The organism is Enterobacter soli ATCC BAA-2102, from assembly GCF_001654845.1.
In the GTDB taxonomy this organism is placed as follows: Bacteria; Pseudomonadota; Gammaproteobacteria; order Enterobacterales; family Enterobacteriaceae; genus Enterobacter; species Enterobacter soli.
This window is the reverse complement of the sequence record NZ_LXES01000051.1, coordinates 1-115,343: the sequence shown is the minus strand read 5'-3', so window position 1 is coordinate 115,343 and position 115,343 is coordinate 1. Positions and strand designations below refer to the sequence as shown.

96 protein-coding genes, 1 tRNA gene and 1 pseudogene (1 of these 98 running past the window's edge) are annotated in these 115,343 nt (G+C 54.2%); 58 read left to right on the top strand and 40 right to left on the bottom strand.

What is annotated here, in order from left to right:
• From nuoL to nuoN, 3 genes are all read left to right on the top strand, one after another.
• Window positions 1-118: the end of an NADH-quinone oxidoreductase subunit L gene (gene nuoL, locus M987_RS21140; protein WP_014071102.1), read on the top strand. The gene continues 1,724 nt to the left of window position 1, outside the view; only the last 118 of its 1,842 coding nucleotides appear in the window; its start codon lies beyond the left edge, outside the window; the stop codon is at window positions 116-118.
• A gap of 76 nt (window positions 119-194) precedes the next feature.
• Entirely contained in the window at window positions 195-1,724 is a 1,530-nt protein-coding gene (gene nuoM / locus M987_RS21135) for an NADH-quinone oxidoreductase subunit M (RefSeq protein WP_014071101.1), read from the top strand.
• Window positions 1,725-1,730: 6 nt separating this feature from the next.
• Window positions 1,731-3,188 carry an NADH-quinone oxidoreductase subunit NuoN gene (gene nuoN / locus M987_RS21130; RefSeq protein ID WP_014071100.1) on the top strand — a complete coding sequence of 486 codons (1,458 nt, stop codon included), beginning with the start codon at window positions 1,731-1,733 and terminating at the stop codon, window positions 3,186-3,188.
• A 96-nt stretch (window positions 3,189-3,284) separates the two neighbouring features.
• Here nuoN and M987_RS21125 read toward each other — a convergent pair whose 3' ends face one another.
• Window positions 3,285-4,289, bottom strand: a complete 1,005-nt coding sequence (locus M987_RS21125) for a chemotaxis protein (RefSeq protein ID WP_014071099.1) — start codon at window positions 4,287-4,289, stop codon at window positions 3,285-3,287.
• 64 nt (window positions 4,290-4,353) lie between these two features.
• The gene (gene rnz / locus M987_RS21120; RefSeq protein WP_014071098.1) at window positions 4,354-5,271 is read right to left on the bottom strand and encodes a ribonuclease Z; all 918 of its coding nucleotides are present in this window, start codon (window positions 5,269-5,271) and stop codon (window positions 4,354-4,356) included.
• A gap of 72 nt (window positions 5,272-5,343) precedes the next feature.
• Between rnz and M987_RS21115 the strand changes: the two genes are divergently transcribed.
• The 10 genes from M987_RS21115 to M987_RS21070 all read left to right on the top strand — a co-directional run bounded on the left by M987_RS21115 (window position 5,344) and on the right by M987_RS21070 (window position 15,235).
• Entirely contained in the window at window positions 5,344-5,805 is a 462-nt protein-coding gene (locus tag M987_RS21115; protein WP_014071097.1) for a GNAT family N-acetyltransferase, read from the top strand.
• 53 nt (window positions 5,806-5,858) lie between these two features.
• Complete coding sequence (gene elaB / locus M987_RS21110) at window positions 5,859-6,164, top strand: stress response protein ElaB (RefSeq protein ID WP_014071096.1); 306 nt, start codon at window positions 5,859-5,861, stop codon at window positions 6,162-6,164.
• 98 nt (window positions 6,165-6,262) lie between these two features.
• Window positions 6,263-7,558: an isochorismate synthase MenF gene (gene menF / locus M987_RS21105; protein WP_014071095.1), complete on the top strand. Its 1,296-nt coding sequence runs from the start codon at window positions 6,263-6,265 to the stop codon at window positions 7,556-7,558.
• Between the two features lie 88 nt (window positions 7,559-7,646).
• Complete coding sequence (menD, locus tag M987_RS21100) at window positions 7,647-9,317, top strand: 2-succinyl-5-enolpyruvyl-6-hydroxy-3-cyclohexene-1-carboxylic-acid synthase (RefSeq protein ID WP_014071094.1); 1,671 nt, start codon at window positions 7,647-7,649, stop codon at window positions 9,315-9,317.
• On the top strand, window positions 9,314-10,090 hold the full coding sequence (gene menH, locus M987_RS21095) for a 2-succinyl-6-hydroxy-2,4-cyclohexadiene-1-carboxylate synthase (RefSeq protein ID WP_014071093.1): 777 nt from the start codon (window positions 9,314-9,316) through the stop codon (window positions 10,088-10,090). The genes menD and menH overlap by 4 nt, the downstream gene beginning before the upstream one ends.
• On the top strand, window positions 10,087-10,944 hold the full coding sequence (gene menB / locus M987_RS21090; protein ID WP_014071092.1) for a 1,4-dihydroxy-2-naphthoyl-CoA synthase: 858 nt from the start codon (window positions 10,087-10,089) through the stop codon (window positions 10,942-10,944). The genes menH and menB overlap by 4 nt, the downstream gene beginning before the upstream one ends.
• Window positions 10,944-11,909: an o-succinylbenzoate synthase gene (gene menC, locus M987_RS21085; RefSeq protein WP_014071091.1), complete on the top strand. Its 966-nt coding sequence runs from the start codon at window positions 10,944-10,946 to the stop codon at window positions 11,907-11,909. Before menB ends, menC begins: the two co-directional genes overlap by 1 nt.
• Entirely contained in the window at window positions 11,906-13,267 is a 1,362-nt protein-coding gene (gene menE, locus M987_RS21080) for an o-succinylbenzoate--CoA ligase (protein ID WP_014071090.1), read from the top strand. Before menC ends, menE begins: the two co-directional genes overlap by 4 nt.
• A 133-nt stretch (window positions 13,268-13,400) precedes the next feature.
• Entirely contained in the window at window positions 13,401-13,943 is a 543-nt protein-coding gene (locus M987_RS21075; RefSeq protein ID WP_014071089.1) for a YfaZ family outer membrane protein, read from the top strand.
• A gap of 92 nt (window positions 13,944-14,035) precedes the next feature.
• Complete coding sequence (locus tag M987_RS21070; protein WP_014071088.1) at window positions 14,036-15,235, top strand: nicotinamide mononucleotide deamidase-related protein YfaY; 1,200 nt, start codon at window positions 14,036-14,038, stop codon at window positions 15,233-15,235.
• A 34-nt stretch (window positions 15,236-15,269) separates the two neighbouring features.
• Here M987_RS21070 and glpC read toward each other — a convergent pair whose 3' ends face one another.
• From glpC to glpA, 3 genes are read right to left on the bottom strand one after another with little or no spacing between them, the layout of a single operon-like run.
• Window positions 15,270-16,460 (bottom strand): anaerobic glycerol-3-phosphate dehydrogenase subunit GlpC, encoded by a 1,191-nt coding sequence (gene glpC / locus M987_RS21065; protein ID WP_014071087.1) that lies wholly within the window; start codon window positions 16,458-16,460, stop codon window positions 15,270-15,272.
• A complete protein-coding gene (glpB, locus tag M987_RS21060) occupies window positions 16,457-17,707 on the bottom strand; it encodes a glycerol-3-phosphate dehydrogenase subunit GlpB (RefSeq protein WP_014071086.1) in 1,251 nt (416 codons plus the stop codon). Before glpB ends, glpC begins: the two co-directional genes overlap by 4 nt.
• Entirely contained in the window at window positions 17,697-19,325 is a 1,629-nt protein-coding gene (gene glpA, locus M987_RS21055; RefSeq protein WP_014071085.1) for an anaerobic glycerol-3-phosphate dehydrogenase subunit A, read from the bottom strand. The genes glpB and glpA overlap by 11 nt, the downstream gene beginning before the upstream one ends.
• Window positions 19,326-19,580: 255 nt before the next feature.
• Here glpA and glpT point away from each other — a divergent pair, with 255 nt between their 5' ends.
• Complete coding sequence (glpT, locus tag M987_RS21050) at window positions 19,581-20,933, top strand: glycerol-3-phosphate transporter (RefSeq protein WP_014071083.1); 1,353 nt, start codon at window positions 19,581-19,583, stop codon at window positions 20,931-20,933.
• A gap of 11 nt (window positions 20,934-20,944) precedes the next feature.
• Window positions 20,945-22,003 (top strand): glycerophosphodiester phosphodiesterase, encoded by a 1,059-nt coding sequence (glpQ, locus tag M987_RS21045; protein ID WP_014071082.1) that lies wholly within the window; start codon window positions 20,945-20,947, stop codon window positions 22,001-22,003.
• 103 nt (window positions 22,004-22,106) lie between these two features.
• Here the strand turns inward: glpQ and yfaE are convergent, their stop codons facing one another.
• The 4 genes from yfaE to ubiG all read right to left on the bottom strand — a co-directional run bounded on the left by yfaE (window position 22,107) and on the right by ubiG (window position 26,905).
• Window positions 22,107-22,361, bottom strand: a complete 255-nt coding sequence (yfaE, locus tag M987_RS21040; protein ID WP_014071081.1) for a class I ribonucleotide reductase maintenance protein YfaE — start codon at window positions 22,359-22,361, stop codon at window positions 22,107-22,109.
• Window positions 22,361-23,491, bottom strand: coding sequence for a class Ia ribonucleoside-diphosphate reductase subunit beta (gene nrdB / locus M987_RS21035; protein WP_014071080.1), 1,131 nt, complete (start codon window positions 23,489-23,491; stop codon window positions 22,361-22,363). The genes yfaE and nrdB overlap by 1 nt, the downstream gene beginning before the upstream one ends.
• Window positions 23,492-23,542: 51 nt before the next feature.
• Window positions 23,543-25,828, bottom strand: coding sequence for a class 1a ribonucleoside-diphosphate reductase subunit alpha (nrdA, locus tag M987_RS21030; protein ID WP_014071079.1), 2,286 nt, complete (start codon window positions 25,826-25,828; stop codon window positions 23,543-23,545).
• Between the two features lie 348 nt (window positions 25,829-26,176).
• Window positions 26,177-26,905 (bottom strand): bifunctional 2-polyprenyl-6-hydroxyphenol methylase/3-demethylubiquinol 3-O-methyltransferase UbiG, encoded by a 729-nt coding sequence (gene ubiG, locus M987_RS21025; protein WP_014071078.1) that lies wholly within the window; start codon window positions 26,903-26,905, stop codon window positions 26,177-26,179.
• Between the two features lie 132 nt (window positions 26,906-27,037).
• On the opposite strand from ubiG, the gene gyrA reads away from it, so the two are divergent.
• A complete protein-coding gene (gyrA, locus tag M987_RS21020) occupies window positions 27,038-29,674 on the top strand; it encodes a DNA topoisomerase (ATP-hydrolyzing) subunit A (protein ID WP_014071077.1) in 2,637 nt (878 codons plus the stop codon).
• Window positions 29,675-29,809: 135 nt separating this feature from the next.
• Window positions 29,810-32,656: a two-component system sensor histidine kinase RcsC gene (gene rcsC, locus M987_RS21015; protein WP_014071076.1), complete on the top strand. Its 2,847-nt coding sequence runs from the start codon at window positions 29,810-29,812 to the stop codon at window positions 32,654-32,656.
• A gap of 75 nt (window positions 32,657-32,731) precedes the next feature.
• Here rcsC and rcsB read toward each other — a convergent pair whose 3' ends face one another.
• A complete protein-coding gene (gene rcsB / locus M987_RS21010) occupies window positions 32,732-33,382 on the bottom strand; it encodes a response regulator transcription factor RcsB (RefSeq protein ID WP_003859405.1) in 651 nt (216 codons plus the stop codon).
• Window positions 33,383-33,398: 16 nt separating this feature from the next.
• Entirely contained in the window at window positions 33,399-36,071 is a 2,673-nt protein-coding gene (gene rcsD / locus M987_RS21005; protein WP_041162257.1) for a phosphotransferase RcsD, read from the bottom strand.
• Window positions 36,072-36,812: 741 nt separating this feature from the next.
• Between rcsD and M987_RS21000 the strand changes: the two genes are divergently transcribed.
• From M987_RS21000 to mgtE, 6 genes are all read left to right on the top strand, one after another.
• A complete protein-coding gene (locus tag M987_RS21000) occupies window positions 36,813-37,919 on the top strand; it encodes a porin OmpC (protein WP_014071074.1) in 1,107 nt (368 codons plus the stop codon).
• A 116-nt stretch (window positions 37,920-38,035) separates the two neighbouring features.
• Window positions 38,036-39,094: an FAD:protein FMN transferase ApbE gene (apbE, locus tag M987_RS20995; RefSeq protein WP_014071073.1), complete on the top strand. Its 1,059-nt coding sequence runs from the start codon at window positions 38,036-38,038 to the stop codon at window positions 39,092-39,094.
• A gap of 72 nt (window positions 39,095-39,166) precedes the next feature.
• Entirely contained in the window at window positions 39,167-40,225 is a 1,059-nt protein-coding gene (gene ada, locus M987_RS20990; protein ID WP_014071072.1) for a bifunctional DNA-binding transcriptional regulator/O6-methylguanine-DNA methyltransferase Ada, read from the top strand.
• Entirely contained in the window at window positions 40,225-40,875 is a 651-nt protein-coding gene (gene alkB, locus M987_RS20985) for a DNA oxidative demethylase AlkB (RefSeq protein WP_014071071.1), read from the top strand. The genes ada and alkB overlap by 1 nt, the downstream gene beginning before the upstream one ends.
• Window positions 40,876-40,951: 76 nt before the next feature.
• Window positions 40,952-42,595 (top strand): multidrug ABC transporter permease/ATP-binding protein, encoded by a 1,644-nt coding sequence (locus M987_RS20980; protein ID WP_014071070.1) that lies wholly within the window; start codon window positions 40,952-40,954, stop codon window positions 42,593-42,595.
• Window positions 42,596-42,787: 192 nt separating this feature from the next.
• Window positions 42,788-44,224, top strand: coding sequence for a magnesium transporter (gene mgtE / locus M987_RS20975; RefSeq protein WP_014071069.1), 1,437 nt, complete (start codon window positions 42,788-42,790; stop codon window positions 44,222-44,224).
• On the opposite strand, the gene M987_RS20970 is transcribed toward mgtE, so the two are convergent.
• Window positions 44,187-45,482 carry a SulP family inorganic anion transporter gene (locus M987_RS20970; RefSeq protein ID WP_014071068.1) on the bottom strand — a complete coding sequence of 432 codons (1,296 nt, stop codon included), beginning with the start codon at window positions 45,480-45,482 and terminating at the stop codon, window positions 44,187-44,189. The two genes, mgtE and M987_RS20970, sit on opposite strands and share 38 nt — an antisense overlap.
• Before the next feature lie 188 nt (window positions 45,483-45,670).
• On the opposite strand from M987_RS20970, the gene mqo reads away from it, so the two are divergent.
• Window positions 45,671-47,320, top strand: coding sequence for a malate dehydrogenase (quinone) (gene mqo / locus M987_RS20965; protein WP_014071067.1), 1,650 nt, complete (start codon window positions 45,671-45,673; stop codon window positions 47,318-47,320).
• A gap of 37 nt (window positions 47,321-47,357) precedes the next feature.
• On the opposite strand, the gene eco is transcribed toward mqo, so the two are convergent.
• Complete coding sequence (eco, locus tag M987_RS20960; RefSeq protein WP_041162094.1) at window positions 47,358-47,867, bottom strand: serine protease inhibitor ecotin; 510 nt, start codon at window positions 47,865-47,867, stop codon at window positions 47,358-47,360.
• 204 nt (window positions 47,868-48,071) lie between these two features.
• Here eco and M987_RS20955 point away from each other — a divergent pair, with 204 nt between their 5' ends.
• A complete protein-coding gene (locus M987_RS20955) occupies window positions 48,072-48,332 on the top strand; it encodes a DUF2534 family protein (RefSeq protein ID WP_014071065.1) in 261 nt (86 codons plus the stop codon).
• Window positions 48,333-48,480: 148 nt separating this feature from the next.
• Here M987_RS20955 and M987_RS20950 read toward each other — a convergent pair.
• The 3 genes from M987_RS20950 to M987_RS20940 all read right to left on the bottom strand — a co-directional run bounded on the left by M987_RS20950 (window position 48,481) and on the right by M987_RS20940 (window position 50,637).
• Window positions 48,481-48,557: transfer RNA gene (locus M987_RS20950), tRNA-Pro, on the bottom strand.
• Window positions 48,558-48,629: 72 nt separating this feature from the next.
• Window positions 48,630-50,390 (bottom strand): LPS biosynthesis-modulating metalloenzyme YejM, encoded by a 1,761-nt coding sequence (gene yejM / locus M987_RS20945; protein ID WP_014071064.1) that lies wholly within the window; start codon window positions 50,388-50,390, stop codon window positions 48,630-48,632.
• Window positions 50,391-50,409: 19 nt separating this feature from the next.
• A complete protein-coding gene (locus M987_RS20940; RefSeq protein ID WP_001135586.1) occupies window positions 50,410-50,637 on the bottom strand; it encodes a YejL family protein in 228 nt (75 codons plus the stop codon).
• A 132-nt stretch (window positions 50,638-50,769) separates the two neighbouring features.
• Between M987_RS20940 and yejK the strand changes: the two genes are divergently transcribed.
• A complete protein-coding gene (yejK, locus tag M987_RS20935; RefSeq protein WP_014071063.1) occupies window positions 50,770-51,777 on the top strand; it encodes a nucleoid-associated protein YejK in 1,008 nt (335 codons plus the stop codon).
• 52 nt (window positions 51,778-51,829) lie between these two features.
• On the opposite strand, the gene rplY is transcribed toward yejK, so the two are convergent.
• Together rplY and radD are read right to left on the bottom strand one after the other, a co-directional pair.
• Entirely contained in the window at window positions 51,830-52,114 is a 285-nt protein-coding gene (gene rplY, locus M987_RS20930) for a 50S ribosomal protein L25 (RefSeq protein ID WP_014071062.1), read from the bottom strand.
• A gap of 125 nt (window positions 52,115-52,239) precedes the next feature.
• Complete coding sequence (radD, locus tag M987_RS20925) at window positions 52,240-54,000, bottom strand: DNA repair helicase RadD (RefSeq protein ID WP_014071061.1); 1,761 nt, start codon at window positions 53,998-54,000, stop codon at window positions 52,240-52,242.
• Between the two features lie 152 nt (window positions 54,001-54,152).
• Between radD and rsuA the strand changes: the two genes are divergently transcribed.
• The 3 genes from rsuA (at window position 54,153) to M987_RS20910 (ending at window position 56,751) form a co-directional block, all read left to right on the top strand.
• Window positions 54,153-54,860 carry a 16S rRNA pseudouridine(516) synthase RsuA gene (gene rsuA, locus M987_RS20920; RefSeq protein WP_014071060.1) on the top strand — a complete coding sequence of 236 codons (708 nt, stop codon included), beginning with the start codon at window positions 54,153-54,155 and terminating at the stop codon, window positions 54,858-54,860.
• A gap of 15 nt (window positions 54,861-54,875) precedes the next feature.
• The gene (locus M987_RS20915; RefSeq protein WP_014071059.1) at window positions 54,876-56,072 is read left to right on the top strand and encodes a Bcr/CflA family multidrug efflux MFS transporter; all 1,197 of its coding nucleotides are present in this window, start codon (window positions 54,876-54,878) and stop codon (window positions 56,070-56,072) included.
• A gap of 334 nt (window positions 56,073-56,406) precedes the next feature.
• Complete coding sequence (locus M987_RS20910; RefSeq protein WP_014071058.1) at window positions 56,407-56,751, top strand: YejG family protein; 345 nt, start codon at window positions 56,407-56,409, stop codon at window positions 56,749-56,751.
• 3 nt (window positions 56,752-56,754) lie between these two features.
• Here the strand turns inward: M987_RS20910 and yejF are convergent, their stop codons facing one another.
• The 9 genes from yejF to M987_RS20865 form a co-directional block, all read right to left on the bottom strand.
• Window positions 56,755-58,344: a microcin C ABC transporter ATP-binding protein YejF gene (gene yejF / locus M987_RS20905; protein ID WP_014071057.1), complete on the bottom strand. Its 1,590-nt coding sequence runs from the start codon at window positions 58,342-58,344 to the stop codon at window positions 56,755-56,757.
• A gap of 1 nt (window position 58,345) precedes the next feature.
• On the bottom strand, window positions 58,346-59,371 hold the full coding sequence (locus M987_RS20900; protein WP_014071056.1) for an ABC transporter permease: 1,026 nt from the start codon (window positions 59,369-59,371) through the stop codon (window positions 58,346-58,348).
• On the bottom strand, window positions 59,371-60,465 hold the full coding sequence (locus M987_RS20895) for a microcin C ABC transporter permease YejB (RefSeq protein WP_014071055.1): 1,095 nt from the start codon (window positions 60,463-60,465) through the stop codon (window positions 59,371-59,373). The genes M987_RS20900 and M987_RS20895 overlap by 1 nt, the downstream gene beginning before the upstream one ends.
• 9 nt (window positions 60,466-60,474) lie before the next feature.
• On the bottom strand, window positions 60,475-62,280 hold the full coding sequence (locus M987_RS20890) for an extracellular solute-binding protein (RefSeq protein WP_014071054.1): 1,806 nt from the start codon (window positions 62,278-62,280) through the stop codon (window positions 60,475-60,477).
• Window positions 62,281-62,370: 90 nt separating this feature from the next.
• On the bottom strand, window positions 62,371-63,927 hold the full coding sequence (locus tag M987_RS20885) for a cyclic di-GMP phosphodiesterase (RefSeq protein WP_014071053.1): 1,557 nt from the start codon (window positions 63,925-63,927) through the stop codon (window positions 62,371-62,373).
• A gap of 181 nt (window positions 63,928-64,108) precedes the next feature.
• Window positions 64,109-64,678, bottom strand: a complete 570-nt coding sequence (mepS, locus tag M987_RS20880) for a bifunctional murein DD-endopeptidase/murein LD-carboxypeptidase (protein WP_014071052.1) — start codon at window positions 64,676-64,678, stop codon at window positions 64,109-64,111.
• A 416-nt stretch (window positions 64,679-65,094) separates the two neighbouring features.
• Window positions 65,095-65,808 (bottom strand): phosphatase PAP2 family protein, encoded by a 714-nt coding sequence (locus M987_RS20875; protein ID WP_014071051.1) that lies wholly within the window; start codon window positions 65,806-65,808, stop codon window positions 65,095-65,097.
• A gap of 34 nt (window positions 65,809-65,842) precedes the next feature.
• Window positions 65,843-66,829 carry a CobW family GTP-binding protein gene (locus M987_RS20870; RefSeq protein WP_014071050.1) on the bottom strand — a complete coding sequence of 329 codons (987 nt, stop codon included), beginning with the start codon at window positions 66,827-66,829 and terminating at the stop codon, window positions 65,843-65,845.
• A 115-nt stretch (window positions 66,830-66,944) separates the two neighbouring features.
• Window positions 66,945-68,411, bottom strand: coding sequence for a mannitol dehydrogenase family protein (locus tag M987_RS20865; protein ID WP_014071049.1), 1,467 nt, complete (start codon window positions 68,409-68,411; stop codon window positions 66,945-66,947).
• A 205-nt stretch (window positions 68,412-68,616) separates the two neighbouring features.
• On the opposite strand from M987_RS20865, the gene uxuA reads away from it, so the two are divergent.
• Complete coding sequence (uxuA, locus tag M987_RS20860; RefSeq protein ID WP_014071048.1) at window positions 68,617-69,807, top strand: mannonate dehydratase; 1,191 nt, start codon at window positions 68,617-68,619, stop codon at window positions 69,805-69,807.
• 123 nt (window positions 69,808-69,930) lie between these two features.
• On the opposite strand, the gene yeiP is transcribed toward uxuA, so the two are convergent.
• Complete coding sequence (yeiP, locus tag M987_RS20855; RefSeq protein ID WP_008500940.1) at window positions 69,931-70,503, bottom strand: elongation factor P-like protein YeiP; 573 nt, start codon at window positions 70,501-70,503, stop codon at window positions 69,931-69,933.
• Between the two features lie 163 nt (window positions 70,504-70,666).
• Here yeiP and M987_RS20850 point away from each other — a divergent pair, with 163 nt between their 5' ends.
• On the top strand, window positions 70,667-70,921 hold the full coding sequence (locus M987_RS20850) for a YkgJ family cysteine cluster protein (RefSeq protein ID WP_014071047.1): 255 nt from the start codon (window positions 70,667-70,669) through the stop codon (window positions 70,919-70,921).
• On the opposite strand, the gene setB is transcribed toward M987_RS20850, so the two are convergent.
• Window positions 70,918-72,099, bottom strand: coding sequence for a sugar efflux transporter SetB (setB, locus tag M987_RS20845; protein ID WP_014071046.1), 1,182 nt, complete (start codon window positions 72,097-72,099; stop codon window positions 70,918-70,920). The two genes, M987_RS20850 and setB, sit on opposite strands and share 4 nt — an antisense overlap.
• A gap of 358 nt (window positions 72,100-72,457) precedes the next feature.
• Here setB and fruB point away from each other — a divergent pair, with 358 nt between their 5' ends.
• From fruB to M987_RS20810, 6 genes are all read left to right on the top strand, one after another.
• On the top strand, window positions 72,458-73,588 hold the full coding sequence (fruB, locus tag M987_RS20835; RefSeq protein ID WP_014071045.1) for a fused PTS fructose transporter subunit IIA/HPr protein: 1,131 nt from the start codon (window positions 72,458-72,460) through the stop codon (window positions 73,586-73,588).
• On the top strand, window positions 73,588-74,526 hold the full coding sequence (gene fruK, locus M987_RS20830) for a 1-phosphofructokinase (RefSeq protein ID WP_014071044.1): 939 nt from the start codon (window positions 73,588-73,590) through the stop codon (window positions 74,524-74,526). Before fruB ends, fruK begins: the two co-directional genes overlap by 1 nt.
• A gap of 16 nt (window positions 74,527-74,542) precedes the next feature.
• Window positions 74,543-76,228, top strand: coding sequence for a PTS fructose transporter subunit IIBC (gene fruA / locus M987_RS20825; protein WP_014071043.1), 1,686 nt, complete (start codon window positions 74,543-74,545; stop codon window positions 76,226-76,228).
• 288 nt (window positions 76,229-76,516) lie between these two features.
• Window positions 76,517-77,458 carry a pseudouridine kinase gene (locus M987_RS20820; RefSeq protein ID WP_014071042.1) on the top strand — a complete coding sequence of 314 codons (942 nt, stop codon included), beginning with the start codon at window positions 76,517-76,519 and terminating at the stop codon, window positions 77,456-77,458.
• Window positions 77,446-78,381: a pseudouridine-5'-phosphate glycosidase gene (locus M987_RS20815; protein WP_014071041.1), complete on the top strand. Its 936-nt coding sequence runs from the start codon at window positions 77,446-77,448 to the stop codon at window positions 78,379-78,381. Before M987_RS20820 ends, M987_RS20815 begins: the two co-directional genes overlap by 13 nt.
• Window positions 78,382-78,476: 95 nt before the next feature.
• The gene (locus M987_RS20810; protein ID WP_014071040.1) at window positions 78,477-79,724 is read left to right on the top strand and encodes a NupC/NupG family nucleoside CNT transporter; all 1,248 of its coding nucleotides are present in this window, start codon (window positions 78,477-78,479) and stop codon (window positions 79,722-79,724) included.
• A gap of 16 nt (window positions 79,725-79,740) precedes the next feature.
• Here M987_RS20810 and M987_RS20805 read toward each other — a convergent pair whose 3' ends face one another.
• The 3 genes from M987_RS20805 to M987_RS20795 form a co-directional block, all read right to left on the bottom strand.
• Window positions 79,741-80,835 (bottom strand): sugar kinase, encoded by a 1,095-nt coding sequence (locus M987_RS20805; protein WP_014071039.1) that lies wholly within the window; start codon window positions 80,833-80,835, stop codon window positions 79,741-79,743.
• Window positions 80,836-80,837: 2 nt separating this feature from the next.
• Complete coding sequence (nfo, locus tag M987_RS20800) at window positions 80,838-81,695, bottom strand: deoxyribonuclease IV (protein WP_014071038.1); 858 nt, start codon at window positions 81,693-81,695, stop codon at window positions 80,838-80,840.
• 64 nt (window positions 81,696-81,759) lie between these two features.
• Window positions 81,760-82,806 (bottom strand): YeiH family protein, encoded by a 1,047-nt coding sequence (locus tag M987_RS20795; protein ID WP_014071037.1) that lies wholly within the window; start codon window positions 82,804-82,806, stop codon window positions 81,760-81,762.
• A gap of 98 nt (window positions 82,807-82,904) precedes the next feature.
• Between M987_RS20795 and yieE the strand changes: the two genes are divergently transcribed.
• The 3 genes from yieE (at window position 82,905) to cirA (ending at window position 87,619) form a co-directional block, all read left to right on the top strand.
• Window positions 82,905-83,771: a DNA-binding transcriptional regulator YeiE gene (yieE, locus tag M987_RS20790; RefSeq protein ID WP_014071036.1), complete on the top strand. Its 867-nt coding sequence runs from the start codon at window positions 82,905-82,907 to the stop codon at window positions 83,769-83,771.
• Window positions 83,772-83,954: 183 nt separating this feature from the next.
• Window positions 83,955-85,424 carry an amino acid permease gene (locus tag M987_RS20785; RefSeq protein ID WP_014071035.1) on the top strand — a complete coding sequence of 490 codons (1,470 nt, stop codon included), beginning with the start codon at window positions 83,955-83,957 and terminating at the stop codon, window positions 85,422-85,424.
• A gap of 224 nt (window positions 85,425-85,648) precedes the next feature.
• Window positions 85,649-87,619, top strand: a complete 1,971-nt coding sequence (cirA, locus tag M987_RS20780; protein ID WP_014071034.1) for a catecholate siderophore receptor CirA — start codon at window positions 85,649-85,651, stop codon at window positions 87,617-87,619.
• A gap of 111 nt (window positions 87,620-87,730) precedes the next feature.
• On the opposite strand, the gene fghA is transcribed toward cirA, so the two are convergent.
• Window positions 87,731-88,567, bottom strand: a complete 837-nt coding sequence (gene fghA, locus M987_RS20775; protein WP_014071033.1) for an S-formylglutathione hydrolase — start codon at window positions 88,565-88,567, stop codon at window positions 87,731-87,733.
• A 137-nt stretch (window positions 88,568-88,704) separates the two neighbouring features.
• Between fghA and M987_RS20770 the strand changes: the two genes are divergently transcribed.
• The 7 genes from M987_RS20770 (at window position 88,705) to mglC (ending at window position 96,899) form a co-directional block, all read left to right on the top strand.
• Window positions 88,705-89,853 (top strand): YbfB/YjiJ family MFS transporter, encoded by a 1,149-nt coding sequence (locus M987_RS20770; RefSeq protein WP_014071032.1) that lies wholly within the window; start codon window positions 88,705-88,707, stop codon window positions 89,851-89,853.
• A 104-nt stretch (window positions 89,854-89,957) separates the two neighbouring features.
• A complete protein-coding gene (gene folE, locus M987_RS20765; RefSeq protein ID WP_014071031.1) occupies window positions 89,958-90,626 on the top strand; it encodes a GTP cyclohydrolase I FolE in 669 nt (222 codons plus the stop codon).
• A gap of 18 nt (window positions 90,627-90,644) precedes the next feature.
• Window positions 90,645-91,802, top strand: coding sequence for a DUF418 domain-containing protein YeiB (yeiB, locus tag M987_RS20760; RefSeq protein ID WP_014071030.1), 1,158 nt, complete (start codon window positions 90,645-90,647; stop codon window positions 91,800-91,802).
• Between the two features lie 155 nt (window positions 91,803-91,957).
• Window positions 91,958-92,980 (top strand): HTH-type transcriptional regulator GalS, encoded by a 1,023-nt coding sequence (gene galS / locus M987_RS20755; RefSeq protein WP_014071029.1) that lies wholly within the window; start codon window positions 91,958-91,960, stop codon window positions 92,978-92,980.
• Window positions 92,981-93,274: 294 nt separating this feature from the next.
• Window positions 93,275-94,273 carry a galactose/glucose ABC transporter substrate-binding protein MglB gene (gene mglB, locus M987_RS20750; RefSeq protein ID WP_014071028.1) on the top strand — a complete coding sequence of 333 codons (999 nt, stop codon included), beginning with the start codon at window positions 93,275-93,277 and terminating at the stop codon, window positions 94,271-94,273.
• A gap of 79 nt (window positions 94,274-94,352) precedes the next feature.
• On the top strand, window positions 94,353-95,873 hold the full coding sequence (gene mglA, locus M987_RS20745; RefSeq protein WP_014071027.1) for a galactose/methyl galactoside ABC transporter ATP-binding protein MglA: 1,521 nt from the start codon (window positions 94,353-94,355) through the stop codon (window positions 95,871-95,873).
• Between the two features lie 15 nt (window positions 95,874-95,888).
• Window positions 95,889-96,899 carry a galactose/methyl galactoside ABC transporter permease MglC gene (mglC, locus tag M987_RS20740; protein WP_014071026.1) on the top strand — a complete coding sequence of 337 codons (1,011 nt, stop codon included), beginning with the start codon at window positions 95,889-95,891 and terminating at the stop codon, window positions 96,897-96,899.
• A gap of 47 nt (window positions 96,900-96,946) precedes the next feature.
• Here mglC and M987_RS20735 read toward each other — a convergent pair whose 3' ends face one another.
• The 5 genes from M987_RS20735 to M987_RS20715 all read right to left on the bottom strand — a co-directional run bounded on the left by M987_RS20735 (window position 96,947) and on the right by M987_RS20715 (window position 101,405).
• Window positions 96,947-98,335 (bottom strand): glutamine synthetase family protein, encoded by a 1,389-nt coding sequence (locus tag M987_RS20735; RefSeq protein ID WP_014071025.1) that lies wholly within the window; start codon window positions 98,333-98,335, stop codon window positions 96,947-96,949.
• 119 nt (window positions 98,336-98,454) lie between these two features.
• A complete protein-coding gene (sanA, locus tag M987_RS20730) occupies window positions 98,455-99,177 on the bottom strand; it encodes an outer membrane permeability protein SanA (protein ID WP_014071024.1) in 723 nt (240 codons plus the stop codon).
• Between the two features lie 127 nt (window positions 99,178-99,304).
• Window positions 99,305-100,189 (bottom strand): cytidine deaminase, encoded by an 885-nt coding sequence (cdd, locus tag M987_RS20725; RefSeq protein WP_014071023.1) that lies wholly within the window; start codon window positions 100,187-100,189, stop codon window positions 99,305-99,307.
• Between the two features lie 128 nt (window positions 100,190-100,317).
• Window positions 100,318-101,013, bottom strand: coding sequence for a CidB/LrgB family autolysis modulator (locus M987_RS20720; protein ID WP_014071022.1), 696 nt, complete (start codon window positions 101,011-101,013; stop codon window positions 100,318-100,320).
• Window positions 101,010-101,405 carry a CidA/LrgA family protein gene (locus tag M987_RS20715; RefSeq protein WP_014071021.1) on the bottom strand — a complete coding sequence of 132 codons (396 nt, stop codon included), beginning with the start codon at window positions 101,403-101,405 and terminating at the stop codon, window positions 101,010-101,012. The genes M987_RS20720 and M987_RS20715 overlap by 4 nt, the downstream gene beginning before the upstream one ends.
• A gap of 185 nt (window positions 101,406-101,590) precedes the next feature.
• Between M987_RS20715 and M987_RS20710 the strand changes: the two genes are divergently transcribed.
• Together M987_RS20710 and map are read left to right on the top strand one after the other, a co-directional pair.
• Window positions 101,591-101,809: a ParD-like family protein gene (locus tag M987_RS20710; RefSeq protein ID WP_014071020.1), complete on the top strand. Its 219-nt coding sequence runs from the start codon at window positions 101,591-101,593 to the stop codon at window positions 101,807-101,809.
• The gene (gene map / locus M987_RS20705) at window positions 101,790-102,569 is read left to right on the top strand and encodes a type I methionyl aminopeptidase (protein WP_014071019.1); all 780 of its coding nucleotides are present in this window, start codon (window positions 101,790-101,792) and stop codon (window positions 102,567-102,569) included. Before M987_RS20710 ends, map begins: the two co-directional genes overlap by 20 nt.
• Here the strand turns inward: map and M987_RS20700 are convergent.
• Window positions 102,566-103,282 (bottom strand): type 1 glutamine amidotransferase, encoded by a 717-nt coding sequence (locus M987_RS20700; protein WP_014071018.1) that lies wholly within the window; start codon window positions 103,280-103,282, stop codon window positions 102,566-102,568. The genes map and M987_RS20700 overlap by 4 nt on opposite strands.
• A gap of 59 nt (window positions 103,283-103,341) precedes the next feature.
• On the opposite strand from M987_RS20700, the gene M987_RS20695 reads away from it, so the two are divergent.
• From M987_RS20695 to mdtQ, 7 genes and pseudogenes are all read left to right on the top strand, one after another.
• Entirely contained in the window at window positions 103,342-104,139 is a 798-nt protein-coding gene (locus M987_RS20695; protein WP_064555897.1) for an AraC family transcriptional regulator, read from the top strand.
• 42 nt (window positions 104,140-104,181) lie between these two features.
• On the top strand, window positions 104,182-105,114 hold the full coding sequence (gene dusC / locus M987_RS20690) for a tRNA dihydrouridine(16) synthase DusC (protein ID WP_014071016.1): 933 nt from the start codon (window positions 104,182-104,184) through the stop codon (window positions 105,112-105,114).
• Between the two features lie 420 nt (window positions 105,115-105,534).
• Entirely contained in the window at window positions 105,535-106,824 is a 1,290-nt protein-coding gene (locus M987_RS20685) for a carbohydrate porin (protein WP_245551576.1), read from the top strand.
• 165 nt (window positions 106,825-106,989) lie between these two features.
• Window positions 106,990-107,823: a transcriptional antiterminator BglG gene (gene bglG, locus M987_RS20680; RefSeq protein WP_014071014.1), complete on the top strand. Its 834-nt coding sequence runs from the start codon at window positions 106,990-106,992 to the stop codon at window positions 107,821-107,823.
• Between the two features lie 25 nt (window positions 107,824-107,848).
• Window positions 107,849-109,820, top strand: a pseudogene (gene bglF, locus M987_RS20675) (PTS beta-glucoside transporter subunit IIABC).
• A gap of 12 nt (window positions 109,821-109,832) precedes the next feature.
• A complete protein-coding gene (locus M987_RS20670) occupies window positions 109,833-111,227 on the top strand; it encodes a glycoside hydrolase family 1 protein (protein WP_014071012.1) in 1,395 nt (464 codons plus the stop codon).
• Between the two features lie 202 nt (window positions 111,228-111,429).
• Window positions 111,430-112,848 carry a multidrug resistance outer membrane protein MdtQ gene (mdtQ, locus tag M987_RS20665; protein ID WP_014071011.1) on the top strand — a complete coding sequence of 473 codons (1,419 nt, stop codon included), beginning with the start codon at window positions 111,430-111,432 and terminating at the stop codon, window positions 112,846-112,848.
• 22 nt (window positions 112,849-112,870) lie between these two features.
• On the opposite strand, the gene M987_RS20660 is transcribed toward mdtQ, so the two are convergent.
• Window positions 112,871-113,437 (bottom strand): DedA family protein, encoded by a 567-nt coding sequence (locus tag M987_RS20660; RefSeq protein ID WP_014071010.1) that lies wholly within the window; start codon window positions 113,435-113,437, stop codon window positions 112,871-112,873.
• A 174-nt stretch (window positions 113,438-113,611) separates the two neighbouring features.
• Here M987_RS20660 and M987_RS20655 point away from each other — a divergent pair, with 174 nt between their 5' ends.
• A complete protein-coding gene (locus M987_RS20655) occupies window positions 113,612-114,199 on the top strand; it encodes a Yip1 family protein (RefSeq protein ID WP_014071009.1) in 588 nt (195 codons plus the stop codon).
• Window positions 114,200-114,366: 167 nt separating this feature from the next.
• The gene (gene pbpG, locus M987_RS20650) at window positions 114,367-115,287 is read left to right on the top strand and encodes a D-alanyl-D-alanine endopeptidase (RefSeq protein ID WP_014071008.1); all 921 of its coding nucleotides are present in this window, start codon (window positions 114,367-114,369) and stop codon (window positions 115,285-115,287) included.
• Window positions 115,288-115,343 lie beyond the last annotated feature (56 nt).

The window sequence follows — 115,343 nt, the reverse complement described above, 5'->3', positions numbered from 1 at the left end:
GTCCCGCTTTGCAGGTAAAGGCCTGCTGTTCAGCGAGAACGGTTACCTGCGCTGGTATGTGGCGTCCATGAGCATCGGTGCGGTTGTCGTACTGGCGCTGCTGATGGTGTTGCGTTGATCGTTAAGTGAATTTTATTCGAATTCGTTGAAAATCAGGCCCCTGCTGGGGGCCTTAAAAAGGAATGTAAATCGCCATGTTACTACCCTGGCTAATATTAATTCCCTTCATCGGCGGCTTCCTGTGCTGGCAGACTGAACGCTTTGGCGTGAAGATGCCGCGCTGGATCGCGCTGATCACCATGGGATTGACGCTCGCACTTGGTCTGCAACTGTGGTTGCAGGGTGGCTATTCTCTGACGCAGTCTGCGGGTATTCCGCAGTGGCAGTCTGAATTTGTTCTGCCGTGGATCCCACGTTTTGGCATTACTATCCACCTGGCCATTGATGGTCTGTCGCTGCTGATGGTAGTGCTGACCGGTTTGCTCGGCGTTCTGGCGGTACTTTGCTCCTGGCGAGAAATCGAAAAATACCAGGGCTTCTTCCACCTGAACCTGATGTGGATCCTGGGCGGCGTCATCGGCGTGTTCCTTGCCATCGACATGTTCCTGTTCTTCTTCTTCTGGGAGATGATGCTGGTGCCGATGTACTTCCTGATCGCGCTGTGGGGCCACAAGGCATCCGACGGTAAAACGCGTATCACGGCGGCAACCAAGTTCTTCATCTATACCCAGGCGAGTGGTCTGGTGATGCTGATTGCTATCCTGGCGCTGGTGTTTGTTCACCACAACGCGACCGGTATCTGGACCTTCAACTATCAGGATCTGCTGAAGACGCCAATGTCTCACGGCGTTGAATATCTGCTGATGCTGGGCTTCTTCATCGCTTTCGCGGTGAAAATGCCGGTTGTTCCGCTGCACGGCTGGCTGCCAGATGCACACTCCCAGGCACCAACGGCGGGTTCCGTTGACCTGGCGGGCATCTTGCTGAAAACCGCAGCCTACGGTCTGCTGCGTTTCGCATTGCCGCTGTTCCCGAACGCCTCCGCTGAGTTCGCACCGATTGCCATGTGGCTGGGTGTGATTGGTATCTTCTACGGTGCCTGGATGGCGTTTACGCAGTACGACATCAAGCGTCTGATTGCTTACACCTCCGTTTCCCACATGGGCTTCGTGCTGATTGCTATCTACACCGGCAGCCAGCTGGCGTACCAGGGCGCGGTTATCCAGATGATTGCGCACGGTCTGTCCGCAGCCGGCCTCTTCATCCTGTGTGGCCAGCTGTACGAACGTCTGCACACGCGCGATATGCGTATGATGGGCGGTCTGTGGAGCAAAATTAAATGGCTGCCAGCGCTGTCCATGTTCTTCGCGGTTGCCACCCTGGGGATGCCAGGTACCGGTAACTTCGTCGGCGAATTTATGATTCTGTTCGGCAGCTTCAAAGTGGTTCCAGTGATTACCGTTGTCTCTACCTTCGGTCTGGTGTTCGCTTCTGTGTACTCACTGGCGATGCTTCACCGCGCTTACTTCGGTAAAGCGAAGAGTGAGATTGCTGCACAAGAACTGCCTGGGATGTCGCTGCGTGAGCTGTTCATCATCCTGCTGCTGGTCGTACTGCTGGTGCTGTTGGGCTTCTATCCACAGCCGATTCTGGATACCTCGCATTCCGCGATGGGTAACATCCAGCAGTGGTTTGTTAATTCTGCTTCTACTACAAGGCCGTAATTCGCCATGACAATAACTCCACAACAACTGATCGCGCTGCTACCGCTGCTGATCGTCGGATTGACGGTGGTGGTTGTGATGCTCTCCATTGCGTGGCGACGCAATCACTTCCTGAATGCGACCCTGTCCGTTCTGGGTCTGAACGCTGCGTTGGTTTCCCTCTGGTTTGTTGGCCAGGCGGGCGCGATGGATGTCACCCCGCTGATGCGTGTTGACGGCTATGCCATGCTGTACACAGGGCTGGTTCTGCTGGCGAGTCTGGCAACCTGTACCTTTGCGTACCCATGGCTTGAAGGCTACAACGACAACAAAGAAGAGTTTTATCTGCTGGTACTGATTGCCGCACTGGGCGGCATTCTGCTGGCGAATGCGAACCACCTGGCTGCGCTGTTCCTCGGTATTGAGCTTATCTCTCTGCCGTTATTCGGCCTGATTGGTTACGCCTTCCGTCAGAAGCGTTCGCTGGAAGCGAGTATCAAGTACACCATTCTGTCAGCGGCGGCATCATCGTTCCTGCTGTTTGGTATTGCGCTGCTGTACGCACAGTCCGGTAACCTCTCCTTCGTGGCGCTCGGCAAGAGCCTCGGCGACGGGATGCTGCACGAACCGCTGCTGCTGGCCGGCCTGGGTATGATGATTGTTGGCCTCGGCTTTAAACTGTCTCTGGTTCCGTTCCACCTGTGGACGCCAGACGTATACCAGGGTGCTCCGGCTCCGGTATCGACCTTCCTGGCGACGGCGAGCAAAATCGCTATCTTCGGTGTGGTGATGCGTCTGTTCCTGTACGCACCAGTGGGTGATAGTGAAGCGGTTCGCGTGGTGCTTGGCATTATCGCGTTCGTTTCCATCATCTTCGGTAACCTGATGGCGCTGAGCCAGACCAATATCAAACGTCTGCTGGGCTACTCGTCTATCTCCCATCTGGGTTACCTGCTGGTGGCACTGATTGCGCTGCAAAGCGGTGAGATGTCGATGGAAACCGTAGGCGTGTATCTGGCAGGTTATCTGTTCAGCAGCCTCGGCGCGTTCGGCGTGGTGAGCCTGATGTCCAGCCCGTACCGTGGCCCGGATGCAGATTCCCTGTTCTCTTACCGTGGTCTGTTCTGGCACCGTCCGATTCTGTCTGCGGTCATGACCGTGATGATGCTGTCTCTGGCCGGTATTCCGATGACGCTGGGCTTTATCGGTAAGTTCTACGTACTGGCAGTCGGTGTGCAGGCCGGCCTGTGGTGGCTGACCGCCGGTGTGGTGATTGGCTCCGCGATTGGTCTGTACTACTACCTGCGCGTGGCTGTGAGCCTGTACCTGAGTGCACCTCAGCAGCTCAACCGCGATGCACCAACCAACTGGCAGTACAGCGCCGGGGGTATTGTGGTGCTGATCTCCGCGCTGCTGGTACTGATCTTCGGTATCTACCCGCAGCCGCTGATCACCATCGTGCAGCACGCGATGCCGCTGATGTAAGGTGAAAGCAAAAAGGCAACGAAAGTTGCCTTTTTTAATGTTTGCGCCCTCTCCCGGTGGGAGAGGGATGGGGTGAGGGCACCAGCCCGCACGAACTTAAGCCAGCTGCTTCCTGCTGATCAACGGCCCGTCAATCTTCTTCACCGAACGCTCCAGCACTTCTTCGATAACCGACGACAGCTCGTTAAGCTCAAACTTCGCCACATACCCGTCGGCCTTCACCTTGCGGATATGGTCTTCGTTGGCATTCCCTGAAAGGGACGAGTGGATCACCACCGGAATATCTTTCAGAACCGGGTCAGTTTTAATTTTGCGCGTCAGCGTAAAACCGTCCATCTCTGGCATTTCGAGGTCGGTCAGCACCAGGGCGATTTTATCGGTGATCGGCACACCTTCAGCCTGCGCCTGGGCAGCGAGAACGCCAATTTTTTCCCATGCGTCTTTGCCGGTGATATGCAGCTGGGCCGGGATCTCCATTGCCTGCAAGCCTTTCTCCAGCATGGATCGCGCAACTTTAGAATCTTCCGCCACGATAGCCACTGCGCCAGGCTTGATGTTGAATTTCGTGGTTTGCAGATTGGTGGCGTGCAGATCGTGGTTCGCCGGGGTGATGTCATACAGGATTTGCTCAACGTCCAGCACCATCGCCAGATCGTTGGTATCGGTCTTCTCATCAAGACAGGCAATGCTGGTGATGTAACGCCCGCTGACGGCGGTTTCCGCCGCGTGCACTTGCTTCCAGTCCAGACGCATAATGTTCTCGACCGATTCCACCGCAAAGGCCTGCACGCTGCGGGCATATTCCGTAATCAGCAGAATGTTCAACCCGGTTGTAGGTTTGCAACCCGCGACGGCAGCCAGGTCGATCACCGGGATCACCTGGTCGCGAATGTTCACCATCCCCATCAGCGGTGATTTCATTCCCGCGGGTTTGGTGAATTCCGGCATCGGCACAATTTCGCGCAGCTTAAAAACGTTAATGCCAAACAGCTCGGATTTGTTTTCATTCAGAGAGGTGCCAAGACGGAACAGCAACAGCTCAAAACGGTTCGACAGGGTCAGATTCGCCCTGTCATCAATATCTTTCTGGAAATTATCCATTCTACCCTCAAGTGAAATGCTGACCTTTTAATCGTTATCGGCATCCTGAGGGAAAAATGAAGGACTAAACGCTGACCTGAGTGAAATCTTCCGCCAGCTCGCAGTTTGCAAACACCTCGCGGCACTCCGCCAGCAGATTTTCACAGCCGTGGGCGTCGTAACGAGAGCTGACGTGCGTCACGATTAATTTCCTTACACCCGCTTCCAGCGCAAGCCGGGCTGCCTGACGGGTAGAGCTATGGCCGCGGCTGTTGGCTTTCTCTTCCATCGCCGTTTCGAGCGTGGCTTCATGCACCATCACATCAACACCCTGAGCAAGCTCATGTGCACCAGGACATGGCGCGGTATCGCCAAAAATCGCCAGCGTCTTGCCAGGCAATGGTGCCGAAAGATAATCCTGCCCGTTTATCGCCCGCCCGTCTTCAAGCTCAACGGTGTTGCCCTGTTTCAGCCGCTGGAATAATGGCCCCGGGCGCACGCCATCGGCAATCAGTGCCGCGGCGTTAAGCGTGCCCGGTTTATCATGCTCTTCAATGCGATAGCCATAACACTCAACCGGGTGGTTTAGCGGCCGGGCAATGACCCGGTAAGCGCCATCATCGAAGACCAGCCCATCGGTAATCTCAATGACCTCCAGCGGATAGTCGGTCCACGAGCCGCTCAGACGCAGCGTGGTTTCAACAAATTCTGCAATACCCGCAGGGCCATAAATGGTCAGGGGATTGGCATTCCCGGCCATTGAGCGGCTGCACAGCAGGCCGGGCAGACCAAACAGATGATCCCCGTGCAGATGGGTAATGAAGATTTTATCGAGCTTACCGGGATGATAAGTCGTGTGTAATAGCTGATGCTGCGTGCCTTCGCCACAGTCAAACAACCATAGCCCGCCACGGGTGGGATGCTGCAAATCCAGCAGCATGGCCGTTACATTTCGTGAGCGGGTTGGCACGCCGGCGGAAGTACCCAGAAAAATCAGTTCCATAACACAGTCAGACCCTTTGCTGAATGGGGAGGGGTTTAGTATAACGTGATGAACACTAAGAAGGAGCCTGACATGATCCAGTGGCAAGATTTACACCATAGCGAGCTGACGACCTTTTCCCTGTACGCGCTGCTCAAACTGCGCTGCGAAGTCTTCGTTGTTGAACAAACCTGCCCGTATCAGGACATCGATGGCGATGACCTGGTAGGGGAAAACCGTCACATTCTGGGCTGGAAAGATAACGAACTGGTCGCGTATGCGAGGATTCTGAAAAGCGAAGACGAACTTGAGCCGGTGGTGATTGGCCGCGTCATCATCAGCGGCAGCGCGCGTGGCGAAAAGCTCGGTTATCGCTTAATGGAACAAACGCTGGCTGCCTGCGAAAAACAGTGGCCAGACAAGGCGTTATACCTGGGCGCTCAGGCGCATCTTCAGTCATTCTATGCGCACTTCGGGTTCGCTCCGGTGACGGATGTGTATGACGAAGACGGCATTGCGCATATCGGCATGGCGCGAGAAACGAAACAGGCGTAATGGAGTGTCGTTGTCTATAGTTAGCGGACTGGTGTACTAACATGGAGAAAAATATGTCTTTTCATTCCTGGGAGACCCGTATCGACGACGACCTGGCTTTACTGAGCGAAACGCTGGAAGAGGTGTTACGTTCTTCGGGCGACCCCGCAGATCAGAAGTATATCGAGCTGAAAGAGCGTGCCGAGCAGGCATTGCGTGACGTGCAGTCCCGCGTCAGTCAGGCTTCTGATACCTACTACTACCGCGCCAAACGCGCGGTGTATCGTACCGATGACTATGTGCATGAAAAACCCTGGCACGGCATCGGCGTTGGCGCTGCGGCGGGGCTGGTGTTAGGGCTGCTGCTGGCGCGTCGTTAAGAGGTTGATGCAGACGGTAAACCACTCCCTATACGTGGGTACTGCTATTTATTATCAGTACCCCGTATAATGTGGGGTTTTAACAGGGAGAGGTTCGCGTGCAATCGATTTTCATCGCGCTGGAACGTCTGCGTGACCAGCTTGCGCAAGCACTACCGGCGACACCCGGTTTACGTCATTTCGATGTCTCTTTCCCGCTAAATGATGCCTTTGATCCTCTGGCCTGGCTTGGCTCCCAGACGTGTTATCCCCAATTCTACTGGCAACAACGTAACGGCGATGAAGAGCTGGCCGCGCTTGGCGCAGTCGTGCATTTTTCATCTCTGGCTTCGGCAGCACAGTTTTTAAACGCCTGTGACGCGCCGGATACCACCCGCATCTGCGGGCTTAATGCCTTTAACCCGGCGCAGGGCAGCCTGTTTTTGCCGCGCCTGCTGTGGTTACGCAATGCGGGAATCGCCACATTACGCCTGCATCTGTGGAGTGCCACTTCCCTTCAGGATGATGCGCATCAGGCGCTGGACTTTTTACAGCAACTGGGTGAAACCCGGCCGATCCCCGCTCTGGCGCTTCAGGCTCTCAGAGAGACGCATCAGCCCGACAAACCCGAATGGCTGCGCCTTGTCCGCCTGGCAACGCAGACCATTGCGCACGGCGGTTTTGACAAGGTGGTGCTCGCCCGGGCGACAGACGTGCAGTTTAACCAGCGCGTTAATGCCATCGCACTAATGGCCGCCAGCCGGGCGCTGAATTTACATTGCTATCATTTCTGCATGGTGTTTGACGCCAGCAACGCGTTTCTGGGCTCCACGCCTGAACGTTTGTGGCGACGCCGTGGCATGCTGTTACGCACCGAGGCGCTGGCCGGGACGGTTGCCAGCCATGCTGAAGATAAACAGGCGAAGCGGCTTGGCGACTGGCTGATGAATGACGACAAAAACCAGCGCGAAAATATGCTGGTGGTAGAAGATATCTGCCAGCGTCTGCAACATCACACCCGGACGCTGGAGGTTCTGCCCGCACAGATTGTACGCCTGCGTAAGGTGCAGCATTTGCGTCGATGCATCTGGACTGCGCTAAAACATACCGATGATGAGCAATGTCTGCACGTCCTGCAACCGACCGCCGCCGTGGCGGGGTTACCGCGTCAGGCGGCGAGTGAGTTTATCGAAAATAACGAACCGTTCGACAGAGAGTGGTATGCCGGATCTGCCGGGTATTTATCTCCCGGACAAAGTGAGTTTTGTGTGGCGCTCCGCTCCGCACGGCTGCACAACGACGCGCTAAGGCTGTACGCCGGGGCCGGAATTGTTAGCGGCTCTGACCCGGAGCAAGAGTGGCTGGAGATAGAAAATAAAGCCGCAGGGTTGCGCACTCTGCTCCTTAGGGATTAATACTGAGTCACGCATTCCCGATTCATATCAAAATTCCATCTTTTTCTATTATTTATACTGTGTCGCAATATTGATACCGGACAATCTCATGTCAGTAAGTTCTTTTAACCGACGCTGGGCGACGGTGATCCTTGAAGCCCTGACCCGCCATGGCGTCAGGCACGTGTGTATTGCACCCGGTTCCCGCTCTACGCCGCTGACCTTGGCGGCGGCTGAAAACCGGACGTTTATTCATCACACCCATTTTGATGAGCGTGGGTTAGGTCACCTGGCGCTGGGGCTGGCAAAAGTCAGCAAAGAACCCGTGGCGGTGATTGTCACATCCGGTACGGCGGTGGCTAACCTCTATCCAGCCATTATTGAAGCCGGTTTAACCGGTGAAAAATTAATCCTGCTGACCGCAGACCGCCCGCCAGAGCTTATCGACTGCGGCGCAAATCAGGCCATTCGTCAGCCGGGCATTTTTGCGTCCCATCCTTCGCAGAGCATTTCGTTGCCGCGTCCTACGCAGGACATACCGGCAAGCTGGCTGGTATCGACGCTCGATCACGCGATGGGCTCGCTGCGCGGCGGGGCATTGCATATCAACTGTCCGTTTGCCGAGCCGCTGTATGGCGAGCTGGATGACACAGGGCTTGACTGGCAACAGACGCTTGGCGACTGGTGGAACAGCGAAAAAACCTGGCTACGCGAACAGACTCATCTGGAAAGCGCGAAGCAGCGCGACTGGTTCTTCTGGCGGCAAAAGCGCGGTGTGGTGATTGCCGGGCGCATGAGCGCGGCGCAAGGGCGGCAGGTGGCTGAATGGGCGCAAACCCTCGGCTGGCCGCTGATCGGCGATGTCCTTTCACAAACCGGGCAGCCGTTGCCTTGCGCCGACCTCTGGCTGGGTAATGCGAAAGCGGTAACCGAGCTGGCACAGGCGCAAATTGTCGTCCAGATTGGCTCAAGCCTCACGGGAAAACGCGTCCTGCAGTGGCAGGCCACCTGCGAGCCGGAAGAGTACTGGCTGGTGGACCCGCTGGAAGGGCGGCTCGACCCGGCGCACCATCGCGGTCGTCGTCTGGTCAGCAGTATTGATGCCTGGCTGGAACTCCACCCCGCAGAAAAACGTAAACCCTGGGCGGTGGACATCCCCGAGCTTTCGCGCCAGGCGTGGGAGTTAACCAAATCTCAGTGCGAAACCTTCGGCGAAGCCGGGCTTGCCCATCGCATTCGTCAGTATCTGCCCGAGCAGGGGCAGCTGTTTGTCGGTAATAGCCTGGTGGTGCGCCTGATAGATGCATTTTCTAAGCTGCCTGCCGGATACCCGGTGTACAGCAACCGTGGCGCGAGCGGGATTGACGGGCTTATCTCTACGGCAGCAGGCGTGCAGCGCGCCAGCGCCAAATCTACCCTGGCGGTGGTGGGCGATCTCTCTGCACTTTACGATCTTAACGCGCTGGCGTTGTTGCGCCAGGCTTCGGCTCCGTTTGTGCTGATTGTGGTGAACAACAATGGCGGGCAGATTTTCTCGTTACTGCCCACGCCGCACAGTGAGCGCGAGCAGTTCTATCTGATGCCGCAGAATGTGCAGTTTGAACACGCAGCGGCGATGTTCAGCCTGAAATATCACCGCCCGGAAAACTGGTCAGAGCTGGAAACCGCGCTGAGCAGCGCATGGCGTCAGCCTGGTGCCACGCTGATTGAGCTGGTGGTGAATGATTCTGCCGGGGCGCAGCAGCTGCAAAGCCTGCTGGCACAGGTAAGCCACCTGTGATCCTTGCGGGTGTGCAGCAGGCCGGAAAGCCAGGAACGCCCTGGCTGGTCTTTTTGCACGGTTTTTCCGGTGATAACCGCGAGTGGCAGGTCGTTGGGGGAGCGCTGAGCGACTCTCCCCGGTTGTATCTTGATCTGCCTGGACACGGAGGGTCAGCGCATTTTTCCGTTTCTGGTTTTGAAGCGGTTAACGCGTTACTGAAAAGTACCCTTCTTAGTTACAACATATTTAACTACTGGCTGGTGGGGTACTCTCTCGGCGGCCGTATTGCGATGTTCCATGCGGCTCAGCAACCGCCGGGGCTGTGTGGGTTGATTGTCGAAGGTGGGCACCCGGGGCTGCAAAATGCCGAAGAACGCACTGCCCGACGCCAGTCCGACGGGCGCTGGGCAACGCGTTTCCGCCAGCAGCCGCTCGAGTCTGTTTTTGCCGACTGGTACCAACAGCCTGTTTTTGCGTCCCTCACGGATGCGCAACGTCACGACCTGATTATGCTGCGCAGCCAGAATAGCGGTGCGCACCTGGCGGATATGCTTGAGGCAACCTCTCTTGCCGTCCAGCCCGATTTGCGTGCGGCACTTCGCGCCCGCAATCTCTCTTTTCACTATTTATATGGTGAACGTGATGAAAAGTTTGCCGCCATCGCGCGCGAATTGGATGCCGTTTGCCATGTGATCCCTAATGCCGGACACAACGCCCACCGGGAAAACCCGGCCGCGGTTGCCGCGAATCTGGCTCAGATACTGCGTCTTCGAATAAAGGACTCTCTATGATCTATCCTGATGAACAAATGCTCTATGCACCGGTTGAATGGCAAGACTGCTCCGAAGGCTACACCGACATTCGTTACCATAAATCTGCTGACGGCATTGCCAAAATCACGATTAACCGCCCGCAGGTGCGTAACGCGTTCCGTCCGCTGACCGTCAAAGAGATGATTCAGGCGCTGGCCGATGCGCGCTATGACGACAACATCGGGGTGATCGTTCTGACCGGCGAAGGTGACAAAGCATTCTGCTCCGGTGGCGATCAGAAAGTGCGTGGCGACTACGGCGGATATCAGGATGATGCAGGCACGCATCACCTGAACGTGCTCGATTTCCAGCGTCAGATCCGCACCTGCCCTAAACCGGTTGTTGCGATGGTGGCAGGTTACTCCATCGGTGGTGGCCACGTGCTGCACATGATGTGTGACCTGACCATTGCTGCTGAAAACGCCATCTTCGGCCAGACTGGCCCGAAAGTCGGCTCCTTCGATGGCGGCTGGGGCGCATCCTATATGGCGCGCATCGTTGGGCAGAAAAAAGCCCGTGAGATCTGGTTCCTGTGCCGTCAGTACAATGCTCAGGAAGCGCTGGATATGGGGCTGGTTAACACTGTTGTGCCGATCGCTGACCTCGAAAAAGAAACAGTACGCTGGTGTCGCGAGATGCTGCAAAACAGCCCAATGGCGCTGCGCTGCCTGAAAGCCGCACTGAACGCCGACTGCGACGGCCAGGCCGGTTTGCAGGAGCTGGCGGGTAACGCCACCATGCTGTTCTACATGACCGAAGAAGGTCAGGAAGGACGCAACGCGTTTAACGAAAAACGCCAGCCAGACTTCAGCAAATACAAACGGAATCCATAATGCGTCGCGCGCAGGTTTACCGCTGGCAGATACTCATGGACGCGGGCGTGGTGCTGCGTGAACGGCGGTTAAAAACTCGTGACGGATTTTTCGTTTACTTACAGCAGGGCGACCAGCACGGGTGGGGCGAAGTGTCGCCGCTGCCGGGCTTTAGCCTTGAATCGCTGGATGAGGCTCAGGCAGCGTTGCTGGCCTGGGCGAACGAATGGCGTGCGGGAGTTGATCCCGCGTTGCCTGACGTGCCTTCTGCGGCGTTTGGGATAAGCTGCGCGCTGGCAGAACTTGACGGCAGTCTGCCTGCCGAAGCAGATTACCGCGCAGCACCGCTGTGTACCGGCGATCCTGATGAACTGTTTGCGCTGCTCTCGGCCATGCCCGGCGAGAAAGTGGCGAAAATAAAAGTCGGGTTATACGAAGCGGTGCGTGACGGAATGGTGGCTAACCTGCTGCTGGAAGCCATCCCCGATTTGCGTCTGCGTCTGGATGCCAATCGCGCCTGGACTCCGCTCAAGGCGCAGCAGTTTGCGAAGTACGTCAATCCGGCGTATCGCGACCGTATCGCCTTTCTGGAAGAGCCGTGTAAAACCCGTGACGATTCGCGAGCCTTTGCTCTGGATACGGGGATCGCGATTGCCTGGGATGAAAGTCTGCGCGAGGCGGATTTTGTGTTTGCGGCGGAGCCGGGCGTCAGTGCGGTGGTCATTAAACCCACGCTGACCGGTAGCCTGGAAAAAGTGCGCGAGCAGGTTTCTGCGGCACACGCTGTGGGAATGACGGCGGTGATCAGCTCGTCGATTGAATCCAGCCTTGGCCTGACGCAACTGGCGCGCATTGCCGCATGGTTAACGCCTCACACCGTTCCCGGGTTGGATACGTTAAACCTGATGCAGACGCAGCTTATCCGCCAGTGGCCAGGCAGCACGCTGCCATGCCTGGGGGTTGAGGCGCTGGAGCCGGTGCGATGAGTTTTACCGACTGGCCGTGGCGGCACTGGCGTGCGCAGTTTGCGGACAAACCGGCGCTGCGCCTGGATGAAAGCGTCCTCAGCTGGGCGATGTTGTGCGCGCGCATCGATCGTCTTGCTGCCGGGTTTCATCAGCAAGGGGTGCAAGAGGGCGATGGCGTCATGCTGCTCGCCCATAACCATCCTCAGACGTTACTGGCATGGCTGGCGTTGCTGCAATGCGGTGCCCGTATCCTGCCCGTAAATCCGCAGTTGCCGCGCCCACTGCTGGATGTGTTGATCCCACAGATGACGCTTCGCTTTTCGCTGGTGCTGGATGCAACCTATGACGGACTCCCGCCACTGCGAATGGAGGATCGGTCCGGTGACGATGCGGTGATGTGGCAGCCTGAGCGTCTGGCTTCCATGACGCTGACGTCTGGCTCCACCGGGTTACCCAAAGCGGCAGTGCATACCTGCGCTGCACATCTTGCCAGTGCGCGTGGCGTGTTGTCGTTAATGCCCTATGGCGAAGAGGATGACTGGCTGCTTTCGCTGCCGCTTTTCCATGTTTCCGGTCAGGGGATCTTGTGGCGCTGGTTACTCTCGGGAGCGCGCTTAACCGTGCGTGAAAAGCAGCCGCTTGAGCAGGCATTGCAGGGGTGTACTCATGCTTCGCTGGTGCCCACACAGCTCTGGCGCTTGCTCAATGTTCCGCATCATATTGCGCTGAAAGCGGTCTTACTCGGCGGGGCGGCAATCCCTGTCGAACTGACGCACCAGGCGCGTGAGCAGGGGATCCGCACATTTTGCGGCTACGGCCTGACCGAATTTTCCTCAACGGTATGTGCCAAAGAGGCGGACGGTGAGCCGGATGTCGGTGTCGCGCTGCCGGGCAGGGAGGTGCAGGTCGTTGAAGGCGAAGTCTGGATCAGGGCGCAGAGTATGGCCGCAGGCTACTGGCGAGACGGTGCGCTGATCCCGCTCACCAACGATCAGGGCTGGTTTGCTACCCGCGATCGTGGAGAGTTGCATAACGGCGTCCTGACCATTCTTGGGCGTATGGATAATCTCTTTTTCAGCGGTGGCGAAGGGGTTCAGCCGGAATCCCTGGAGCGCGTTATCGCTACCCATCCGCAGATAAGCCAGGTGTTTGTTGTCCCGCTGGATGACGCCGAATTTGGCCAGCGCCCTGTAGCGGTAGTGGAATGCGAGCCGGGCACGGATATCACGCTTTTCCCTGACTGGATCAGAGATAAGCTGGCGCGTTTCCAGCAGCCTGTGCGCTGGCTGGCGTTGCCGGCGGAACTCAAAAATGGCGGCATTAAGGTTTCGCGCCGTGCGTTGCAGCAATGGGTTAATGCAACCCTGAAGGGATAGCCGTACCTGCCGGAGTATCAAATAGTTACAAACTTCTTGTCTGGCGCACGTAGAGTGCTTGATCCCTGAGAGACTCAGGTTAAAATCTCGCGGTTTTGGGACATCTCTAATTAAACGGTGTGGGATCACGACAATGAAAAAAGTGGCATTACTGGGCCTGAGCGGCCTTATTTTTGTTTCTGCGGCGGCTAAAGCCATCAGCTTCAATGGCTCGGCGGGTCAGGATTATACCCACCTGGGCTTTGGCCTGGGCACGGAAACTTCCGGCCTGGCAATGACCGGCGGCTGGACACATAACGACGACGATGGCGATGCGGCAAGCCTCGGCCTGGGTCTGAACATTCCTCTGGGGCCATTCCTGGCGACCGTAGGCGGCAAAGGCGTTTACACCAATCCAAATGATGGTGATGAAGGCTATGCGGCGGCAGTCGGTGGTGGTTTGCAGTGGAAAATTGGCGACAGCTTCGGCCTGTTCGGCGAGTACTACTACTCCCCGGATTCGCTTTCCAGCGGCATTGATAGTTATGAAGAAGCCAACGCCGGTGCGCGCTGGACTATCATGCGTCCGATCACGATCGAAGCAGGCTACCGTTACCTGAATCTGGCAGGTAAAGATGGCAATCGCGACAACGCCCTGGCCGATGGCCCGTATGTGGGTGTCAGCGCAGGCTTCTAATCTCTTCGGCGCGGTGTTCTGCCGCGCCAGTTTCTCTTCCCACCCATCCTCATTGCGCTATAGTGTTTTGACCATAGAAGTGGGAGAACACAATGATAAGCGTGGAAATGTTATCCACTGGCGACGAAGTGCTGCATGGACAAATTATTGACACCAATGCTGCCTGGCTGGCCGATTTATTCTTTGAGCAAGGATTACCGTTAACGCGCCGCAATACGGTGGGCGACAATCTTGAGTCGCTGGTGAATATTCTGCGTGAACGCAGTGAACACGCCGATGTGCTGATTGTGAATGGCGGGCTTGGCCCCACCAGTGATGATTTAAGCGCGCTGGCCGCCGCCACGGCCAAAGGTGAAGGCCTGGTCATGCATGAAGAGTGGCTCGCTCAGATGGAGCGCTTCTTCACCGAACGCGGCAGAGTCATGGCTCCGAGCAACCGCAAGCAGGCTGAAATTCCCGCCAGCGCCGAGCTGGTCGATAATCCGGTAGGCACCGCCTGCGGATTCGCCATCAAACTGAACCGCTGCCTGATGTTCTTCACCCCGGGTGTCCCTTCTGAATTTAAAGTGATGGTGGAGCAACAAATTCTGCCGCGCCTGCGCGAGCGTTTTACGCTGCCTGAACCGCCGCTGTGCCTGCGCCTGACCACTTTCGGTCGCTCTGAAAGCGATCTGGCGCAAAGCCTTGACCACCTGCAACTGCCACCTGGCGTGTCGATGGGCTACCGCTCCTCAATGCCGATTATCGAGCTCAAACTGACAGGGCCGGCAACGCAAAAAGAGGCCATGCTGGCGCTATGGCCAGAAGTGCAGCGCGTGGCGGGTGAAAGCCTGATTTTTGAAGGGACGGAAGGATTGCCTGCGCAAATTGCCCGCAATCTGCAATCCCGTCAGCTGAGCGTCACCTTAAGCGAACAGTTCACCGGCGGATTGCTGGCATTGCAGCTTTCCAGGGCCGAAGCACCGCTGCTCGCCAGCGAGGTTGTACCGTTCCAGCAAGAGACGCTGGCGCAAACCGCACACTGGGCGTCTGAGCGTAGGGTGAATCATTTTGCCGGGCTGGCGCTTGCCATCGGTGGGGTTGACGATGACCACCTTAACTTTGCGCTCGCCACCCCGGAAGGGACGCACGCGCTGCGGGTGAGAATGAGCATTACTCGCCACAGTTTAGCCGTGCGTCAGGAGGTGTGCGCCATGATGGCGCTGAACATGCTGCGCCGCTGGCTGAACGGAAAAGAGGTGGCCAGCGAACACGGCTGGATTAACGTTGTCGAGTCGATGTTTATCGGGTAATCCCTTTGCCGGGGTGAACGCACCCCGGCATAACTTACCCCAGAGCCTTCGCCAGCAAGGTGATAGGGTGTTCGCAACGTTTGCTGGTGGACATCTCAATCTGCCATTTACAGGTTTCGCAGTCGGTCACCACCAAATCCGCACCACTTTCTTCAATTTGGCGGAACAAAGGCGCCCCAATCGCCTGCGATGTTGCGTAGTTTTCACTTTTAAAGCCGTAGGTTCCCGCGATACCACAGCAACGTGAATCCAGTACCGTCAGCTCCAGCCCGGGGATCAGGCGCAACAGTTCGAGCGTGTAGAGCGACCAGCCCATTTTTTCCATGTGACAGGGAGTGTGATAGACCACTTTCAGCGGCAATTTGCCCAGCGGCAGGGTCTGCCCGCTATCGAGCTTGCGCCACAGAAAACGGGTTGCCAGTTCGATGTGTTCACGCAGGCCGCTGTTATCCACATCCAGCACGTGCGGATACTCATCGCGTAGCGTAAAAGTACAGGTGGATGAGGTCGCCAGCACCGGAATACCTTTGTCGATAATCGCCTCGCGCAGCGACGTGACATTGCTTTTGGCCTGCTTACGCGCTTTATCGGTAAAACCATTGGCTATCAACGGTACGCCACAGCACTTCTCTTTGCTCAGCAGTTGCACGCCGGTGCCCATCGCATTCAGTACTTTCAGCAGATCTTTCCCCAGCTGCGGATGGTTGTAATTCACGAAGCAACCGTGAAAGAAGGCCACCTGTTCGGCAAACTGTGCCTGTTCTGCCGCGACCGATTTGTACCAGCGCCGGAACGTGCCGTGGGAATATTTCGGCAGGCTGCGATGGTGATCGATCTTAAGCGTGGCATCCAGCAACTGGCGTACCGGTTTGAGCGATGTGGCGGCATTCACCAGCGGAGCGAAAGGCGTTGAGACACTGCCCATCAGATCGGTATGGCTGAGGATCGCATCGCGCAGCGTGGGCTTTTGCTGGCTGTAGCGTGCCCGTGCCCGCTGAATGATATCGCCAATTTTCACATCTGACGGGCAGGCCACTTCACACCGTTTACAGTTGATGCAGTACTTCAGCGCTTCATCGTACAGTGCGCCATCTTTCAGGCGCAGGCGCTCGCCGTCCGGCCCGGCCTGTTTTGGCCCTGGATAGGCAGGATTAACACCGCTTACCGGGCAAACCGTGGTACAGACCGTACATTTAATGCAGCTTTCAAAATGGGTGTCGTTCATTGTTCCGCCTCCGCGCGCTGGCAAATCTGTTCTGCAACACTGAGCCCCGTGATGGCACAAACACCACCGCCGCAGCCCTGGGCGATGGGATCGTATCCGCCCAGAATGGAGCCGATGGCGTAGAGATTGTCAATGGACGTGCCTGCCAGTTGCGGGCGCAGGGTGCTATCAACAATAACGCCGAACTGCTGCCAGGGCTGCGGAGTGAAGAAATCGCTCTGATACCAGTCGGCGCGTGACGTGCTTTGCCGGACGTCCAGCCCCAGAATGGCCTCACGGATGCCGGTGCGGCTGCTTAACAACCCATTGCTGAAAAAGCTTCCACTGGCGAGCACCGCAAAACGGGTGCGCAGGGGAATATCAGCATGGTTTCGGGTCCAGATCTCGCTGACTGCGCCCTCGGTCAGGGTGATATTTTTCACCTCATCTCCTGCCATCCAGATACCGCCCTGGGCGATGAACTGGCGTTGTAGCTGGTTATGCAGGCGAATGCCGGGCACCGATGGTGGCAGCGTGGGGAGTAAACCGACAGAGCATGTAAGACGATCTGACAGCCAGCGCCAGAGCCGGTTGTCCGTTAAGCCAAAGCAGGCGGGCATAAACAGGGTGTCGTACTTTTTGCTGAGCGGTTTTAGCGCTTCGAACAGCAGCGGCCATTTGTCTTCGTTATCAAGCAGTCGGGCGATGTTGACTGCCCGAAATTCGCTTGGGTTTTCCCGCAGAACATCCAGTTCAGGGAGCTCAATTTCTGCCGTGTCGGCACTGATACCCAACTGGTTAAGCGAGGCCGCAGCAAGATGCGGCTGGAAATCGAGAAAACCGCTGATGCCCACCACCAGCACGTGTCTGGCTTTAAAGGGGGCGACCGGAACCTCTTCCGGGCTAAGCCAGGCGCTACGCAGTGTGCCGAGCGGCGTCACCCGCTGGTGGTTGAATTGCGCGCTGCCTTGCAAGCGTGCACCGCAGGCCGTCAGCAGGGTTTCGGTTTGATGGGCAAAACGGGCAACATTTTGTGCGCCGACCAGGGAATAAGGATGTTCAGAGGGTAGGTAATCAAGGGCTTTTAGCGGTGCGTCGACAGGTGAGCCGTCAGGCAGCGCGCCCAGCAGATCCAGAGAGCCTGAAGAGAAGTGCAGGGCACTTTGGCCGCGTGTAATGATCGCACAGCGCAGACCCTGCTGTGTCAGCCGGATACCGCAAAGCACACCGGCCAGCCCGCCGCCGACGATAACCGTATCAAATTTCATCGTGTTGTTCCTTCTCCAGACCGCAAAGCCCCTGGTAGACCCAGCGGGTGAATTCGCTTTCGCGCAGGGCATCGCCCCAGGCAACAGGCTGAATGCCTTTCCAGCGTTCGTTTAAAAAATCGCTGAGCTGAGCAAGCGACTGGGTTGAGGTGGTGGCGTGAAAACGTTGCAGCAGCCCGGCCGCGCGGCAGGCGCACAGCTCGCCCTGACAGGTCCCCATGCCGACGCGCGTGCGGCGGCGTAAATCGAGCAGGTTATTCACCGTCAGATTTTCAACGGCGTACTGCACTTCACCTGCGGTTACGGCCTCGCACTCGCACACCAGGCTTCGGCTAAGACGTCCCTCACCGAGCCATGCTGGTGTGCGGTCACCGTGGCGATAGACCGCAGAACCACGCAGCGGCGCGGGCAGTGAGATGATTTTTTGCAGCGTTTTTTCCGTGGATTGCTGTGATCCGGGGAGGGGCTTATCTGCGGTTACGCAGGGTTCGGTATTGCCCAGTTTGCGACACACGGCGTCTGTGGCCCACTGTGCCATCAGACGGTAGGTCATCAATTTACCGCCGGTGATAGTGATAAACCCTTCCATGCCGTCGCGCTCTGCGTGATCGAGCAACACAATGCCACGGCTGACGTTACGTCCGCTGGGATCGTTATCGCTGGCAACCAGCGGGCGTACACCCGCATAAGCCCGAAGAATTCGGGTATGAGCCATCACCGGAGCCAGTTTTTCCCCTTCGCGCAGCAGAATATCGACCTCTTCGGCGGTCACCCGGTTGTAATCAATTTCACTGTAGTCAACGTGGGTTGAAGTGGTGCCAATCAACGAGATAGTGTCGCCCGGCACCAGGATATCGGCGTCAGACGGTTTACGGCAGCGGTTAATGACATGGTTATTGATGCGGTGATCGAGGATCAGCAGCGAGCCTTTTGCCGGGAACATGCGGATGGATAAGTCGGCGTATTCTGCAATGCGCTGCCCCCAGATCCCCGCCGCATTGACCACCACGGGGGCATACAGATCGCTGTATTCATTATATTGCGGGTCAAACACCCGCACGCCGCACACGGTATCTCCCTTGCGGATAAGCCCGGTGACTTCATGCCCGGTCAGGATGCGGGCGCCATGCTCACGGGCATCCAGCATATTGGCGGCCGTGAGACGAAACGGGTCAACGGTGCCGTCAGGGACTTTAACGGCGCCCATCAGCGCCGGGTTTACAGAAGGCTCAATACGACGCGCCAGCGCGGGATCTATCGCTTCGGCGTGAATACCCGCGGCGGTACAGGCCGTAATAAAGGTGTGCTGGAACGCGAGATCATCTTCGGGAAGGGTGATGAAAAGACCATCGGTCGGTTCAATACAATGACGGGCGATGCGTTTGAGGATCTGGTTTTCGGCAATACACTCGCGTGCGGATTCACCGTCTGTGACGGCATAACGTGCGCCGCTGTGCAGCAAACCATGATTACGCCCGGTTGCGCCGGTGGCGATATCGTGGCGCTCCAGCAGCGTGACGTTTAACCCTCGCAGGGCACAGTCGCGTGCGATACCGGCACCGGTTGCCCCACCGCCAATGATAATCACATCGCTATAACGGGGATCGTGAATTGTCATTGTCTTCCCTCATGTTCGTTTTTTTACCATTTAGCCACATCAATTCTGTGGTTTGTTTGATTTCGAACATAATCGAGCAAAATACGAAATTGAAACGTGATTTCATGCGCTTTTTTGCGCATATTGTCATATTTCTGTAACAATCTGTGCGTTGTTTCACAGTAACAATCACTGTGATTTTTTAACATCGCCGCCTCTCTGGAGTTAGGGGGTAGATAACCCTCTGAAAATTCAAATATGGCCACGGAGGCTGTCATGCTCAGTATCTTCAAACCTGCGCCGCATCGGGCGCGTCTGCCAGAGGCAGAAATCGATCCGCTTTACCGTCGCCTGCGTTGGCAAATCTTCCTCGGGATTTTCTTCGGGTACGCGGCTTACTATCTGGTACGTAAGAACTTTGCGCTCGCCATGCCGTATCTGGTGGAGCAGGGCTTTTCACGCGGCGACCTGGGGTTTGCGCTGTCCGGGATTTCAATTGCCTACGGTTTTTCTAAATTCATTATGGGTTCGGTGTCGGATCGCTCGAATCCGCGCGTGTTCCTGCCTGCCGGTCTGATTCTGGCGGCAGCGGTGATGTTGTTTATGGGCTTTGTGCCGTGGGCGACCTCCAGCATTGCCGTTATGTTTGTGTTGCTGTTCCTGTGCGGCTGGTTCCAGGGGATGGGGTGGCCGCCGTGCGGACGTACCATGGTGCACTGGTGGTCGCAGAAAGAACGTGGCGGCATCGTGTCGGTGTGGAACTGTGCCCATAACGTGGGGGGCGGTATTCCGCCGCTGTTGTTCCTGCTGGGGATGGCCTGGTTCAACGACTGGAAAGCCGCGCTCTACATGCCTGCCTTTGGCGCAATTGTAGTAGCGATTTTTGCCTTCGCGCTGATGCGCGATACGCCGCAGTCCTGCGGCCTGCCACCGATTGAAGAGTATAAAAACGACTACCCGGATGACTATAGCGAGCAACACGAAGAAGAGCTGACCGCAAAGCAGATCTTCATGAAGTACGTGCTGCCCAACAAACTGCTGTGGTACATCGCGGTGGCGAACGTATTTGTCTATCTGCTGCGTTACGGCATCCTCGACTGGTCGCCAACCTACCTGAAAGAGGTGAAGCACTTCGCGCTGGATAAATCCTCCTGGGCGTACTTCCTGTATGAATACGCCGGGATCCCAGGCACGCTGCTGTGTGGCTGGATGTCGGACAAAGTGTTCCGTGGCAACCGTGGCGCAACTGGCGTGTTCTTTATGACCCTGGTGACTATCGCCACCGTGGTTTACTGGCTCAACCCACCGGGCAACCCGGGCGTGGATATGGCCTGTATGATTGTGATCGGCTTCCTGATTTACGGCCCGGTGATGTTGATTGGTCTTCATGCGCTGGAGCTGGCACCGAAAAAAGCGGCAGGGACGGCTGCGGGCTTCACCGGTCTGTTTGGTTATCTGGGCGGCTCGGTCGCGGCGAGCGCCATTGTGGGCTATACCGTTGACTTCTTCGGCTGGGATGGCGGCTTTATGGTGATGATTGGCGGTAGCGTGCTGGCTGTTCTGCTGCTGATTGTTGTGATGATCGGTGAAAAACGTCACCACGCCGACGTGCTGGCGCGTCGTGGATAAGGAGCACTGCGATGAAATTAACGCAATTAGCAAGCGGCCTGCTGCTGGCAGGCCTGATGACCGGTTCCGCACTGGCGGCAGATAAAATCGTGATTGCCCACCGTGGCGCGAGCGGGTATTTGCCGGAACACACACTTCCGGCGAAAGCGATGGCCTATGCGCAAGGGGCGGATTATCTGGAGCAGGATTTGGTGATGACAAAGGACGACCAGCTGGTCGTCCTGCATGACCACTATCTTGACCGTGTGACAGACGTGGCCGAACGTTTCCCGCAGCGTGCGCGTAAGGACGGGCGCTATTACGCTATCGACTTCACGCTGGCGGAAATTCGCTCGCTGAAATTTACCGAAGGCTTTGAAATTGAAAACGGCAAGAAAGTGCAGGTCTATCCGGGACGTTTCCCGATGGGTAAATCTGATTTCCGCATTCATACCTTCGAAGAGGAGATCGAGTTTGTTCAGGGGCTGAACCACTCGACGGGCAAAAACATTGGCATCTACCCGGAAATCAAAGCGCCGTGGTTCCATCATCAGGAAGGGAAGGACATTGCTGCCAGAACGCTGGAGGTACTGAAGAAGTACGGTTACACCAGCAAGCAGGACAAGGTCTATCTGCAATGTTTTGATGCCGCTGAACTGAAGCGCATTAAAACCGAGCTGGAGCCAAAAATGGGGATGAACCTCAACCTGGTGCAGCTGATTGCCTATACCGACTGGAATGAAACCCAGGAGAAACAGCCTGACGGGAAGTGGGTGAACTACAACTACGACTGGATGTTTAAGCCGGGCGCGATGAAACAGATTGCGCAGTACGCCGACGGTATTGGGCCGGATTACCATATGCTGGTGGCAGAAGGTTCAACGCCAGGCCACATAAAGCTGACGGCGATGGTGAAAGAAGCACACGCCAGCAAGATGCTGGTGCATCCGTATACGGTGCGGGCAGATCAGTTGCCGCCGTATGCAACGGATGTGAATCAGCTGTACGACGTGTTGTATCACCAGGCGGGTGTGGACGGGTTGTTTACGGATTTCCCGGATAAAGCGGTCGAATTCATTCACCGGAAGTAGGTTTTGTAGGTCGGGTAAGGCGAAGCCGTCACCCGACAATCAGGCTCTGCGGCCTGATGCCCTCACCCTAACCCTCTCCCATGGGGAGAGGGAACAAGGGCAATCACATCTCGATTTCGATATCGCCTTTTGCCCGGCAGCAGCAGGGCAAAATTTCCCCTTCGTTGATAAAGGCCAGCGGTTCGGTCAGCCAGTCGACCTGGCCTGCGACCAGGCGGCAGCGGCAGGAGCCGCAATACCCGGCACGACACTGGTACTCTACCTCAACCTGATGCGCTTCAAGCGCGACCAGCAGAGAAGGGTGCTCTTCCTGGCACAGCACTTCTGTACCAGAAAGACGTAGCGTTACGCGTGTCATCAGAGCTGGAAGTTGCTCAGGTCGTCAGTATCGACTTCTGCGTCGATCTGACCGACCAGATAAGAACTCACTTCCACTTCCTGCGGCGCAACCTGCACGTTATCGGACACCAGCCAGGTGTTGATCCACGGGATCGGGTTGGAGCGGGTCTGGAACGGCAGATCCAGGCCAACAGCCTGCATACGGATGTTAGTGATGTACTCAACGTACTGGCACAGAATGTCTTTGTTCAGGCCGATCATGGAGCCATCGCGGAACAGGTAATCTGCCCACTCTTTCTCCTGCTGAGCGGCCAGTACGAACAGGTCATAACACTCCTGTTTGCACTCTTCAGCGATTTCCGCCATCTCCGGGTCGTCCGTACCGCTGCGTAGCAGGTTCAGCATATGCTGAGTGCCGGTCAGGTGCAGAGCTTCGTCACGGGCGATCAGACGGATGATTTTAGCGTTACCTTCCATCAGCTTGCGCTCGGCGAAAGCGAAGGAGCAGGCGAAGCTCACGTAGAAGCGAATAGCTTCCAGCGCATTCACGCTCATCAGGCACAGATACAGCTGTTTTTTCAGCGCGCGCAGGTTCACGGTAATGCTTTTACCGTTCACGGTGTGCGTGCCTTCGCCCAGCAGATGCCAGTAGCTGGTCATCTCGATAAGCTCATCATAGTAGTGCGCAATGCCTTCCGCGCGCTTCTGGATCTGCTCGTTGGTCACGATGTCGTCAAACACCACCGCCGGATCGTTTACGATGTTGCGGATGATGTGGGTGTAAGAGCGCGAGTGGATCGTCTCAGAGAACGCCCAGGTTTCCACCCAGGTTTCCAGCTCCGGAATCGAGATCAGTGGCAGCAGCGCCACGTTCGGGCTGCGGCCCTGGATGGAGTCCAGCAGCGTCTGGTACTTCAGGTTGCTGAGGAAGATATGCTTTTCGTGATCCGGCAGTGCCTGGAAATCAATACGATCGCGGGAAACGTCAACTTCTTCCGGGCGCCAGAAGAAGGAGAGTTGCTTTTCGATCAGCTTTTCGAAGATGTCATATTTTTGCTGATCGTAGCGCGCCACGTTGACCGGCTGGCCGAAGAACATCGGCTCTTTGAGCTGGTCGTTTTTCGTCTGTGAAAAGGTGGTATATGCCATGAATTGGAGTCCTGTCTTACGAAATAAAGGCGGGGAAATCCCCGCCCTTCATTAGATCTTACATGCGCCGCTTTCGCAGCCATCGTCCTGAATTGACGGTGCCAGGTCATCCTGGGCGTCTTCCGCACCATCACGGGTGTTGTGATAGTACAGGGTTTTCACGCCAAATTTATAGGCGGTGAGCAGGTCTTTCAGCAGTTGTTGCATCGGAACCTTGCCAGACGGGAAGCGCGTCGGGTCATAGTTGGTATTCGCAGAGATCGACTGGTCGATAAACTTCTGCATGATCCCAACCAGTTGCAGGTAGCCGTCGTTGTTTGGCATTTCCCACAGCAGCTCGTAATTGTTACCCAGCGTTTCGTAATCCGGCACAACCTGACGCAGCACACCGTCTTTCGACGCTTTGATGCTCACATGGCCGCGCGGTGGCTCAATACCGTTGGTGGCGTTAGAGATCTGCGAAGAGGTCTCAGACGGCATCAGGGCAGAGAGCGTGGAGTTACGCAGGCCGTGGGCCTTGATGGACTCGCGTAAACCTTCCCAGTCGAGGTGCAGCGGTTCGCTGACAATTCCGTCCAGGTCTTTTTTGTAGGTATCGATAGGCATGATGCCTTTGGCGTAAGTGGTTTCGTTAAACCACGGGCACGCGCCTTGCTCTTTCGCCAGCTCGTTAGAGGCTTTCATCAGGTAATACTGAATAGCTTCAAACGTCTGGTGAGTCAGGTTGTTGGCACTGCCGTCAGAATAACGCTTACCGTTTTTCGCCAGCCAGTAGGCGAAGTTGATCACGCCAATACCCAAGGTACGACGACCCATTGCACCACGTTTTGCCGCCGGGATTGGGTAGTCCTGGTAATCCAGCAGGGCATCGAGTGCGCGTACAGCCAGCACCGCCAGTTCTTCCAGCTCGTCCAGGCTCTTAATGGCGCCCAGGTTGAATGCAGACAGCGTACACAGCGCAATTTCACCGTTTTCGTCGTTTACATCGTCCAGCGGTTTGGTTGGCAGGGCGATTTCCAGGCACAGGTTAGACTGGCGCACTGGTGCAACGGCCGGATCGAACGGGCTGTGGGTGTTGCAGTGGTCAACGTTCTGAATGTAGATACGGCCAGTAGAGGCACGTTCCTGCATCATCAGAGAGAACAGATCTACCGCTTTCACACGCTGTTTACGGATGCTGTCGTCTTTTTCGTATTTGGTGTACAGACGCTCAAACTCATCCTGATCGGCGAAGAAGGCATCGTACAGGCCCGGGACGTCGGACGGGCTGAACAGGGTGATCTCTTCACCTTTCAGCAGACGGGTGTACATCAGTTTGTTGATCTGCACGCCGTAGTCCATGTGACGCACGCGGTTGCCTTCAACACCACGGTTGTTTTTCAGTACCAGCAGGCTTTCAACTTCCAGGTGCCACATTGGGTAGAACAGGGTTGCTGCACCACCACGCACGCCGCCCTGAGAGCAGGATTTCACGGCCGTCTGGAAGTGTTTGTAGAACGGGATACAGCCGGTGTGGAATGCTTCACCGCCGCGAATTGGGCTACCCAGGGCGCGAATACGACCGGCGTTAATACCGATACCGGCACGCTGGGAGACGTATTTCACAATGGCGCTGGAGGTGGCGTTGATGGAATCCAGGCTGTCGCCGCACTCGATCAGTACGCAGGAGCTGAACTGACGGGTAGGGGTGCGCACGCCAGACATAATTGGCGTTGGCAGAGAAATCTTGAACGTCGACACCGCATCGTAGAAACGCTTCACGTATTCCAGACGGGTATCACGCGGATAGTTAGAGAACAGGCAGGCTGCAACCAGAATATAAAGGAACTGGGCGCTCTCGTAGATTTCGCCAGTGACACGGTTCTGAACCAGGTATTTGCCTTCAAGCTGTTTCACTGCCGCGTAGGAGAAGTTCATATCGCGCCAGTGATCGATAAACCCGTTCATCTGCTCGAACTCTTCTTCCGTGTAGTCTTCCAGCAGATGCGTGTCGTATTTGCCTAACTCAACCATTTTCACAACGTGATCGTAAAGTGCTGGCGGCTCAAACTGACCGTAGGCTTTTTTACGCAGGTGGAAAATGGCCAGGCGTGCAGCCAGGTACTGATAATCCGGAGCTTCGCGGGAGATCAGATCTGCCGCCGCTTTGATGATGGTTTCGTGAATATCAGACGTTTTGATACCGTCGTAGAACTGGATATGGGAACGCAGTTCAACCTGGGAGATAGATACGTTGTTCAGTCCTTCTGCTGCCCAGTCGAGAACTCGATGGATTTTGTCCAGATTGATACGCTCGGTAGTACCGTCGCGTTTTGTCACCAGCAGACTCTGATTCATGTGGGTTTTTACCTGTCCGTGAAATAAAAAATATCCCCCGTTTATCCACAGATTCGCCTTGTGACTAACTCTGTGGATAAATACTACATATAGGGGGTTTGCGATAAGAGAAACGCTATATGGTGAGTATTCTAGTATCGAATCATTTCAGCACAAGGGTTGATTTTGAGGTTAAATTGAGGTTGTGAAAGGGTAAAAAAGCCTAAGTCCTCGTACCGTAAGGCCTGGAAGACATGTCAATAATTTAGAAAAAAAATTCAAAATTTGATCGAGTGCTGATTTCTTCAACGAGAGGTCAAAATTGCGCAACATGATGTCGCGCAATCTTTATAAGATTATTTGATGACGTTAGTCATTTTTGGCTGTTGTATGCAACATATAGTTAACATCAACACCCGGGGCGAGCTTGAATTTGTCTGTTAATGGATTGTAATGCAGACCCGTGATGTGCTGCTCTTTGAGCCACGTTTGATCCACCCAGCTCAGTAATTCAGCAGGCTTGATGAATTTCTTCACGTCATGCGTCCCTTTCGGCACCATGCGCAGGACATATTCTGCACCGACCACGGCCATCAACCAGGCTTTACCGTTACGGTTAATAGTAGAGAAGAACACCTGCCCGCCGGGTTTAACCAGTTTTGCGCAGGCATTCACTACCGACTGCGGGTCTGGAACGTGTTCGAGCATTTCCATACAGGTCACCACATCGTACTGATGGGCGTGCTTCGCCGCATGTTCCTCGACGGTTTCTTGCACATACTCTACCTGCACACCGGATTCCAGCGCGTGTAAGCGTGCAACCTGCAAAGGTTCAAACCCCATGTCCAGGCCGGTAACGGTTGCCCCTTCGCGCGCCATGCTTTCCGCCAGGATGCCACCACCACAGCCTACGTCGAGCACTTTCTTCCCGAACAGACCGCCGGAACGCTCCGCGATATAGCCCAGACGCAGCGGGTTAATACGGTGCAAAGGTTTAAACTCACCTTCGAGATCCCACCAGCGGGACGCCACCGCTTCGAATTTGGCAATCTCTTCATGGTCAACGTTGTGAGCCACCGGGGATTTTTCGGCATTCATGGACGCTTTTACTCCGTAATTTAAAGACGGGGCAGTATATCAGGATAATAAACCAAATTGGTTTATAACCCTGTGGGTGTGTTATAATTTGCGACCTTTGAATCCGGGATACAGTAGAGGGATAGCGGTTAGATGAGCGACCTTGCGAGAGAAATTACACCGGTCAACATCGAGGAAGAGCTGAAGAGCTCCTATCTGGACTATGCGATGTCGGTCATTGTTGGCCGTGCGCTGCCGGACGTCCGCGATGGCCTTAAGCCGGTACACCGTCGCGTACTATACGCCATGAACGTATTGGGCAATGACTGGAATAAAGCCTACAAAAAATCTGCCCGTGTCGTTGGTGACGTAATCGGTAAATACCATCCCCATGGTGATTCCGCGGTGTACGACACTATCGTCCGTATGGCGCAGCCATTCTCGCTGCGTTACATGCTGGTAGATGGTCAGGGTAACTTTGGTTCTATCGACGGCGACTCCGCCGCGGCAATGCGTTATACGGAAATCCGTCTGGCGAAAATTGCGCATGAACTGATGGCCGACCTGGAAAAAGAGACGGTTGATTTCGTTGATAACTATGACGGCACGGAAAAAATCCCTGACGTTATGCCAACGAAAATCCCTAACCTGCTGGTGAACGGTTCGTCCGGTATCGCCGTAGGTATGGCAACCAACATTCCGCCGCACAACATCACGGAAGTGATCAACGGCTGCCTGGCCTATATCGAAGATGAAGACATCAGCATTGAAGGGCTGATGGAACACATCCCGGGCCCGGACTTCCCGACGGCGGCGATCATCAACGGTCGTCGTGGTATCGAAGAAGCGTACCGCACCGGTCGCGGCAAGATTTATATCCGTGCCCGCGCTGAAGTGGAAGCGGACGCGAAAACGGGTCGTGAAACGATCATCGTTCATGAGATCCCGTATCAGGTGAACAAAGCTCGTCTGATTGAAAAAATCGCCGAGCTGGTAAAAGAAAAACGTGTTGAAGGTATCAGCGCGCTGCGTGACGAGTCTGACAAAGACGGGATGCGCATCGTGATTGAAATCAAACGCGACGCAGTGGGCGAGGTTGTGCTGAACAACCTGTATTCCCAGACTCAGCTCCAGGTTTCCTTCGGTATCAACATGGTTGCACTGCACCATGGCCAGCCGAAGATCATGAACCTGAAAGAGATCCTGAGCGCATTCGTGCGTCACCGCCGTGAAGTGGTGACTCGCCGTACTATCTTTGAACTGCGCAAAGCCCGCGACCGTGCTCATATCCTGGAAGCACTGGCTGTTGCTCTGGCGAACATCGACCCAATCATCGAGCTGATCCGTCGCGCGCCGACGCCAGCTGAAGCGAAAGCTTCCCTGATTGCGCGTCCGTGGGATCTGGGTAACGTGGCAGCAATGCTGGAACGTGCCGGCGATGACGCTGCGCGTCCTGAGTGGCTGGAGCCAGAGTTTGGTGTGCGTGATGGTCAGTATTACCTGACTGAACAGCAGGCCCAGGCCATTCTGGATCTGCGTTTGCAGAAACTGACCGGCCTTGAGCATGAAAAACTGCTCGACGAGTACAAAGAGCTGCTGGAGCAGATCGCTGAACTGCTGCATATCCTGGGTAGCGCAGATCGTCTGATGGAAGTGATCCGTGAAGAGCTGGAGCTGATCCGCGATCAGTTCGGCGATGAGCGTCGCACCGAAATCACCGCGAATACTGCGGACATCAACATCGAAGACCTGATCAACCAGGAAGACGTTGTTGTTACCCTGTCTCACCAGGGCTATGTGAAGTATCAGCCGTTGACCGACTACGAAGCACAGCGTCGTGGTGGTAAAGGTAAATCTGCAGCACGTATTAAAGAAGAAGACTTTATCGACCGCCTGCTGGTGGCCAACACCCATGACACGATCCTCTGCTTCTCAAGCCGTGGTCGTCTGTACTGGATGAAAGTGTATCAGCTGCCAGAAGCGAGCCGTGGCGCGCGTGGTCGTCCGATCGTCAACCTGCTGCCGCTGGAAGCGAACGAGCGTATCACCGCCATTCTGCCAGTACGTGAGTACGCGGAAGGCGTGAACGTCTTTATGGCGACCGCCAGCGGTACCGTGAAGAAAACGGCGCTGACCGAGTTCAGCCGTCCTCGCTCTGCCGGTATCATCGCCGTGAATCTGAACGAAGGCGATGAACTGATTGGCGTGGATCTGACCTCCGGTTCCGATGAAGTGATGCTGTTCTCTGCCGCCGGTAAAGTGGTGCGCTTTAAAGAGAACGCAGTACGTGCGATGGGTCGTACAGCGACCGGTGTTCGCGGGATCAAACTGGCGGGTGAAGACTCCGTGGTTTCCCTGATCGTTCCGCGTGGTGAAGGGGCAATCCTGACCGTGACGCAGAACGGCTACGGTAAACGTACCGCAGAAACGGAATATCCGACCAAGTCCCGTGGCACGCAGGGCGTTATCTCTATCAAAGTGACCGAGCGCAACGGTTCCGTTGTGGGCGCGGTTCAGGTAGATGATACCGACCAGATCATGATGATCACCGATGCCGGTACGCTGGTGCGTACCCGTGTTTCCGAGATCAGCGTGGTTGGCCGTAATACCCAGGGCGTTATCCTCATCCGTACGGCGGAAGATGAAAACGTAGTGGGCCTGCAACGTGTGGCAGAGCCAGTGGATGACGAAGAGCTCGACTCTATCGACGGAAGCGCAGCAGAAGGCGACGATGAAATCGCGCCAGAAGCCGACACCGACGATGATGCAGCGGATGACGCTGACGAGTAATGTCTCCTGATGCAAAAAGGGCCGGATTCCGGCCCTTTTCTTTTTCAGATGCAGACAAGTGAACGTTGCGACAAGGCGCGTTTACCGCTACCTTAAACCCATTCTTTTTGACCCCGACGGCGGAGCCTCGCCCCCTTGAAATACCTCGTTTCCTTTCGTACCACGCTAAAAGTTTCTCGCTATCTGTTTCGGGCGTTGGCGCTCTTGCTTTGGTTGCTGGTGGCACTGTTCTCGGTGTTTTACATCGTTAATGCGCTACACCAGAAAGAATCTGAGATCCGCCAGGAGTTCAATCTCAGTTCCGATCAGGCTCAGCGTTATATTCAGCGCACCTCAGATGTGATGAAAGAGCTGAAGTACATCGCTGAAAATCGTCTGACGGCGGAAAACGGGGTGCTTGCCACGCGCGGGCGAAATGACAAAACGGAAGTGCCGGACTTCGAACCGTTGTTCCCGGACTCTGACTGCTCTGCAATGGGCAGCACCTGGCGGGGTTCGCTGGAATCACTGGCCTGGTTTATGCGCTACTGGCGCGATAATTTTTCCGCTGCCTACGATCTTAATCGCGTGTTCCTGATAGGCAGCGATAACCTGTGCATGGCTGATTTCGGCCTGCGGGATGTTCCGGTTGAACGCGATGACGCCCTGAAAAGCCTGCATGAGCGGATCGTGAAGTACCGCAATGCGCCGCAGGACGAGCGCGGCAACAATCTTTTCTGGATAAGCCAGGGCCCGCGTATGGGCGTGGGTTATTTCTATGCCCTGACGCCGGTTTATCTGGGGAATCGCCTACAGGCCCTGCTGGGTATTGAACAAACCATCCGTATGGAGAACTTCTTCACCCCTGGCAGCCTGCCGATGGGCGTGACCGTTCTGGATGAAAATGGTCACACCCTGATTTCCCTGACCGGGCCGGAAAACCGTTTAAAAGTCGATTACCACTGGATGCAGGAACGTTCATGGTTTGGCTACACGTCCGGTTTCCGTGAGCTGGTGCTGAAGAAAAGTTTACCGCCGTCTTCGCTCAGCATTGTTTACTCCGTGCCGGTGGATATGGTGCTTGAGCGGATCCGCATCCTTATCCTTAACGCCATCATTCTTAATGTGCTGGTCGGGATTGCGCTGTTTACGCTGGCGCGAATGTATGAGCGGAAAATCTTTATCCCGGCGGAAAATGACGCGCAGAGGCTGGAAGAGCACGAGCAGTTTAACCGTAAAATTGTTGCTTCCGCCCCGGTGGGCATCTGTATCCTGCGCACCCAGGATGGGACGAACATCCTCAGTAACGAGCTGGCGCACAACTATCTGAACATGCTGACGCATGAAGACAGGCAGCGGCTGACGCAGATTATCTGCGGGCAGCAGGTTAACTTTGTGGATGTGCTGACCAGCACCCACACCAACCTGCAAATCAGTTTCGTCCATTCCCGTTATCGTAATGAAAACGTGGCGATTTGTGTGCTGGTGGATGTCTCTGCCCGCGTGAAAATGGAAGAGTCATTGCAGGAAATGGCCCAGGCGGCAGAGCAGGCCAGCCAGTCGAAATCCATGTTCCTTGCGACAGTCAGCCACGAGCTGCGCACCCCGCTGTACGGGATCATCGGTAACCTCGATCTTCTGCAAACCAAAGAGCTGCCAAACGGCGTTGAGCGCCTGGTGACGGCGATGAACAACTCGTCGAGCCTGCTGCTGAAAATCATCAGCGATATCCTCGACTTCTCCAAAATTGAGTCTGAGCAGCTGAAAATTGAGCCGCGAGAGTTCTCCCCGCGTGAAGTGATGAACCACATCAGCGCCAACTACATGCCGCTGGTGGTGCGCAAACAGCTCGGGCTTTACTGCTTTATCGAACCGGATGTGCCGCTGACGCTACAGGGCGACCCGATGCGTTTGCAGCAGGTGATTTCTAACCTGCTGAGCAATGCCATTAAGTTTACCGACATCGGGTGCATTGTGCTGCACGTCAGTCGCGCTGGAGATTACCTGAGCATTCGCGTGCGCGATACGGGCGTGGGGATCCCGGCGAAGGAAGTGGTTCGCCTGTTTGACCCATTCTTCCAGGTCGGCACCGGGGTGCAGCGTAACTTCCAGGGCACAGGACTGGGGCTGGCGATTTGTGAAAAACTGATCAGCATGATGGACGGCGATATCTCCGTCGACACCGAGCCGGGCATGGGGAGCCAGTTCACCATTCGTATTCCGCTCTATTCGGCGCAGTATCCGGTGAAATCCACGCTGGACGGGCTGAACGGCAAACGCTGCTGGCTGGCGGTGCACAACGCCTCACTGCATGATTTCCTTGTTTCGTTGCTGAGCAACAGCGGGATGCGGGTGTCGCGTTATGAAGGGCAAACGCCGGATGCTGACGATATGCTGGTCACCGATGACGAGCTGGAACAGGCCTGGACGGGGAGGGGCGTGGTCATGTTCTGCCGTCGTCATATTGGTATCCCGCTTGAACGCGCTCCGGGGGAATGGATCCACAGCGTCGCCACGCCGCATGAAATTCTGGGGCTGCTGGCACGTATTTATAGTGTCCAGCTGGAAGACAGCGAAGGCGCTGCGGCTCTGCCGTCACCGGAATCTCTGGCGTCTGAGAACGACGATATGATGATTCTGGTGGTAGATGATCACCCGATTAACCGCCGACTGCTGGCCGACCAGCTGGGTTCGCTGGGTTACCAGTGTAAAACGGCCAATGACGGCGTGGACGCCCTGAATGTCCTGAGTAAAAACCACATCGATATCGTGCTGAGCGACGTGAACATGCCGAACATGGACGGTTATCGCCTGACGCAGCGTATTCGCCAGCTTGGCCTGACGCTGCCGGTAGTAGGGGTGACGGCAAATGCGCTGGCGGAAGAGAAGCAACGCTGTCTTGAATCCGGCATGGACAGTTGCCTGTCGAAACCGGTGACGCTGGACGTGCTCAAGCAGACGCTGTCAATTTATGCCGAGCGGGTAAGAAAAACGCGGATATAAAAAAGGCCCGTAAGGGCCTTTTTGTTTGTTCGAGAGGGCTGGGGTGAGAGCATCAGGCCGCACACCCGCCGAGGATCAATCCTTGTCCGTTGCGCTCAGCGTAACGGAGGAGAGATAGTTCAGCAGTGCAATATCGTTATCCACACCCAGTTTCATCATGGCTGATTTCTTCTGGCTACTGATGGTTTTAATACTGCGGTTCAGCTTCTTGGCAATCTCGGTCACCAGGAAACCTTCAGCGAACAGGCGCAGAACTTCACTCTCTTTTGGCGACAGACGTTTGTCACCGTAGCCACCCGCGCTGATTTTCTCCAGCAGACGGGAAACGCTTTCAGGGGTGAATTTCTTGCCTTTCTGCAACGCGGCCAGCGCTTTTGGCAGGTCGGTCGGCGCGCCTTGTTTCAGCACAATTCCTTCGATATCCAGATCCAGCACGGCGCTTAAAATCGCCGGGTTGTTGTTCATGGTCAGAACGATAATCGAGATATCCGGGAAATGGCGTTTAATGTATTTGATGAGCGTGATCCCATCACCGTATTTATCGCCCGGCATGGAGAGATCGGTAATGAGCACGTGTGCATCAAGCTTTGGGAGGTTATTGATCAGTGCTGTGGAGTCTTCAAATTCACCGACTACATTCACCCACTCGATCTGTTCAAGTGATTTGCGAATACCGAACAGTACAATCGGATGGTCATCGGCAATAATTACGTTCATATTGTTCATGTATTAGGCTACCTTGCTACAGCAAGCTTTTGACGTAGGCGTCAATGTCGCTGATATATTTTTCAATGCCAGAGGCATCTTTCTCACGAATTAGATGTTCCAGCGTTTCACATAACTGCTTGCCGGGAACCAGATTAAGCATGGCAAACACCCCTTTAAGCCGGTGTGCTGTCTGTGCCAGCGCTGCAAAATCATTTGCAGCGGACTCAGTATACAACCGCTTAACATCATCTGGTACTGTATCAACAAAGAGTGAATAGTAGCCACTGGCATGGAGTTCGGCATTTTCATCGCCGCCCAAAGGGGACTCCAGGATCTCTTCTTGCGCCAGCTGTTCTTCTATTAGTTGTAGTACAGCTTCCTGCATAGCATTGCTCATATTAAAGTTGACGCGCATCTGGCCAGGGCCGATTTTTCGCACGCCTGGCTCATCATCGCTTAAAAGCAAGCCGGAGGCTGTAAGATTAGACGGATTATCTGTTAAAAACAGATCAAATTCTTGACTCGTGAGTCTTTCATCAGGCGTGATGCACGCCGCTCCCCAGTTTTCTAACTGACGAACCACGATATTGCGGATCTCATTTGAGGTCACATCTACCATCACCGTCACTTCATCCAGCAGGCGTTCTTCATCTTCTTCTTGCAGATTTGCCGCCATTTTCACGTGCAGAGAATAACGGGTGCCAAGCGACTCGCGGGCTTTGATATTCAGGTGCCCGCCAAGTTTGCGCGCCAGCTGATCGCACAGCCAGAAGGTCAGGGCATTGGCTTTGCCGTAGTGATCGCTCTGGGTATCGTTCAGGAACGGGAAGTGCAGGTTATCGATTTCACTTGTGGTGACGCCTTCTCCGGTATCCAGAATGCGGAACGTCAGACGATCGTCAGCCGATTCGTCGGTACTAACCTCCAGCGTCACCTTGCCAATCTGGGTGGTGGTCACCGAATACTGAATCAGCATCAGCAGAATACGGCGCAGCGCTTCCCGATCGCCGTGGCGTTCGTCATTGGCTGGCAAGTGGTTGTTGATCAGCAGTTGCAGCCCTTTGCGTTTAATAACCGGTAAAACCTCAGGCACCACTTCGTCGATCAAATCCTGGATAGAGAAGAGGGTAGAGCTTCCTTTCCAGTTGTCATTTTCCAGCATATTCGCCAGCTGAATTTCATCCACCAGGCGAACCAGTGAATCCGCCTGGCTGGCTATCTGATGGCCTTCAGGCGTGTTGATGCTGGCGACTCCGCTCGCGAGGGCTTTCAATGGGCGTTTAAAGGCCTCGCCAATATTCTGCATAAATGCCGCACGACCCTGCTGGTTTTTCTCGTAAAGTCGCTGCGCCTGCTTGAGCTTTTTGTTGACCAGCACTTCACGATCCTGGTCGCGGATAATAAAGATTTGCGTGCGGGAAGCGACCTGACTGCGGAACTGACGGATCTCATACAGTTCATTATTGATGGTGGCCTGAATCACGCCCTGGTGCTGATCCGCCATGGTGGTGATGTTTTGCAGATTAAGATGCGGCAGCAGATGATCGGCAATCTTATTGCTCATCACCGTGCGGTTCGCCTCCTGATCGTGAACCAGCACCCCAAGCGGCAGAACGGAAATAATCTCTTCGTTCAACGCCCGCAATACGCGCAGTTCATTGCTGGTTCCTGCTGAGGTCGATGCAGTTTCACTCTGACGTCCTGGCTGGAAACGGAAAGTGCTGTAACCAAACAGCGCCAGTGCCAGCAGACCAATATTCAGCAGCAGCGGCAGTAAAATGTTTTGCAGCGTATCGAGCAGCAGGGTGCCAAACGGCACTTGCCAGACCAGGCGCATCCCGGTCGAGTTAAGCGAGGAAGCTATCTCTATCTTCGAACCGTTAAAGGAGATAGCGACACTTTCAGCGCCTTCTTTATCCGGCGGCGTGCGCATGTTTTGCGTGTTGTTATCGGGATCCAGACGGAAACTGTCCAGCGGCATATCCGGTGGGATCAGATCGTTAATAGGCAGATCAAATGCCACCACGGTTGCCAGGTGCCCTGGCTGATTGAAGGTGGTGCGAAGCGTAAAGTAGTGACCGTTCTGCCAGGCAAGGCGGCGTAATGAAGAGAAGCTCTCGCGTTCATCAAGTGCGTTGGCCTGTTGCAGCATTTCCGCACGACGGGAATCCACAATACTGCCCACCGTGGTTTCTTTAAAACCAGAGGAGAGATCTTTGAGTGGTAAGGTCGAAATCAGGATCATGCTGTTGTCCTGACCGTTCAGATAGTACATCGACCACGGTACTGTTTCTGCACCCCAAAGGGTATCAAGGTACGAGGAGATGCGCTGGGTCATCTCAAGCGTTGCGCTGTCGTGCGAACCGAAAATGAGTGCTTCTGTTTTACGCTGCGGTTTTTCCAGGTAGTAAACGTCCTGCTTCAGGCGCGTTTCCTGTAACCCTTCCCCGGATGACGTTGCAGGCGCAGCGGCAATATTGTCGTAAATCTGCCAGGTAGCGTAGCGCCATGTATCGATGCGCTTATGCACCGCATGGGTAATATCCACGACCTGATAGCTTTTATCCTTCAGCCAGGCATTAACCGCACTCTGAACCATCACCCCCATCGTGACTAACAGCACGACGATCAACAGAAGAAAGAAACGGGTGATACTCCCGGGAAGAAGGGAGAATTTGCTCGGGGCGGTGGTTTCAGACTGACTCATTGATATGTTAACCCGTGATGGCCGCGCTTTAAGGGGATAGGGCAGTATAAAGGGTAATAACTGAATTTCCAGCGCCGTCGTCTGTGAATAGATGACTTTTTCCATGGCGATTATCCCTGCGCTACATTGCATTAAACGTGTACAACTTGAGGGTGTTTGTACAAATAAGAAACGGCGAAGTTCAGGAAATAGCACGAATTAACAAGAAATTATGCTTTTCAGGAGTGGCGAATACGGCGAGATGATTTCGGCTGAATTTAATTAATAGTCGTTATGATTTCCGGGTGGTAGCACAACGAAAATATAATTACGTAAAGAAAGGTAAAAAAAAACCGAATGCTCGGCATTCGGTTCAATTAGGGATAAACAGACATTCAAAACTGAATGACGGTAATAAATAAAGTTAATGATGATAGCGAGAGTTATTTTAGTGATTTTGCTGGTTTTTGTTTTGTCATTCAGTGCTGTAACATTTTTATGTGTAACTTATTGATTTTATATAGTGAAATTTTTGGTTTGATTATAAGTGCTATATTTTTAAGCTCTTCGTGCTTTGTAAAAGTTCCCGTGAATTTACAAAATGAAACATCTTGGGTGAAAAATGAAACATCTTCAAAGTTTTCGTATCATATTCCCGTTGGATTATTCTGTAATTTTAAGGAGAATGAAATTGCCGACTGGTTAAGAGGGTTAATCAGTAAGCAGTGGTAATAATAAGGCATATAACAGAGGGTTAATAACATGAAAGTTAAAGTACTGTCCCTCCTGGTACCAGCACTGCTGGTAGCAGGCGCAGCAAATGCGGCTGAAATTTATAACAAAGACGGCAACAAATTAGATCTGTACGGTAAAGTCGACGGTCTGCACTATTTCTCCGACGACAAAGGTAACGACGGCGACCAGACCTACATGCGTATCGGCTTCAAAGGCGAAACTCAGGTTAACGATCAGCTGACCGGTTACGGCCAATGGGAATACCAGATTCAGGGTAATACCTCTGAAAGCGACAACCAGTCCTGGACTCGTGTTGCGTTCGCAGGTCTGAAATTCGCTGATGCGGGTTCTTTCGATTACGGTCGTAACTACGGCGTTATCTACGACGTGACCTCCTGGACCGACGTTCTGCCAGAATTTGGCGGCGACACCTACGGTGCAGATAACTTCCTGCAATCCCGTGCTAACGGCGTAGCAACCTACCGTAACCAGGACTTCTTCGGTCTGGTTGATGGCCTGAACTTTGCTCTGCAGTATCAGGGTAAAAATGGCAGCGTAGACGGCGAGAACAACACCGGTCGTAGCACCCTGAAACAGAACGGTGACGGTTACGGCGCATCCCTGACCTACAACCTGGGTGAAGGCTTCAGCATCGGTGGTGCAATGTCTTCTTCCAAACGTACTTACGATCAGAACAACACCGCAGCACTGGGTAACGGCGATCACGCTGAAGTCTACTCTGGTGGTCTGAAATATGATGCGAACAACATCTATCTGGCCGCGCAGTACTCTCAGACCTATAACGCAACCCGTTTCGGTAACTCCCAGAACAACAGCGACGTTTACGGCTTTGCTAACAAAGCTCAGAACTTCGAAGTGGTTGCTCAGTACCAGTTCGACTTCGGTCTGCGTCCTTCCGTGGCTTACCTCCAGTCTAAAGGTAAGGACATCGAAGGTTACGGCGACCAGGATCTGCTGAAATATGTTGATGTTGGCGCGACTTACTACTTCAACAAAAACATGTCCACCTACGTGGACTACAAAATCAACCTGCTGGATGACAACAACTTCACCAAACAGGCTGGTATCGGTACTGATGACATCGTAGCGCTGGGTCTGGTTTACCAGTTCTAATCGCTTCTCAGTATTACAAAGGGGCCATCTGGCCCCTTTTTTCATACATTTTTTGGGGTCTTACAAATGCCCCGTTTTGGTGTACTCTTGCCGACCTGGCATGAGGATAATAATGAATGGACATGACTTTTTTACGCGCCAGCTTTCTGGCTACCCTTTTTTTCCTGACAGCATGTGACTCTTCCACCACTCCGGTGACCCAAAAAGACACCCCTGCGGCAACGGTTCTTGAAGGCAAAACGATGGGCACCTTCTGGCGTGTCAGCGTGATGCACCTCGACAGTGCACGTGCCGACGATCTGCGCGGAAAAATTCAGGCACAGCTGGATGCCGACGATCAGCTGCTTTCCACATACAAAAACGACTCTGCGCTGATGCGCTTTAATCTGTCGAAAAGCACTTCGCTCTGGCCGGTAAGTGAAGCAATGGCTGATATCGTGACCGAGTCGATGCGCGTGGGTTACAAAACAAACGGCGCTATGGATGTGACGGTCGGGCCGCTGGTCAATCTGTGGGGATTTGGTCCGAATAAGCAGCCGGTGACAACGCCCGATCAGGCGGCTATTGATGATGCGCGCGCCCGAACAGGTTTGCAGCATTTGACGGTAATTAATCAGTATGGTCAGCAGTACCTGCAAAAAGATATCCCAGATTTGTTTGTCGATCTCTCAACGGTAGGAGAGGGGTATGCCGCCGATCACCTGGCCGCACTGATGACCCAGGAAGGGATCTCGCGTTATCTGGTCTCTGTCGGCGGCGCCTTAGTCAGCCGGGGAATGAATGCGACTGGCAAAGCGTGGCGTGTGGCCATTCAAAAACCGACCGATCAGCAAAACGCCGTGCAGGCGATTGTGGATATCAACGGCCACGGGATCAGTACGTCCGGCAGCTACCGTAACTATTACGAGCTGGACGGCAAACGCATTTCACACGTTATCGATCCGCAAACGGGTCGTCCGATCGAGCACAATCTGGTGTCCGTGACGGTGATCGCCCCGACTGCCCTGGAAGCGGATGCCTGGGACACCGGGTTAATGGTCCTTGGCCCGGAAAAGGCTAAAGAGGTGGTTCGTCAGGAAGGCCTTGCGGTTTACATGATAACCAAAGAGGGTGATGGGTTTAAAACCTGGAGCTCCCCGCAGTTTGAAAGCTTCCTTGTGAGCGAAAAAAATTAAAAAGCAAGGTTGCGGGTTTTTGTCCGGTGGCGCTCAGGCAAGGTATGAGTATGCTTGTAAGAGGAGCCGATGATGAAAAACCTGACCTTTAAAACCGATGAGGATCGCTGGCAGGCCGTGCTCGCCCGCGATCCGCGCGCTGATAATCAGTTTGTCTTTGCCGTGCAAACGACCGGTATCTTTTGCCGCCCGTCCTGCCGGGCCCGCCACGCGCTGCGCAAAAATGTTCGCTTTTATCCTGATGCCCAACACGCCGGGCAGGATGGCTTTCGCCCCTGTAAGCGCTGTATGCCGGATAAACGCGACCCGCAGGAGCAGAAACTGGCAAAAGTCGAACAGGCCTGCCGTCTGCTGGAACAGGACTCGTCCATTACCCTCGAAATGCTTGCGCAGCAGGTGGCGATGAGTCCGTTCCATTTCCATCGTCTGTTTAAATCCATCACCGGCATGACGCCCAAAGCCTGGCAGCAGGCCGCGCGCGATCGCCGTCTGCGCAGTGCGCTGGCACAGGGCGATAAAATTACCGATGCCGTGCTGGCCGCAGGCTTTCCCGACAGCAGCAGTTATTATCGTAAAGCCGATAGCGCGTTGGGTATGACGGCTAAACAGTACCGTAAAGGTGACATTGCGGTGCATTACGCGCTGAGCAACTGCACGCTAGGCCGCTGCCTGGTGGCGGAAAGCGAGCGGGGGATCTGCGCTATTTTGCTGGGTGACGACGACGCGATGCTAACGGATGAGCTGCATTCACTGTTTCCCCATGCCCGGCCCGAGCCTGCGGACGGCGCTTTTGCGCTGCGGGTAAGCCAGGTTATCGAAAGCCTCGACAACCAAAATACTCCGTTAACGTTACCGCTGGATATTCGCGGCACGGCTTTCCAGCAGCAGGTCTGGCAGGCGTTGCGCGCCATCCCCTGCGGTGAAACGGCAAGTTATCAGCAGGTGGCGAAAACCATCGGGAAACCCGCCGCCGTGCGCGCCGTTGCCGGGGCATGTGCTGCCAATAAGCTGGCGATAGTGATCCCCTGTCATCGGGTGGTGCGCAACGATGGCGCGCTTTCAGGCTACCGCTGGGGCACTGCGCGCAAGGCGCTGTTGTTACAACGTGAAGCGAAAAACCGGGAGGGATAATGCTCGATCTGTTCGCCGAGGCTGAGCCCTGGCAAGAGCCGCTGGCGCCGGGCGCGGTGATCCTGCGCCGTTTTGCGCTCTCTCGCGCGGCGGCGCTGTTTGACGGTATAAACGCCGTCGCGGCACGTTCGCCGTTTCGCCATATGGTGACGCCGGGCGGCTATACCATGTCAGTGGCGATGACCAACTGCGGCAGGTTAGGCTGGACGACGGACGATCGCGGCTATTTGTATGCCCCGCTGGATCCCATCACGGGTAACCCCTGGCCGGCGATGCCCGATGCGTTTCAGGCGTTATGCCATGATGCCGCCGTGGCTGCGGGTTATGCCGATTTTACCCCGGATGCCTGCCTGGTTAACCGCTACGCCGTTGGCGCGAAGCTCTCGTTGCATCAGGATAAAGATGAGCCGGATTTACGGGCGCCCATTGTCTCGGTCTCTTTAGGGCTGCCGGCGGTCTTTCAGTTTGGTGGGCTACGGCGTAACGACCCGCTGAAACGCCTGATGCTGGAGCACGGTGATGTGGTGGTATGGGGCGGGGAATCGCGGCTCTATTACCACGGTATTCAGCCGCTTAAACCGGGTTTTCATCCGCAGGCGCAAGCGTTCCGCTATAACCTGACCTTCCGCCAGGCATCGTATAGCGAATAAAAATAAGAATTATTCTTGATGTGAGCGCAGGGCAGTTTACACTGCTGGCTGATTTTTATTGCCTGGATTGCTCTGTATGCAGCTACTTCTTCTTGTCTGGCGTCAGTACCGCTGGCCTTTTATGGCGGTGATGGCATTAAGCCTGGCCAGCGCGGCGTTAGGTATTGGCCTGATCGCGTTCATCAATGTTCGACTGATCGAAATGGTCGACAGGTCTTTGTCGGTGCTGCCAGAGTTTCTGGGCTTACTGTTGCTGTTGATGGCCGTAACGTTAGGCTCCCAACTGGCGTTAACCACACTTGGCCACCACTTTGTTTATCGCCTGCGTAGCGAGTTTATCAAGCGAATTCTGGACACTCAGGTCGAGCGCGTCGAGCAGCTCGGCAGTGCTTCTCTGCTTGCGGGGCTGACCAGCGATGTACGTGCTATCACCATCGCGTTTGTGCGTTTACCGGAGCTGGTGCAGGGGATTATTTTGACCTTTGGCTCGGCGGCTTATCTTGCCTGGCTCTCAACCAAAATGCTGGCGGTGACTGCGCTGTGGATTGTGGTCACCATCTGGGGCGGTTACCTGCTGGTGGCGCGTGTCTATAAACACATGGCGGTGCTGCGTGAAACGGAAGATAAGCTCTATAACGATTATCAGACGGTGCTGGAAGGGCGCAAAGAGCTGACGCTGAACCGCGAGCGTGCCGAGCATATCTTTAATCATCTCTATATCCCGGATGCCCGCGAGTATCGTCATCATATTATCCGGGCGGATACCTTCCACCTGAGCGCGGTGAACTGGTCAAACATCATGATGCTTGGCGCCATTGGCCTGGTGTTCTGGATGGCCAACAGCCTGGGATGGGCTGACACCAATGTCGCGGCGACCTACTCGCTGACGCTGCTGTTTTTACGCACACCGTTGCTTTCTGCTGTTGGGGCGCTGCCGACGCTGCTGAGTGCCCAGGTGGCCTTCAACAAACTGAAGAAATTTGACCTCGCGCCGTTTAAGGCCGAGTTCCCGCGTCCACAGGCGTTCCCGGACTGGAAAACGCTGGAACTGCGCAATGTGACGTTCCGTTATCAGGACAACGCGTTTTCGGTTGGCCCGGTTAATCTCACCATTCACCGGGGTGAGATGCTTTTCCTGATTGGCGGTAATGGCAGCGGGAAATCCACACTGGCAATGTTGCTCACCGGGCTATACCAGCCGCAATCTGGCGAGATCCTGCTGGATGGCAAGGCGCTGAACGCAGAAAAACCGGAGGACTACCGCAAGCTGTTTTCAGCAGTGTTCACCGATGTCTGGCTGTTTGAGCAACTGCTGGGGCCTGAGGGGCATCAGGCGGATCCGGCGCTGGTGGAGAAGTGGCTTTCGCATCTGCAAATGTCGCATAAGCTGGAGCTTAAAGGGGGCAAGATCCTGAACCTCAAGCTGTCCAAAGGGCAGAAAAAACGCGTGGCGCTGCTGCTGGCGCTGGCGGAAGAGCGTGACATCATCCTGCTGGATGAATGGGCCGCCGATCAGGATCCGCATTTCCGCCGCGAGTTTTATCAGGTGCTGTTGCCGTTGATGCAGGAGATGGGCAAAACTGTCTTTGCGATCAGCCATGACGATCACTACTTCATTCACGCCGATCGTCTGCTAGAGATGCGTGACGGGCAATTGAGCGAGTTGATCGGTGAAGAGCGCGATGCCGCGTCCCGTGATGCGGTGGCGCGTACGGCGTAAGAGTTTGTGTGCCGGGCGGTGGCTTCGCCTTACCCGGCCCACGATTTTGTAGGCCCGTGCAAGCGTAGCACCGCCGGGCACAATGATTTGCACGATATGCCGTTTTTTTATCCATCCCGCCCCGTTGTTTATTCTTATTTACATATCCCCGCGCTATGCTTGATGTCATCTCATTTTATGGATTAATGATTGATGTCGGTAATAAACAAAAACAGCGCAAGGCTGCGCGACCAGGAGCGTGCGCGTCTCATCTGGCTTCTCACGACCGATAAAGCGGTCACTTCAGCGTTATTAGGCAAACTGACCCTGGCTGAGCAATATGATGTTGGCACCTTATCCGACGATATTGCTGAGGTAGGTGCGCTGGTTGCTCATCTTCCGCCGCCCGACCTGGCGGACACCCTTGAAGCACTCCCCTCCGAAGAGCGTCACGCCCTGTGGCGCCTGGTTGAAGATCACGAACGTGGTCAGGTATTGCTGGAAGCCTCCGAAAACGTCTGGGATGACCTCATTGATGAGATGAGTGACCGGGATATTCTCGATGCCGTGCAGACCCTGGATATCGATGAGCAGATTTACCTTGTTCAGCACCTGCCACGAAATCTGACCGGCCGACTGCTGGCGTCATTGCCTGCCGATGAACGTGCCCGCGTACGCCAGGTGATGAATTACGAGAAAAACAGCGTCGGCGCGATTATGGAGTTTGGCGTCATCACGGTACGCCCGGACGTGACGCTGGGGGCGGTGCAGCGCTATCTGCGCCGCCTGGGCAAGATGCCGGACAACACCGATAAGCTGTTTGTGACCTCGCGCGATAAAACCCTGCTGGGTGAACTCGAGCTGAAGACCATTCTGCTGAACAGTGCGCAGCGGCGGGTGAGTGAGGTGATGGAAACCGAGCCCATGGTCTTTTCACCTGAAGATGATGCCGAAAAAGCGGCGCGAACCTTCGAACGTGACGACCTGGTCAGTGCGGCGGTAGTGGATTCCGTGGGCAAGCTGATGGGGCGTCTGACCATCGATGAGATCGTTGATGTGGTTTACGAAGAAACCGATAACGACCTGCGTGCCCTCGGGGGCCTGAGTGCGGAAGATGACGTACACGCCTCGGTGGGTAAGGCCGTTAAAACGCGCTGGGCATGGCTTGCCATTAACCTCTGTACTGCGTTTATCGCCTCTCGCGTGATTGATGGCTTTGAACACACGATTTCGCAACTGGTGGCGCTGGCCTCTCTGATGCCTATCGTCGCCGGGATTGGCGGGAACACCGGAAACCAGACCATTACCATGATTGTTCGTGCCCTGGCGCTGGAAAACATTCAGCCCGGCAACTTTGCGTTTCTCATCTTCAGGGAAATGGGGGTGGCGCTGATTAACGGCCTGGTGTGGGGTGGGATCATGGGGGGCATAACATGGTGGTTGTACAGCGATATGGCATTAGGCGGTGTAATGATGCTGGCGATGGTGCTTAACCTGCTGATGGCCGCCATGATGGGCGTGATTATCCCTATGACGATGACCAGGCTTGGGCGCGACCCCGCGGTGGGGTCGAGCGTGATGATCACCGCCATTACCGATACCGGCGGTTTCTTTATTTTTCTTGGGCTGGCGACGATTTTTCTGATGTAAGTTCGTGCCTGCGCTTAATCTGCGCAGGGAGGATCGCCATCACAATAATCCCGCCGAGCACGCCAATCGCCAGATTACCGGTCGATACCGTCGCGGCTACGGTAATTAGCATCACCACTGTTTCTGCGATGGGCGCACCTTTCACCGTCGCGGGCTGAATGCTGTGCCAGCTGAAGGTTTTGATGGCGACAATCGCCATAATCCCGGCCAGAACGGCCATCGGGATTTTGGCCATCACTTCGCTCAGCGCGGTGACCAGCACCAGCAGCACAATGCCTGCGGCAAGGGTCGAAATGCGGCTGCGGCCTTTACCCATCTCCACGTTGACGATGGTTTGCCCAATCATGGCGCAACCGGCAATGCCCCCGTAAAGACCGGCCATGATATTACCGATGCCCAGGCCAATGCTTTCGCGGCGTTTGCCCGATGGCGTAACCGTCAGTTCATCCACCAGTTTTGCCGTCAGCAATGATTCCAGCAGGCCGACAAACGCGATACTTAACGCACAGGGCCAGATAATGCTCAGGGTGTCCAGATTCAGGGGGACAAGCAACTGAGTCAGCCCGGGAAGACCGCCACTCATTGAGCCTTCATCACCCACGGTCGGCAGGATTTGCCCGGTGGTCACCGTGAACAGGGTTAAGACCACAATGGCAATCAGCGGAGAGGGAATACTTTTTATATAACGCGGAACCCACAGCACAATCAGCAGCGTCAGCACGAACAGGCCAACAATCAGCGGGCTTCTGCTCCAGAAATGGGGCACCTGAGCAAAGAAAATCAAAATCCCGAGGGCGTTAACGAAGCCGGTCATCACCGATTGTGGAATAAAACGCATCAACCGCGCCATCCCGAGCGCGCCAAACAGGATCTGAATCCCTCCCGCCATCATCACCGCAGGCAAAATGTACTGTACGCCGTGCTGATGCACCATCGGGCCGATAACCAGCGCCACAGAGCCCGCCGCGGCTGTTACCATAGCAGGGCGGCCGCCGAGTACCGAGAGGGCAAGACAAAGCACCACAGAGGCGATCAGGCTGACTTTCGGATCCACGCCCGCAACCACAGAGAAGGAGATAACTTCAGGGATCAGTGCCAGCGCGGTAATCACCCCGGCCAGTGTTTCACGGATGAAGAGCGACGGGGAGCGCAGTACAACAGCAATGCGGCCCTCATCGGGCAAAGAAGAGTGTGGTAATGACATAACAGTTCGCAGGTTAGGGCAGGCTTCCGTGCGCGCGATCACAAAGTGCAGCATAGTAGCCAGAAAAACAGCGCTTTGCCAGTCGAACCCCCAATCCCCTACAAACAATCCATCATTAAATTTCACAATTACAATAATTTCGTAACCTTTAAACAATATTTAAAAGTTGCTACCGTTCCCCCCGCAGCTTTTTTCACCTGCAATTTCCACGCATAAAGCACTTTTACTCTAAGGCATAAATTATGAAAAAAATGACTGCCATGCTCTTCTCTGTGGCTATGGGACTGAATGCTGTCTCAATGGTGGCTAACGCCGCCGCGCCAAAAGAGCAGGAAACGGACGTCCTTTTAATTGGTGGTGGCATCATGAGCGCCACGCTGGGAACCTATCTGCAAGAATTACAGCCGGACTGGTCGATGACCATGGTCGAACGTCTTGATGGCGTGGCTCAGGAGAGCTCTAACGGCTGGAACAACGCCGGCACCGGGCACTCGGCACTCATGGAACTGAACTACACGCCGCAGAAAAAGGACGGTTCCATTAGTATCGAGAAGGCGGTAGAGATCAACGAAGCGTTCCAGATCTCCCGTCAGTTCTGGTCACACCAGGTGAACAGCGGCGTGATGCACGATCCGCACTCCTTCATCAATACCGTGCCGCACATGAGCTTTGTGTGGGGCGATCAGAACGTCAACTTCCTGCGCGCGCGTTACGCGGCTTTACAGCAGAGCACGCTGTTCCGCGGCATGAAGTACTCAGAAGACCACGCGCAGATTAAAGAGTGGGCCCCGCTGGTCATGGAAGGTCGTGATCCAAACCAGAAAGTAGCTGCAACCCGCACTGAAATCGGTACGGACGTCAACTACGGCGAAATTACCCGTCAGCTGGTGGGCTCTCTGAAGAAAAAAGAGAACTTCAACCTGCAACTGAGCACTGAAGTGCGCGGCTTCAAGCGCAACGCGGATAACAGCTGGAGCGTGACGGTTGCCGATCTGAAAAACAACGACGCTGAACATGTGATTAAAGCGAAGTTTGTCTTTATCGGTGCGGGCGGAGCAGCGCTGAAACTGCTTCAGGAGTCAGGCATTCCGGAAGCTGACGACTACGCTGGCTTCCCGGTAGGTGGTCAGTTCCTGGTGTCGGATAACCCGGAAGTGGTGAATCGTCATCTGGCGAAAGTGTACGGTCAGGCTTCCGTAGGGGCGCCGCCGATGTCCGTTCCACACATCGATACCCGTATTCTTGACGGTAAACGCGTCGTGCTGTTCGGGCCATTCGCGACCTTCTCGACTAAATTCCTGAAAAACGGTTCTCTGTTCGATCTGCTGAGTGCGACCACCACATCCAACTTCAAACCGATGGTTGATGTGGGTCTGGATAACTTTGATCTGGTGAAATACCTGATTAGCCAGGTCATGCTCTCTGATGACGATCGCTTCGCGGCGCTGAAAGAGTACTATCCGCAGGCGAAGAAAGAAGACTGGCGTTTGTGGCAGGCGGGTCAGCGCGTTCAGATCATCAAGCGAGATCCGAAAGAAGGCGGCGTGCTGCGTCTGGGTACTGAAGTGGTGAGCGATAAGGATGGCTCTATCGCTGCCCTGCTGGGTGCTTCCCCGGGAGCGTCTACTGCTGCGCCAATCATGCTGCACCTGATGGAAAAAGTGTTTAAAGATAAAGTCGCCAGCCCGGAATGGCAGGCGAAACTGAAAACCATTATCCCGTCTTACGGTACGAAGCTGAACGGCAACGTAGCAGCAACGGAGCAAGAGCTGGAATACACCAGCCATGTTCTGCAACTGCAATATGTGAAGCCGCAGGCTGCTGAAGCGGCGCCACAGGCCGAGCTGAAGCCTCAGGCGGAAAGCAAACCGGTCGCGGATATCGCGCTGTAAAACTAAAAAAGCCGGGTAATCATTACCCGGCTTTTTATTAACGTACTACCGCTTGTCCGATAGTTTCATCTGCCTTCCACACCCGATATTTCACGTCGATGTTTTCAGGCGTATAGACCACAATCGGCAGCTTGCTGTTGTAGCGCAGCAGACTGTTATCACCCAGATACGCGGTCACAAATTTCTTCTCTTTTTTACCGTCCGGGCAGGCCATCATGGTCGATACCGGAGAGGTGACTTTATCAAAGACGTAGTAGTCGTAACCCCAGCCTTCCAGAGTTTTGCTTTCCAGCTGGCCGCCCAGGCGATGCTGGTTGCAGTCCACTTCCAGCGTTTGCCCAATCAACAGTTCCACTTTGAAGTTCGCTTCATCCTGCTGAACCGGTAATTGGATCACCTGACGCTTCATGCCTTTTTCCGCTTGCGGATAAGGCGCGACTTTTTCCAGAGGCTGCTCTTTTGAGGTTTCACTGGCAAAAGCGCTGGTGCTGACGCACGCTGCGGCGAGGAGGGCAATGGCAAATTTAGGTGCGTTTTTCACAGTCATTCCTTTATGTCAAAACGATCCTGTTCAGATTAGCATAACGATGGTGAATGGTTGGATGTATTTACTTGCATTTTCAATAGTTTTAGTGTAATAAACTGCATTTTAGGAGTTTTGGTGGTTGTTAATTCTGGAATGGAGTCTGGCGGGAGATCGTGTTAGTGTTACGGCTAAATAATGTTGTTCATCTGTAAAGGAAAGAGAGACATGGTTCGCGCAAAACTGAAAACACCTGAAGGCCGGAAATTTTTACTGGCACTGCTCGTTGTGTTTATGATTGCTGCCGCAGGCGTCGGACGGGCAACCATTGTCGGTGTTATCGAGCAGTATAACATCCCACTTTCCGAGTGGACGACCAGCATGTATGTGCTGCAATCAGCGATGATCTGCGTTTACAGCCTGGTGTTTACCGTTCTGCTCGCCATCCCGTTGGGGATCTATTTCCTGGGTGACCGCGAAAAGCATTAAGCCGCCATTCGCTATACTAAAGCCAGCCTGCGGGTTGGCTTTTTTTATGCCGTGATATCGGGCGGGTATCTGTCTGCTGACGCTCTGAAAACTGATGGATGACGTGCAATAAAAAAACCAGCCATAAGGCTGGTTTTCAGGATGTTTTTGGTCGGCACGAGAGGATTTGAACCTCCGACCCCCGACACCCCATGACGGTGCGCTACCAGGCTGCGCTACGTGCCGACGCGTAAAAAGAATACTACTCGATTCCTTTTTGAATGCAAGGGAGTCAGGCGCTAACTGGTTTATAATTAATCAGTTAGCGATGAACCGCTTCTCATCCGTCAGCACTTGCAGAAGCAGGCTAAGCTGCGGTTTCTGGTCATGCAATTTTTCACCTTGCAGATTATACGTCTGGTAATTGCCGTTACTGTTCAGCACCAGCGTCAGCTCTGGTGTGGTCACCACCAGCGTATTATTTCCGGCAGCGGTCACCCAGTTGTGGCGGCGAGTGGCGCTGAACAGATCCTGTCCTTGCGAGTACTCATTCGCCGGGGTGCTTACGTGCAGCAGACGTTGCATCAGCGTGGTCATCACGTCTTTATGATCGGTAAGCATATTGATGCGCTGTGCCGGCGTTCCCGGCCAGTGGATAACCAGCGGAACATGCAGGTTAGGGCGCGACCAGACCATGCTTTTCGACTCATCACCCAGCGGGATGCCGTGGCCGGCAGTAATAATGACCACGGTGTTTTCCAGCTTGCCGGATTCACGCAGTGCGTCCAGCACCCGGCCAATTTGTGCATCAACGTCACCCGCTGCGCGGCTATAACGGCGAGCAAAGCCTTTCTGGTTGCTGTCATCAAGTGTGGTGCCGTTAAACGCAACCCACGAGAACCAGCGGTTATCTTCCTGCGCATAACGCTGAAGCCAGTTCACCCACTGATTAGCGGTCTGTTCATCAGACTGGCTCTGCGCGGCAGGCAATGAGAAATCAGACAACAGCGCCTGGCGATACAGTGAGCTGTTAAAGCCATCCGAAGAGAACAGCCCCAACTGGTAACCCTGCTGGTTAAGCCCGGTAATCAGTGCCGCAGGAACGCGCGCTGAAAGCACGCCATCCATGTAACCGGCCGAAATGCCGTAGAACAGGCCAAAAATACCGGCATCGGTTGAGTTGCCGGAACTCATATGCTGCGTGAACGTCACGTTCTTATCAGCGAACTCTGCGAGCGCAGGCATCTGCTTCTCGTAGCGCGAGTAGTTCAGACCATCAACGGTAATCAGCAGTACGTTTTGGCCACGGCCCATATCCCGGTAACGCAGATCGCTCAGCGGATACTGAACGGTGACCGCTTCCGGGTTACCTTGCTCAACCAGACGACGCTGATACTCCTGCGCATCCAGCAGACCGTGTTTTTCAAGAAAACGACGTGCCGTCATTGGATAAGAGAGCGGCAGGTTAGCGCGCTGCATGGTAATAGGGCGATAGAAGTTCGCATCGGCCCAGATATACATGATGTGCGAACCAATAAATGAGACAAAAAAGAGCGCCGCAACGGGCTTCGCGTAATGGCGGCGGCGCGTCAGGCTGCGGAGCTTTTGCCAGCTCCAGGTGGCGAACAACATCTCAATCAGCAGGATCACCGGCACGCTGATAAACATCAGCTGCCAGTCACGCGCGGTTTCGTTCTGGTCCGGGTTAATCACCAGTTCCCAGACGATAGGGTTGAGATGGAGGTGGAAACGGGTAAAGACTTCGCTGTCGATAAGCAATAACGTCATGCCCGCCGTCGCAAGGATGGCGGATAAGAACCGCATCAGGCGCTGCGACATGACGATAAACGTCAGGGGGAACAGAATCAGCAGATAGGTGGCGAAAACCAGAAAACTAAAGTGGCCGACAACGCTCATCCAGGAGTAGATACGCCCGGTCAGCGTGGTTGGCCAGTCCGCCACAAACAGATAACGGCAGCCAAGTACCATGGCCAACAGAATGTTGAACAGGGCAAACCAGTGCCCCCAGCTAACCATCTGGGAGACTTTTTCACGGTAGCGCTGACGATTCGTCACCATAAACTGTTGTTCGTTTCCCTTAATGGGCCTGGTCGTCGCTAACGGAAGACTGCAAAGCCTGGGCGAAAGATTTGGCGATCGCCTGACGCTGAGCCGGAGCAACGCTGGTATTGATAAGGTTGGTAACCATATTTCCCAACACCATCAGGGAAAGATCGGTCGGCGTTTTATGTTTTTCCAGTACGTTGACCAGCTCACTGAGCAGTTGTTCAACGTGTTCATCACTGTAGCGGGAATGTTGTGGCATAAATCAAAATCAGTTTGTTGATGAAAGGGCAACATATTACCGTAGGAGCAGCTTTTTTTCCCCTTTTTTCTCTTGTTGCACACATGCGTTGGTGGTGGTTGAATACCGCCCGGTCTAAAAGGAGAGTTTATCATGAGTCTGGATATCAACCAGATTGCCTTGCACCAGCTTATCAAGCGTGATGAGCAAACCCTTGAAGTGGTGCTGCGCGATTCGTTACTTGAACCAACGCCTACCGTTGTTGAAATGATGGCGGAATTGCATCGCGTTTATAGCGCTAAAAATAAAGCCTATGGCCTGTTCAGCGAAGAGAGCGAACTGGCGGATAGCCTGCGCCTGCAACGCCAGGGCGAAGAAGATTTTCTGGCATTCAGCCGGGCGGCTACCGGGCGTCTGCGTGATGAGCTGGCGAAATACCCGTTCGCTGATGGCGGCATCGTTCTGTTCTGCCAGTACCGCTATCTGGCGGTTGAGTATCTGCTGGTGACCGTGCTGAACAATTTAAGCAGTATGCGCGTCAATGAGCAGTTGGATATCAGCTCTACGCACTATCTGGACATTAACCATGCCGATATCGTCGCGCGCATCGATCTGACCGAATGGGAAACCAACCCGGAATCCACCCGCTATCTGACCTTCCTGAAAGGACGTGTCGGCCGTAAGGTGGCGGATTTCTTTATGGACTTCCTGGGCGCCAGCGAAGGCCTGAATGCCAAAGCACAGAACAAAGGTCTGTTGCAGGCAGTGGATGATTTCACCGCTGAAGCTCAGCTTGATAAATCAGAACGTCAGAACGTGCGTCAGCAGGTTTACAGTTACTGCAACGAACAGTTGCAGGCGGGCGAAGAGATTGAGCTGGAGTCGCTTTCCAAAGAGCTGGCGGGCGTGAGTGAAGTGAGCTTCCAGGAATTTACGGCAGATAAAGGTTATGAGCTGGAAGAGAGCTTCCCGGCAGACCGCAGTACGCTGCGACAGTTAACCAAATTCGCCGGTAGCGGCGGTGGCTTAACGGTTAACTTTGATGCCATGCTGCTTGGCGAACGCATTTTCTGGGATCCGGCGACCGACACCCTGACCATCAAAGGGACGCCACCTAACCTGCGCGATCAGCTGCAACGCCGCACCTCTGGCGGTAAATAGCAGCCATAAAAAAACCCCGCAGAAGCGGGGTTTTTTTTCGACAAGTTTGCGATTACGCGCGAACGAAGTCGATGTGAGACAGTTTTGGCTTGAACGGGTGACGCTGAACAGCCTGAACTTTCACTTTTTCTTCTTTACCGCCAACAACGATGGTCAGAACTTCGCTGTAGAATTCAGCTTTAGTCTGGATGTTCCACACTTTGTCGTGATCCAGTTCGATTGCAACTGGAGCAGCTTCGCCACCGTAAACGATAGCCGGGAACTTGTTAGCGTTACGCAGGCGGCGGCTCGCACCCTTACCCTGCACGTTACGTACTTCTGCTTCGATAGTGAACATAGATTTCTCTCTGTATTTAAAACCCTACTACAGGCGACCCAGCAGCAGGTGAGTGTTCTGCCTCACGGATGTGAAGCGGGCGGCATTTTATACTCAAATGCCATTCACATCAATGAAAAGTCCGGTTATCCGCGCAATTCATTCGCCCGGCGAAAGCGTCCTTCATAATCAAAGACCTTTTCACGCACCTGCCAGAACTGGCCTTTCTTGCGGGCGACGACAAAATCTGGATGGCGCAACAGCACCTGCTGGTGCACGATATCGGCCACCGTTATCCAGCGCAATGGCACTCCCGGCGTGCGGGTATGCGGACGGATGAAAAGTTGTTCAAAGGCCGTTTTCTGGGCTGGCGTGTGTACCCTGAATCGCTCGCTGACATCGGCCCCATCTTCGTCGTAATAGGTAATTTTCAGCCACTCGCCTTTTTCATCTGCACCCGGTTGGAACGCCATACCGGAACAGCGCAGCACCAGCGCATCTTTTAGCTTCAGCGCGGCCTTCAGCATATCGTCCGGGTCGACCAGAATCGTGTCACATTCCCGGCAGCGTCGGGCGGCAATGTCGTTTTCGGCATGACATTGTGGGCAGTTTTTAAAGCGGAAACGAAAATCGCACTGTTCACGGTGGCCTTCGTCATCCTCAAACCAGCCCTGGCAGCGGCGGCCGAAATGTTCAATCAACGTGCCGTCGGCGGTGGTTTTGCCCCAGAACGTATTGGCGAAACCACAGGCCGGGCAAAAGACCTGAACCGGCACGTTGTCACTTTTCCCTTTCGGGGTACCCACTTCCGGGGAATAAAGATCGTGCGGGTTTCCGGCGTAGTCCAGAATCAGGCAATCGGTTTTACCCGGTGCCAGGCGCAGGCCGCGCCCGACAATCTGCTGATACAGGCTGACGGATTCGGTGGGGCGTAAAATGGCAATCAGATCGACGTGCGGCGCATCAAACCCGGTGGTTAACACCGAAACGTTAACCAGATAACGGAACTGCTGTTCCTTGAACGCGTTAATCAACGCGTCACGCTCGGGGCCTGGGGTTTCGCCGGTAATGAGCGCAACGTCCCCGGGAGGAAGTAGGCCTGTTATCTCCCGGGCGTGCTCAACGGTGGCGGCAAAGATCATCACCCCTTTGCGCGTCTGAGCGAACTCTTCAATCTGGCTGATGATATGCGGGGTAATACGCTGCTGTTTTTTCAGCTCATGGTTGAGGTCGGCTTCGCTGAACAAGCCGTTGCTCTGCGCCTGCAAGCGGCTAAAATCGTACTGTACCACGGGCATGTCCAGACGTTCGGGCGGCGTCAGATAGCCATGTTTAATCATATAGCGTAGCGGGAGTTCATAGATGCAGTCGCGGAACAGCGCTTTCTCATCCCCGCGAACCATCCCGTGATAATGGAAATGATAAATCCAGCCTTTGCCCAGACGAAATGGCGTGGCGGTCAGGCCGAGCAGTCGCAGGTGAGGGTTAACCTCTTTCAGGTGAGAAAGGATTTGCTGATACTGACTGTCGTCATCATCGCTGATGCGGTGACACTCGTCGACAATCAGCAGCGAGAATTCGCCGCGAAAATGTTCCAGATTACGCGCCACCGACTGCACGCTGCCAAACACCACTTTGCCGTGGCTCTCTTTGCGTTTAAGCCCTGCGGCGAAAATATCCGCCTCCAGACCCAGCGCACAATATTTGGCGTGGTTTTGCGCTACCAGCTCTTTGACGTGCGCCAGCACCAGCACGCGCCCACGCGCCAGGCGCGCCAGCTCGGCGATCACCAGGCTTTTACCTGCCCCTGTTGGGAGCACAATGGCAGCTGGTTCTTTATGTTTTCGAAACCAGGCGAGCGTGGCGTCGACGGCTTCCTGCTGATAGGGGCGAAGTGTAAAAGTCATGGGTTCTCTGATTCGTTAACTCGCCAATAGTATGCCACGAAACTTTTTCCCTTGAGTGGCGCAACCAGACCATTATACTGAACCGTTCTTGACTGCTTCTTTTTTCGGACGCGTCGTCCGACTTCCAGCACCATTAAGGCTAAAAAGACTTCATGCGACTTGATAAGTTTATCGCTCAGCAACTCGGCGTTAGCCGCGCTATTGCCGGGCGCGAAATTCGCGCCAGCCGCGTTACCGTGGATGGCGACATTGTAAAAGACACCTCCTTCAAACTTCAGCCTGAACATCAGGTGGAGTACGACGGTAACCCGCTGACACAGCAAAATGGCCCACGCTATTTCATGCTGAACAAACCGGAAGGTTATGTCTGTTCCACGGATGATCCCGATCATCCGACGGTCCTTTATTTCCTCGACGAACCGGTGGCGCATAAGCTCCATGCGGCCGGACGTCTTGATATCGACACCACCGGACTGGTGCTGATGACTGACGACGGTCAGTGGTCTCATCGCATTACCTCCCCGCGCCATCACTGCGAAAAAACCTACCTGGTGGCGCTGGAATCGCCGGTGTCCGATGACACAGCAGAACAATTCGCCAAAGGCGTTCAGCTGCATAATGAGAAAGACCTGACGAAACCGGCGGTGCTGGAAGTGATCGCCCCGACCGAAGTGCGTCTGACCATCAGCGAAGGGCGCTACCATCAGGTGAAGCGCATGTTTGCTGCTGTGGGAAATCATGTTGTGGGCTTACACCGTGAGCGTATTGGTGCGATTGAACTCGACCCGGAACTTGAGCCAGGTGAATACCGCCCACTGACGGAAGAAGAAATCGCCAGCGTAGGCTTACCTTCGCGCTAATTTCAGGAGAACTCTGTGACCACCAGGCCACACTCGTCTTTCAAAATTGTTTTCATCCTTGGCCTGCTGGCCATGCTGATGCCATTGTCCATCGATATGTATCTGCCTGCGTTACCGGTCATTTCCGCGCAGTTTGGCGTACCGGCGGGCAGCGCACAGATGACGCTCAGTACCTATATTCTCGGCTTTGCGATTGGGCAGCTGTTATATGGGCCAATGGCCGACAGTCTTGGCCGTAAGCCGGTCATTCTGGGTGGCACGCTGGTGTTTGCGGGCGCGGCAGTAGCCTGTGCTCTGGCGCAAACCATCGATCATCTCATTGTCATGCGCTTTTTCCACGGGCTTGCAGCGGCAGCAGCCAGCGTGGTGATTAACGCCCTGATGCGCGATGTGTATCCGAAAGAAGAGTTCTCCCGCATGATGTCGTTTGTCATGCTGGTCACCACCATTGCTCCGCTGATTGCGCCGATGGCGGGTGGGGCAGTGCTGGTATGGTTTAGCTGGCACGCGATTTTCTGGATCCTGGCGCTTGCGGCGCTGCTGGCGTCGGCAATGATTTTCTTCTTCATCGATGAGACGCTGCCCGTTGAACGCCGACAGAAATTCCACATCCGCACCACGCTGGGTAACTTTGCTTCGCTGTTCCGCCACAAGCGGGTGCTGAGCTATATGCTGGCAAGCGGTTTCAGCTTTGCCGGGATGTTCTCTTTCCTGAGCGCCGGGCCGTTTGTTTATATCGAGCTTAACCACGTTTCGCCGCAGCATTTTGGCTATTACTTTGCGCTGAATATTGTGTTCCTGTTTATCCTGACCATTATCAACAGCCGTTTTGTCCGGCGAGTTGGGGCGCTGAACATGTTCCGTGCCGGGCTTTGGATCCAGTTTGTGATGGCTATCTGGCTGGTGGTGAGTGCGTTCCTGGGGATCGGTTTCTGGGCGCTGGTGCTGGGCGTTGCGGCCTTTGTGGGCTGTGTGTCGATGATCTCCTCAAACGCGATGGCCGTTATTCTTGATGAGTTCCCTCATATGGCAGGGACGGCATCATCGCTTGCGGGGACGTTCCGCTTTGGTATTGGCGCGATTGTGGGGGCGCTGCTGTCGATGGCAACGTTTAACACTGCCTGGCCGATGCTGTGGGCTATCGCGTTCTGTGCGACCAGCTCTATTCTGTTTTATCTCTACGCCAGTCGGCCCCGAAAAACGGCCAACTAGCGCACACATCAGGCCCGTTTCGGGCCTTTTTGTTGATGCATATCAACCAAAACTCCGTTCGTTTACCCCGTGTTTGTTTCTTTTATGTAAAATCTATTTATGTAAAAAGTCACATCATTGTATTTAAAAAGGTTGAGTTAGATCGCAGAAACGGGTACATATAGCGCCGACGCGAACCTGTAACTCCCATAAAAAAGCCCGGATAAATAAGATGCTAATGCCCGTAAACTGGGGCTGTAAGCGTTTTCTTATCAAAAACAGGGCAGGTTAGCGATGATGTGTTACTATGAATGTAAATAAATTGTGAAGTAAATTTTGCTTCCGGGGAACGAACGTGAATACATTACAACTCTCCATAGTCCACCGCTTGCCCCAGAGCTATCGCTGGTCGGCGGGTTTTGCAGGTTCGAAAGTTGAACCGATTCCGCAAAACGTTGCCGGGTGCGAGAATTGTCTGGTCGCGCTCAAACTGCTGAGCCCGAGCGATGAAAGCGCATGGCCGGTAATGGAGCGCCTGAGTCAGGCGCTGACGGATATCGAAGTCGACAGTTCAGTGCTGGAGTGTGAAGGTGAGCCGTGCCTGTTTGTTAAAAGCCAGGACGAATTCGCCGCCACCTGCCGTCTGAAAAACTTCGGTGTGGCGATTGCTGAACCCTTTTCCGGGCAATATCCTTTCTAAGCGCTAGCGTAAGGCTAACAGCTGGCGCGTGTAGCTCTGCGTCGGCGCAGCGAACACGCGCTGGCATTCTCCTTGCTCCACCACTTCTCCCTGCCGCAACACAATCACCTGATGGCATAACGCACGCACCACCTGTAAATCGTGGCTGATAAAGATATAGGCCAACTGGTGCTTTTCCTGTAAGCCCTTCAGAAGCGCTAAGATCTGCGCCTGTACGGTTCTGTCCAGTGAAGACGTGGGTTCATCCAGAATAATCAGTTCAGGCTTGAGGATCAGCGCGCGGGCGATGGCGATACGCTGACGCTGCCCGCCTGAGAACTCCGCCGGGTAGCGATGTCGCATCTGGGGTTCCAGCCCGACTTCTTCCATGACCCTTATCACCTCTTCTTCGCGCTGTTGCGGCGTGAGGGCCGGGCGGTGAACGCGAAGACCTTCTTCGATAATTTGCAAAACGCTCAGGCGAGGGTTGAGTGAGGAGTTGGGATCCTGAAACACCACCTGCATTCGCGGGCGAACGGGCAGCATCTGGCGGCGATCCCAGCTGTGTAATGGCATCCCGTCAAACTGGATTGTCCCCTGAGAGGCGATTAAACGCAGTAGCGCCAGGCCGGTGGTACTTTTACCCGATCCCGATTCGCCGACCAGCCCCAGCGTTTCTCCCGGGCGCAGGGTAAAGCTGACGTTTTTCAGCACCGGATTTTCATCCACAATGCGCCGCAATATGCCTTTGCGTATCGGGAACGAAACGGCCAGATCGGCCACGCTCAGCAAGGGCGTTGTGTTCGCGGGAAGCGGGACCGGATCGCCGGAAGGCTCGCTATCAAGCAGACGCTGGGTGTAAGGGTGCTGAGGGGCGGTCAGGAGCGTCCGGGCGGCGTTTTGCTCAACGCAGCGCCCGTTTTGCATCACCGCAACGCTGTCTGCCAGTTTTTTCACAATGCTGAGATTATGCGTGATGAACAGCAGGCTCATATTTAGCTCATCTTTCAGCTCGCGTAGAAGCTGAAGGATTTGCGCCTGTACCGTTACGTCCAGCGCGGTGGTGGGTTCGTCGGCAATCAGCAGTTCCGGGCGCGTCAGCAGGGCCATCGCAATCATCACGCGCTGGCGCTCTCCCCCTGAAAGCTGATGCGGGAAATCGCTCAGCCGTTTTGCCGCATGGCGAATTCCCGTGCGTTCAAGACAATCCAGGATCTCGCCTCGCGCCGCCTCTTTACGCATTCCCCGGTGCAGCGACAAGACTTCGTACAGCTGTTTTTCCAGAGTATGCAGCGGATTAAGGGATACCATCGGCTCCTGAAAGATCATGGCAATCTTATTCCCGCGAATGCCACGCAGCGTGTGCTCATCGGCATGTAGCAGCGACTTACCCTGAAACAGGATATCGCCCTGCGGATAACTCACTGGCGGCGAGGGCAGTAAACGCAGCACGGAAAGGGCGGAAACACTCTTACCGGAGCCCGACTCACCCACAAGCGCCAGCGTTTCACCCGCCTGGATGCGCAGCGACAAATCGCTGACCACGGTGCGTGTTTCACCCTGATTCGAAAACGCAATCGACAGATTATCGATACTAAGAAGGGGTTGCGTCATCTTATACCGCCTTATTGGGATCAAAGGCATCGCGCACGGCTTCGCCAATAAAAATCAGCAGCGAGAGCAACACCGCTACAGAAAGGAATGCCGTTATGCCAAGCCAGGGCGCCTGCAAGTTATTCTTGCCTTGCAGCAACAATTCACCGAGCGAAGGCGACCCAAGGGGCAAGCCGAACCCGAGAAAATCGAGCGACGTCAGGGTGGTGATGGAGCTGCACAAAATAAAGGGCAGGAAGGTGAGGGTAGCCACCACGGCATTGGGGAGCATATGGCGGAAGATGATCCCCCGGTCGCTGACCCCCAGCGCCTGTGCGGCGCGAATGTAATCGAAATTACGGGTACGTAAAAATTCGGCGCGAACCACGCCCACCAGCGCCATCCAGCCAAAGAGCACCGTAATGGCCAGTAGCCACCAGAAGTTGGGCTGCACCACGCTTGAGAGCAGGATAATTAAAAACAGCGTCGGCATCCCGGACCAGACCTCAATCACGCGCTGTCCCCAGAGGTCGATCTTTCCGCCGTAATAACCCTGAACCGCACCTGCCACAACGCCCATCACGCTTGAGAAAAGCGTCAGCATCAGCCCGAAAAGCAGAGAGATACGTGTCCCGTAGAGGATGCGTGCCAGCACATCGCCGCCGTTTGCGTCGGTTCCCAGCCAGTTTTGCGTTGAAGGGGGCGACGGGAAGGGGGCTGAGGTCGCATAGTTAATGCTGTTGGCACCAAAGCGAACAGGGGCCCAGAGCGCCCAGCCGTGCTGGTCTATCTGTTCGCGAAGCCACGGATCCTGGTACACCGCCGGCGTGGCGAAAGGGCCGCCAAAATCGCTTTCGCTGTAATTCGCCAGCACGGGGACGTACCAGCGGTCATTAACGTGCACCAGCAGCGGTTTATCGTTAGCCACCAGCTCTGAACACATGCTGAAGATAAAGATCACGGCAAAAATCCACAGCGACCAGTAGCCGCGGCGGTTGTGGCGAAAACGGGCCCAGCGGGCCTGATTGACGGGGCTTAAACGCGGCATCAGCGACCCTCAAAATCGATTCGGGGATCAACCAGCGTATAGCTGATATCACTGATGATATTCAGCAGCAGGCCAATCAGGGTGAAAATGTAGAGTGTGCCAAACATCACCGGGTAATCGCGCGAGACGGTGGCCTCATAACCCAGCAGACCCAGACCGTTTAACGAGAACATGACTTCTATCAGCAGCGAACCGGTAAAAAACATACTGATGAACGTGGCAGGAAATCCGGCTATCACCAACAGCATGGCGTTGCGGAACACGTGCTTCCACATAATCTGCTTCTCACCCACGCCTTTTGCGCGTGCGGTCACCACATACTGTTTGCGGATCTCATCCATAAAGGCGTTTTTGGTGAGCATGGTCAGCGCTGCAAATCCGCCAATCACCGTGGCGAGGACGGGCAGCGTGATGTGCCAGAAATAATCCGTGATTTTTTTATACCACGGCAGGGTGCTGAAATCCGCTGACACTAATCCGCGCAGCGGGAAGACATCGAAGTAACTTCCACCGGCAAAAAAGACAATCAGCAACACCGCGAACAGAAACGCCGGGATGGCGTAACCAATGATAATAAATGTGCTGCTCCAGATATCGAAGCGACTGCCGTTGTAAACCGCCTTGCGGATCCCAAGCGGAATAGACACCAGATAGATAATCAGCGTGCCCCACAGGCCGAGCGTCACGGAGACAGGCAGGCTTTGCTTAATCAAGGTTAAGACGGAGGCGCTGCGAAACAGGCTGTCGCCAAAGTCAAAACGCACATAGTCCCAGAGCATTTTGAAATAACGCTCGTGTATGGGTTTATCAAAACCGTAGCGGTGGGTTATTTCGGCGATCACTTCTGGATCAAGCCCGCGCCCACCCCGGTAGTGGCTTTCGCTGATATTGCCTGTCCCGGTTCTGGCGTGGCTGGCGCTCAGGTTTTCACCGCCGCCGCCGGGCATCCCGCCGTTATTGCCAAACTCAATAGCGGCAATCGCCTGATCAACCGGGCCGCCTGGGGCAATTTGCACGATAAAAAAGTTAATGGTGATAATCGCCCACAGCGTAGGGATAACCAGCAATAAGCGGCGTATCAGATAAGCACCCATTTTGGTTCCTTAACGCCGCTCTGCGGGCAGTTTGGCGGCTTTATTAACGTCGTACCACCAGTTATCGAATCCCAGTGAGTAAATGGGGCGTACGGCGGGCTGCGAGAATTTGTTCCATTGGGCCACGCGGTCTTCGCCCATATACCACATCGGCAGCATGTAATAATTCCAGGTTAACACCCTGTCGAGGGCACGCCCTAAAGGTAACAGTTTGGTCTTATCTCCCTGTGCCGCCACAATTTTGGCGATCAGCGCATCGATAGCCGGGCTTTTCACGCCGGGCGCGTTATAGGACGAATTGATGTAGCTGGAGGCCCACGAGATTTGCAGATCAGAGCTTGGCCACGGCTGGGCGGACCACAGACGCTGCATCATATCGTAATCGCGGCTGCGCATCCGGTTCGTTATCTGCGCATTATCGACCTGACGAATGTTCATGGTGATGCCAAGTCTGGCAAGATTCTGTTTAAACGGCAGAACCCACTGGTCATTTCCGCCCGAAGAGAGCAAAAGCTCAAAGCTCAGCGGTTTACCTGTTTGTGTATTGACTCGTTTCTGATCTTTCAGAACCCAACCTGCGTCATCCAGCAGTTTGCTGGCTTTCAGCAGGTTTTCGCGATCAAAGCCCTTGCCGTCGGATGTCGGTGGCTGAAACACGCTGGTAAACACCTCTGGCGGGATCTCCGCTTTCAGTGGCGCCAGCAAGGTGAGTTCATCAGCGTCCGGGTAATTGCGTGCCGCATATTCGGTATTTTGGAAATAGCTGTTAGCGCGGCTGTAGGCCCCGTAAAACAGCGCTTTGTTCATCCATTCGAAATCAAATGCCAGGGTAATAGCCTCGCGAACCCGGCGATCGGTAAATACAGGGCGCTGGATATTGAACGCCAGCCAGCGCGTATCTTGCGCAGACTCATTTTTGTGTTCGTCTTTGACGATATACCCGTTGGTGAAGTTTTTGCCGATATAGCGAGTGGCCCAGTTTTTGGCGCTGTTCTCCACGCGTAAATCGAAGGCGCCGGCTTTAAAGGCTTCGAACGCCACGTTGTCGTCGAGATAGTAATCATAGCGAAGGGTATCGAAGTTCCAGCGGCCACGGTTTACGGGAAGATTGGCAGCCCAATAGTCTTTGACGCGGGAATAGACCACATATTGCCCCATGCTCCAGTCCGTAATGCGATAAGGCCCGCCTGCCAGCGGTGGTGTGGATAAGGGGTCGCTGAGTTTGTGGTTTTTCCAGAAAGACTCTGGCATGACGGGCAGTGAGAACAGGCTGAGCATGTTCTCTTTATTCGGTTCACTCAGTTCGATGCGTACTGTCAGCGGGGCGATGGCCTTAACCGTTGCGCCTTTATACACCAGGCGGAACTGCGGAACACCTTCGGTCATAAACTTATGAAACGTGAAGGCCACATCGCTTGCCTGCACATGCGAGCCGTCATGAAAACGAGCCTGAGGGTTAATCGATATTTCCGCCCAGGAGAAGTTATCGGCATAGCGGACGTTGTCTGCCACCAGCGGATAATAGCTGCCTGGCTCATCGTCAGACGTCACAAAGAGCGTGTCGTAAAGTGACTCCGTTCGCGCCGCCGCCACGCCACGTAATGCGAAACGGTTAAAGTTATCAAACGTCCCGGTTGCCGAGAGCGTCACTTTCCCGCCTTTTGGCGCCGCAGGATTGACGTAATCGAAGTGAGTAAAGTTAATGGCGTACTTAGGCTCACCCAGCACGGCAAAGGCGTAGTTTTCTTTGATGGTTTCCGACTGACCGGAAAAACTGACGAATGCCAGCAACAGCAACACGGAGCGCATTAACATCTTGCGGCGGTTCCCTCTTTTATTCTGACTTATGCGCATCGGCGCACTGAGTTAAGCTGAATAATAAGTGACGCCGCCACCGTTGTGAAATTATTCACGGTCAGGGTGCATGTCCGGCTGCCATTTTCTGAATTGCGCCAGCGGCATCGGACGACTTATCCAGTAACCTTGCAGGAAATTAACGCCGTGTTCACGCAACCAGGCGGCTTGTTCGGGCGTTTCTACACCTTCTGCCACGGTGGACATATTCAGGCGCCTTGCGAGCGTCAGAACGGCATCAAGCACCGGAGAGGTGACGGTTTCTGTACCAATCGCGTTCACAAAACCACGATCGATCTTGAGATAGTCCATCGTGAAACGTTCCAGATAAATCAACGCGCTGTGGCCGGTGCCAAAATCGTCAATCGCAATTTCAAACCCTTCGTTGTGTAGCCATTCGAAGAGCTGATTGGCTTCACGCTGCTGAATCATATCGCGTTCGGTAATTTCCAGTACCGTCTGGAAATGATCCGGCGGTAGGGCGGCGTTGAACGTGCGCATATCCTCTTTAAAGCTGTCGGCGTGCAGGTGTCCTGGCGCGATGTTAATCCCCAGCTTAGCCCCCGGCGGCAGTACAGTTTGTAAAACCGGGGCATCCTGGATGATCAGATCAAACAGATGGAGCGTAAGCGGGACAATCAGTTTTTGCGCTTCGGCAAAATTGATAAAAGCATCGGGTGGGATCTCTCCCATCGTCGGGTGTTTCCAGCGCATCAGCACTTCAACGCCGCGCATTTTGAGCTCTTTAGCATCCACCACCGGCTGGTAGACCACATAAAACTGGCCACGCTTAATGGCGGTTAAAATTTCTTTACCCGGATTCAGGCGAATCGTCAGGATATAGTAACTGAGTGACCCGGCCGCGATACCGCACACCAGCCCAAAAAAGAGCGCAAACAGCAATTCATCCGTCGTCCACTGTTCGGCATATAAGTTAATGGTGAGAGGCACATCTTTCAGTGTGGCGGTGCGGGCGGGAATTTCATGGAGGTCGTGTGCATTGAGCAGAGAGCCAGACATTGTGGACAAGGCCTGATCGCCAATAATCACTGCAATACCTGCAAATTCATCCTGGCGCGCCGTGTAAAGCAGATAAGGGGTCAGGTTGATATTGACGGAAGTAAAGACACCCCCGTTTTTCACCAATGGATTTCGATACCAGATAGCAATCGCCGGCTTATTGGGCAGCATAGGTGTGCCTGGCAGCAGGGCCATATCAATGGGTTTATCGATGTGAAGTTCGGGAATAAGTTCTTCCAGGGGGACGTTCATTGGCCCGGTTGCGGAGGAGCAGAAAGCCTTGTTATCCCTGACCAGTAAAAAGGCGCGGACGTTGATGCTAAAAGCGGCGCGGGAGGTTAACTCAGCGCTAACGTCATGGCAGTTATTCAGGGTGAGCGGCTGGAGTGTATCGATTGAGGTTTTTAGCTCATCGAAATAGTTCTCCATATAAACGCTCAAATCCGTAATTAAAGTATCGAATCTGACTTCCCGCTTATGGTAGCTCCAGAAAAACTGCAATGTCCCCAGGAGCAGGGCAATGAAGAAACCAGCCAAAATACTGACGGTGAGGATCTTGCGGTTACTGGACAGGTAGCGGGTGAACATAGACGTCGTTGTTCCTGGATTGCCGTGAGTGCCATCAGGACGGCCAAACTTACGTAATTACAAGACTATAGTCTGGTACAGCGTTAAGTGAATTACGAGTGACGGGCAAAAAAAAGCACTGCCGAAGCAGTGCTTTTTTTTATCGTGTTACCAGCCAAGGGATAACCGGCAACATGACAGATTAACTGCGGGTCAGAACGCGTCGCGCTTCGTTGTAGCGCTTCTTCCAGTAAGGTTCATTCATACTGGAGATAGTCACACCACTGCTGGTGGAAGCATGTACAAACTGGTCGTTACCAATGTAGATGCCAACATGTCGACCCGTAGAGCCTGCACGGAACAGGACTAAATCACCTGTACGCAGTTTGGTACGAGAAATCGACTTGCCCATCTCCTGCTGTTCATAGGTTGAACGCGGAAGATCTAACCCAAACTGTTCGCGGAAAGTACGCTGTACGAAACCGGAACAATCGATACCTGTTTTGGTGCTGCCGCCCAGACGATAGCGCACGCCTTTCCAGCTAGCATACTGATCCATAATTCGGGACTTCACGTCCAGGTTACGAACCATATTCTCAAATTCATCCTGAGAGGCTTGCAGTGAAGAGGAATCTTCCATTCCCACAACACGCGTCTCAGGATGCATATTCTTCGCGGTGTTAGATGTACTACATGCTGAAAGCAGTACCGCAACTGCAATCGCCGGGATCCCCCGTAAGATATATCTCAAAATCGGTTGAGATTTGACCATTTTGTTTATTTTCCCTTGAAGTCCTTAACGATAAATATCGTTATAAAAATGCCAACCGTGACGAGACTAATTATCTGTTCACAATGAGACAATTCTTTCTGGTCAGATTTGTGGCACAACGCACAAAATTATTCACCCTGAAAATAATTGTCTCTATGGGGCAAAGCGAGTTCGAGATTAACCGATTGCCAGGGGCATTGCGAGCAAAAATAACCGTTTTTTTATAAGAAATTGTGATACAGAAAGTGAATAAACGGAATTGCTCAAAATGCCGCCAGTTTAGGTTAAAAACCGTGCAACGCATTCATTTATATCACGAATAGTATTACGAGATTATGACAAAACGGGCAGGGGATGTATGAAAATCCATCAGGGATCGAAAATGATCCCTGATGGATAACCTGAATTTAGGTTAATTACTTGTTCTGAACTTGTTGCATTCTACGGGGCAGATAGCGATCAAATAGCTTTATTATCCAGTCGCTCAAGGGGGTCATCAGGCACCACGGCAGCGCTATAAGCGCAACGGAAAGGGAGCCAACGGCAATATCAGTGAACCAGTGAGCGCCGATCATTACCCGTGGGAAGGCAAAAACCACAAAAATAATCAGGGCTACAGCGAACGCTTTTTGACCGAAATAGCGAAGCATGATTGCGGCAAAAATAAGCAACATCATTCCATGATCGCCCGGGAAACTGTCTTTAGACGCATCTTTTGTCGGCACAGACAACAACTCGCTGACGCGATGAATATTGTTGAAAAAGAGCGTTGGGCTTGAGCGTTTCACGGGAATAATGTTGGACGCCAGCTGATTAATCACCACCGCCAGCAGTAACATCACCAGACCAATAATCAGAATACGGCGGCGCCCTGATTTATCTTCTTTCAGCCAGAACGAGAGCATCAGGCCGCCCATCGCTAACAGCGAACAGCCGTCGAAAGCGCGATTGTTGGTGAGGGCTACCAGCCACAGGAATGCCTGGCTCTTCACTAACTCTTCGTTAAAGAAGTGGAAGATCGCGGAGTCCAGCGGGAACCAGAAACCGTGATCCGCTGGCAGATACCAGGAGAAAAAGAGTGCCAGGCCGGCAACGTTAAGCAATAAAATCAGGGGAAATCGAGTCGTCATCACAATTCAGCTTACAGTTAAATCAGGGGCAACGTTAGCCGCCCGAACTTAAACGAAGCTTCAACAGGCTGGACTGCAAGGCGTTCCAGTCGGTGTTAACCGCACTAATTAACTCTATTCGGCTATCTGGTGGCGCGACATTTTGCGTTTCAATGAAGAAATCCTCTCCCTGACGGTTGATGCGAACCAGGCCATCCTGGGTACGCATAATCCCTTTCACGCGATCCACCGGGGCAAGTCTTGCCCACTCCAGGATACCAATGGTGTCGAAAACCGTATCGGCATCGAAAATCCATCCGCAGGCCTGATGACCCTGGCCGCTGTTCAGGTTACGACGCCAGCGCTGATGTTCAGGCAGACTCAGTGCCGCCAGACCCTTTGTTGCGCTTTGGCTGTGGCTATGCGCTGCGCTGGCGGGCAGTTCAGTCTGATTCAGGCGAGGAAGGTCGAGCAGGGCGTTGTCAATTTTGCCCTGTGTGGAGTATACGCGCTGGCGCTCACCACCAAAATGCTGCCACCAGGTATCAAACGCCGCATGGCTATCTGCGGTTGCACGATCTTCTTTATTGGCGACGATAATATCGGCGCAGGCAAGCTGATCGCGGAAGTTTTCATTGTTAACGGTGCGCTCATCCAGCAACTGACGAGGATCAAGCAGGCACAGCGTGGCCCGCAGATCTATCCACGGCTCATACACAGGTGCGGTCAGTAAATCGAGAATTTGTTTTGGATGGCCGAGTCCGGTCGGTTCAATCAGCAGACGGTCTGGCTTGCCCTGGCGCAGCAGGGTGTTCAGCCCAACCTGCATCGGTAAACCATTCACACAACACATGCATCCACCGGGGATCTCTTTGATCAACGCGCCGCTGTCTGCCAGCAATGCGCCATCAATACCGACCTCGCCAAATTCATTCACCAGAACGGCCCATTTTTCTGCCGGGTCTTTATTGGCCAGCAAATGCAGAATTGAGGTGGTTTTACCGCTGCCGAGAAAGCCGGTGATAAGGTTGGTTTTGGTCATGTGCGCTCCAGAAATCAGTGTGATGCTATGCACATCATCCTGACGAAAAAAGCGCGCAATGAGAAGGGGGAACGCGAACGGAGAACATTTCCGTTCGCGTTAAGCGCAATTATCGCTAAATATTTAACGTCTCGATAACAGCCTGGCGCGCGCCACGTTGCGCGATACGCTGATAGGCCTGGTTCACCGCGTCAACAAACAGCGGCGATTGCGGCAGGTCCTGGCCGAAGATTTCATTCAGCGTCAGCAGGGCGTTGACGCGCTCATCATTTCTGCTGGCGTCGACAATTGCGCGGATCTTATCGCTGAGCGGATCGCGCACATCAATAGCGTTGCCGCTGTCATCCACACCGCTGACATAACGGATCCAGCCCGCAACACCCAACGCCAGAAGGGGCCACGCGTTACCACGTTCCAGATGAACACGAATACCCTCCAGCATCCGCTGTGGCAGCTTCTGGCTACCGTCCATGGCGATTTGCCAGGTACGGTGCTGTAACGCCGGATTGGCAAAACGGTCAATCAGGCTATCGGCGTACGCCGTGAGGTCAACGTCGGTGATACGTAGCGTAGGGGCCTGCTCGTCCAGCATCAGCCTGCGTGCAGCTGTGCGGAAGCTGGCGTCCTGCATACAGTCGCTGATATGTGCGTATCCGGCAAGATAACCCAGGTAGGCCAGGAAAGAGTGGCTGCCGTTCAGCATCCGCAGTTTCATCTGTTCCCAGGGTAAAACGTCCTGCACCATCTGCACGCCAGCCACTTCCCACTCCGGGCGCCCGGCGACAAAGTGATCTTCGACGACCCACTGAATAAACGGCTCGCAGCTAATGGCACAAGGGTCTTCAACACCCAATTCTTGCGTGATTTCCGCAAGCGAAGCTTCCGTAGCGGCAGGGACAATTCTGTCGACCATCGTGCCCGGGAAACTGACATGCGCGCTAATCCACTCTGCAAGTTCGGCTGAGCGCTTCTGGGCCATCCCCAGTACTGCATTTTTCACAACATGGCCGTTGTCCGGGATGTTATCGCAGGAAAGCACGGTAAATGGCGGCAAGCCACGTTCGCGACGTCTGTGCAGAGCCTCCACCAGGATCCCGGGTACGGAATGCGGTTCGCAAGGCGTTTCCAGATCGTGAACAATGCGGGCATTGTTCAGATCCAGTTTCCCGGTTGCCGGGTCAATGCAGTAGCCTTTCTCCGTGATGGTGAGTGAAACAATCGCCACCTGCGGTTCACAGAATTTCTCAATGATGGCGGTCAGGGAATCCAGCTTTGCATTCAGGCATTCATGGACGGCGCCGACAACGATCGGCTGATTTCCGTCGGCCCCTTTTTCCATCACGGTAAACAGGTGGTCTTGCGCGCGCAGCTGGCTCATCAGCACATCGCCGCTGAAGAGGCTTATCTCACAAATCCCCCAGTCGCCTCCTTTCGCATTCAGAACGCGATCGGTCAATAATGCCTGATGCGCGCGGTGAAAAGCACCAAACCCAAAGTGAACGATACGTGAGCGTAACTGCTGGCGATCGTAGCGTGGCTGCTGGACGTGGGCAGGAAGCGAGGCGGAGGCAATAGTCTTCATTAAGTACACACCTGATTAACCATTAATTAACAATGGCAGTGTAAAGTTATATGACAACAAATAAAATTGGTGAGCCGTAAATATCCCTGTTCTGTGAGTTTGATCAATCAATGTGGCGTGGTGTATTGACCCTTTTCATTAAACATGTATGGTAGTCGTCATTGCATTAACATATATTGGTATAACAACTTGAGAGGGTGAGGCAATGGAACAAACCTGGCGTTGGTACGGGCCGAACGATCCGGTTTCTCTTGATGATGTGCGTCAGGCTGGCGCAACGGGTGTCGTTACCGCACTGCATCATATCCCTAACGGCCAGGTCTGGCCGGTAGACGAAATCAAAAAGCGCCAGGCACTGCTGGCTGAAAAGGGCTTAACCTGGTCTGTTGTTGAAAGTATTCCGGTCCACGAAGATATCAAAACGCATTCAGGTGAATGTGAAACCTGGATTGCTAACTATCAGCAAAGCATCCGCAACCTGGCTGTCTGCGGTATTGATACCGTTTGCTATAACTTTATGCCGATTCTGGACTGGACGCGTACCGACCTGGAATACACCTTGCCGGACGGTTCAAAAGCGTTGCGCTTTGATCAGATTGCCTTCGCGGCATTTGAATTACACATTCTGAAGCGCGAAGGTGCGGCTGCGGATTACACCGCAGAAGAGCAGCAGCAGGCGCTGGTATGGTTTAACGCCGCAAGCGATGCCGATATCGAAAAACTGACCCGCAACATTATTGCTGGCCTACCGGGTGCCGAAGAAGGTTACACGCTGGATCAGTTCCGCGCCCGTCTGGCGGAGTACGGCAATATAGATAAGAACCAGTTGCGCGAGAACATGGCGCACTTCCTGCGTGCCATTGTGCCAGTAGCGGAAGAGGCGGGCGTGCGCCTGGCGGTTCACCCGGACGATCCTCCGCGTCCTATTCTCGGCCTGCCGCGTATTGTTTCCACCATTGAAGATATGCAGTGGCTGAAAGAGACGGTAAACAGTATCTACAACGGCTTTACCATGTGTACCGGTTCATACGGTGTGCGTGCGGATAACGACCTGGTGCGGATGATTGAAACCTTCGGCGATCGTATTCACTTCACCCACCTGCGTGCAACGTGCCGTGAAGACAACCCGAAAACCTTCCACGAAGCTGCACACCTGGGCGGTGACGTGAACATGGTGGCGGTGGTTGACGCTATTCTGGCCGAAGAGCAGCGCCGTAAACACGCGGGTGATTTACGTCCTATTCCGTTCCGTCCTGACCATGGTCATCAGATGCTGGACGACCTGCGCAAGAAAACCAACCCAGGTTATTCGGCAATTGGCCGACTGAAAGGGATGGCTGAAGTGCGTGGCGTTGAGCTGGCACTGAAGATGACGAAGTATCCAGAACTGCTGTAAGTTCTGTTGCCCGGTGGCGCTACGCTTACCGGGTCTACAAAAAAACCGGCCATAGAGCCGGTTTTTTTATTCGTGCTTTTGTAGGCCGGGTAAGGCGAAGCCGCCACCCGGCAAATGCCACAATTAGTCAGCACGACCCATATAACGTTTTTCTTCGATATGGATACGGATCTTCTCGCCAGCAGACAGGTATTCAGGAACCTGTACAACCAGACCGGTGGTCAGAGTGGCGGGTTTGTTACGTGCACTTGCGGAAGCGCCTTTGATGCCCGGCGCCGTTTCAACGATTTCCAGGTCTACGGTCTGCGGCAGCTCAAGCGCCAGCAGCACGCCATCCCAGGTCAGAACCTGCATGTCCGGCATCCCACCTTCTGGAATGAACAGCAGCTCTTCTTCAATCTGATCTTTGGTGAAGATGTACGGGGTGTAGTCTTCTTTATCCATGAACACGTATTCGTTGCCGTCGATGTAAGAGAAATCAACGTAACGACGGGTCAGGGTCACGGTATCCACGATATCGTCACCTTTAAAGCGCTCTTCTACCTTCAGGCCGGTACGAACATCGGCGAAACGCATTTTGTACAGCGTTGCTGCTCCACGGGCGCTAGGTGCCTGAATATCGATATCTTTCACAATCAGCAGTTTGCCGTTGTAATTCAGTACCATACCTTTCTTAATTTCGTTCGCTCTTGGCATTGCAGTAATCCTGTTTAGGGAGGTAAAAAATATCGCGCCAAATTACTCGCGCGCGGCCTTTCAGGCAAGTGGATTTCGTGGCTTTTGCTATCAATACGCAAAAGGTGTTACTGTGCGCGCCACGCCCGATTGTGCGGGTATCCGTCGCTGAAAGAGAACATTTATGGATTGCCGTCCAGACTGTGGCGCATGTTGCACCGCACCGTCCATTTCAAGCCCCATTCCAGGGATGCCGGATGGCAAGCCTGCTAATACGCGCTGTATTCAGCTCTCAGAAAAAAATCTGTGTATGATTTTTGGTTCACCCTTGCGCCCAAAAGTGTGTTCCGGGCTAATGCCGTCGGCTGAGATGTGCGGTAACACCCGCGTGCAGGCGATGACGTATCTTCTGGAGCTGGAATCGCTCACTGCGCCCTAAACATCCTTAATGCGCGTCAGGCAGCCAATCGTCAGCGTGCACATCACCAGCGCAATCCAGAACACCGTGTGATAGTTCCAGATTTCGGCAACGACACCGGCCATTGAACCGGCAATAATCCAGCCTACGCGAGTAGTATTGGTATAAAGGGTTGTTGCTGACCCTGCCTGACCTGGCATGAGATCCTGGAAGTAAAGCATCCCAATCCCGGCGAGGATCCCGATATAAATCGCGTTCAGCAGCTGTAAAGCAAGCAGCAACGCTGGCGTGTGAACGGTCAGCATTCCAATATAGAACAGCAACCCTGCCACTGCTGCTATGCGCATCAAAAAACGTTTCCCGAAGCGCTTTGCGTAATAACCCGCAATCAGCATGGTAGGGATTTCCAGACCGGCGGCTGTACCCATCATGATCCCGGCCAGTTTCTCTGGCAGATGCAGTTCATCAATAATAAACAGCGGCATATTGATGATGTAGAGACTGTTAGTGCCCCACATTAAGGTGCAGATAATAAAGAGCAACAATGCATCGCGGCGATTACGGCGGGGGGCTTCCAGCGCACCGGTAGCCACTTTGGGCTCTTTACGCATCGACGGCAGGAAAAACCACACCATCGCGCCACACACCACAAAGGCCACTGCCGCACTCAGATACATCACCGTAAAACCAAAGCCCATCGCCAGTGCATAGGCCAGCGGCGGGCCAATCACCCAGGCCAGGGACACCTGCGCACGAAGAATCGAGCTGAACATGACGGCTTCACGCCCGGTGCGGTCGGCGTGCTCGCGGGCGAGGGCAAACATTTGCGGGTTGGCGGTAGAGCCGAAGCTGCTCAGGAACACACCCACGAAAAGCAAAATAAAGTAGTTACGGTTCCAGGCAAACAACACACAGGCAAAGACACCTAACAAACAGCAGAAGACAATAAGGCTTTTGCGGTCGCCTTTTCGATCCGAACGCCCAGCCAGAAACTGGCTGACCAGGATGCCGATGATGGCGCTTCCGGTAAAGAAGAAGCCGACCATCGCCGGGCGGGCATGGACTTCGTTAGTCAGAAACAAACTTAGCGTTGGTGTTTGTAACGCACCGGCGATCCCGGTGAGGAAGGCAACAATCAAAAACGCCGTTGACGTCAAATCAAAAGGCTTTGGTGAGGCGGCAGCGGGGGTGTTATGCATGTTTCTATATCAGTGATTGCATGAGAGACGCGGAGTGTACGCCGCCTGTCAGAAAATAAACAGATGGTGCGGTCAATTTCACCACAAAAAATCAAAATGGCATTTCAACTTACAGGTTCAGGCTGACCTTAGCTGAAACTGGATTGATGAACGTCAGCAAGTTTCAGCTGAACGAAGAAGAAATGTGCTGCATCTCTAAATTCTGAAACGAGAAATGTAACTTTCCTTGCAACACCTTGCAGAAAGAGCAAGACTTCTTGAAACGTTTCAGCGCTATCTTGTTTTACTGACGGAGCAGGTTAGCGCATTTTTTCTCATTTGAGCTGAAACGATTCAAGTTCAGCAGGAGAGGAGAACCATGTTCCAGTTATCTGTTCAGGATATTCACCCGGGCGCTCAGGCCGGGAATAAAGAAGAGGCCATTCGCCAGGTTGCCGCTGCACTCGTACAGGCAGGCAACGTTGCTGACGGCTACGTTAACGGGATGCTGGCGCGCGAGCAGCAGACCTCTACCTTCCTCGGCAATGGCATCGCCATTCCACACGGCACAACCGACACCCGCGACCAGGTGCTGAAAACCGGTGTTCAGGTGTATCAGTTCCCTCAGGGCGTGCTGTGGGGTGATGGCCAGGTGGCTTACGTGGCTATCGGCATCGCCGCCAGCAGCGACGAGCACTTAGGTTTGCTGCGTCAGCTGACGCACGTGCTGAGCGATGACTCTGTTGCAGAACAGCTGAAATCAGCAACCACGGCTGAAGAGCTGCGTGCATTGCTGATGGGTGAAAAACAGAGCGAAGCGCTGAAACTGGATAATGAAACGCTGACGCTGGATGTAACTGCCACCGATCTGGTGACCTTGCAGGCACTGAACGCTGGCCGTCTTAAAGAGGCAGGCGCTGCTGATGGGGCATTTGTCGCGCACGTGATCAACGATAAACCGCTGAATCTGGGCCAGGGTATCTGGCTGAACGACAGTGCTGAAGGCAACCTGCGCAGCGCTATCGCCGTGAGCCGTGCCGCGAACGCCTTTGAAGTTGACGGCGACCCTGCCGCGATGCTGGTGACTGTCGCCATGACGGATGATCAGCCGGTTTCCGTGCTGAAGCGTCTGGGCGATCTGCTACTGAACAACAAAGCTGAAAAACTGCTGAACGCCGATGCGGCGACCGTGCTGGCGCTGCTGACCAGCGACGATGCACTGACTGACGATGTGCTGAATGCTGAATTCGTGGTGCGTAACGAACACGGCCTGCACGCGCGTCCGGGCACTATGCTGGTAAATACCATCAAACAATTCGACAGTGAAATCACTGTTGCGAACCTTGATGGCACGGGTAAACCGGCCAATGGCCGTAGCCTGATGAAAGTGGTTGCTCTGGGTGTGAAAAAAGGCCACCGCCTGCGTTTCACCGCACAGGGTGCTGATGCTGAACAGGCATTGAAAGCGATTGGCGATGCCATCGCGGCCGGTCTTGGGGAGGGCGCATAATGAGCAGACGTGTTGCGACTATTACGCTGAACCCGGCTTACGACCTGGTGGGGTTTTGCCCGGAGATTGAGCGCGGCGAAGTAAACCTCGTGCGTACCACTGGCCTTCATGCAGCAGGCAAAGGGATTAACGTCGCGAAAGTGCTCAAGGATCTCGGTATCGATGTCACCGTGGGCGGATTCCTCGGCAAAGATAACCAGGATGGTTTCCAGCAGCTGTTCAGCGAGCTGGGCATTGCCAACCGTTTCCAGGTTGTGCAGGGCCGTACCCGTATCAACGTCAAGCTGACGGAGAAAGACGGTGAAGTGACCGACCTGAACTTCTCCGGCTTTGAAGTGACCCCGGCTGACTGGGAGCGTTTTGTTAATGATTCCCTGACCTGGCTCGGCCAGTTCGACATGGTGTGCGTCAGCGGCAGCCTGCCGTCCGGCGTCAGCCCGGAAGCGTTCACCGACTGGATGACGCGTCTGCGCAGCCAGTGCCCGTGCATTATTTTCGACAGCAGCCGCGATGCGCTGGTTGCGGGTCTTAAAGCTGCGCCGTGGCTGGTTAAACCCAATCGCCGTGAACTGGAGATCTGGGCTGGCCGTAAGCTGCCAGAATTAAAAGATGTAATTGAAGCTGCACATGCGCTGCGCGAACAGGGTATCGCTCACGTGGTGATTTCTCTGGGTGCAGAAGGGGCGTTGTGGGTTAACGCGTCTGGCGAATGGATCGCCAAACCACCATCGGTTGAAGTTGTGAGTACCGTTGGTGCAGGGGATTCAATGGTTGGCGGCCTGATCTATGGTCTGCTGATGCGCGAATCCAGTGAACATACTTTACGTCTTGCCACCGCCGTTGCTGCCCTGGCCGTGAGTCAGAGCAATGTCGGTATTACCGATCGTACCCAGTTAGCCGCGATGATGGCGCGCGTTGACTTAAAACCTTTTAACTAACAGCAGGAGAGGAATAATGAAAACGCTGCTGATTATTGACTCCGGTCTTGGACAGGCTCGCGCCTATATGGCGAAGACCCTGCTGGGAGCGGCGGCAAGCAAAGCACATCTGGAGTTTATCGATAACCCGGGCGATGCCGAACTGGCAGTTGTTCTTGGCGATAAAATCCCGGCGGATAGCGCGCTGAACGGCAAAAAAGTGTGGCTGGGCGATATCAATCGCGCGGTGGCACACCCGGAGCTGTTCCTGAGTGAAGCGAAAGGTCATGCGTCTGTTTACAGCGCACCTGTTGCGGCTGCTCCGGTTGCCGCCTCTGGTCCAAAACGCGTTGTCGCAGTCACCGCGTGCCCGACAGGCGTTGCACATACCTTTATGGCTGCTGAAGCCATTGAAACCGAAGCCAAAAAACGCGGCTGGTGGGTAAAAGTTGAAACCCGCGGCTCCGTGGGTGCGGGCAATGCGATCACCCCGGAAGAGGTGGCCGAAGCCGATCTGGTGATTGTCGCGGCCGACATCGAAGTGGATCTGGCGAAGTTTGCCGGTAAGCCGATGTACCGTACCTCTACCGGCCTGGCGCTGAAAAAGACCGCTCAGGAGTTTGATAAAGCGCTGGTGGAAGCCAAACCTTATCAGGCGACTGGCGCAACGAAGAGTGCGACTGAAGGTAAGAAAGAGTCTGCGGGAGCCTACCGTCACCTGTTGACCGGTGTTTCCTACATGCTGCCGATGGTGGTGGCGGGCGGTCTGTGTATCGCGCTGTCGTTCGCGTTTGGTATTACCGCGTTTAAAGAAGAAGGCACTCTGGCGGCTGCGCTGATGCAGATCGGCGGTGGTTCAGCCTTCGCGCTGATGGTTCCGGTTCTGGCAGGCTTTATCGCCTTCTCCATTGCGGACCGTCCGGGTCTGACGCCGGGTCTTATCGGCGGTATGTTGGCGGTGAGCACCGGTTCCGGCTTTATTGGCGGTATCATTGCGGGCTTCCTGGCCGGTTATGTTGCGAAGCTTATCAGCTCGAAACTGAAACTGCCGCAAAGTATGGAAGCGTTAAAACCTATCCTGATCATCCCGCTGATTTCCAGCCTGGTGGTGGGTCTGGCGATGATTTACCTGATTGGTAAACCGGTTGCTGGTATCCTGGCGGGTCTGACCCACTGGCTGCAAACCATGGGTACGGCTAACGCGGTTCTGCTGGGTGCTATCCTCGGCGGAATGATGTGTACCGACATGGGTGGGCCGGTGAACAAAGCGGCATACGCCTTTGGTGTGGGCCTGCTGAGTACGCAGACCTACGCCCCAATGGCGGCGATTATGGCTGCGGGTATGGTGCCTCCTCTGGCGCTGGGTCTGGCGACCATTATTGCGCGTCGTAAGTTCGATAAAGCGCAGCAGGAAGGTGGTAAAGCCGCATTGGTGCTGGGTCTGTGCTTCATCACTGAAGGTGCAATCCCGTTCGCAGCACGTGATCCGATGCGTGTACTGCCATGCTGTATCGTCGGCGGTGCAGTGACCGGTGCCATCTCCATGGCGATTGGCGCGAAACTGATGGCACCACACGGTGGTCTGTTTGTTCTGCTGATCCCAGGTGCTATTACCCCGGTTCTGGGTTATCTGATGGCGATCATTGCCGGTACGCTGGTGGCTGGTGTGTCTTATGCAGTGCTGAAACGTCCAGAAGTGGAATCCGTGGCAAAAGTTGCCTGATCCCACTCAACTTCACAAGGGCAGAGATTTCTCTGCCCTTTTTTTATGCCTTCGTTTTGTGCCTCACTTCTCAACTTTGTTCCCCCGCCTGAATTGTATCTATAAAAAAATGTGACTCTGTTCATATCTATTCGCTTTCGCACTTGCAGACGGATTTACTTTGCCAAAAACCTGCATATTATAAACACATGTTCATATGTGAACACGTGCTCTAAATCGTAGTGTCGGTTACGACAATTATTCTTAACGAACTCATTGTTATGGCGTTTTATTGCCAGAGGATGTGCTATGCGTGGAAAGGAATACATCGTTACGATCGGTTCGGCAAATATGGATGTTGCCGGGTACTCACATGCTTCATTAAATTATGCAGATTCCAATCCCGGGAAAATAAAGTTTACCCCTGGCGGCGTGGGGCGGAATATCGCACATAATCTGGCATTGCTCGGGAAAAATTCATGGCTTCTGACGGCAGTGGGTGATGATTTTTATGGGCAGTCATTGCTGGCTCAAACCCGGCAATATGGCGTGCATGTCGATAAATGTTTTCTGGTGCCAGGTGAAAATACCTCGTGCTATTTATCCTTGCTCGATAATACCGGCGAAATGCTGGTGGCAATTAATGATATGACGATATCAGAACAGATATCGGTCGCATTTTTAGAACAACATCTGGATTTTATTCGCAGTGCAGCGGCGATTATTGCGGACTGTAATATCAGTGAAGAAACCCTGGCATGGCTGCTGGAAAATTCAGGCGATGCGCCGGTCTTTGTTGACCCGGTATCTGCCTGGAAGTGCGTCAAAATTCGCGGACGGCTTAACAAAATACACACCCTGAAGCCCAACCGTCTGGAGGCCGAAACCCTAAGCGGCATCACGCTTTCCGGCCGGGATGATGTGGCAAAAGTCGCCGCCTGGTTCCATGAAAACGGGTTAACGCGTCTGGTACTGAGCATGGGCGGCGACGGGGTGTATTACAGCCATGCCAACGGTGAAAGCGGCTGGTCTTTACCGGTTAAAACGCAGGTGATTAATGTTACCGGTGCCGGGGATGCCATGATGGCGGGGCTGGTTTCCTGCTGGGTGGATGGAAGGCCTTTTATTGACTCCGTTCGATTTGCACAGGGTTGTTCATCCATGGTGCTGGCCTGTGAATATACCAATAACCCTGATTTGTCTGTTGAAAATGTTACATCCTTAGTGGAGAACGCAGAATGTCTGAATTAATGCTGAACGCTGAATTATTACAAATTTCACCCGAAGTGCAGGAAGCTATCCAGAATAAAAAACCGATTGTCGCGCTGGAGTCGACTATTATTTCCCACGGAATGCCATTCCCACAGAATGCACAAACGGCAATTGAAGTTGAACAGACTATTCGTAATCACGGCGCGGTACCGGCAACTATCGCTATTATTAACGGCGTGATGAAAGTTGGCCTGAGCAAAGAAGAGATTGAATTATTAGGCCGTGAAGGGCATAGCGTGACAAAAGTCAGTCGTCGCGATTTACCTTTTGTGGTCGCCGCGAAAAAAAATGGCGCAACAACCGTGGCATCAACCATGATTATTGCTGCCCTGGCTGGAATTAAAGTCTTTGCAACCGGTGGGATTGGTGGTGTGCACCGTGGTGCGGAACATACCTTTGATATTTCTGCCGATCTTCAGGAGCTGGCGCATACCAATGTTACGGTCGTCTGTGCCGGGGCAAAATCTATTCTCGACCTGGGATTAACGACCGAATATTTAGAAACCTTCGGCGTGCCGCTTATTGGCTATCAGACCAAATCTCTCCCGGCATTTTTCTGTCGTACCAGCCCGTTTGAGGTAAGCATTCGCCTGGACAGCGCCGAAGAAATTGCCCGTGCGATGGCGGTGAAATGGCAGGCCGGGCTGAAAGGCGGCCTGGTGGTGGCAAACCCGATCCCGGAGCAGTTTGCGATGGCGGAAGGGAAAATCAACGCAGCAATCGACCAGGCGGTGCGGGAAGCGCAAGAACAGGGCGTTGTGGGTAAAGACAGCACGCCGTTCCTGCTGGCGCGCGTGGCTGATCTGACCGGTGGCGACAGCCTGAAATCCAATATCCAACTGGTCTTCAATAACGCCGTACTGGCCTGCGAGATAGCGAAAGCGTATCAACGCCTCGCCTGATAAAACCGCGCGGGCAGAAAGCTGTCGCCCACGAATTGCAAACATACCAAAACCTGGCGATAGCGCCGGGTTTCCTGGCATGAAGGGAATTCACAATGGACATAATGAGAAGTGTTGTGGGGATGGTGGTATTACTGGCAATTGCTTTCCTGTTGTCAGTCAATAAAAAGCGCATCAGCCTGCGAACCGTGGGTGCGGCGCTGGTGCTACAAATCGCTATTGGTGGAATCATGCTCTATTTTCCACCGGGGAAATGGCTGGTAGAGCAGGCCGCGTTCGGCGTTCACAAGGTGATGTCCTATAGCGACGCGGGAAGCGCCTTTATTTTTGGTTCGCTGGTAGGGCCTAAGATGGATGTGCTGTTTGACGGGGCTGGTTTTATCTTTGCCTTCCGCGTGCTGCCTGCCATTATCTTCGTCACCGCGCTTATCAGTTTGCTGTATTACATTGGCGTGATGGGGCTGCTTATCCGTGTTCTCGGCGGTATTTTCCAGAAAGCGCTGAACATCAGCAAGATTGAATCCTTCGTGGCGGTCACCACGATATTCCTCGGGCAAAACGAGATCCCGGCTATCGTGAAACCCTTTATCGATCGCCTCAACCGCAATGAGCTGTTTACCGCGATTTGCAGCGGGATGGCCTCGATTGCCGGGTCGATGATGATAGGTTACGCCGGAATGGGCGTGCCGATTGATTATCTGCTGGCGGCCTCGCTGATGGCGATCCCGGGCGGGATTTTGTTTGCCCGAATACTGAGCCCGGCCACGGAAGCGTCGAATGTCTCTTTTGAGAATCTGTCATTCACTGAATCCCCGCCCAAAAGCATTATCGAAGCCGCGGCAAGCGGGGCGATGACCGGGTTAAAAATAGCCGCCGGGGTAGCGACCGTGGTGATGGCGTTTGTGGCGATTATTGCGCTGATTAACGGCATTATTGGCGGTGTGGGCGGCTGGTTTGGTTACGGTCATGCCACTCTGGAGGGGATATTCGGTTACGTGCTGGCTCCGCTGGCCTGGATTATGGGGGTGGACTGGAGCGATGCTTCACTTGCCGGTAGCCTGATTGGTCAAAAGCTGGCGATTAACGAGTTCGTGGCCTATCTCAACCTCTCGCCATACCTGCAAACGGCGGGCGCGCTGGATGTTAAAACGATTGCGATTATTTCATTTGCGCTGTGTGGCTTCGCAAACTTTGGCTCTATTGGTGTGGTGGTTGGGGCATTTTCCGCCATTGCGCCGCAACGTGCGCCGGAAATCGCCCAGCTCGGAATGCGCGCCCTGGCGGCAGCAACGCTCTCTAACCTGATGAGCGCCACTATTGCCGGGTTCTTTATTGGTTTGTAATGAAACTGCCCGGGCATTACGCCTGGGCGGTTTGCAGCAGATAAAGTGCGTTATCCGCGGAAAGCGTTGGGTTGTTAATACTGACACTGGCGCGCGATAACGCGGCACAAGCCATCGCGAAGTGCGCGCTGTCGCGAAAATCGCTCCCTTCCAGATAGCTGTAGATAAGCCCGGCCATAAAGCCATCATCGGCGCCAAAGCTGTCCACCACCGTGTGAGCAGGGGGCGTGAGCAGGAACTGCTCGCCATTCTTCTTGCTGCAAAAGACCGACTCATCTTTCAGGCACACATAAATGTGCTCAACACCCTGTTGATGCAGTGCATTTATCGCTTTTATGCGGTCGGCATCGGAGCGGATGGGCTGGCCCCACAGGATCTCCAGCTCTTTTTGCGTCGGTTTCAGGGTGTGGATCCGCGAATACCAGGTCTTGATTTTTTCTGCTTTAAATTCAGAAACGGTATCAATAAAGACCGGGATATCGTCGGCGATGGTAAATACCCACTCGATAGCTTCAGCCGTCAGGTTGCAGTCAGCCAGCACGACACCGGCATGGCGGATAAGATCCCTGGAGCCGTTCAGCAGCTGCGGGGTCAGTTTTTCCAGAATGTGGGTATCGTTAATCGCCAGAACCGTCTCTTCCTGCTGGTTGGCAATGGAGAGATAGGTCGAGGTGTTATGCCCGTGCAGACGGATGCTGCTGGAGATATTCACCCCGGCCTGGCGGGTCTGCTCCAGCAGGGTTTCGCCGTAAAAATCGCTGCCTACGGCGGAGATCAAATGCACATCGCGCCCCAGCAGGGCCAGGTTATGCGCAATGTTGCGGCCCACGCCGCCCGCCGAACATTGAATGTTCCCGGGGTTTGACGCAGCCTGCGGATAATGGATATCCGCTACGCCGCGAATATCCATGTTAATCGCGCCGACCACCACACAGTACTCTTGCTCGGTCAGGATATAACCCTTCCCTTTGATCATCCCTTTGCGCATCAAATCCATGATATGTGCCGCCACGCGTGAACGGCTGATCTGCAAAATATCGGCAATCTCGTTTTGCTGGATAAGAGGATTACGACGCAGGATCTTGAGTATCTGCTTCTCTCTGTCGTTCATTATTACGCAACCGCCTTATCAGTCTGCTGTGCTTTCAGCCAGGATATCTCTTCTGCCCAGATATCCGGGTTAATGGTTTCCAGCACCATCGGGACACCATCAAACCGGGCGTCCTGCATAATAAAACGGAAAGCGTCATGACCGATATTGCCTTCGCCCAGACTGTGATGGCGGTCAACGCGGCTGCCAAAGGCGCTTTTGGCATCGTTTAAGTGCATCCCGCGCAGGTATTTAAAGCCGACAATGCGCTCGAATTCGTCGAAGGTCTTTTGGGTCTCTTCGAGAGTGCGTAGATCGTAACCGGCAGCGAAGGCGTGGCAGGTATCAATGCACACACCGACGCGAGTCTTGTCTTCCACGCCGTCGATAATGGCCGCCAGATGCTCGAACTTAAACCCGAGGTTACTGCCCTGACCGGCGGTATTTTCGATAACCGCCGTCACGCCTTTGGTTTTATCCAGCGTAATGTTGATGGATTCCGCAATCCGCGCCAGGCAAGCATCTTCATCTATTTGCGTCAGGTGGCTGCCCGGGTGGAAGTTCAGCAGCGTCAGGCCAAGCTGTTCGCAGCGCTGCACTTCATCGAGGAAGGCTTCACGGGATTTCTCCAGTGCCTCTTCAACCGGATGACCGAGGTTAATCAGATAGCTGTCGTGGGGAAGGATCTGGCCCGGCCCGAAGTGATATTTCTCACAGGCGGCTTTGAAATCATCAATGACGTCACGGGTGAGCGGGGCGGCGCGCCACTGGCGCTGGTTCTTGGTGAACAGAGCGAAAGCGGTCGCGTCGATTTCAGCAGCACGAATGGCGGCATTCGCAAGGCCACCGGCAGCGCTTACGTGCGCTCCAACATATTTCATACAAGAACTCCTGTTAACCCGAAATGCTTATGATAGCGGGTTAACAGGAGAAGGACGAGGTGGTTTATGCCATCAAACTGTGAACGACCAGGTTAATTGCACCGCCGCCCACAATCAGCCAGATAAAGAGCACCAGCGCCATCAGCAGCGGCTTAGCACCGGCTTTTTTCAGTGCGCTAACGTGGGTGGTGACACCCAGCGCCGCCATTGCCATCGCCAGTAAAACCGTATCCAGCGTAACCAGCATATCAACCACGGCTTTAGGCAGCAGATGGAAGGAGTTAAACACCGCCACCACAATGAACAGAATGGCGAACCACGGGATCGTGATTTTGCTTTTCTGGTTGTTGCCCGCCGGAGCCAGCTGTTTAACACGAGCGGCCAGGATAATCAGGAACGGTGCCAGCATCATTACGCGCAGCATCTTGGCAATCACCGCCGCGTTTTCTGCATCCGGGTTAATGGCATGACCCGCGGCCACGACCTGGGCAACCTCATGCATAGTTGAACCAATGTAGATGCCATAGGTTTCAGGCGTAAACCAGTGGGCGACCAGCGGATACATGGCCGGATAGAGGAATATCGCCAGCGTACCGAAGATAACAACGGTCGCCACGGCCACGGTCACTTTGCTGGATTCAGCCTTAACCACTGGCTCGGTTGCCAGCACAGCGGCGGCACCACAAATACTGCTGCCCGCACCGATAAGCCAGCTGGTCTGTTTATCCAGCCCGAAAACTTTCTGCCCGATAAAGCAGGCCAGTAAAAAGGTGCTGGTCAGCGTGAGCACATCGATGGCGATACCACTGACGCCGACATCCGCAATCTGCGAAAAGGTCAGGCGGAAGCCATAAAGGATGATCCCGAGGCGCAGCAGATGTTGTTTGGCGAAGATAACGCCGCCATCGCAGGATTTCCAGATATGCGGGTAGACGGTATTCCCGACGACCATACCAAGCAAAATGGCCAGCGTTAATGCGCTGAAACCTGCGCCAGCAACCGCCGGAATACTGCCGCCCCATAATGCCACGCCAGTGATAACGGCACTGAGCGCAAGACCGGGCACGAAGTGCCACACTGTACGATGATTCTGTAGGGTGAGTTCTGTCATAACCTTCTCCTTTCTCTGGCTAAAAGGTTACGGCTGTCTGGCTTAAAAATAAAATTGATTATATATTTATAATTAATCTTTATAAGTGGTAAGCAACCATGCACATTACATTGCGTCAGCTGGAAGTTTTTGCCGAAGTGCTGAAAAGCGGGTCAACAACCCAGGCTTCGCAGATGCTGGCTTTGTCTCAGTCTGCGGTCAGTGCAGCGTTGACCGATCTTGAAGGGCAGCTTGGCGTTCAGCTCTTCGACAGGGTAGGGAAGCGCCTGGTGGTGAACGAACACGGCCGTCTGCTTTATCCGCGCGCGCTGGCGTTACTGGAACAGGCAACAGAAATCGAGCTGCTGTTCCGCGAAGACAACGGCGCGATCCGCGTTTACGCCAGCAGTACCATTGGTAACTACATTCTCCCGGAAGTGATTGCCCGCTATCGCCGTGATTTCCCCACTTTGCCGTTGGAGATGAGCGTGGGAAACAGTCAGGATGTGATTAATGCGGTGATCGATTTCCGCGTGGACATTGGTCTTATCGAAGGACCCTGTCATAACGTGGATGTGATTGCTGAACCCTGGCTGGAAGATGAGTTGGTGGTATTTGCGTCTCCTGCTTCTTCTTTATTAGAAGGAGAGGTAACCCTGGATCGCCTGGCCCAGGCGCAGTGGATCTTACGTGAACACGGCTCCGGGACGCGCGAAATTGTTGATTACCTGCTGTTATCCCATCTGCCGCAGTTTCAGCTGGGAATGGAGCTTGGGAATTCCGAGGCGATCAAACACGCGGTGCGCCACGGATTAGGGATCAGCTGCCTCTCCCGTCGCGTGATTGCGGAACAGCTCGAATCCGGCACTCTGGTCGAAATTCCGGTGCCGCTGCCTAAACTGGTGCGAACCCTGTGGTGCATTCACCATCGCCAGAAGCATCTTTCCAGCTCGCTCCAGCGTTTTCTGCGTTACTGCGAAATCTGAATTTCTCTCCCCGGTGACGCGTCGCGGGCCGGGGATGGGCCTCTTTTTATCCTGCCTTTTTCTGCGTTACTTATAATCCAGGCCGAGTCATGAAGCTCTCTTATAACTGGGCATTTCTGCCAGAAGGAACGCTTATCGTCTGTTACAATCGCGCCTCATTTATTAAATGGACAGCATTTTCACATGGTTTCAGAAATTAAAACCACAGAAGCGCCCGCGCTACGTCGCGAACTTAAGGCGCGTCACCTGACGATGATCGCCATCGGCGGTTCTATCGGTACAGGTCTTTTCGTTGCCTCTGGCGCAACGATTTCCGCGGCAGGCCCGGGTGGGGCACTCTTTTCTTATATCCTGATTGGCCTGATGGTGTACTTCCTGATGACCAGTCTGGGCGAACTGGCGGCATACATGCCCGTGTCAGGTTCGTTTTCAACCTACGGTCAAAAATACGTTGAAGAAGGCTTTGGCTTCGCGCTGGGCTGGAACTACTGGTACAACTGGGCGGTAACCATTGCCGTGGACCTGGTGGCTGCACAGCTGGTCATGAACTGGTGGTTCCCGGATACGCCGGGCTGGATCTGGAGCGCACTCTTCCTGTGCGTCATCTTCCTGCTGAACTACATCTCTGTTCGCGGTTTTGGTGAAGCAGAATACTGGTTCTCTCTGATTAAAGTGGCGACCGTCATTATCTTTATCGTTGTCGGTGTGGCAATGATCGTCGGTATTTTCAAAGGTGCTGAACCTGCGGGCTGGAGCAACTGGTCGATTGGCGATGCGCCGTTCGCGGGCGGGCTTTCAGCCATGATTGGCGTGGCGATGATTGTCGGCTTCTCCTTCCAGGGGACAGAACTTATCGGTATCGCCGCAGGTGAATCTGAAGATCCAGAGAAGAACATTCCGCGCGCGGTGCGTCAGGTGTTCTGGCGTATCCTGCTGTTCTATGTATTCGCTATTCTGATTATCAGCCTGATCATTCCTTACACCGATCCGAGCCTGCTGCGTAACGATGTGAAAGACATCAGCGTGAGTCCGTTTACGCTGGTCTTCCAGCACGCGGGTCTGCTCTCTGCGGCTGCGGTGATGAACGCCGTTATCCTGACCGCGGTGCTGTCTGCGGGTAACTCAGGTATGTACGCCTCAACCCGTATGCTCTACACCCTGGCGTGCGATGGTAAAGCGCCGCGCATCTTCGCGAAATTGTCCCGTGGCGGCGTACCGCGTAACGCGCTGTATGCCACCACCGTGATTGCGGGTCTGTGCTTCCTGACCTCGATGTTTGGTAACCAGACGGTCTACCTGTGGCTGCTTAACACCTCCGGTATGACGGGCTTCATCGCCTGGCTGGGGATTGCTATCAGCCACTACCGCTTCCGTCGCGGGTACGTGATGCAGGGTCATGACATTAACAACCTGCCGTACCGTTCAGGTTTCTTCCCGCTGGGGCCGATTTTCGCTTTCATTCTGTGCCTGATTATTACCCTTGGTCAGAACTATGAAGCCTTCCTTGCGGACACCATTGACTGGGGCGCAGTAACGGCCACATACATTGGTATCCCGCTGTTCCTGGTCATCTGGTTTGGTTACAAACTGACGAAAGGAACCCAATTCGTTCGCTACAGCGAAATGGATTTCCCGGAACGATTTAAAAAATAATCGCACTTCCTCTCTTTTAACCCGCTCAACCGAGCGGGTTTTTTTATCTCCACATTATGAAGAACAGATATATTTCTTAACAATTAAATTGATAATAGTTATCGTTTGCTTTATCGTTACGAAAAATAAGCAGGAACCCGACCAGCCGGAGATGCAGGCGGGCAGCAAGGCATTGCGAGCAATAATTATTTGATTTAGTTGTAGTTACCTCATGGAGATATGGAATGTTTAGGTTAAATCCCTTCGTCAGGGGAGGACTTTGTGCGTCCGCAATGTCCCTGGCACTGCCTGTCATCGCAGCCGAATCCGGCGACACAATGGTGGTGACGGCCGCCGCTACCGAGCAAAACCTGAAAGATGCCCCGGCCAGTATCAGCGTAATTACTCAGGAAGATTTGCAGCGTAAACCCGTCCAGAACCTGAAAGATGTGTTACAGGACGTGCCAGGCGTGCAGCTCACCAACGAAGGGGATAACCGTAAAGGGGTCAGCATCCGTGGCCTGGACAGCAGCTACACGCTGATCCTGGTCGATGGAAAACGCGTGAACTCCCGCAATGCGGTTTTCCGTCACAACGATTTTGACCTGAACTGGGTACCGGTGGATGCCATCGAGCGCATCGAAGTGGTGCGCGGGCCGATGTCTTCGCTGTATGGCTCCGACGCCCTCGGTGGGGTGGTGAACATCATCACCAAAAAAATCGGCCAGAAATGGACGGGAACCCTGAGTGCGGATTCCACTATTCAGGAACACCGCGATCGTGGTGACACCTACAACGGCCAGTTCTATACCAGTGGTCCACTGGTGGACGGCGTTCTGGGGCTGAAAGCCTACGGTAGCCTGTCTAAGCGTGAAAAAGACGACCAGCAAGAATCTTCCACGTCTGCCTCCGGGGAAACGCCGCGTATTGAGGGCTTCACCAGCCGCGATGCCAACGTTGAGTTCGCCTGGACGCCAAATGAAAATCATGACTTCACCGCGGGCTATGGTTTCGATCGCCAGGATCGTGACTCCGACTCGCTGGACCAAAACCGCCTGGAGCGCCAAAACTACTCCCTGAGCCACAATGGCCGCTGGGGGATGGGCAATAGCGAGCTCAAATTCTACGGCGAAAAAGTAGATAACAAGAACCCGGGGAACACAGGCACTATCACGTCCGAAAGCAATTCTGTTGACGGTAAATACGTGTTGCCGCTGTCTGAGATCAACCAGTTTCTGACCTTCGGCGGGGAGTGGCGTCACGACAAGCTGAAGGATCCGGTTAACCTGACGGGCGGCTCCAGCAGCGCGACGTCTGCGAGCCAGTATGCGCTCTTCCTGGAAGACGAATGGCGCATCTTTGAACCGCTGGCGCTGACCACCGGCATCCGTATGGATGACCATGAAACCTACGGCGATCACTGGAGCCCGCGTGCCTATCTGGTCTACAACGCGACCGATACCGTTACGGTGAAAGGGGGCTGGGCAACCGCATTTAAAGCGCCATCGCTCCTGCAACTTAGCCCGGACTGGGTGACGGGTTCATGCCGTGGCGCCTGTGAAATTGTGGGTAACCCGGACCTGAAACCGGAAACCAGCGAAAGCTTCGAGCTCGGGCTGTACTACAGCGGAGAAGAGGGCTGGTTAGAAGGCGTGCAGGCCAGCATTACCACGTTCCAGAACGACGTGGATGATCGGATCAGTATCAGCCGTACGGCTAACGTCAATCAGGCTCAGAGCTACCCGAACTATGTCGGGCTGAACGCCGACGGCGAACCTATTTTCCGTTATTACAACGTCAACAAGGCCCGTATCCGTGGGGTAGAAACAGAGCTGAAGTTCCCGGTGGCAGAAGACTGGAAAGTGACGCTGAACTACACCTATAACGATGGCCGGGATATCAGCAACGGCGGTAATAAACCGTTGTCTGAACTGCCGTTCCACACCGCCAATGGTACCGTTGACTGGAAGGCAACGCAGGACTGGTCGTTCTATGTGCAGGGGAACTACACCGGTGAGAAGCGTGCGCTGACATCGGGCGAAGCGACACCGGGTGGCTATGTTATCTGGAACACCGGCGCGGCATGGCAGGCAACGAAAAGCGTGAAGCTGCGTGCCGGCGTGCAGAACCTGCTGGATAAAGATCTGAGCCGTGACGATTACAGCTACACGGAAGATGGTCGCCGTTACTTTGTGGGCGTGGATTATAAGTTCTGATGTCGCCAGGGTAAAAGCAAAACGGCAACGGAAGTTGCCGTTTTTAGTGTTTGTTCCCTCTCCCTGTGGGAGAGGGCCAGGGTGAGGGCATCAGCGCGCACGTAGCCGCACTTATCCGAACAAATGCTCTGCATGGAAGCGGAGATGATCCTCAATAAAGGACGCAATAAAGTAATAGCTGTGATCGTACCCAGGCTGAATACGCAGCGTCAGCGGCCAGTCTTTCTGGCGTGCTGCTTCAGCAAACACCGCAGGCTGTAGCTGTCCGGCCAGGAACTGATCGGCATCACCCTGATCGATAAGCGTCGGGATCGCATCTTCAGCATTGCTGGCTAGCAGCAGTGCACAGCTATCCCATGCCTGCCATTTTTCGGCATCATTCCCGAGATAGTGCGTAAAGGCTTTCTGCCCCCACGGCACGTGCGTTGGGTTCACAATGGGTGCAAATGCTGAAACGCTGGTGAACTTACCTGGATTTTTCAGCGCCATGATCAGCGCGCCGTGTCCGCCCATCGAATGACCGCTGATAGCGCAACGGTCGCTGACCGCAAACTCGGCCTGAATCAATGCCGGCAGCTCATCACGGACATAATCATACATGCGGTAATGACTGGCCCACGGCTGCTCGGTGGCGTTCAGATAGAAGCCTGCGCCTTTGCCTAAGTCGTATCCGGCGTCATCGGCAACATCCTCACCGCGCGGGCTGGTGTCCGGCATCACCAGGGCAATGCCCAGTTCAGCAGCAATGCGCTGCGCACCCGCTTTGGTGGTGAAGTTTTCGTCGTTACAGGTTAAACCCGACAGCCAGAAAAGAACGGGTGGTTTCGCTCCTTCTTCTGTAGGTGGCAGGAAAATGCTGAACGTCATGGCGCAGTTCAGTACGGTGGAGTCGTGCCGCCAGCGCTGCTGTCGACCTTCAAAACAACGGTGCTCTTCGAGCAGTTCCATGCAAGGCTCCTTATACGAAGTGATATTCATTAAACCCATAATACAGAGTTTTCATTTACCTGTGAGTAACTTTCACTTCCGCTTAGCGGCAAGATACTGCATCATAAATTAACTTATTTTTAACAATTGGAGTGGTCATGGCGCTGCGTATTGCGCTCAGCGGATTTGTCGTTCTGGTCGTTGCGATGGGGATTGGGCGCTTCGCCTTCACCCCGCAGGTGCCGCTGATGATTGCGGACGGACAACTTACGCTGACGAGCGCCGGGCTGGTGGCGGCGATGAACTACCTCGGCTATCTGGCTGGGGCCTGGGATGCCATGCGAGCGCATCGTTTCGTTGAGCTGCGGCTCTGGGTCGGCATTACTGGCGCAGTTGCGCTGACGTTGCTGTCGGCCGTTGCGGATAATGCCCTTGTTCACGGCGTGCTGCGGTTTGCTATCGGTTGCATGAGCGGCTGGTCAATGGTGCTCATTGCCGCGTGGACCAACGAGCGGCTGGGTTATCTGGGTAAACCTGGGCTGAGTGCGGCGGTGTTTGCCGGGCCGGGCGCGGGTATCGCCCTCAGCGGCTTGCTGGCGGTCTATATTCAAAGCAGGGCGATCCCGGCGGGTGCCGCATGGCAGATTTATGGCGTACTGGCGTTGATCCTGGTGACGCTGGTGGCGCGCTATCTTCCCCGCGGCGGCCAGCTTCACCGCCCTGAGACGGCGCCTGAACCGCTGGTACTGACCACCAATCTGCGGCGTCTGGTCTGGAGCTATAGTCTGGCGGGCTTTGGGTATATCCTCCCGGCGACATTTCTATCGCAAATGGCGGTCACGCGTTTCCCGGGCAGCCTGTTTGCACAGTTTGTCTGGCCGCTCTTTGGCGCGGCATCCGTGGTGGGGATTGGGCTCAGCATTATGCTGCGTCACTTCTCATCGTCTAACCGCAGGCTGGCCGTTGTGCTGTGGTTGCAGGGTGTCGGTGTATTGGCGGCCTGGCTGGTGCCGGGTATCGCGGGGTTATTGCTGGGCGGATTGCTGGTGGGCGGCGGGTTCCTGTGTGCCGTTCAGCTTTCTCTGTTGTATGGCCGGGAACTGGCACCTCAGCATACGCGTTATATGGCCGGGCTGCTCACCACAGGCTATGCGGTCGGGCAACTTGTTGGCCCGGTGACCTCGGCATTATCGACCTGGATTTTGCATCAGCTGGAGCCTGCGTTAGGGCTTGCGGGTATTGCGCTGTTTATCGGCGGCGCGTTAGTCTGGAACCGTCAGGCTGAAAGGCAACAGCAATTGCAATAATTATCGTCGTGAATACTGGATTATGTGCGCCGCCTCACGCACAATGAGCGCACACTTTTGCCACAACGAGGGCAGAAGACAGCCACACCTGCGGGAGAAAATAAATGTCATCACTCAGTAAAGAAGCTGCCCTGGTTCATGAAGCCCTGCTTGCGCGCGGCCTTGAAACGCCTCTGCGTCCACCCGTTCAGGAGATGGACAATGAAACACGTAAACGTCTGATTTCTGGCCATATGACCGAGATTATGCAATTGCTGAATCTCGATCTGAGCGATGACAGCCTGATGGAAACCCCTCACCGCATCGCGAAAATGTATGTCGATGAGATCTTCTCAGGTCTGGACTACGCTAACTTCCCGAAAATCACCGTTATCGAAAATAAGATGAAGGTTGATGAGATGGTAACGGTTCGCGACATTACGCTGACCAGCACCTGCGAGCATCACTTCGTCACCATCGACGGTAAAGCCACCGTGGCCTACATTCCGAAAGATACGGTGATTGGTCTGTCCAAAATCAACCGTATCGTGCGCTTCTTTGCCCAGCGTCCGCAGGTACAGGAGCGTCTGACGCAACAGATCCTGACTGCGCTGCAAACGCTGCTGGGGACCAATAACGTGGCGGTGTCTATCGATGCGGTTCACTACTGTGTGAAAGCACGCGGCGTTCGCGATGCAACCAGCGCGACCACGACCACGTCTCTGGGTGGCCTGTTTAAATCCAGCCAGAACACTCGCCAGGAGTTCCTGCGCGCGGTGCGTCACCACAACTAATCAGGCAGGGCAGGGTACATGGAGCGAAATGTCACGCTCGATTTTGTTCGCGGCGTCGCCATTCTCGGTATCCTGCTGCTTAATATCAGCGCCTTTGGTTTGCCAAAGGCCGCTTATCTCAACCCGGCGTGGTACGGTGACATCACCCGTAGCGATGCCTGGACATGGGCGTTCCTCGATCTTTTCGCCCAGGTTAAATTCCTCACCCTCTTCGCACTGCTGTTTGGTGCCGGTCTTCAGTTACTGTTAAAGCGCGGTACGCGCTGGATACAATCACGTCTGACTCTGTTAGTGATTCTTGGTTTCATCCACGGCCTGCTTTTCTGGGACGGCGATATTCTGTTGGCTTATGGGCTAGTCGGCTTAATCTGCTGGCGACTGATCCGCGATGCGCACAGCGTGAAAAGCCTCTTTAACACCGGCGTGATGCTATATCTCATGGGCATTGGCGTGCTGATCCTGCTGGGGATGATTTCGGGCGACGCCACCAATCGGTCGTGGATCCCGGATGCGGCTAACCTCCAGTATGAACAGTTCTGGAAGCTGAAAGGCGGCGCGGAAGCCATTAGCAACCGGGCTGATATGCTCGGTGATAATCTTCTGGCGCTGGGGGCGCAGTACGGCTGGCAGCTGGCGGGAATGATGCTGATGGGGGCCTCGATGATGCGAACGGGCTGGCTGAAAGGTGAATTCAGCCTTCGCCATTATCGTCGTGTCGGGGCCGGGCTGGTGGCAATTGGCGTGCTAATTAACGTTCCGGCTATCGTGATGCAGTGGCATCTCGACTGGAATTACCGCTGGTGTGCCTTCCTGCTCCAGGTACCACGCGAGCTTGGCGCACCGTTCCAGACCATTGGCTATGCGGCGCTGATTTACGGCTTCTGGCCGCAGCTGTGTCGCTTCTGGTTAGTGAGTGCTGTTGCCTGTGTTGGGCGAATGGCGCTGAGCAATTACATCCTGCAAACGCTGATTTGCACCACGCTTTTCTATCGTTTTGGTCTGTTTATGAAATTCGACCGACTCGAACTGCTGGCGTTTGTTATTCCGGTCTGGGTCGTCAATGTGGCGTTTTCGGTTATCTGGCTGCGTTATTTCCGCCAGGGACCACTGGAATGGCTATGGCGACAATTAACCGCACATGCTGCGGGTGTATCATTGAGTAATACATCCAGATAACGATCTGGATCACAATCATTAACAAAACGGATGTAAACGTTTTCATCCGTGTGAGCTTCTTCACGTAGTCCCCTTTCTCTCGCTGCCAAAATAGCCACCTTGCTTAACACAGGGGGTGTCTGTGAGTTGCTGCAATCCTATTAAGGATGGTGAATATGATCACCATTCGTGACGTCGCCCGCCTGGCGGGCGTTTCTGTTGCTACTGTCTCGCGCGTGCTGAATAACAGTGCGCTGGTCAGCCCTGAAACCCGTGAAGCCGTGATGAAAGCCGTCACGCAGCTGGGATACAGGCCGAATGCCAATGCCCAGGCGTTAGCCACCCAGGTCAGTGACACCATTGGTGTGGTGGTGATGGACGTATCGGACTCATTCTTTGGCGCGCTGGTTAAAGCGGTCGATGTTGTCGCACAGCAGCACCAGAAGTATGTGCTGATTGGCAACAGCTACCACGAGGCTGAAAAAGAGCGTCATGCGATTGAAGTTCTGATCCGCCAGAGATGTAACGCCTTGATTGTCCACTCAAAAGCCTTGAGTGACGAGGAGCTGGCCGGGTTTATGGAGCAGATCCCTGGCATGGTGCTGATCAACCGAATTGTGCCGGGTTACGCCCACCGTTGTGTCGGGCTGGATAACATCAGCGGTGCCATGATGGCCACGCGGATGCTGATTAACAATGGCCATCAGCGTATCGGCTTTCTGGCGTCCAGCCATCATATTGAAGACGATGCGATGCGCCGTGAAGGGTGGCAGCGGGCGCTGAAAGAGCACGGCATTACACCTCTGGAAAGCTGGGTGGGTACGGGCTCGCCGGATATGCAGGGTGGGGAAGCCGCGATGGTCGAACTGCTGGGACGCAATCTTCAGCTTTCTGCGGTCTTTACTTACAACGATAACATGGCGGCGGGTGCGCTTACGGCGCTGAAAGACAACGGTATTGCGGTGCCACAGCATTTGTCGCTGATTGGCTTTGACGACATCCCGATTGCCCGTTACACCGATCCGCAGCTGACCACGGTGCGTTACCCGATTGCGTCAATGGCAAAACTGGCGACTGAGCTGGCGTTACAAGGCGCGGCAGGGCAGCTGGATCCGGGAGCAACACACTGTTTCATGCCGACTTTAGTGCGTCGCCATTCGGTAGCTATTCGGCAAACTGTGGTTCCGATCACTAACTGATTACGCAGGTCGATGTAACCGTTTTCAATCTGTGAGTAAATTCACAGTATCTTAACAAGGCGCTTACTATGATGTCAGCGTTTTAGGAGCTGAAACGCTATGTAACGGTGATTAATCACTTTCACTATAGCCAAAGTGCCGCAAACAACCAATAAAACGCATTTCTGGAGCGTTACCGAACACGGAAGATAGAAATTTTATAAGTGAACTTCGGCTGTCAGTAACGTTTTCTTAACACCTGCCCGCCGACCGTTATTCACAAGAACTACCCTGCATAAAAAAACCGGAGATACCATGAATAAGAAGGTGTTGACTCTGTCTGCTGTTATGGCAAGTATGCTTTTTGGTGCAACAGCGCACGCTGCGGATACCCGTATTGGTGTGACAATCTATAAATACGACGACAACTTTATGTCTGTTGTGCGTAAAGCTATCGAGAAAGATGCTAAAGCAGCGCCAGACGTTCAGCTGCTGATGAATGACTCCCAGAACGACCAGTCCAAGCAGAACGATCAGATCGACGTACTGCTGGCGAAAGGCGTGAAAGCACTGGCCATCAACCTGGTTGACCCAGCTGCGGCAGGCACAGTTATCGAGAAAGCGCGTGGCCAGAATGTGCCAATCGTTTTCTTCAACAAAGAACCTTCTCGCAAAGCGCTGGACAGCTATGACAAAGCGTTTTACGTGGGTACTGACTCGAAAGAGTCCGGTATTATCCAGGGCGATCTGATTGCTAAACACTGGGCGGCAAACCCTAACTGGGACCTGAACAAAGACGGTCAGATCCAGTTCGTTCTGCTGAAAGGCGAACCAGGCCACCCGGATGCTGAAGCACGTACCACTTACGTTATCAAAGAACTGAATGACAAAGGCCTGAAAACTCAGCAGCTGGCGTTAGATACCGCAATGTGGGATACCGCTCAGGCGAAAGATAAGATGGACGCGTGGCTGTCTGGCCCAAATGCTAACAAAATCGAAGTGGTTATCGCCAACAACGATGCGATGGCAATGGGTGCAGTAGAAGCGCTGAAAGCACACAACAAATCTTCCATTCCTGTGTTCGGTGTGGATGCCCTGCCAGAAGCACTGGCGCTGGTTAAATCTGGTGCAATGGCCGGTACCGTTCTGAACGATGCCAACAACCAGGCGAAAGCCACCTTCGATCTGGCGAAAAACCTGGCCGACGGTAAAGGTGCAGCTGATGGCACCAACTGGAAGATTGAAAACAAAATCGTTCGCGTACCATACGTGGGCGTAGACCAGTCCAACCTGGCTGAGTTTATCGGTAAATAAGTAATTAGTACTGTCTCCACTGGGCGCAATTCGTTGCGCCCTTTTATAACGCGATATGCGAGGCCAACAAGGTATAATTATGGTCAGCACAAATACTCAGTCGTCCGGTGAATACTTGTTGGAAATGACCGGTGTCAACAAGTCTTTTCCCGGTGTTAAGGCACTCGATAATGTTAATTTAAAAGTTCGTCCTCACTCTATTCATGCCTTAATGGGTGAAAACGGTGCAGGGAAATCAACATTATTAAAATGTCTTTTTGGGATCTATCAAAAAGATTCTGGCAGCATTCTTTTTCAGGGGAAAGAGATCGATTTCCATTCGGCTAAAGAAGCACTGGAAAACGGTATCTCGATGGTTCACCAGGAATTGAACCTGGTACTGCAACGCTCGGTAATGGATAATATGTGGTTGGGTCGTTATCCAACTAAAGGTGTGTTTGTCGATCAGGATAAAATGTATCGCGACACCAAAGCCATTTTCGATGAGCTGGATATTGATATCGATCCGCGCGCCCGCGTCGGTACATTATCGGTATCCCAGATGCAGATGATCGAAATTGCAAAAGCGTTCTCCTATGATGCAAAAATCGTCATCATGGATGAACCAACATCGTCATTAACGGAAAAAGAGGTTAACCACCTTTTTACCATTATTCGTAAACTCAAAGATCGCGGCTGCGGTATTGTCTATATCTCGCACAAAATGGAAGAGATCTTCCAGCTGTGCGATGAAATCACCATCCTGCGTGACGGTCAGTGGATTGCCACTCAGCCGCTCGAAGGGCTGGACATGGATAAGATCATCGCCATGATGGTTGGCCGTTCGCTGAACCAGCGCTTCCCGGACCGTGAGAACAAGCCGGGTGAAGTGATCCTCGAGGTGCGTAACCTGACCTCGCTGCGTCAGCCGTCCATTCGCGATGTCTCCTTCGACCTGCATAAAGGCGAAATTCTGGGGATCGCAGGGCTGGTCGGTGCTAAACGTACTGATATCGTGGAAACCCTGTTTGGTATCCGCGAAAAAGCTGACGGCACCATTACGCTGCACGGTAAAAAAATTAACAACCATAACGCCAACGAAGCCATTAACCACGGTTTTGCGCTGGTGACGGAAGAGCGTCGTTCTACCGGTATTTACGCTTATCTGGATATTAACTTTAACTCGTTAATTTCGAATATTCGTAATTATAAGAACAAAGTCGGTCTGCTGGATAATTCCCGCATGAAGAGTGATACCCAATGGGTTATTGACTCCATGCGTGTTAAAACGCCTGGCCACCGTACACAAATCGGCTCTCTGTCAGGTGGTAACCAGCAGAAAGTGATTATCGGTCGTTGGTTATTAACCCAGCCAGAAATTCTGATGCTGGACGAACCAACCCGCGGTATCGATGTGGGTGCAAAGTTTGAGATTTATCAGCTGATTGCTGAACTGGCTAAAAAGAATAAAGGGATCATTATTATTTCTTCCGAAATGCCGGAATTGTTAGGGATCACAGATCGTATTCTGGTTATGAGCAATGGTCTCGTTGCCGGTATTGTTGACACCAAAACGACAACGCAAAACGAAATTCTCCGTCTTGCGTCTTTGCACCTTTAAGATCAGGGGCTCCTCATGAGTGCGTTAAATAAAAAAAGTTTTCTCACTTATCTGAAAGACGGCGGTATTTACGTTGTTCTTTTAGTGTTACTGGCCATTATCATTTTCCAGGACCCTACGTTCTTAAGCCTGCTGAACTTGAGTAACATTCTGACCCAGTCTTCCGTACGTATTATTATCGCGCTCGGCGTGGCAGGTCTGATTGTGACCCAGGGTACTGACCTTTCCGCAGGGCGTCAGGTTGGCCTTGCCGCGGTTATCGCCGCCACCATGTTGCAGTCGATGGAAAACGCCAACAAAGTGTTCCCGGAAATGGCAACCATGCCGATTTTCGTGGTGATCCTGATTGTGTGTGCCATCGGTGCCATCATTGGCCTGATTAACGGCATCATCATTGCTTACCTGAACGTGACGCCATTCATCACCACCTTAGGTACGATGATCATCGTTTACGGTATCAACTCCCTGTACTACGACTTCGTCGGTGCGTCCCCAATTTCAGGCTTCGACAGCGGCTTCTCGACCTTTACGCAAGGGTTTATCGCGTTGGGCAGCTTCCGCCTGTCATATATCACCTTCTATGCATTGATTGCGGTGGCCTTCGTCTGGGTCCTGTGGAACAAAACCCGTTTCGGTAAGAACATCTTCGCAATCGGCGGTAACCCGGAAGCGGCGAAAGTCTCTGGCGTAAACGTGGCTCTGAACCTGCTGATGATTTATGCCCTGTCTGGTGTGTTCTACGCCTTCGGCGGGATGCTGGAAGCGGGCCGTATCGGCTCTGCAACCAACAACCTCGGCTTCATGTACGAACTGGATGCGATTGCAGCGTGCGTGGTCGGCGGCGTTTCCTTCAGCGGCGGCGTGGGTACGGTGCTCGGCGTGGTAACCGGTGTCATTATCTTCACCGTTATCAACTACGGTCTGACTTATATCGGCGTAAACCCGTACTGGCAGTACATCATCAAAGGCGCAATCATTATCTTCGCGGTCGCGCTGGATTCACTGAAATACGCCCGTAAGAAATAAACACGCTCTGCATTATCTGGCCCGCTCTCTGAGCGGGCTTTTTTATTTCAGGCAAGCGTCAATTCTTGTTCGGTAACGATACGTTCAAACCCCTCCAGCTCAGAAAGTTTGCAGGCAATCCACTGCTGTGAAAAGGCCTCGCCCAGGCTATCAATCAAATATTGGTTGCCGGAAAATGCCTCGATAGCGTGCTGCTGGAAAAGCGGGAGTACAGGTTCATCATGTTGCGGTTCAGGTAAATCTTGCTCATCGATGTTTTCCAGCCCATACAACACACCGGTCAGGATGGTAGCGACCACCAGATAGGGATTGGCATCTGCACCCGCCAGCCGATATTCAATACGACGATTTCGTTCGTCCGAGCAGGGGATGCGTAGCGCGGCAGAGCGGGTGTTATAGCCCCAGGAGTTGAATAATGGCTCGGTCAGGTTTTTACGTAAACGGCGGAACCCGTTAACACCTGGAGCAAGAATGGCGATGGATGCGGGCATCAGCGCCAGCTGGCCTGCGATACATAAACGCATCATGCCATTGAGTTCCTCGGCGGGTGAGGCAAACACGTTTTCGCCGTGAATATTATTCAGACTGAAATGGAAATGCAGACCGCTGCCGGACAGAAGGCTAAAGGGTTTAGCCATAAAGCTGGCCTGAAGACCGTTTTTTTCGGCGACAAAACGGGTCAAACGGCGTAATGCCAGCACGTTATCGCACGTCTCAACCACCCGATGACTGTGCCTGAGGTTCAGTTCGAACTGACCAGATTCAGCCTCAGCGACGATCCCGGTGAGTGAGATATGCTGGCTTTGTGCCAGCTGTTCCAGCTCATCAAAAAGCGCCGCGTGTGCCGTTGAGGTGTCCATGTGAAAACAGCCCTGATTTTGCGGATCCAGAGCGCCGCTCCCTGTCAGATAGAACTCAACTTCCGGCGCAATCACCGGGAAAAGCCCGTGCTGGTGGAAGCGTTCGAGGACGTTCTGCAATATCACGCGGGGTTCAAACGGACAGCTTTCCCCGTTACTGTCTTTCATCGTCAACAGGATCTGTGCGCTGTGCTGTGGATCGTGCAAAGAAGGGCGCAGGGAACCGGCAACCGGAACGCATAACCGGTCTGGCTCATCATCAAGCGGTGCGGCAATCTTCCCTTTCTGATCCATCGAATAGACCGAGAGAGGAAAATAACAGCCGTTCTCGAGACTCAGCATGTTATCCACTGAAAGTCGCTTACCGCGCATAATGCCATTGATATCGTTCAGGTAAACGTCAATGTGTTTTGTCTGCGGATAACGCTCCAGATAATCCGCCACTTCCACCGAAAACGTGCGCTTCATGGCAGCCATTTTCTCATCAAAATAGAGGCCGGAATTATGTGTCCCCGGAAGAGATAAGCCCGGAAAGTTGAAGTAGTGGCGGATATTTTTCAGGAAAAAAGCATTCATTATTGAGTTCATAATCATTCTTCAATGAAGCCGTAACGGCGGTGAACTCAGCTTAAAAGGGCGGGTGTAAAGGAGGGATAAAAAGAGAGGCTCGTGGCGTAAAGAAAGAATAAAGCGGACTATTTTTTCTCTTTTTTCTGCTGAACATCCAGCAGCTGCTCTGGCGTGACTGCCGGGTAACCCTGCGCATCTTCCGGCACTTCGTGCATCGCCGGGATCGGCACCAGCGGGCCTAAGAAGCGCGGTTCGCGTTTGAATATGTACAGGTCAGCCAGTGCGCCAAAACGGGCACCGAATTCACGCACGCGCACGCTAAGCATGTCTTTTGGCGATGGCACGGCATAACACTGAGCCTGAATCCCCATATGCAGCGCGATAAACAGCGCGCGTTCGCAGTGGAAACGCTGGGTAATAATGATGAAGTCGTTAGTGTCGAACACCTTGCGGGTCCGCACGATAGAGTCGAGGGTACGGAAACCGGCGTAGTCGAGCACGATATCCGCCGGATCAACGCCAGCAGCAATCAAATCCTTACGCATCGTCACCGGCTCGTTGTAGCTTTGCAGAGCGTTATCGCCGCTAAGCAGCAGGTAATTTACTTTGCCGCTGTTGTAGGCGTTCAGCGCGCCCTGAATACGGTAACGGTAATACTGATTGATAACGCCAGTGCGATAATACTTAGCGGTGCCAAGCACCACGCCGACCTGGCGGTAAGGTAAATCTTGCAGGTCATCAAAGATGTAAGGAGCGGTTTTCCAGCTCATCCAGCGGTCGAGGCCAAGCGCAGTCAACAGCAGTATGCCGACCAGGACAGACAGACTGTAAAAAACGCGCTTTAACATACAGATGGCTCGTTCCGTAGATGAGATTTCACTCAGGCTACTTTACCCGTCCGGTAAGAGCAAGAAACAGCGGTTCAACTGAGGGGTTTTTCATCAGATGGGCGGGCATTTCTGCCCGCACTCAGTATTACGCCAGCAATACGCGGTCAATGGTGGTACAGCCGAGCGCTTTCAGCGTGGCGGCGGTTGCATCCCACTGGATCAGCGGTGCATCGGCAATTTCAGCCAGAATCGCGCGCTGGATATCAGGATAATCGTACCCGTTCAGGCTCAGCAGGTTCAGTGCGCCTTGCAGAGGTGGCAGCGTTGGGTTGAATGCCGCATTTTCAGCGTAGCTGCCGCTAAAGATGCGGCCATCACGACACTGAAGTGCCACGCCGCTTGGAGATTTGCTGTACGGGGTATGGCTTTTATTAGCGGCCGCGATTGCTGCTTCGCTCAGCGCATCACCGGAAAGCGCAAAGCCATGATCCTGCTCGTCCATCAGCAGGGTTTTGATGTCGAGATCTTTCGGGCCGAAGGCGTCTGGCAGGTAATCCCCCAGCGTGTGCGGTGCACGGCCTGGCAGGTTGATACGCAGTTGCAGCCCGCTGTTCAGTTCATTCATAAACTGGCGACAGTGGCCACACGGGGTGTAGTTAACGGTAATGGCGCTCAGCGCCGTTTCGCCGCGAAGCCAGGCGTGGCTGATGGCGCTCTGCTCAGCGTGAACCGTTTGCTGCATGGTCGCGCCGAGGAATTCCATATTCCCGCCGAAATACCAGGTTCCGCTTACGCCGCGTGCAATGGCACCAACGTTGAAGTGGGAGAGATCGGCGCGGGCACAGGCGGCAGCCAGCGGCAACAGTGCGAAAGCCAGCGCGTCTTCGTCCAGCCCCGTCGCCTGTTTAAGCGTCGTGACTTGCTCTGCCGTCAGCAGGGCGGGGAAGTGCTCATCCGCCAGAACCGGGGCCAGGGCTGACTGCAAATTCTCTGCAAGCTGGGCGAAAGCGGCTTGAAAACGTGGATGCATGGCGATGCCTCATAAAGGTTAATGGATCGGTAGTGTACGGAGCCGTCAGGGCTTTATATGTGATCCACTTCTCATTATGTATGCAACTTATGAAAACAAAATGAAATTTGCGCGACGCATCGCAAATTTTAGCCCATAACCGCCAGAATTATCGGGAACAGGAATGGCGCAATCAGGGAGGTCATGATCCCGCAGATCACCAGCGCCAGCGAGCTAAATGCACCTTCCTGATAATCCATCTCAGCGCAGCGCGCGGTACCCAGAGCGTGTGATGCTGTCCCCATTGCCAGGCCACGGGCCGCTTTGGTGCGAATACGCATGGCATTTAACAGGCTGTGGCCAAACACGGCGCCAAGGATACCAACGAAAATGACGCACATGGCGCTGATGGCCGGAATGCCGCCGATGCTGCCACCCACGGCCATCGCGATAGGCGTGGTGACGGATTTCGGCAGGATTGAAGCAGCAATTTGCGGAGATGCCCCCATCAACAGCGCGACGGATGTCCCGGTGATCATCGCTACCAGGCTGCCGATAAAACAGATGGTGATGATGGATTTCCAGCGCGCGCGGATCTGGTGCAACTGTTCATATAAAGGAAAGGCGAGCGCCACAACGGCGGGTTGCAGCAGGTCGTTTAAAATTTTGCTGCCGGCGAAATAGCGTTCGTACGGAATACCCGTCAGCAGAAGAAAAGGAATAATCACCACCATTGCCACCAGCAGCGGGTTAAGCAATGGCATCTTAAAACGTACGGCAAGCTTACGCGCGGCGAAAAACACAATCAGCGTTAACGGCAGCGACCACCAGATATTGGCCATCATTTTTTTGTTTTCTCCCCAACCACTTTACGTTCGCCGTGAACCAGATGCGAACTCCAGCTGACGACCAGGAAAACCACCAGCGTGCTTATCGTGCAAGACACCACAATGGGGCCGAACTGGGCTTTGAGCAAATCAAAGTACTGCATCACCCCGACACCGATAGGCACGAACAGCAGGGCCATATAGCGGATGAGTACGAAGCAGCCCGGGTTGACCCATTTTGCCGGCAGGATTTGCAGCGCCAGCAGCACAAACAGGATCAGCATTCCGATAATGCTGCCGGGAATGGTGATAGGGAGCAGCGACGCGAGGAAAATCCCGGCGTAGAGACAGGCGTAAATCAGGATGAATGCGCGCAAGTACTGCCAGATGATATTCAATGATTTGCTCATGGTGAAAGTCCTTGATGAAACGCATTCATCATACAATTAAACCCAGAAATGTGCCACGGATCACATCATGAATTTTGAGCATACCAGACATTCCCGAATGGAACGTCGGGCATTTCCACAAATGGACAGCGCGCCGGTTAAATGAGAATATATGTTTCATATATGAATCGTTACGGTATGTATAAATGGGAATCGTAAAAATATCTGACCTGCTGCATGACGACATCCGTGATGCCAGCAAGGCCATGTCGCGTTCGGTGAACGCACAGGCTGAATACTGGCTCCGTCTGGGGATGCTGTGTGAACTCTATCCTGAACTTAACTATCAACAAATTAAGATGATGATGCTGAAATCAGGATCCGACCGTCTGCTGGAGGTGATCAATGCCGTCAATAATCATTAAAACCGCTGACGAGCTGGCAACACAGCGCCATGCCGGTGAACTTCTCGCCTCCGTGTTTACCATGTTAGACGGATTTATCCAGCCTGGCGTCACGACAATGGCCATCAACAACCGGGTGGAAGATTTTATTGTTAATGAGCTGCACTCTCGCCCGGCCAGTAAAGGGCAGTATGACTTTCCGTACGTGCTGAACACCTCGGTGAACGAGGTCGTCTGCCACGGGATCCCGAAAGAGTCGGAGCACCTGAAAACCGGGTCGATCGTTAACGTGGATATCACCCTTGAGAAAGGCGGCCTGATTGCCGATTCCAGCAAAATGTACCTGATTGGTGATGTGTCACCGCTGGCGCGTCGGCTGGTGAAAAAAACCTATGAAGCCATGTGGAAAGGGATCAAGGCGGTGAAACCTGGCGCAACGCTTGGGGACATTGGCCACGCCATTCAGTCGCATGTTGAAGGCAACGGCTACAGTGTGGTGCGTGAATATTGCGGACACGGCGTGGGCAAAGAGATGCACGAAGATCCGCAGGTACTGCACTACGGCAAACCGGGTGAAGGCGCGGTGCTGAAAGAGGGGATGGTGTTTACCATTGAACCGATGGTGAATCAGGGTGACAGCCGGATCAAAACCAAAAAAGATGGCTGGACGGTGGTCACCCGCGATAAAAAACTGTCTGCCCAGTGGGAGCATACCATTGCCGTTACCGCCGATGGTTTTGAAGTGCTGACGCTGCGCCCTGACGAGACGATCCCGGATTAACCCCCGTAGCGGGCGGTGAGCTTATCCAGAAACGAAAACAACGCCTGATTCATTTCCTGGTAGCCATGCGAGCGTAATTGTTCAGGCGTTTCGACAAAGCGCAATTCCCCCGCCCGGCGTAAGTCGCTTTGCGAATGCGTGATAAGTATTTCAACCACCTCTGGCGTCAGCTCCAGGTGACACTGGAAACCGTAAACCCGCTCGCTGTACTGCACTATCTGGCGCGGACAACCTTCGCTGAACGCCAGAATTTCCGCCTGTGGCGTTAACCCTGGCATATCGTTATGCCAGTGGCCCACCGCCAGTTTGCTGCTAAACCCGGCGAACAGCGGGTTTGCTTTACCCGCCTCAGTGAGGGTAATGGGAAATTTGCCGATCTCTTTTTCCGGGCTGTGGCTGAATGCGGCCCCCAGTGCCTTGCCAATAAGCTGGGATCCGAGACAAACACCAATGACCATTTTACCTGCCTGAATGGCGTGGTTAATAACGGCCATTTCTGCCTGGGCGTCAAACCAGGGGCACTCCTGAAGCGTGGTGGCTGGCGACTGCGGCCCGCCCATCACGATAAGCATATCGATGTCGTCCAGCTTTTCCGGTAAGGGCTCCTCTTTATAGACTCTGGAGCAGGTCAGGGTGTGACCGTGATGTTTACCCCAGGTCTCATAAGCGCCGGGCGCTTCGAAATATTCGTGAATGATAAAATGGATGTGCATTGCGTATCCTTCAGGTTAAGTGTACAAGCAGCATCTTAACGGGAAGGGAGGATTGCGAAATGCCAACCATTATAGACAGAACGCCAATTCACGACGATGCCGTCGGCTGGTCGAGAGGGGCGATTAGCTATGCGCGTGGCGAAGTGGATCCCCCGCATCATCATTCGCAAGGCCAGCTGCTGTTTGCCACGAAAGGCGTCATGCTGGTGGAAACGGGTAGCCAACGTTGGGTCATTCCCCCGCAGCGCGCATTGTGGATCCCGCCTTTTCAGGAACATACCTACAGCGTGTTATCCGCGACAGAGCTGCGCGCGGTGTGGTTCAGCCCCACGCTTATCGATCGCTGCGAGCCGTTTATACACCGGGATGAGGTTCACGTGATCATAGCAACACCGCTGTTTAAAGAGCTGATTGCCGGGTTGTTCAGCGCGGAGTACCGGCCAACAAGCCAGCTCAGCATGGCCGTTTTGCTGCTGGAGATCCTCAGTGAAACACAGCACGTTTCAGCGGAACTGCCGATGCCGGTCGACGAACGATTGCACCGGGTTGCCCGTGACATCATTGCCGGCGATCTCTGGACTGTGCCGATGAAACAGCTGGCAGAACGGGCGGCGATGTCAGAACGCACCTTTTCGCGGCTCTTTATCAAAGATACCGGATTCAGCTTCCGCAACTGGCGTCAGCGTGCAAGGATTTGTGCCTCGCTTGATCTCCTTGCGAACGACATACCGATAAAACAGGTCGCATGGAAACTGGGGTTTTCCGGCCCGGCGGCATTTGCGGCGGCATTTCGTTCCATTATGGGGGCGACCCCCGGGGAATTTCTTCCTGAGCGGAAGGGCTTCCCAGCGCTATAGAGAGCAGCTACCATAGCGCGTCTTTTTTCCACAGGTACTGATATGCGTGTTTTACTGGCCCCAATGGAAGGCGTGCTCGATTCTCTTGTGCGCGAACTTCTGACCGAGGTGAACGATTACGATCTCTGCGTAACTGAGTTTTTGCGCGTGGTCGATATGTTGCTGCCAGCAAAATCATTCTACAGACTCTGCCCGGAGCTGCATCGTCAGAGCCGTACCACCTCCGGCACGCTGGTGCGTATTCAGCTGTTAGGTCAGTACCCTGAATGGCTGGCGGAAAACGCCGCCCGCGCGGTCGAACTTGGCTCGTATGGCGTTGATCTCAACTGTGGCTGTCCGTCTAAGCTGGTGAACGGCAGCGGCGGTGGGGCAACGTTGCTCAAAGATCCGGAACTTATTTACCGTGGCGCGAAAGCCATGCGTGAAGCCGTGCCATCGCATCTGCCGGTGACGGTAAAAGTGCGTCTGGGTTGGGACAGCGATGCACGACAGTTTGAAATTGCCGATGCGGTGCAGCAGGCCGGGGCTACTGAGCTTGTGGTACATGGTCGTACCAAAGAAGATGGCTATAAAGCCGAGCGCATCAACTGGCAGGCAATTGGCGAGATCCGTAAACGACTTGCCATTCCCGTTATCGCCAACGGCGAAATCTGGGATTACGCCAGCGCGCAGGCTTGTCTGAAAGAGACCGGCTGTGATGCGGTAATGATTGGTCGCGGTGCCCTTAACGTACCCAACCTCAGCAGGGTGGTAAAATATAACGAGCCGCGCATGGCCTGGCCGGATGTCGTCACCTTACTGCAAAAATATACCCGCCTCGAAAAACAGGGAGATACCGGTTTGTATCACGTCGCGCGAATTAAACAGTGGCTGAGCTATTTGCGTAAAGAATATTCTGAGGCGCTGGGATTATTCCAGGAGATCCGCACGTTACAGACATCGGCCGATATTGCACGCGTCATTCAGTCAAAATAATAAGCGTTAATTTGCTCACACTTTTTTAAAATATAAAACAATTCCGGTTTTCAATGTGGCACGAGGGTGTTAAGGTGCCACTGTTTTCAACGCAGGATTGTTACTGGTTAACAGGCAAAACCTAAGCGTTCCACGGCACTCATCGCTGTGGAACGCTTAGGTTTTTTTTTGCCTGTCATTTACGCAGGAGAGACATTTGCCTTAACGCGAAACGAAGTAATAAAGCAGGACGACATTTGTGGTTATTGAATAACTGCACGGGCTGCTATTACCAAAATAAATTTAATGATGACAGGCGATATATAAATTGCCTGCGACCGGTTACGCACTAAATACTCAATCACAGGTTTAATTATGGCATATAAAAATATTCACTATAAGCTGTGTGTACTTGCCTTATTGACGGTTTCTCCTTTGTCGATGGCACAGGAGTGGAACGGGACGGTGTTAGGTTTTGAAGCGCCGCCAGACCCGATCCTTGGCGATATGCTCGGCATTCGTAAGATCCTCAATGACAACGGGTTTACCTACAACCTGGGCTATCTGAATGAAATCGGCTGGAACGGTGGCGGCGGCTACAACCACGACTCCCATGTGGCCTACATTGACCAGTTTGCGTTGACCTTCAATCAGGATCTGGAGCGCTGGACAGGCATCCCGGATGCACGCATCGAAGGGAATATCGTCAACCGTAACCACAATGACGATCTCACCACTAAACGTGTGCAGGATCCGCGTGTTAACTTTAACGACCTGACCCAGGAGAGCTGGGGAGGCCAATCCATTACCCGTCTGGGGTGGCTGACCTTTGCCCGTAGCTTCGACGACCGCCGCCTGACCTGGCGTATCGGGATGATGAACAAGGTGCAAACCTTCGACCAAATCATCCCGTGCGACTTCCAGATGCTCTCCCAGTGTGGCGGGAAATCGGCCAACTCACTGACCTGGAACAACTGGAACGTCCACACATGGGGCACCACGCTGGAGTATAAAGTGACGCCAACCGTCACCTTAAAAGGCGGCGTGATGGAGCAAAACCCGGATGCCTCCAGCCGTAACCACGCCTGGAGCTGGTCAACGAAAGGCAGCCAGGGCGTCTTACTGCCGGTCGAAATCGAAGCCCGACCGCTGATAAACGGCCTGCCAGGAGCGTACAACCTGGGCGTGGTGTTTACCAATGCGCCGCAGGCTGATCTCTATCGTGGGAAATCGGGTGGTGCAGGGGCAAGCGACCCGCAAGGCTATGAAGAGCATAACCGGACATGGTTTATGTATGCCGGGCTGAACCAGCAGCTGACGCGGCATCAGGACGATCCCAATCGCGGCCTGAGCACCTCTGTCAGCATGAGCCTTGCCGATCAAAGCAGCAACTACATGCACCAGGTTTACGCCGCTTCGCTGCGTTATCGCGGACTGTTTGACGCCCGCCCGAATGACTGGATTGGCTTTGGTCTGACCTGGATTGATATGAGCAGCCAGTACGCGCGTAACCAGCGCTATCTGAATTCCCTGAGCGGTGTTTCGGACTATAACGATCCGGCGTATCACCCGGTTCCGGGGCACTCGTTGAACGGTGAATTCTATTACCGCTTCCGCCCGGTATCCTGGCTGGAGCTGCAACCGGGTATTCAGTACTGGCACCATCCAGGCGGGGTTGCCCGCACTCAGGATGCATGGGTAACCGAACTGAAAACCGTTGTGACCTTCTGATAAAACCGTAGCAAGTACGATCTGCGTCACGTTTTTGCTCGTGACACATTGAGGCTACGAATGAAACTGATAGAGTGCCAGAACTGGATTGTTACTGCTTAGGCAGGCAAAACCTGATTTTCTGGCATCTGCCGGAGGTCAGGTTTTTTTGTTTCTGGGGTTCCGATGAAAATCGCCAAAATTCTTAATAATAATGTGGTGGTTGTTCAGGATGAACGCGGGCGCGAACAGGTTGTGATGGGCCGAGGACTGGCCTTCCAGAAGCGCGTCGGTGAAGAGTTGGATACTGCGCTTGTCGAAAAAGTGTTCGCGCTGCAAAGTGACGAACTGGTGCGTCGACTGGGGGAACTGCTGAGCCAGATCCCGCTGGAAGTGATGACCACCTGTGACCGCATCATTGGGCTGGCCGCGCAGCGGTTAGGGAAATTGCAGGACAGTTTATATATCACCTTAACGGACCACTGTTACTTTGCGATTGAACGGCAAAAGAAAGGGCTGGCAATCAAAAACGTGCTGCTGTGGGATATTAAACGTCTGTATCCGAAAGAGTTCGAACTGGGGCAGGAGGCACGGGCCATTATCGCCAAACGCCTGAATGTCGAACTGGCAGAGGATGAGGCCGGGTTTATCGCGCTGCATCTGGTGACCGCGCAGCTGAACAGCGAAATGCCGGAAGTGATGCACGTTACCCGGGTCATGCAGGAGATCCTGCAACTGGTGAAATACCAACTGCACCTGGAGTACGACGAAGAGTCGTTAAGCTATCAGCGTTTTGTGACTCATCTGAAGTTCTTTGCCCAGCGGATGCTCACCCGCACCGTGGTGGAAGACGATGATGTATCACTGCATACGGCGGTGAAAGACAACTACGCGAAAGCCTGGAAATGCGCCGAGAAAATCGCGCAGCATTTGCAGAAAAGTTATCAGCGTGAGCTGACAACCGAAGAAATTATGTTCCTCGCCATTCATATTGAACGGGTGAGAAAAGAGGGGCGTTAAGCCTCAAAATCTGGATTGTTACTGCATAACGCAGGCAAAACCTGAGCGCGGCCTTCGAAAGGAGGACGTTCTCGGGTTTTTTTATTTTTATACTCAGTCAACAGGTGCCTGCGGGCATCAGATGTAAGGAAATCGAGATGGAATACCAGGCTTTAGCGAAGGATATTCTCGGCCACGTTGGCGGAAAAGAGAACATTGTCAGTCTGGTGCATTGTGCCACCCGACTGCGCTTCAAACTGAAAGACAATCAAAAAGCCAACGCCGAAGGGCTGAAGAAAAATCCGGGCGTGATTATGGTGGTCGAAAGCGGCGGCCAGTTTCAGGTGGTGATTGGTAACCATGTGAACAGCGTCTGGAAAGCGGTGCGTAGCGAAGCAGGGCTGACGGATGATACGCCGGTTGTGGAAGAGAAGGGCGAAAAAGGCAATCTGCTGGGGCGTCTGATTGATATCGTCTCCGGGATTTTCACGCCGTTTATCGGCATCCTGGCGGCGTCGGGGATCCTGAAAGGTCTGCTGGCCCTGGCGGTGGTGTGCGGCTGGCTCACGACCGACAGCGGGACGTATAAAATCTGGTTTGCGGCCAGTGACGCACTGTTCTTCTTCTTCCCGCTGGTGCTGGGCTATACCGCCGGGAAGAAATTTGGCGGCAACCCGTTTATCACCATGGTGATTGGCGGCGCACTGACACATCCACTGATGATCTCGGCGTTTACCGCCAGCCAGCAGCCGGGGGCAGTTGCTGATGCATTCCTCGGTATTCCGGTGACCTGGTTCAACTACAGTTCGTCGGTGATCCCGATTATCCTCGCGGCCTGGGTGAGCTGCTGGCTGGAAAAACAGAGCACTAAGCTTCTGCCGCCGTCGATGAAAAACTTCTTCGCGCCGCTGATCTGCTTAGGCATTACCGTACCTCTGACCTTCCTGGTGATTGGCCCGCTGGCGACCTGGCTGAGCCAGTTGCTGGCGAATGGCTACCAGTGGATTTACGTGCTGGCGCCGTGGCTGGCGGGCGCGGCAATGGGCGCGCTGTGGCAGGTCTGCGTGATCTTCGGCCTGCACTGGGGGCTGGTTCCGCTGATGATCAACAACCTGGCCGTGCTGGGCCACGACTCCATGCTGCCAATGCTGTTGCCTGCGGTGTTCGGGCAGGTGGGCGCGGCGCTTGGTATCTTCCTGCGTACCCGTGATGCACGCCAGAAAATGCTGGCGGGTTCATCCGTGACGGCGGGGATTTTCGGGATTACCGAGCCGGCGGTGTATGGCGTTAACCTGCCGCTGCGTCGCCCGTTTATCTTTGGCTGTGTGGCCGGGGCGATTGGCGGGGCGATTGTCGGCTTTAGCGATACCCATGTCTATTCGTTCGGCTTCGCCAACATCTTTACCATCGCGCAGATGATCCCGCCAGGTGGCGTGGATGCAACCCTGTGGGGCGGCATTATCGGTACGATCGTGGCGCTGGTGTTGAGCTGCGGCCTGACGCTGGTGGCGGGGATGCCAGGGCGTACCACGCCAGAAACGGCAGTGCCGGTGAGCGTGGGTGAAAACGATGTCTTGTCGCCGATGACCGGTACCGTGCTGGCGCTGGACCAGGTACCGGACGCGACCTTTGCCAGCGGTCTGCTGGGCAATGGCGCGGCCATTATTCCGGCGGATAACAAGGTGATTGCGCCGTTTGCCGGTGAAGTGGCCTCGCTGTTCCAGACCAAACATGCCATCGGCCTGCTCAGTGAAAGTGGCATTGAAGTGTTGATCCACGTGGGGATCGATACTGTGAAACTCGACGGCAAGCCGTTTACCGCCCACGTGAAGGTGGGTGATAAGGTACAGCCGGGCGACCTGCTGCTGGAGTTTGATCGTCAGGCCATTCTTGATGCCGGATACGACCTGGCGACCCCGATTATTATCAGTAACAGCGACGAGTATCGTGAAGTGGTGACCGTGGCGGCGACGTCTGTCAATGCCGGAACCCCGTTACTCAGCGTAAGCCATCAATAACAGGAGAACGTGATGAAAACTTTCCCGGATGATTTTTTATGGGGCGGCGCGGTTGCCGCGAATCAGGTAGAAGGCGCTTACCTGACCGATGGCAAAGGGTTATCCACCTCTGACGTCCAGCCGCAGGGGGTGTTTGGCCCGGTGGTCGAGCGTGTGGCGGGTGACAACGGCATTAAAGATGTGGCGATTGATTTCTATCACCGCTATCCGGAAGACATCGCCCTGTTTGCCGAGATGGGCTTCAGCTGCCTGCGTGTCTCGATTGCCTGGACGCGTATCTTCCCGAACGGGGATGAACAACAGCCAAACGAAGCGGGCCTGGCGTTTTACGACAAGCTGTTCGACGAACTGGCTGCACACAACATCACGCCGCTGGTGACTCTGTCGCACTATGAAATGCCGTGGGGACTGGTGAAGCAGTATGGTGGCTGGGGCAGCCGTCAGGTGATTGGTTTCTTCGAGCGTTACGCCCGCACCGTGTTTGCGCGTTACAAAGAGAAAGTCAAACTGTGGCTGACCTTCAACGAGATCAACATGTCGCTGCACGCGCCGATGACCGGTGTTGGCCTGCCGGAAACCAGCAGTAAAGGCGAGGTGTATCAGGCAATCCACCATCAGCTGGTGGCCAGCGCGCTGGCGGTAAAAGCCTGCCATGACATTATCCCTGACGCCAGAATTGGCAACATGCTGCTGGGCGGCCTGATGTATCCGCTGACCTGTAAGCCAGAAGATGTGCTGGAAGCGCTTCAGGAAAACCGCGCCTGGCAGTTCTTTGGCGACGTGCAGTGCCGTGGCGCCTATCCGGGCTACATGCTGCGGTTCTTCCGTGATAATGGCATTCAGCTGGAGATGACCGATGCCGATCGCGATGCGCTGAAATCGACCATCGATTTCATCTCCTTCAGCTATTACATGACCGGCTGTGTGACCACCGATGAAGCGCTGAACCAGCAGGCGCGCGGTAATATCCTGAGCATGGTGCCGAACCCGCACCTTGCAAGCTCTGAATGGGGCTGGCAGATTGACCCGGTTGGCCTGCGCACCCTGCTGAACGTGCTGTGGGATCGCTATCAGAAACCGCTGTTTATCGTGGAAAACGGTCTGGGTGCGAAAGATAAGCCGGATGCCGACGGCGTGGTGCAGGACGACTACCGTATCAGCTATCTCAACGATCACCTGGTTCAGGTGCGAGAAGCGATTGACGACGGCGTTGAGGTAATGGGCTATACCAGCTGGGGGCCAATTGACCTGGTCAGTGCCTCGAAAGCGGAACTGTCTAAACGTTACGGCTTTATTTATGTCGACCGTGACGATAGTGGAAACGGGACGCTGGCGCGCAGCCGTAAGAAAAGTTTCCACTGGTATAAAGAAGTGATTGCCACAAAAGGCGCGTCACTGAAAGTGTAAAACGATTGTTATTAACCCGGCAGGTTTTATTTCTGCCGGGTTAATAATGAGTTTGGGTATTAAATATATTTAATTAATTCGTTCGCTGAATATTTTTCTAAACGTGAATTTGTATAACAAATTACGGATTGCCACAGTTTCCTAAAAAAAAGAAGTTTTACAGGGGTAATTTGCGCCTTTATTTTTTTGAGTGAATGGCGTAATGAAACCGTCTCTTTTTATATCTCTGAGTGCTCCTCTTGTTTTAATTCTTACCGCCTGCGCACCGCAACATTCCGCGGTAGCTCCCATCGGAACACAAGCGGTAAACGCCACGGTGGCAACACAGCTGAGCCATACCGACTGGCCGAAAAGCGAATGGTGGACATCCTATGGCGACCCGCAGCTCAACGCGCTGATTACAAAAGCCCTGGACGATGCGCCAGATATGCAAATCGCCCGGCAGCGCATTACGCTTGCGGAAGCGCAGGCGAAAGCCGCCATGGCCGAAGACGGCCCGCAGATCGATGTATCCGCAGATGTTGAACGGCAAAAAATGTCTGCCGAAGGGTTAATGGGGCCTTTCGCGATAACCGACCCGGCAGCGGGTACGACCGGGCCGTGGTATACCAACGGCACCTTTGGCGTGACGGCGGGCTGGGATCTGGATCTGTGGGGTAAAAACCGCGATCTCGTTGAGGCGCGTATCGGTAAAGTCAACGCTCAGAAAGCCGAGCTGGAACAAACCCGGCAACTGCTGGCCAGCAGCGTGGCACGGCTCTACTGGGAGTGGCAAACCGAGTCGGCGATTAACACGGTGTTAAGCGACATCAGGCAGGAACAAAATTCGATTATCTCAGCGGATAAAGAGCTTTATCAGCACGGGATCACGTCATCCATCGAAGGGGTGGAGACAGATATTAACGCCAGCAAAACCGATGAACGTATTGCCGAAGTGAGCGGCAAGATGAAAGTCATTGAGGCGAGATTACAGGCGCTGACCAACTCGTCGTCGGTGAAACTGGTCCACCACGATTTACCTGCGGTCGAGGCCACGTTACCGACAACACTTGGCTATGAGCTGCTGGCGCGTCGCCCGGATCTTCAGGAAGCACACTGGTACATTGAGGCTTCCATGAGCAATGTCGATGCCGCCAAAGCGGCGTTCTACCCGGACTTCAACCTGATGGCCTTCCTGCAACAGGATGCCCTGCACCTGAGCGACCTGTTCCGCCATTCTGCACAGCAGATGGGCGTCACCGCCGGGTTTACGCTGCCTATCTTCGATAGCGGCCGGCTTAATGCACAGCTGGATATTGCCCAGGCGCAAAACAACCTGAGCGTTGCCGATTACAACAAAGCGGTCGTGGATGCGGTGAATCAGGTGGCGCGAACCGCCAGTGAAGTTGAAACGCTGGCCAGCAAAAATCAACAGCAGCAGAAAGTGGAACGCGATGCCGCGCGGGTGGTGAACCTTGCTCAGGCGCGCTTTAACGCCGGGTTGATTGCCGGTTCACGCGTCAGCGAGGCCAAAATTCCCGCGCTACAGGAAAGAATTGCCGGGCTGACTCTGAAAGGGCAGTACCTGGATGCCTCGCTTCAGCTGACCTCCGCGCTGGGTGGGGGCTATCACCACGGGTAACGGGCACGGCGGGAGCGCATTTTCACTCCCGCTTATCGTCCCGGCGTTTGAGCCAGATGCGCACGGCAATCACCGCCCCAACCACCAGAATCAGCCATGCCCAGTGTTTAACGTGCTGGTCAAGATTGTGCAGCCACGGGCCAATGACTTCACCGCCGAGATAGCCCAGAGTGGTAAAAATCAACGCCCAGGCGATGGCGCCAAGAATATTTAACGGCAGGAAAATTTTAGGCGGCAGACGGCTGGCACCAATCAGGATCGGCCCGATAATACGAAAGCCGTACATAAAGCGCGTACCAATCACAAACAGGTACGGATGACGCTGAATGAGCCGCTGGGCGCGGCGGATCTTCTTGCGGTGCTTTGAAAATCGTTGCAGCAGAGTTGGCCCGAAGCGCAGCCCCAGAAAATAGAGCAGCTGATCGCCAATCATACCGCCCAGTGCCACGGCAGCCACCACCAGCGGGAAACGCAACAACCCCTGATGCGCGATCACACCGCCAAGCAGCGTGATGGTTTCACCTTCAGCCACGCTGCCTATCACCAGCGCTGCGTAGCCGTACTGTTCAATCAGACCATTGATATCCATAAAGTCAGCGTAGTCTCCCTGTCAGTATCTGCATTAATCATACACCCCATGAATCAATAATGGCGCAATGAAAGCAGATTGCCCGAAGCGGCATTTTTAGCCTTGTACATAAAATAATCTGAAGCCTGCATTATACTTGAAGTATCGCTGACGGGCCGACAACAAGGGGGCGCTATGAACCATGTCTGGGGACTCTTTTCCCATCCCGACCGTGAAATGCACGTGATAAGAGGCGAGAACGAAACGGTTGCGCATCACTATACGCACCATGTGCTGCTGATGGCGGCAGTGCCGGTGATCTGCGCATTTATAGGTACCACGCAAATTGGCTGGAACTTCGGTGATGGCACCGTTGTGAAGCTTAACTGGTTTACCGGGCTGTATCTCGCCATTCTGTTCTACGGCGTCATGCTGGCGGGGGTGGCCGTCATGGGGCGGGTCATTCACTGGATGGCACGTAACTATCCACAACGCCCGTCGCTGACACACTGTATGGTCTTTGCCGGATATGTCGCGACTCCGCTGTTCTTAAGCGGTATTGTTGCGCTCTATCCACTGGTCTGGCTGTGCGCGCTGATCGGTACTATTGCTCTCTTTTACACAGGTTATCTGCTGTATCTGGGGGTTCCAACCTTCCTGAATATCAACAAAGAAGAGGGGCTTAGCTTCTCCAGTTCAACACTCGCGATTGGTGTGCTGGTTCTGGAAGCCTTGCTTGCCCTGACAGTTATTCTTTGGGGTTATGGATATCGTCTCTTTTAAGTTCACTGCATTGCTGGCGTAAATGCCAGCAATGCAGCATCTGTTCATGATTCTTCGCTGGCGACAAAGCACGGTGACCGCTATGATGCCGAAGCCAGCCTGTGCTTATCCTTCAACACAGGCGGTGTACGTCATTACGTGCGTGAATAATTATCAGAAGTCTCACCATGCTGAAATTCCGAGTTTCTTTACTTAGCCTCGCGCTGATTTTTGGCGCATCTGTTGCTGTGCCAGCGTTAGCCAAAACGCCCGCAGTGACCACCGCTGCACAACCGGAAATTGCCTCCGGCAGCGCGATGATTGTCGATCTGAACACCAACCAGGTGATCTACTCCAGCCACCCGGATCTGGTGCGCCCGATTGCGTCAATCACCAAATTAATGACCGCGATGGTGGTGCTTGATGCACGACTGCCGCTGGATGAAAAACTGAAGGTAGACATTAGCCATACGCCAGAGATGAAAGGGATTTACTCTCGCGTGCGTCTGAACAGCGAAATTAGCCGTAAGAATATGCTGCTGCTGGCGCTGATGTCCTCTGAAAACCGCGCGGCGGCGAGCCTGGCTCACCATTATCCGGGCGGTTATGACGCGTTTATTCGCGCAATGAATGCAAAAGCCAAATCGCTTGGCATGACCAACACCCATTATGTTGAGCCGACCGGGCTGTCGATTCACAACGTCTCTACCGCACGTGATTTGACGAAGCTGCTGATTGCCAGCAAACAGTATCCGCTGATAGGCCAGCTCAGCACCACGCGTGAAGAGATGGCAACCTTTGCCAACCCTGCGTACACGCTGCCGTTCCGCAATACTAACCATCTGGTGTATCGCGAAAACTGGAATATCCAGTTAACCAAAACGGGCTTTACCAATGCGGCGGGTCACTGTCTGGTGATGCGTACCGTGTTTAACGGGAAACCGGTGGCGCTGGTGGTGATGGATGCTTTTGGCAAATATACCCACTTCGCGGATGCAAGCCGCCTGCGTACCTGGATTGAAACCGGGAAAGTGCAACCGGTGCCGGCTGCGGCGCTGAGCTATAAAAAGCAAAAAGCTGAACAGATGGCGACGGCGCAAAACGATTAGGTAAAAGCAAAACGGTAACCCAGGTTACCGTTTTTTATGTTTTCTCCCTCTCCCCG

Bases quoted from the DNA above. Each gene is read 5' to 3' on its own strand.
- ada (WP_014071072.1), top strand. From the start codon at position 39,167: ATGAAAAACCTGACCTTTAAAACCGATGAGGATCGCTGGCAGGCCGTG.
- eco (WP_041162094.1), bottom strand. From the start codon at position 47,867: ATGACTGTGAAAAACGCACCTAAATTTGCCATTGCCCTCCTCGCCGCA.
- glpC (WP_014071087.1), bottom strand. From the start codon at position 16,460: ATGAACGACACCCATTTTGAAAGCTGCATTAAATGTACGGTCTGTACC.
- nfo (WP_014071038.1), bottom strand. From the start codon at position 81,695: ATGAAATATGTTGGAGCGCACGTAAGCGCTGCCGGTGGCCTTGCGAAT.
- yejK (WP_014071063.1), top strand. From the start codon at position 50,770: ATGAGTCTGGATATCAACCAGATTGCCTTGCACCAGCTTATCAAGCGT.
- pbpG (WP_014071008.1), top strand. From the start codon at position 114,367: ATGCTGAAATTCCGAGTTTCTTTACTTAGCCTCGCGCTGATTTTTGGC.
- M987_RS20980 (WP_014071070.1), top strand. From the start codon at position 40,952: ATGCAGCTACTTCTTCTTGTCTGGCGTCAGTACCGCTGGCCTTTTATG.
- yieE (WP_014071036.1), top strand. From the start codon at position 82,905: ATGCACATTACATTGCGTCAGCTGGAAGTTTTTGCCGAAGTGCTGAAA.
- M987_RS20895 (WP_014071055.1), bottom strand. From the start codon at position 60,465: ATGGGTGCTTATCTGATACGCCGCTTATTGCTGGTTATCCCTACGCTG.
- mglA (WP_014071027.1), top strand. From the start codon at position 94,353: ATGGTCAGCACAAATACTCAGTCGTCCGGTGAATACTTGTTGGAAATG.
- yeiB (WP_014071030.1), top strand. From the start codon at position 90,645: ATGGAGCGAAATGTCACGCTCGATTTTGTTCGCGGCGTCGCCATTCTC.
- rnz (WP_014071098.1), bottom strand. From the start codon at position 5,271: ATGGAACTGATTTTTCTGGGTACTTCCGCCGGCGTGCCAACCCGCTCA.
- M987_RS20940 (WP_001135586.1), bottom strand. From the start codon at position 50,637: ATGCCACAACATTCCCGCTACAGTGATGAACACGTTGAACAACTGCTC.
- nuoM (WP_014071101.1), top strand. From the start codon at position 195: ATGTTACTACCCTGGCTAATATTAATTCCCTTCATCGGCGGCTTCCTG.
- map (WP_014071019.1), top strand. From the start codon at position 101,790: ATGCCGTCAATAATCATTAAAACCGCTGACGAGCTGGCAACACAGCGC.
- apbE (WP_014071073.1), top strand. From the start codon at position 38,036: ATGGACATGACTTTTTTACGCGCCAGCTTTCTGGCTACCCTTTTTTTC.
- M987_RS20660 (WP_014071010.1), bottom strand. From the start codon at position 113,437: ATGGATATCAATGGTCTGATTGAACAGTACGGCTACGCAGCGCTGGTG.
- menD (WP_014071094.1), top strand. From the start codon at position 7,647: ATGTCAGTAAGTTCTTTTAACCGACGCTGGGCGACGGTGATCCTTGAA.
- rsuA (WP_014071060.1), top strand. From the start codon at position 54,153: ATGCGACTTGATAAGTTTATCGCTCAGCAACTCGGCGTTAGCCGCGCT.
- folE (WP_014071031.1), top strand. From the start codon at position 89,958: ATGTCATCACTCAGTAAAGAAGCTGCCCTGGTTCATGAAGCCCTGCTT.
- M987_RS20700 (WP_014071018.1), bottom strand. From the start codon at position 103,282: ATGCACATCCATTTTATCATTCACGAATATTTCGAAGCGCCCGGCGCT.
- rplY (WP_014071062.1), bottom strand. From the start codon at position 52,114: ATGTTCACTATCGAAGCAGAAGTACGTAACGTGCAGGGTAAGGGTGCG.
- M987_RS20710 (WP_014071020.1), top strand. From the start codon at position 101,591: ATGGGAATCGTAAAAATATCTGACCTGCTGCATGACGACATCCGTGAT.
- rcsD (WP_041162257.1), bottom strand. From the start codon at position 36,071: ATGAGTCAGTCTGAAACCACCGCCCCGAGCAAATTCTCCCTTCTTCCC.
- M987_RS20805 (WP_014071039.1), bottom strand. From the start codon at position 80,835: ATGAACGACAGAGAGAAGCAGATACTCAAGATCCTGCGTCGTAATCCT.
- gyrA (WP_014071077.1), top strand. From the start codon at position 27,038: ATGAGCGACCTTGCGAGAGAAATTACACCGGTCAACATCGAGGAAGAG.
- fghA (WP_014071033.1), bottom strand. From the start codon at position 88,567: ATGGAACTGCTCGAAGAGCACCGTTGTTTTGAAGGTCGACAGCAGCGC.
- M987_RS20715 (WP_014071021.1), bottom strand. From the start codon at position 101,405: ATGAGCAAATCATTGAATATCATCTGGCAGTACTTGCGCGCATTCATC.
- M987_RS21115 (WP_014071097.1), top strand. From the start codon at position 5,344: ATGATCCAGTGGCAAGATTTACACCATAGCGAGCTGACGACCTTTTCC.
- galS (WP_014071029.1), top strand. From the start codon at position 91,958: ATGATCACCATTCGTGACGTCGCCCGCCTGGCGGGCGTTTCTGTTGCT.
- M987_RS21070 (WP_014071088.1), top strand. From the start codon at position 14,036: ATGATAAGCGTGGAAATGTTATCCACTGGCGACGAAGTGCTGCATGGA.
- M987_RS20720 (WP_014071022.1), bottom strand. From the start codon at position 101,013: ATGATGGCCAATATCTGGTGGTCGCTGCCGTTAACGCTGATTGTGTTT.
- sanA (WP_014071024.1), bottom strand. From the start codon at position 99,177: ATGTTAAAGCGCGTTTTTTACAGTCTGTCTGTCCTGGTCGGCATACTG.
- elaB (WP_014071096.1), top strand. From the start codon at position 5,859: ATGTCTTTTCATTCCTGGGAGACCCGTATCGACGACGACCTGGCTTTA.
- M987_RS20970 (WP_014071068.1), bottom strand. From the start codon at position 45,482: ATGCTGCACTTTGTGATCGCGCGCACGGAAGCCTGCCCTAACCTGCGA.
- nrdB (WP_014071080.1), bottom strand. From the start codon at position 23,491: ATGGCATATACCACCTTTTCACAGACGAAAAACGACCAGCTCAAAGAG.
- M987_RS20695 (WP_064555897.1), top strand. From the start codon at position 103,342: ATGCCAACCATTATAGACAGAACGCCAATTCACGACGATGCCGTCGGC.
- M987_RS20865 (WP_014071049.1), bottom strand. From the start codon at position 68,411: ATGAAGACTATTGCCTCCGCCTCGCTTCCTGCCCACGTCCAGCAGCCA.
- menC (WP_014071091.1), top strand. From the start codon at position 10,944: ATGCGTCGCGCGCAGGTTTACCGCTGGCAGATACTCATGGACGCGGGC.
- M987_RS20890 (WP_014071054.1), bottom strand. From the start codon at position 62,280: ATGTTAATGCGCTCCGTGTTGCTGTTGCTGGCATTCGTCAGTTTTTCC.
- alkB (WP_014071071.1), top strand. From the start codon at position 40,225: ATGCTCGATCTGTTCGCCGAGGCTGAGCCCTGGCAAGAGCCGCTGGCG.
- M987_RS20670 (WP_014071012.1), top strand. From the start codon at position 109,833: ATGAAAACTTTCCCGGATGATTTTTTATGGGGCGGCGCGGTTGCCGCG.
- mdtQ (WP_014071011.1), top strand. From the start codon at position 111,430: ATGAAACCGTCTCTTTTTATATCTCTGAGTGCTCCTCTTGTTTTAATT.
- mglB (WP_014071028.1), top strand. From the start codon at position 93,275: ATGAATAAGAAGGTGTTGACTCTGTCTGCTGTTATGGCAAGTATGCTT.
- yejF (WP_014071057.1), bottom strand. From the start codon at position 58,344: ATGACGCAACCCCTTCTTAGTATCGATAATCTGTCGATTGCGTTTTCG.
- setB (WP_014071046.1), bottom strand. From the start codon at position 72,099: ATGCATAACACCCCCGCTGCCGCCTCACCAAAGCCTTTTGATTTGACG.
- glpT (WP_014071083.1), top strand. From the start codon at position 19,581: ATGCTCAGTATCTTCAAACCTGCGCCGCATCGGGCGCGTCTGCCAGAG.
- rcsB (WP_003859405.1), bottom strand. From the start codon at position 33,382: ATGAACAATATGAACGTAATTATTGCCGATGACCATCCGATTGTACTG.
- M987_RS20795 (WP_014071037.1), bottom strand. From the start codon at position 82,806: ATGACAGAACTCACCCTACAGAATCATCGTACAGTGTGGCACTTCGTG.
- fruA (WP_014071043.1), top strand. From the start codon at position 74,543: ATGAAAACGCTGCTGATTATTGACTCCGGTCTTGGACAGGCTCGCGCC.
- M987_RS20815 (WP_014071041.1), top strand. From the start codon at position 77,446: ATGTCTGAATTAATGCTGAACGCTGAATTATTACAAATTTCACCCGAA.
- M987_RS21125 (WP_014071099.1), bottom strand. From the start codon at position 4,289: ATGGATAATTTCCAGAAAGATATTGATGACAGGGCGAATCTGACCCTG.
- glpQ (WP_014071082.1), top strand. From the start codon at position 20,945: ATGAAATTAACGCAATTAGCAAGCGGCCTGCTGCTGGCAGGCCTGATG.
- cdd (WP_014071023.1), bottom strand. From the start codon at position 100,189: ATGCATCCACGTTTTCAAGCCGCTTTCGCCCAGCTTGCAGAGAATTTG.
- M987_RS20810 (WP_014071040.1), top strand. From the start codon at position 78,477: ATGGACATAATGAGAAGTGTTGTGGGGATGGTGGTATTACTGGCAATT.
- bglG (WP_014071014.1), top strand. From the start codon at position 106,990: ATGAAAATCGCCAAAATTCTTAATAATAATGTGGTGGTTGTTCAGGAT.
- uxuA (WP_014071048.1), top strand. From the start codon at position 68,617: ATGGAACAAACCTGGCGTTGGTACGGGCCGAACGATCCGGTTTCTCTT.
- M987_RS20955 (WP_014071065.1), top strand. From the start codon at position 48,072: ATGGTTCGCGCAAAACTGAAAACACCTGAAGGCCGGAAATTTTTACTG.
- menB (WP_014071092.1), top strand. From the start codon at position 10,087: ATGATCTATCCTGATGAACAAATGCTCTATGCACCGGTTGAATGGCAA.
- fruB (WP_014071045.1), top strand. From the start codon at position 72,458: ATGTTCCAGTTATCTGTTCAGGATATTCACCCGGGCGCTCAGGCCGGG.
- M987_RS20875 (WP_014071051.1), bottom strand. From the start codon at position 65,808: ATGACGACTCGATTTCCCCTGATTTTATTGCTTAACGTTGCCGGCCTG.
- dusC (WP_014071016.1), top strand. From the start codon at position 104,182: ATGCGTGTTTTACTGGCCCCAATGGAAGGCGTGCTCGATTCTCTTGTG.
- M987_RS21000 (WP_014071074.1), top strand. From the start codon at position 36,813: ATGAAAGTTAAAGTACTGTCCCTCCTGGTACCAGCACTGCTGGTAGCA.
- M987_RS20655 (WP_014071009.1), top strand. From the start codon at position 113,612: ATGAACCATGTCTGGGGACTCTTTTCCCATCCCGACCGTGAAATGCAC.
- nrdA (WP_014071079.1), bottom strand. From the start codon at position 25,828: ATGAATCAGAGTCTGCTGGTGACAAAACGCGACGGTACTACCGAGCGT.
- M987_RS21075 (WP_014071089.1), top strand. From the start codon at position 13,401: ATGAAAAAAGTGGCATTACTGGGCCTGAGCGGCCTTATTTTTGTTTCT.
- M987_RS20900 (WP_014071056.1), bottom strand. From the start codon at position 59,371: ATGCCGCGTTTAAGCCCCGTCAATCAGGCCCGCTGGGCCCGTTTTCGC.
- M987_RS20850 (WP_014071047.1), top strand. From the start codon at position 70,667: ATGGATTGCCGTCCAGACTGTGGCGCATGTTGCACCGCACCGTCCATT.
- yejM (WP_014071064.1), bottom strand. From the start codon at position 50,390: ATGGTGACGAATCGTCAGCGCTACCGTGAAAAAGTCTCCCAGATGGTT.
- mgtE (WP_014071069.1), top strand. From the start codon at position 42,788: ATGTCGGTAATAAACAAAAACAGCGCAAGGCTGCGCGACCAGGAGCGT.
- yeiP (WP_008500940.1), bottom strand. From the start codon at position 70,503: ATGCCAAGAGCGAACGAAATTAAGAAAGGTATGGTACTGAATTACAAC.
- M987_RS20885 (WP_014071053.1), bottom strand. From the start codon at position 63,927: ATGTTCACCCGCTACCTGTCCAGTAACCGCAAGATCCTCACCGTCAGT.
- nuoN (WP_014071100.1), top strand. From the start codon at position 1,731: ATGACAATAACTCCACAACAACTGATCGCGCTGCTACCGCTGCTGATC.
- mepS (WP_014071052.1), bottom strand. From the start codon at position 64,678: ATGGTCAAATCTCAACCGATTTTGAGATATATCTTACGGGGGATCCCG.
- yfaE (WP_014071081.1), bottom strand. From the start codon at position 22,361: ATGACACGCGTAACGCTACGTCTTTCTGGTACAGAAGTGCTGTGCCAG.
- radD (WP_014071061.1), bottom strand. From the start codon at position 54,000: ATGACTTTTACACTTCGCCCCTATCAGCAGGAAGCCGTCGACGCCACG.
- M987_RS20685 (WP_245551576.1), top strand. From the start codon at position 105,535: ATGGCACAGGAGTGGAACGGGACGGTGTTAGGTTTTGAAGCGCCGCCA.
- M987_RS20735 (WP_014071025.1), bottom strand. From the start codon at position 98,335: ATGAATGCTTTTTTCCTGAAAAATATCCGCCACTACTTCAACTTTCCG.
- M987_RS20820 (WP_014071042.1), top strand. From the start codon at position 76,517: ATGCGTGGAAAGGAATACATCGTTACGATCGGTTCGGCAAATATGGAT.
- fruK (WP_014071044.1), top strand. From the start codon at position 73,588: ATGAGCAGACGTGTTGCGACTATTACGCTGAACCCGGCTTACGACCTG.
- mqo (WP_014071067.1), top strand. From the start codon at position 45,671: ATGAAAAAAATGACTGCCATGCTCTTCTCTGTGGCTATGGGACTGAAT.
- cirA (WP_014071034.1), top strand. From the start codon at position 85,649: ATGTTTAGGTTAAATCCCTTCGTCAGGGGAGGACTTTGTGCGTCCGCA.
- glpA (WP_014071085.1), bottom strand. From the start codon at position 19,325: ATGACAATTCACGATCCCCGTTATAGCGATGTGATTATCATTGGCGGT.
- menE (WP_014071090.1), top strand. From the start codon at position 11,906: ATGAGTTTTACCGACTGGCCGTGGCGGCACTGGCGTGCGCAGTTTGCG.
- mglC (WP_014071026.1), top strand. From the start codon at position 95,889: ATGAGTGCGTTAAATAAAAAAAGTTTTCTCACTTATCTGAAAGACGGC.
- M987_RS20870 (WP_014071050.1), bottom strand. From the start codon at position 66,829: ATGACCAAAACCAACCTTATCACCGGCTTTCTCGGCAGCGGTAAAACC.
- M987_RS20770 (WP_014071032.1), top strand. From the start codon at position 88,705: ATGGCGCTGCGTATTGCGCTCAGCGGATTTGTCGTTCTGGTCGTTGCG.
- ubiG (WP_014071078.1), bottom strand. From the start codon at position 26,905: ATGAATGCCGAAAAATCCCCGGTGGCTCACAACGTTGACCATGAAGAG.
- glpB (WP_014071086.1), bottom strand. From the start codon at position 17,707: ATGAAATTTGATACGGTTATCGTCGGCGGCGGGCTGGCCGGTGTGCTT.
- M987_RS20785 (WP_014071035.1), top strand. From the start codon at position 83,955: ATGGTTTCAGAAATTAAAACCACAGAAGCGCCCGCGCTACGTCGCGAA.